The following is a 102,616-nucleotide window of genomic DNA, read 5'->3' on the forward strand; positions in this document are numbered from 1 at the left end:
ACCCAAAGACCTCCACCGAGATTGATAAAGTCCTCTCCTGAATCCACCATGACAGTGTCCATAGAAAAGGTGATGTTGCTGAAGTCTTCTGCTGATTTTTCTTCACTTTCTCCACCGCAGGAAAAAAGAAAAAGAACTGAAAGGACAAAGAGTATATGTTTCATATGTTTGGGATTTTGATTCAAATTTATTGGTTTTAGATAACCCTCCAAGGGTTTAGAACCCTTGGAGGGTTATAGTTATTCATAATTGATGGTCATCCTCACAAAACCCAATTCATCATCCACATTGACAAAAGACCAGATTTTACCGTCTTTGACGAAAGCATAAGTAGGCACACTTCCTAAATGGCTTAGATCGGATTCACCGAGAAGATTGAAATCTTCATCCAAAATGCTTAGATACAATTTGGATAAAGGTTTTTCATGGGCCGATAGAAATAATGGCCAATCATTGTTTTCCATAGGGGATGTTTCGAAGGAAAACCTGTAAAATCTTTTGTTTATTTGATCCCAAATCAGTGGCTGAAAGTTGATTTCTGCATGTATGCCCTGAATGACTTCCCTCAGATGCTCTACTGATTTGACTTCTGATGGATAGCCACCTTTCTTAGCTTTTACCGATAGTTGAGGAGAATAATCAACATGGAAAACACTGTCATTTTCCAGATCCAAAATATATAAATCTGTATATCCTGTGCTGGATAAAACCAGCTTGTTGCCAAATTTTTTGACGGTTTTTTCAGAGGTAATAGACGTCATCATTTGGTCCGAATTTAACTCCACGATATAATCAGGCAATTCAGCTTCACCAGGCAATTTTATTTTTTTGATGGTTTTGGCTTCAAAATCCACTTTGGACATGGATGATTTTGCGCTCTTCCAAGGGTTTACCAGCAATCCGTAAACAACATTTCTACCTGCCAAAGCAAAAGATTTGCTTTGAAAAATTTCTCCTTCTAATAGACTGTCCCCTTCAAACTTATCCTTCTCTAGCTTCAGGTCCGATAATTTATTGCCATTCAGGTCAAATAGACCCATTCCCTCAAAGTTAGCTAGTAGAATTTGATTATCATCCGGCAAACTCATCCAATTGACATTGGATCCGACTCCATTTGGCCCTTCTTTTTCGAATGGTACTTTTCTCTCCAATACTAATTCATCAAGACTGATAATGTCTAAAGTAAAAGCCTGAAAGTCCCACAAATAAAGCTTGGATTGATCAGAATTGATTGTACTAGACCACAAGCCGCCTCTCAGGTTGATGATTTCATCTCCTGAATCCACCATCACCGTATCCATGGTCAGGGTGATTTTGGAATAATCTTTGACCTCTTCTTTGACTGTGTTCTCACAGGAAAAGAGAAAAAGAATAGAGATTGCGTAGAGTAGTGTTTTCATGGGATAGGATTTTGATTGGTTAGATTTGATAATTGGTTTTAAAAAACCCTCCGAGGGTTTCGAACCCTTGGAGGGTTATTTGGAATCGATGCTTAAGCGGACAAAAGCCAATTCATCGTCGATATTCTCAAAAATCCAGATTTTGCCGTCTTTGACGAAGTGGGTGCTGGGAGCTCTTTTTAGCTCGGGAACTTTAGATTCGCCTATGATTTGTAGATTTTCGTCTAAAATCGTCAAATAAACTTCATCGTTACTTTCAGGTAGGTCCAGTGGTTGGGCCCCTTCATTTTCTTTTTCCAAAAATCTTTTAAAATAAGAAAACCGATAGAAAATTCGATTCTCATTATCCCAAACAGGTTTACTGAAATTAATATCTTCTTGTGACTTTTTATAGAGTTCTGACAAGGCTTCAATAGACTCCACTTGATTTACTGTATTCTCCTTTTTTCTGTTAGGAGTCAAAGAACTTTGAAGAGAAATATATTCCAATGTTGTTTCATCATTCGCCAAAACATAAAATTCATTTGCGATTTCATTACTCAAAATAACTTTGTCCATAGAAGTTGAAATAAATAAAGACGGCCCCATTCCGCCTGCCGGTGCTCCATTCATAATCAGTTCAATTCTGTATTCTTTCAGTTTATCGAATTCCGGCATCTCAAATCTTGTGTTTTTATTGTTTTCAATTTCGACCTTATTGAAAACATAGTTGTTGCTTTCCCAAGCGACGGAAAATCCATAATGCGTATTAGGATCACTTGGTAAAGAAAACAATCTCATCATAAATTCTTCTGATGAGAGGCTCCCTTTCTCAAAACCCCCATATTCCAATTTTTTCAAAATTTTTCCTAAAGAATCCAGTATAAAAAGTCCTGAAAAACCCTGAACCAGAAACCTGTCCTCTCCGAGCAGGTTAAAATTGGAAACAAAATCTCCTATTCCGTTTGGTCCTTCTTTCTCAAGTTTGATTTTGCCCTGGAGTTCTAGCGCGTCAAGGCTGATTTTTTCCAGACTGAATTCCTGTTGATTGAAGTTGTATAAATATTTCAAATCCTGACTGAGGCTTGATTGCATCAGGTTGCCATTCAGGTATAATATCTCATCCTTCGAATCCACCATAACTGTATCCAAAGAAAAAGTCATTTGGGAGAAATCAGCTTTCTTTTCGGTACTGCTTCCGCAGGAAAAGAGAAAAAGTATTGAAATTAGTATAAGGTAGTTTTTCATAAAATTTGGGATAAAACTAAAAATAGTGGATTCGTAATGAAATCCAAAAATCAAACCGTTAAAAGTTGTTGGGTGCTCAAAATACTTCAATTCTTTCGATTGAAAATTGAGAGAGAAGCAAAAAATCAAACTTCCATTAAAAGCCAAATTCGATATTTTTACTAGTCTACTAGATAAATTATCGGATATTTTTACTAGTCGACTAGGTAAATTATCGAATAATTTTACTACTCTTATAAAATTTCCATTTATGAATTCGTACATTTGACTAGGAAATCCTGCGAAAATGAAAAGGAAACTCTACGAAAAGCTACTCCAACATCTCCCCAAAAAGGAATTTACGATCCTGACAGGTGCAAGGCAAACGGGAAAAACCTCCTTGTTGCTAGACCTGAAGACATATTGTCAGGCACAGCAAATTCCCCAGATTTTTATCAACCTCGAAAACAAATCCTTATTGGCGGAGCTCGATGCCAATCCGCTGAACTTATTGGCATACCTCCCGGCGCAAGATCAAAAAACCGTGGTCTTTATGGATGAAATCCAATACTTATCCGACCCTTCCAACTTCCTTAAATTGATCTATGATGAGTACAGTCACCTGATCAAAATCGTCGCAAGCGGTAGCAGCGCTTTTTATATTGACAAAAAATTCAGGGATTCATTGGCGGGAAGGAAAAGGATTTTTCACCTCATGACCTGTGATTTTGAGGATTTTTTGATGCTTCAGGGCAAAGAAAATCTTTGGCAGGAAGTAGTCAGAATAAGAGAGCAACCTGAAGCAAAAAGCTTGAAAATAGATTTGCTCCGCTTGGAATGGGAAGGATATATGCTTTATGGCGGTTATCCCGCTGTCATCACCGAACCTTTGGTCAGTGAAAAAATAGAAATCCTCAAAGAAATCAGGGATTCATTTATCAAAAGAGACATCATAGAAGCAGGCGTTCAAAATGAACTTGTATTCTATCAATTGTTTCAAATCCTGGCTTCACAAACTGGCCAATTGGTCAATGTCAATGAATTGAGCAATACCTTGAAAGTCAGAAACGAGACAATTCTTAGCTACCTTGAAGTAATGGGGAAGTGTTTTCACCTGTCATTAGCAAAGCCTTTTTTTGCCAATATTAGAAAGGAATTGGTAAAGATGCCCAAAGGGTACCTGATGGATACGGGTCTGAGAAATTCCCTGCTCAACAATTTTACCCCTGTCAATCAGCGGCCTGACAAAGGCGAATTATGGGAACAGACAGTATTTAGGGTGTTGGCCGACAGATTTGGAACCGATGCAATCCGATTTTGGAGGACAGCAGACGGCAAAGAGATAGACTTTGTGCTGCCGGATGAAAATCCACCTTTGGCCATAGAAGTAAAATTTGATGAAAGAATGGCCAAAATCAAAAAATACCAATTGTTTTTGGATACCTATCCTAATTTTAAATTTCAGTTTGCTACCATACAACCATGGACTGAGGATTTTTTCAGGAGGTTTATCTGAGAATAAAGGACACTCTCCCTCTGGTACCAATGATGTCACCGGAGCTGCGGGCATCATAATTCTGTCTCATTGTTTTGGCTAAAGCCGATTTTTTGCGCGGCACTTATTTGTGAATGGGCTAAAGCCACATTCCTATTGATACTTGACACTTCGTAGCCACCACCTCTCACCTCATCTTTTTCGTACTTCCGACTTCCAACTTAACCCTTCCAAAAGATATCTCCCTCTGGTCGATATGAAAAGGAGAAGGTAATTTCACATCTAACCACTTACGGTTCTGATACTTGGCACATGGTACTTCGTACTTTCTCACCTCCCACCTCTTACCTTTTATAAAAATCAAAACCAATATTTTCCACATTCCCTAACCTTGTAACCTTCGAACTTCCTAACCTTAAAACACCCCATCGTACTTCGTACTTTCTCACCTCTCACCTCTTACCTTTTATAAAAATCAAAACCAATATTTTCCACATTCCCTAACCTTGTAACCTTCGAACTTCCTAACCTTAAAACACCCCATCGTACTTCGTACTTTCTCACCTCTCACCTCTTACCTTTTATAAAAATCAAAACCAATATTTTCCACATTCCCTAACCTTGTAACCTTCGAACTTCCTAACCTTAAAACACCCCATCGTACTTCGTACTTTCTCACCTCCCACCTTTTACTTTTTACCCAACCTTCAAACTTTCTAACCTTAAAACCTTCCTTCGTACCTCCCTTTCATCCATCCAACCAATCCTTAAAATCCCCTACTTTTTCTCTGCTGACCAGGATGTCGTTGTCTGCACAGTTGGCCAATTTGATTTTTAGGCGGCTGTTGGAGTAGGTGTGGATTTCGGCGATGGCCGAAAAGGAAGCGATATATTTTCTGTTAAGTCTGAAAAACTTCCTTGGGTCCAACATGGCTTCTAATTGGTCAAGCGTATAGTCCAAAACATATTTTCTCCCCTCCACAGTCTGCAGGAAGGTGACTTTTTCTTCACTGTAAAAAATGGAAATATCCTCGGTCAGCACGCTTTGGATCTTTTCACCAAACTTCACCAAAAACCTGCTTTTATACTGGCTGGAATGTGGGGAAAGCAATTCCCTTATCTGCTGGAGTTCAATGCCAGGTCTGACTTGTTGGGATTGGAATTTTTGGATGGCCTGGGCCAATTCCTTTGGGTCAATGGGTTTGAGGAGGTAATCGACCGAGTTCAACTTGAAGGCCTTGATGGCAAACTGGTCAAACGCCGTGGTAAAAATAATCGGTGAACTGACTTTTACCCTTTCAAAAATCTCAAAACTCTGCCCGTCGGCCAATTGGATATCACAGAAAATGAGGTCCGGTAACACATTTGTTTCCAGCCATTTCACCGCTGAAGTAATGCTGTCCAGGTGTCCAAAAATCTCCGAAGTCGGCAGCAAATCCAACACCAATTGCCTCAACCTGTTGGCGGCAGGCCGCTCATCTTCTATGATCAGGATTTTCATGATTTTTCCAGTTTGAGAAGTGGCAGCTCGACGATAAATTCTGTTCCGGTCTTTGTGATTTTGGGGCTTTTATCACTAAGCAGTGCATAGCGCTTTTCTATATTTTCCAGACCTATTCCACTATCGGCGACTTCTTTGGTGAGTTTGGGTTGGAGGTTATTCCTGACGATCAAAGAATCCGGAGTTTGTTGGATAAAGATTTTCAAAGGCTTCTCCATACTCGCGATGTTGTGCTTGATAGCATTCTCCAAAAGCAGCTGCAGAGAAAGCGGCGGAATGTTCCAACCTTTCATTTGGTTGACATCGATGTAATATTCCAAGCTTTGCTCAAAGCGGATTTTCTGTAAACTCAGGTAGTTTTCCGCAAAAACCACTTCCTTTTCCAAGCCTACCAATTCCCTGTTTTGGACATCGAGCACATACCGGTAAATCTTGGAGAGTTGCTGGATAAATTCCGCAGACTTGTCAGCACTTTCATAGACGAGGTTGGAAAGCACGTTCAAGGAATTGAAAAGAAAATGAGGATTGAGTTGGTCTTTGAGGGATTGGTATTGGCTGGCAAACTTTTCGGATTTGAGCTGTTCGGCTTCGATCGCCGCAGACCTCCATTCGTACAGCCAAGACCTGGAAATAAAAATGGTGATGATTATCAAGGCAACTGATATCGGCATCAGGGTATTATTCAACATCCGGACCCAACTGATATTTGAGAGCGTGACCTCCTCCACAGTCACCAAGACATACCCCAACACCAAAATAAAGCTGACGATAAAAGAGTAAACCATGTAAGCCAAAGCAGTCAGGACAAGTCTTTTCACAGGCTTTTCGATCCAGGATATCCGAGAGTCAAAATACTCCTCCACCTTGAATCCCCCCATACTCAGAGAAGCCGACATCAAAAATGAAAAAACCCAGTCAGGGATAATGGATGAAATCCCTTCCAAAGACAAAAAACAGGTGGGACAGAAAATCAACATCAAAATAGTGGATATCCCAAAATTCAATAGGATAAACCGCTTGGCAGAATTGAAGATCGTGGCTGAACTATAGAAACTTTTGCTCATGGATTTTTCCTTGAAGGAGGTTTAATTTGAGAAATACCTATTTGATTCTAAATTTATTAATCCTTTTTGGCATTGGAAGCCAATATCCCCCAACCGCCCGAGCCGATCAGGAAGCCCAATCCATATAAAAACCCGGTATTGTTCATCGCAAACATGGCGACATCCTTGTCAAATAGACTGATCACCAAACTGATGGGAGCTATTATTCCATGCCATATTCCCCAAAAAAACCCATAGGTCTTTCCTGTCAGGCATTGGTCTAAAGGCACATTCTCGGCGCAAGAAGACATCAAAATCAGAAGCAATACTCCTGAAAGGATTTTGGTAGTATTCAAAATTTCAAGTCTCTTCTTCATTGTCATTAGGTTTTGAAAATTATCAATTATGTATCAATGTCGTTTAGATAAGCTTTTGCATTATACAAACCTTTTCCAAAGTTGGGACCAGTTCATGAAAATCTTAAAACAGCCATTCCAAACTTTGGAAAAGTTTATCGAACCCCTAACTAAACAACCTTGAATTATGTATAGCCCTTCGTTGCACGAAGCCAAACCAATAATGATTTGCGATCAATTTAGCGTGGCCATAGACTGTCGACTGTCGTCAGTGGACGTTTAAGCAAATTCACCCTTACTTTTACTTTGTTTTGATATCGCTCCCATGATTATCATCCATTTTGCTTTGTTGATACCAAACAAAATCCCACCAAACAACATCACGGCACCGGTGGCTACTCCGACCATATTGTAAAAGGGCACTTCGGGAATCCTTGTCATCATCTCACTGACAAATGCCCCATAGAGACCTATCACCGACCAATACATAGAAGAGAAATGAAGATAAGCCCAATTTTTGAAATGATTTCGCAAGAAAATCGGAATCATCCCCAAAGCCAAAGTGAAAGAACTGACCACTGCGAAATAATGAAAAATCCCCCATTTGCCAAATAAGTTGTAAAGCATAAAGGCTGTCACCAACAAGACCGCCATGCTTGCCACATAGAGATATCCCATCCGGATATGGGTTTTGCTTCCTTTGGTCATCAGCAATACCGCTGAACCAAGTATCAAAGCCAAAACGGAGGCTAAAAAATGGATTAAACCGATTTCACTACTGAACAGACTGGACATAGATTTTTTGTATTTATTTTATAGATATCAGCTTGTTTGAAAGCAATCATAAATTTGACAATAGACTGGACGGAAGACCGAAGACCCCCGCCTGTCGTCGGGCAGGGATGTACCGTACATTTCAGCCTTATGGCAAGAATTATTTTGAATCACCATGCTAATGGGATCATTGCCTCAAAACATTTTATTTGATATACTAAAGCTTCTCAATCTTTTAGGTTTATTCGGAACCCAACACTTGCCACAAATCCATTGGAATAAAATGGACTTCCGGCGATTTTGTCAGCTCTGGCACCAGAGGTCATGACTCCTAATTCCAGGAAGTAATTGAACGCCGGAGTGGGGAAAAACTCAAAGCCAAAAGTTCCATAGGAAATCATCCTGAAGGATTCTGAGGAAAATCTGTCAGAAGGAAAAATCCCCACCAAGCCTCCCTCACCATACAGGCGGATGCCTTGGCCAACTTCTCCTCCAAATCCTACAAAACCCAAGGAGACATTTTGGTAACCGCTCCATACATACTCGCCATCTAATAGGTGCTCAAAATAGACCTGATTGGCTTTGAGCCGGAAGGCGGCATTTCCATTTAAAATTTCGGGACTGGTCATATTCAATCCAAAGGCAAAATCATCTTGAAACTGATTGACTTGGAAACCAATTCCAAGACCTGAATTGGGCTTTTTTTGCTCCTGAGCAAAAACCGAAAAGCCAAAATACAGCAACATCAATAGGGAAAATAGCGTGGTTTTCATGGGAATAACATTTTTATAAGGTTGTTTGAATCTTTGCCAATAGGCCAATATTTTTTTACTATCGCTTTGGAAGACGGAAGTCGGAAGACCCCCGCCTGTCGCCGGGCAGGGATGTATCGGACATTCTGGTTTTCATCCATGAATTAGACTTGGTAATCAATTTACTGGCAACATTTCGTACATAAATTCTAATTAAAGTTGAACCAGAAAAACCTTCCTGAAATGAATCCAGGAAGGTTATTTTTTTTATTTGCAGGTATTTTCTTTCATTTCTTCTGCCATGCCTTTTCCCCAGAGAGGATTCAAGGATCCTTCTTTGGCTTCAGCGGCTTCTTTGGCAAAAAGCTCTAAACTAGAAGCTACCAAGCCACAGGCTTTTTCGGGTCCCTGACCAAAAAATTGCGCCATCCCATATTCCATCTGAGCCATCAAGATAATCGCTCTTGGGTTTTGGCGGTTTAGTCCGATAGCTTTGCCGAAAGTCTGCATCGCCAATCCGGAAAGACTTTGTCCTCTGGAATTGGGGTCGGCGGCGAGTTCTCCCATAATGATATAGCCTTCCACAGCTACGATTTCAGAATTGTTAGGGGAAATTGCTTTGGCTTTTTCAATGTGCTTTTTGGCTTGGGCATAGTACCCGTCTTTTTCCTCCAATCCTCCCTCAGTCCTGAATCCCATATTGGCGTAAGCCAATGCAGCATAGTAGTCCGGCAGCCATTCACCTGCATTCATCTCCGCGATTCTGGCAAAAGCATTGGCGGATTTTTGAACTTCCGAAACAGGCCCTGCCTTCCCAAAAGCTTGGATTTCTTTCAACATGGCTTTTTCGTAGGCTTCATTGGTAGCGTTGGCAAAAGAGGCAACGAACATCAACAGTGCGATAATCAGTGTGTACTTTTTCATGGTTTCTAGTTTTATAAGTTGTTAAGATTGTTTGCTGTTTTGTCTTTGGAGAGTGTCAGGAATATGCCGAGAAATATGAATCTTGGTGCGGTCTGTCTGATGGGCAGGCTTTCGTATTTGCCGGATTCATTTGTCGTGGGGCTGAATTGGTAACCGAAAATATTGTCCCTTCCCAATACATTGGAGCAGGCAAAATGGATAATCAGATTCGGTTTTGGCAGGTAACTCCAGCTCAGACTCAAATCCCGGAATCCTTTGGTCTTGGCATTCATCTGCCCTGCAAAATTGGGATCAGTATAGGTAAAGCCGTCGTTGATCGCAAAGGAACCACCGAGTTGGGATTTCAATCCTGACACAAAATGCTTCACAACGATCGAGGCATTATGCCTTGGCGCAAAACCCGGCTGCACCATTTCGGTAAATTGCGCAAACTTTCTCCTGCTGTCCACAAAGCTGTAAGTCACCCAGAAATCCGTGTTTTTGACAGTCGTCTGATCTCTGTAGAAAACATCGAAACCCTGTGCATAGCCCGATCCGTTTTGTTGGATATTTCTGTAGAAATATTGAGGGCCTTCGTAGGTAAGGATCTTTTTGTAATCCTTGTAAAATGCCTCAGCGCGGAGGGTTCTACCCTTTTTTGTCAGGAAATAATTCAAGATCAAATGGTTAGCAATGGTATTTTGAACTTCAGGACTTGCAATCCTCAATTGCTCCACGGGCATTTGGCTGAATTGCCCGGCAGCCAAGGAAAGTTGGCCTTCATTCTCAAACTTGTATGCCAAAGAAACCCGGGGATCCAACCAAGTCTGATCTGCCAATACGCTGTGGCCTGCCCTTAGCCCCCCTCGGAAGATCAGTTTGTTGCTGACATAATAATCACCTTCAGTGAATAGATTTGCTTGCAAATCGTTAAAATCCCTGACCAGATTTTCTGATTTCAATCCTTCCTCATAGCTGAACAGGTAGGATTCTATTCCTGTCCTTAAGGAAAATTTATCCGAGAAACCTTTGAGAGCTACTGCTTTGGCATGGATGACCCGGTTTTGATTTCTGATATCAATTTGGTCCAAAGTAAATTCATCCACGTTGTTGGAATAGGAAATGCCACCGTAATAGCTCCAATCGTTTTTGCCGATTTGCTTGAAAGATCCTGAGCTGAAAGTGTAGTGGTTTTTGAGGTCGACTAATTGTCCACGTCCTTCAGATCCGGGGATCTTCTGCCAGATTTTCATTCCTCCTGATTCTGTACGGGCGTAGGCTTTGACCATCCCGCTTTTTCCCCACTTTTGTCTTGCGCTCACTTCGGCATCCCATCCATAAGGAGCTCTTTCCCAATCAAAATTTTGGGTGACCATGGCCTGATAGGGCGACAAGTCCATGTAATTGGCGGTAGCTGTGAGGCTGTTTTTCTCCCCAACCAATGTCTGTGAATATCCCATACCAACTGATAGCAGACTGATATCCCCCTGATTCCTGGCAGGCATATCTACAGTGCTCAAAGCCAAAGCAGAAGAAAGTGCATGTCCGTATTCTGCCGAATAGCCTCCTGTAGTAAAAAAAGAACCTTTGAAAAGATTGGGGTTGAAGCGTGTTCGTGTGGGAACGTTGGAAGCCGTGGTACCAAAAGCATTTCCGACTTTCATCCCATCGATAAAAATCGAAGTCTCGGATGCATCCCCGCCACGGACAAAAAGGCGGCCGTCATTTCCCACATTGGCTGTGCCGGGCAAAGTCTGAAATGCCCCGATGATATCTCCCATAGCCGAGGGCACTGTCACAATATCAATCGGTCTCAAGACCACCGCTTTTTTCTCATCCGAAGCTTCCATCGCGCCTGCGGTGATGGTCACGGCTGTCATTTCGTTGATGGTTTCCTTGAGGATGGGGTTGAAGGTCTGGGCTGACCCGTTCAGGTCAATTTCAAATTCTTGGGATTTGAAACCGATGGCTTGAAAAACCAAAATGAACTTTCCTGTTTCGTCTGTTGCCAATTCGTAGCTTCCATCGACTTCCGAGGACGTACCTTCATAAGTGCCTTTCAGAAAAATATTCACACCGGGAACAGTCTCTCCCTTATTGTCTTTGACAATCCCTTTGATCGTGGTCTGGGCCAAGGTCAGGTTGACAAGAAAAAACAAACAGATGGTTAAAAGTGCCTTCATTGCTTTGATATTTGATCCAAAAGTGTGGAGAAAGGCAAAGCCAAAAAATTAAAGCTGACTGAAGTGTAGGATTAGGTGGATGAAGTGTGGGGAATGGGGGAAGTTTGGAATTCTTATTAAGGTTAAATTCTAGATATGACGACCATAGACGACAGTCGACAGTCCATAGCCACTGCTCTCGAACCGCCATCCATGTTATTTAACTAGCGGGATCCATGTTTTGATAAATAATATTTATTAAAAAATTTTCGATTACTGTAACCGCCATTACTGTAACGGTGGTTACAATAAATTTCAAAAATCAAACGTCAATCCCATAATGCATTTTGGAATTATGTATATCCGCTTTCTTACCACCATCTCAATTTAACAAAATGACCTCGACTTGGTTCGACAGGCTCACCAACCGTCGCTCGGTCACCGGATATTGAATGATGACTAGGAAGGGAGGAAAATGCGGCTGCGCCGCATTTTCCTCCCTTCCTTTGAATACCAAATCATCGGGCACCGAGCGAAGTCGAGGTGTAAATCAAAATAAAATTCGGCTACTGTCATTGCGTACAATCATATTGGAATTTATATGATTGATCCTTCTTTCACTTAACCATATAAAACCCGAATTGAAGTTCCATTGTAGCAGCTGTGGACTGTTGACCGTGGTCCGTGGACTTTTTTCAATCATAAAACAAAGAAGGAAGAAAAAGAGAAATCCCAGGTACAAAGGTCACGAGCAGCAATACAAACAAACTCACCAAAAGAAAAGGAACTCCCGCTTTTGCAATTTTTTCCATCGGAATCTTGCCAATACTGGAAGCTACAAAGAGACAGACCCCTACAGGAGGAGTAGTCAGTCCTATGACCAGATTCACCACCATGATCATCGCAAACTGAATCGGGTCCACCCCGATATGCACTGCCACACCAAGCAATACAGGGAATAGAATCAGCAAAGAGGCAATAGTCTCCATAAATGCACCGACAAATAGCAACAGCAAGTTGATCAGCAAAAGGAGCAAAATCTTGTTTTCGGTGATATTCAAAAGGCTTTGGGCGATCAGTTGGGGAATCTCCTCCACAGTCATGATCCAGGCAAAAAGATTGGCAAATCCTACCAAAACCATCAGTGAGGCCGTCATCTTTGCGGATTCTAGGATAATCTTGGGAATCATCCTGAGTTTGAGTTCACCGTAGACAAAAAGCCCAATCGCCATGGCATAAACCACAGCTACAATGGAAGCTTCTGTCGGGGTAAAGACGCCACCGATAATCCCAAAAAGTATCAAGAGCGTCATTAAGATTGCCCAAAATGCCTGGTAAAAACTCTTGGCCATCTGCAAAAATGAAACTCTGGGGTTTTTGGGATATTTTTTTTTGATAGAAATGATGTAAGTGACCAGCATCAAACCCATTCCTAGCAACAATCCCGGAACAATCCCTGCGATGAAAAGCTTTCCAACAGATAGTCCGGTCAAAGTTGCCGCGATGATCATGGGTAAACTCGGTGGGATAATAGGCCCAATGGTCGATGAGGTAGCCGTCACAGCACAAGAAAAATCGGTATCGTATCCTTCTTTCTCCATGGCCGGAATCATCACCGAGCCGATACTCGCCGTATCGGCTATGGCTGTTCCGGAAATCCCTCCAAACAACATGGAGGCCCCAACATTGGCCAGACCCAAACCTCCACGGATGTGTCCGAAAAGTGCATTGCACAATTGGATAATCCTGTTGGTGATGCCGCTGGCATTCATCAGGTTGCCGGCAAGAATAAATCCCGGAATGGAAAGCAAGACAAAGACATCAAGCCCTGCATACATTTTTTGGGGAATGACAATAAAAGGCAAATCTGAAAACAAGATGAAAACAAATGATGCCAATCCCAATGCGAATGCAACGGGAAAACCAAAAATCAGCAACAACAGAAATACGACGAAGAGTAGAATGGTCATTGGTTTCGGAAGATTTTCTGGAGGTTTTTCTGAAGTTCGATTATTGAATAAAATGCTACAAACGCTGACATGCAGGTCATAGAAAAATAGATAAAGGCCATATTGATTTTCAAAGAAGCAGAATCTTGCAGACTCACTATGTCCATCAGGGGAATGCTAAACACCAACATGCACAGCATCAAAAGAATGATACATAGCAGAATGAAAGAATCCATCCAATGACGGGCTTTGCCACCTAACCAATCTAGAAACAAGGAGACGTTGATATAAGACCTGTCTTTGACCGCAAGTCCTGCACCCAAGCTGACCATGTAGATAAAACAGAACCTTGCCAATTCTTCCGTCCAATGCGGAGACCAAGGCAAAGCATATCTGGCAACGACCTGAATCACAACCGTTATTATCATCAACATAAAACTGATGGTGACTGCCCATTCCAATATTTTATCCATGGTAGTTTGTGAGACCTGAGATTTGAGACTTGAGACTTGAGATAATAAGCCAGTCCGATTTCATTTTACTTCTTGGATTCTTTTATACAGCTGTTTTTGTGCTTCGGTAAAACTCTCCATGACTGCGGCGCTAGCAAGTTTTTCAAATGCTGCCTTGTCTACTTCGATAAACTCCATTCCTTTTTGTTTCAAGAACCGGTAATCCAATTCTTCCTGTTCCAGGTAAAGCTCATGTTCGTAGGCTTGCATCACATTGGCTGATTCCAGTATGATTTGCTGTAAATCAGGCGGCATACTTTCATATTTCTTGTTGCCCATGACCACGTAAGCCCAACCTTTAACATGTTCGGTCAGGTTACAGTATTTCTGTACTTCATAAAGTCCTGCATTCCGGATCAAAGCAAAAGGATTCTCCTGCCCATGGATCGTGGATTGTTGCAAAGAAGTGAAAACTTCAGAAAAAGCCATCGGCGTCGGTTTTGCTCCCAAAGCACTCCAAGTGGTGACATAAAGGGAAACATTTGGGACCCGAATAATCAGCCCTTTGAGGTCCTCAGGGTGTCGAATAGGCGTATTTGTGGTGAGGTTTCTCGCTCCTCTTTCAAACCATGCGATGGGCTTTAATCCTGCCACTTCGGTGATATGCGCCTCAATTTCTTTTCCAATGGGACCACCGGCTATTTTTTGAAGGTGGTCAGAATCCCTGATTGCATAGGGGGTGGCGCATAATATGGCATAAGGAAGGCTCCAGTTTTCTAGTGACTCGGCTGTGACCATGATATCCATACTCCCACCCAAAATCCCTGTAATCATGTCCATTTCCTTTCCAAGCTGTTCGTTGGGATAGACCTTGACTTGTACCCTTCCCTCAGATTTTTGAAAAACTTCCTCCGCAAACTTCATCGCTGCTTTGTGCCATATATTGTTTTCATTGGCGAGGTGTCCAAACCGAAGTGTAAATTCAGGTTTGGATTTTGAATCTTGTTGCCTACAGCCCATGAGGACTAATGCAATTAGAAAAATATAGGGAAGGCTTTTGATCATTCTGGATTTTGTTGGTGATTCTTTCGCAGAAGCTAAGGATCAATAATTTATTGAAAAAAATCTGCTTTCTAACAAAACGGTAAACAAATCCCGTAATTGATGGAAAATATTGGATTCAATCCAACCTCGGCAGACTCAGTTTGTATTTGACTGCAATCAACCTGATACTGATAATCATAGAAATGGAAACCAGCAGGTTGATATCTCTGTGAACGCCAAAGTAATTCAAAACCAAATATAGTATAGCGCCTGCCAAACAGGCGGAGGCATAGACTTCCTTACGGAAAAGTATCGGGATTTCATTGACCAGGGTATCTCTAATCACTCCACCCATCACTGCCGAAAACATGCCCATGATAGCTGCAATCTCAGGCCTGAACCCTAGGCTCAAAGATTTTTCGACACCAAGCACCGTAAAAAAACCTATTCCAAGTGTGTCAAATAGAAACATGGTTCTCCTCAATTTCAACATGATTTTTGGGAAAACAAAAGCTGTAAAAATCCCAGCAAAGATCGCATAAAGGAAGTGGACATCCCCTATCCAGACCAAGGGATAAGCCCCCAACAACACATCCCGGAGTGTTCCTCCACCGATAGCCGTGATGAATCCAGTGAATCCCGCTCCAAAAATATCATGCTCGCGGTCTCTGACTGCCAAAGCACCGGAAATCGCAAAAACAAATGTACCGATCAGTTCTAAGGGATATTGAAGATCCATTTCCATAGGGAATATTTATCAAAGAAAACCTATTTCATGTCCATGTAAAAGTGAATGATGGATTTTTGATTTTATATGGTAAATTCCTAACTTAATCAAATAAGAAAACCCCATTGACCTATGAGAGAAAGACTGAATGTATCGATACAATCTGCGAGTTTGATTTTGGTGGCCGCAGGCCTAGCTTGGGTGGTTTGGTCCAATGACACCAGCATGAAGGAAATGTTGACTTACCTGATAATTCTTATCCTATTGATAGAAGGCTTGAGTCTTTTTTTGATAGGGAAGGTATATCCTGAAAGCCACACCACTTTCAAAACGGGAATATTGGCTTCCTTATTGATACTTTTTGGAATCAAGATAATGGCGCCCGACTTGTTCATTCCCTTGACCATCACAGTTTTTGCCATCAATTTTATGTATAATTTTTATACCAATGGAAAAAGGAGACAGGGAACTTTCAAAAGAAAAACCGGAGGGAAATTAAAAACAAGGTAGGTTGAGGATCGGCATAAATTTTGAAAGGGATGAGTAAAAAGAACATAAAATGTTGAAAAGATACCTTTTGATCCTTTTGCTGCTAGCACCCATCTCACTTTTTGCTCAAGTCAAACTAGATCGACTTGTCTCTGAAAGGAAAAGCATGCACGCTGCATGGAAAGCTTCAGAGTCCAAAAAAACCGGAATTTTTGGGAACCGGACCAAGAAGGACATGATCGAAACCAATGAATGGATGGAGCGCATCATCCAAAAAGACAATCAGATCATGGAAGAATTGAAAATGCTGAGCGAGATCGAAAAAACCGAAATCACCTACGAAAAGAATGACTATAAATTCATTTCCCAAAAACAGGAAAGGGAAATAGCCATGCTCAAAAGGACATTAGCAGAAAAAGAAGGGATGGTGATGGAAGAAAAATCAGAAAGCAGGACTTATGAGTGGCTGACTTTCATTTTCTTCCTCAGCACCACAACTTTATCTTTCCTTTTTTGGAAAAGGTCAAAAGCCTAATCTTACTTCAACCTCGCAATGGGGGTTCTGCCACCTTTGGTTTTTTCATCCAAGCTGACCAAAACTTCGGCATCCAAAGGAAGATAAACATCCACTCGTGAGCCAAATTTGATAAATCCGAATTCTCCACCCTGGGCAAGAGGTGTTCCCTCTTTTACATACCATTTGATCCTGCGGGCTAAAGCACCGGCAATCTGACGTACCAGAATTTTAACACCGCTTTTGTGAGAGATGACCATGGTAGTCCGCTCATTTTCGGTGCTGGATTTAGGATGCCAAGCGACCAAATATTTTCCCGGATGGTATTTGAAAAATTCTACAATACCCGCAATAGGAGACCTATTGACATGGACATTGATTGGGGACATAAAAATGGAAACCTGCTTTCGCCTGTCATTAAGGTATTCAGTTTCGGTGGTCTCTTCTATCACCACCACTTTTCCATCTGCAGGTGCAAATACCAGTTTTTCTTCGTTTGGAAGCTGAATAAAAGGGTTCCGGAAAAACTGTAAAATCAACAGATACAAAATAATACTGACAAGCAAAATGACATTAAGGATGGTTTCCTGTTCTGGAATCCACCTGTTCAATCCAAAATTGACTGCTACCAGAATTAGCAATAGCCAAAATAATAATGTTCTACCTTCTCTGTGAATACTCATTTTCTATAAAATTGAAAGGGCGTGAAAGTTGACCTTCACGCCCCAAATATAGTAAAAACTTTTTTTTAGACTTAAAATCCTCCCCTAAACGTGTAGGTTTTTGCTACTTTATCAATTGCGACTATGTATGCCGCAATCCTCATCGGAACCTGATATTTGACTGAAGCTTCATAGACATGGTCAAAAGCATCCTTCATGATCCTGTCAGATCTTCTGTTTACCCTTTCAGCAGTCCACTTATACCCTAGTCGGTTTTGAACCCACTCAAAATAAGAGACAGTCACCCCGCCTGCATTGGCCAGGATATCCGGCACAGCCATGATTCCCTTGTCATTTAATATCGCATCTGCCTTAGCCGAAGTAGGGCCATTGGCACCTTCTACGATCAATTTGGCTTTGATTCTATCGGCGTTTGCGATGGTGATGACATCTTCCACGGCGGCAGGCACAAGTACGTCCACCTCCAGTTCAAGCAAATCCATGGCGTCCGCCAGTTTTTCAGCACCTGAAAAATTCTCAAGCGTTCCTTTGTTACTGTCTCTGTAAGCAATAGCTTCTTGGATATTGATACCGTTTGGATTATAATAAGCCCCAGAAATATCAGAAATAGCCAAAATCCTCAAGCCTCTTTCTTCCAAAAGCAGGGCTGCCCATGAGCCTACATTTCCAAAACCCTGAACTGCGCAGGTAGCCTGGAAAGGGTTGATCTTTAACTTCTGCATGGCCGCCAAAGCGGTAACCATGACACCGCGACCGGTAGCTTCTGTTCTTCCGAGTGAACCTCCCAATACCAATGGCTTGCCGGTAACCACAGCATTGACCGTCATTCCATGCGCTTTGGAGTATTCATCCATCAACCAAGCCATTTCTCTTGGACCCGTTCCCATGTCAGGTGCAGGTATATCCTTGTCCGGTCCAAAGACATCTATCATCGCTAGGGTATAAGCCCTTACCAATCTTTCAATTTCTCCTGCAGACATTTCCCTTGGATTGCACCTCACCCCTCCTTTACCTCCACCGTAAGGTATGTCCACTACGGCACATTTCCATGTCATCCACGCTGCAAGTGCCCTGACTTCATCTAGGTGCACATCAGGTGCAAACCTGATTCCCCCTTTTGCCGGTCCCAAAATGTTAGAATGAATAACACGAATTCCTTCAAAAACCTTGATTTTACCATTGTCCATGGTAATCGGAAGGGAGACGATGACTTGTTTGGCGGGATTTTTTAGCACGTTGTAGACCTCTTCAGATAGGCCTAATTTTTCTGCTGCAATGTGAAACCTTTCCATCATGGACTCCAGCGGATTTTCTTTATCCTTGATCGGAGCCGGTTCAATGTAAGCCATATTGGGTTTATTTAGTTGACTGTTTAATACGGTACAATATTAAGGAGTTTTTTAATATCCTATAGGCAAAATTAGAAGATTTTCAAAAAGGCGGCTATAAATGGTGCTGATAATAACAATCCGTCAAAACGGTCCATAAACCCACCGTGGCCCGGAAGGGATTTTCCGGAGTCTTTGATTTCTATGCTTCTTTTAAAAAGTGATTCTATAAGATCTCCATATGTCCCTGCGATGATGATGATAGTCGCCATTCCAAGCCATTGCCATTCCTCAATAGACCTGAAATTCTTGCCAAGAAAATATGCCACAATAAATGCCGATGCAGCTCCTCCCAAAAATCCCTCCCAAGATTTCTTTGGAGAGACTCTTTCGAACAGTTTGGTCTTTCCAAACTTAGTTCCGGCAAAGTATGCTCCCGAATCTGAAGCCCAAAGGATAAACAAGGAGCCAATGATGACCTCATAGTGGAAGGAGCCGTCCACCGAAAAGGCGGCTACATTGAGCAAGGAAAAAGGCACTGCCACATAAAAAATACCAAGAAATGTGTAGGCAATACCTGTGAAAGGTTTCTTGTCTGATTTTCTATATAGTTTGATAAAGAAAACCAGAGAGGCCATAGGAAAAATCAAGAAATAATACTTCTCATTCAGGTGCTCCATCCCGATAAAGAACGAAAGTGTAAAGATACCCAAGCCTAAAAACGTCCCAAAGCTTTTTAAGGGCAACATGCCATCAAGTCCGGAAAGCTTGTAGAATTCCATTTGGGAAAATGCAAGTATCAATCCAAAAATCAGAAAATATAGCCAAGGGCTGATAATGGAGCCGGCCACGATGATACCTGCACCGATGATACCTGTGATTATCCTTTGGCCAAGATTACTGTAATTGTTTATGTTAAACCTATCTCTGACTCTAAAAGGAGATCTCATTCTTGACAATATTTAGTGCTTTTGAAAACTCAACCTGTGGTACCATTACCTCATACTGTCCATGTATCCGGTAGACAGATTCTATTTTATTCATTACGACAGCAGGGATTCCGTTTTCCTCCAAGACTGACTTGACAATCTCAGCCCTCACAGGGGAGCCATCTGAAAATACTTTCTGCCAATTATCCATTTGATTCAATATTTTGAATTTTCTCCTTAAATACCCTAAAACCAACCAACAAAATCAACAATCCGACAAGGGCGATAGGTATAGATACCTGATCTGTTTCATCAATATTGAACTCTATTTTGCCCAATTTATCCAAATAAACCAAAATCACAGTGAAAGTATTGTTAAGAATATGTCCGATTATAGGATAAACAAGGCTTCCTGAATAGAGGTAAAGATAACCGAATACTGCTCCAAGCATCATTCGGGGGAAGAATCCATAAAATTGGAAATGGATTGCTGAAAATATAAAGGCGGATAACCAAATCGCTACGTGGGCATTTCCTGTAAACAAATGAAGCTTGGGTTGGAGAACTCCCCTAAACAAAAATTCCTCTCCGATTCCTGCCAACACCCCGATGACGAGAACCCCCATCAAAAACTCACCGACATTTTCAAAATCGGTCAGGTATTTTGTCAAACCCATCAGTTCATCCTCTTTGGACCGCATCATCTGTTCCAATTCGCTGAGAAATTCCGGCAAAACGATTTTGGCATTCCAGTCAATCAAGAGGCTGTTGAACAAAACTGAGCCAATCATGATTACCAAGGTAAGCGCCAATCCCATGAACTTAAACCTTGACATTTGCTGTTTCCAACCAAGATTTGCTTTGTCTATCACTTTGGAAATCAATAATCCTGCAACCAAAAAGCCAAGTCCTCCACCGAGCCCTTGGACAAAAAGGAAGGCCATCCGACCATTTGGGTGGGAAGATTCTGCTGTGAAAAGAGCGGCAAGCTCATCAAGGGGGATACCAAAAAGAAATGGCAGTAATAAAAGTCCAAGACCTTGCAAAAGAATTAATACGCCAAAAGTGACTAAAACCATCACCACTATAGACAAAAGCCAATTACTTTTGGAAGTGATTGGTACTTGGGTTTTATATATCTCCATAATTGGGGTAAATTTACACGAAAATTAGAATTAGGAAGTGGTTAAAATCGGAAACTTAGAATTAGGGGAATTCCCATTGTTGCTCGCGCCGATGGAAGATGTCAGTGACCCCCCATTTAGAGCGGTTTGTAAAGATAACGGGGCCGACCTGATGTATACAGAATTCATCAGCTCTGAGGGCTTGATCAGAGATGCTGCCAAAAGTATCCAAAAACTGGACATTTTCGAATACGAGCGCCCGGTAGGCATTCAGATATTCGGGGCAGAAATAGAATCCATGAGGGAAGCCGCTGCCATCGCAGAAGCTGCCGGTCCGGATATCCTGGACATCAACTATGGCTGTCCTGTGCACAAAGTAGCCTGCAAAGGTGCCGGTGCGGGGATTCTGCTCGATATAGACAAGATGGTCTCCATGACAGCTGAGATTGTCAAAAGGGTGAATATTCCTGTTACTGTCAAAACCCGACTAGGATGGTCCCAAGATACCATCCGTATCGTAGAGGTAGCGGAAAGGCTGCAGGATGTAGGCATCCAAGCCATCAGCATCCATGCCCGTACACGTCAGCAGATGTACAAGGGTGAGGCTGATTGGTCATACCTGAACCTAGTCAAAGACAACCCAAGGCTACACATCCCTGTTTTTGGAAATGGTGATATAGACTCCCCTGAAAAAGCTCAGGAATACAAAGACAAATACAATGTAGACGGGATGATGATCGGTAGGGCCTCCATCGGGTATCCATGGATCTTCAATGAAATCAAACATTTCCTTCAAACAGGAGAAAAACTTGCCGGGCCGGACCTTGAACAAAGGATCAATGTCACAAAAAAACACCTTGACTTTTCAGTAAAATGGAAAGGCGAAAAGCAGGGAATCCTCGAAATGAGAAGACATTATACCAATTACTTCCGAGGCATGCCCAATTTCAAACCATACCGTAGCCAAATGGTCACAGCAGAAACCTATGAAGAGGTGGCTGCACTTTTGGAAGAAGTGGGTGAGGTTTTTGCCGACTATCAATTTTAAAGCTGGATATCATTAAAAAATTCCCGATTTTTCCAATCAAAATCACTCTTTTCCTCCCCTTTTTCAAAACATGACCAAAGATATCCAAGCAGAAGGCGCCTTGAGGGCATGGGGATTTCTCATCGTATTGGCACTGATTTGGGGAAGTTCATTTATTCTGATCAAAAGAGGACTGGAAATATTTTCTCCCGGAGAAGTAGGCGCATTTAGGATCGTGGCTGCCGGGATGGTGTTATTGCCACTCTCCTTGCCAAGGCTGAAGAATCTGAAAAAAAGACAGGTCAAAAACCTCATTATTGTCGGATTGATGGGAAGTTTTATTCCTGCATTTCTTTTTGCCAAAGCCCAAACACAACTCAGTTCCTCACTTACAGGAGTATTTAATGCCATGACACCTCTGTTTGTGGTCATCATTGGAGCCCTGTTTTTTAATGCAAGGATCACCAAAAGAAACGGAATAGGATTGGCCATCGCCTTTGTCGGCGTAGTCATACTCTTGATGGTCAAGGAAGGAAGCTATTTGGGGGATTTTTCAGAGATCAACTCCTATGCTTTCTATGTATTACTTGCCTGTGTCTGCTATGGGTTCAACCTGAATATCATCAAGTACCGCTTCGTCGAGCTCAAGCCCGTTGCGATTACGGCTATTTCGCTGCTGATGGTTTTGCCAATAGCCTTGATATATTTATTTGCCTTTACCCAATTTTCCTTCAAAATACTCCATGTCGAAGGCGCAGCAGAGGCTGCCGGTTACATTACCCTGCTTGGCGTACTCGGTACAGCTATCGCCCTGATCCTTTTCAATATTATGGTAAAAGTAGCTACTCCGGTATTTGCAAGTTCGGTAACCTATCTTATTCCGATTGTGGCCATCATGTGGGGATTATTGGACGGGGAGGTTCTCTTGCCGGGACATTATTTTGGGATAGTGGCAGTAATTTTTGGAGTATGGATTGGGAATAGGAGGTGATGTTCAAGTTGGTAGGTTGGAAGTTGGAAGCAGCCTACTTTTGGATTTAGTTGGTACCGCAATATATTGGTCACATTCCCTAATTACCCAACATTTAATACCTCTTTGGTTTTTTAAATACCGAAACAAGCAATCCAACACCAACGACGACATCAACGATATTCCACAATCCTCTCCCAAGTGGTATTTTCAAAAATGGCTGAAAAAGTAAAGCTAGGCCACCATAAATAAACATTTCATTGTCATTATTTTCCTTTTTGGCCTGATAGGCCAAATACCCAAAGCCCACCAAGGCTAAAAGCCTCACCAATTGGTAATAGCCATAAGGCATGTCCAATAAACAGATTAATAACAGAATGGATAAAACTATCTTGATCACAAGGGTCATTCACTAATGTCGTTAAGTGGATCGATTGGAATATTTATCAAATTAAGGCAATTCATTATTTATTCAACTTTTTGATTGAACTACTTTCGATCAATGATTTCATTTAGGCAATTGCTACTTATAAAATTAACCTCCAACAGCATTTGTACTTTCTATCCACTTTTGAGGAGAAATGACAAAGTAATTGTTCCCTGATTCAATTCTAAACCTATCGAATTCGAGAGGTTTAAAATCAGGATTGTTAATTTTTTCCCAAAGACCAACAAAATCAATCGTGCTTCTAGTTCTCAACCAATTATTAATAACTGAAAAAGGCTCTTAAGGATTTCTGTACTTTGCGATATCGGTTAGAGAAAGATAATCACCTCCCACTTGATGCATTAAAGTGATTTCCTTTTTCTGAACAATTATTTTTGAAGTAGATTTTGTCATAGGGAAAATTATAGAGTGGAATAACTTCGAGTGAATTTTGTGTTTGGGATTGATCAAATATTAAAAACTTAAATCAGAAAAAAAATACCTTAAACAGGGTACTTTTATAATTGATTAATCCGATGATTTAATTTTCTTATAAAAATCCAATGAAACTCAACTTTAAAAAAACCGGAACCGGCGAAGCCCTGATTATCCTTCATGGACTTTTTGGATCGGCTGATAATTGGTTCAGTATCGCCAAGGAACTTGAAAAAGACCATACGCTTTATCTCGTGGACCAAAGAAACCACGGTGATTCTCCGCACAGTGAAGAATGGAATTATCAGGTAATGGCGGAAGATTTGAATGAATTGATGGAGACTGAAGGTATTGAATCTGCTTACCTGATGGGGCACTCCATGGGTGGCAAAACGGTAATGGCCTTTGCCTTGCAATATCCTGAAAAGGTAAAAAAACTGATTGTAGCCGACATCGCGCCAAGGTACTATCCACTTCACCATCAGGTAATTCTGGAAGGACTCAACGCCATTCCCATGGACCAAATCAAGTCGCGTAAGGATGCTGACGACATTTTGTCCGGCTATATCAAAAACATGGGGATCAGACAATTTCTACTCAAAAGCTTGGGAAGAAATGAAAAAGGGGGATTTGAATGGAAAATCAACCTCAAAACCATTACAGAGAAAATTGAGATTGTAGGCGAAGAAATCGACTCCGACCATTCCTTTGACAATCCGACCTTGTTTATGGGAGGGGAAAATTCGGATTATATCAAAGAAAGCGACAAAAGCGATATTTCAAGACTTTTTCCAAACAGTAACCTTATCTATATCAAAAATGCAGGACATTGGCTTCATGCCGAACAGCCCGCTGCGGTCATTGAGACAGTAAGGGCTTTTCTGCGCTAATCTTTGAGGTCTTTTAGACCTCGAAGATTTTTTGCCTAACTACTTTGGATAAATAGATCCAAAGTAGCTATACGTCATGCTGTCAAGACCTTCGAGGTTTGGAAAAAAACCTCAAAGGTCTGATTACTTATTTCACTCTGTTTCCATGCTTGATCACCATATCCACATTTTGGAGTAGGCTGATATAGCGCAGGACATCTCCGCGGACAGCAATGATATCGGCATATTTTCCTTCGCTGATGGTTCCATAATCCTGGTCAACTTTCATCGCTACCGATGGCCAATAAGTAGCTGCCTTGATGGTCAGCATCGGGTCAAATCCAAATTCATTGACCCAAACGTCCAATTCGTTCCATGTACTTTGGCTATGGAATTTCATAGGAATCCCCGAATCCGTTCCGATCATCAAGACCACTCCCGCATCTTTGAGTTGGTTGATTTTTTTTTCCAAAGTGGGTTTGCGGACAGGTGTCAGCTGAAAATATGGCATCCTTCCGGGATACCGCAAAGAAGCCCTGATATCTCTGATGATGGAATCCGGCAAATCCAAATGCCATGAAGGATCGTCAAGCTTCTCCGGATTATTGCGCATGTATTCATAATTATAGAGTCCCTCCACGGTAGGAGTCCAAAATAAGGGACCCATATTCATTTTCGCTGTGCGTTCTTTGATCATCTCCATGATATCAGCAGGATATTCTGGTGCAGAAGAGAGCCCTGTATGTTCAAAACAATCAATCCCGATTTTTAATCCTACCCTGATTTCGTCAGGCCGATGCGAATGCCCTACGACGGGTTTGCCATATTTATGCGCTTCGTCTACTACCGCTTTGGCTTCTTCAAAAGTCATCTCATCCTGATCGATCAGCTTGATGACATCCACACCCGCATCAACCAGTATTTTGACTTTGTTTCGCGCATCCTGGACTCCATTCACTCCCCATCGGAATTCCTCTGTCCTGGGATAAGGCTTTTTTTGGATAAAAGGTCCGGATACGTAAACCGTTGGCCCTGGGATTTCGCCTTTATTGATCCTGTCTCTGACATTGATACTTGCTTCAAGCGGCGCACCTAGTTCGCGGGCACTTGTGACTCCGGCCATCAGGAGCTGATGGGCAGAAGAAGGCATAATAACCGACTCAAAGATATCGATATAGGTACTGTCCCAATGGGTATAATTGCTGTGCCCGTTGAGCATCAGGTGGACGTGCATGTCCCAAAGTCCGGGAAGGACAGACATGCCTTCGGTGGAAATCACCTCTGCCCCACTTGGAACCGCCAAGGTCCCGACTTGCCCGATTTCTTTGATCCTGTCATTTTCGATGATGATGACAGAATTTCTAAGCGGCGGACCTCCAAAACCGTCGATCATTGTTCCGCCGACTAGGACTTTGATGTTTTGAGATTGGACAGCAAAGGAAATAAAAAGCAAAAGGGTTACAGCCCAATAGGCTTTAATCGAAATCATTGTTCTCATTCTAAATACGGATAGGTTGAAGTTTAAAATTTAAAGAATAAAATCGATTTAAAAATTGCCAACCATATAAATGAAATGAAGGCCTTGGTTGTCGTTTTAAGTTTTTCCCCATCTTTGTCTACACACTTCCAAATAATTATGAGCAAAGGAAAACTATTTTTGATCCCAACCATCCTGGCAGAGAATTCCGCTGACAAGGTCATCAGCCCTCAGGTAAAAGATACTGTAAAAAACCTCAGCTATTTTTTGGTGGAAAATGTCCGGACGGCAAGGAGGTATATTAGCAGCCTGAAACTCGGACTTACCATTGAGGGGTTACAATTTGAAATTTTAGACAAAAGCACCAAAGGGGCTGAGCTGGAAAGGATCATGAAGCCATTGTTTTCAGGGCAGGACGTAGGTGTCATGTCCGAGGCGGGTTGTCCGGGGATCGCGGATCCGGGTTCGGCTGCAGCGGCCTATGCCCATTCCAAAGGCGTGAAAGTAGTGCCTCTTTCCGGTCCTAGCTCTATGTTTTTGGCTTTGATGGGATCCGGATTCAACGGACAATCATTTGCCTTTCATGGGTATTTGCCTATCGAGAAGAAGGACAGGATTCTCGCGATAAAAAACCTGGAAACTGAATCAGCAAAAAACAACAGGACCCAGATCTTTATGGAAACGCCTTTTCGCAACAATCACCTGATGGAAGATTTGAAGGGTACGCTCAATCCGGATACAAAGCTTTGTGTAGCAAAAAATATAACAGGTCCAGATGAAATGATCCTCACCAAACCTGTGTCTGAATGGAGAAAGTCACAACTGGACCTGCATAAAATGCCGGTGGTTTTTGTCTTGTATTCGGGAAATTAGGGTTCTATTAAGACCCGGTAAGAGTCATACAAAGTCAGGATATCCTCCACATAAGCCACTGCAAGGTGACCTTTTGCATAACCGCTTTTGACCACAGGATCCCTGTAGTATTTGGGATCGGATTTTAAAGTCAGATAATAGGATACATTTTTCCAGCTTTGGGTGTTGCCTCCGTACTTTAATGCCAGATTCCACGCATCCAAGACATGACCGTGTCCGATATTGTAAGATGAAAGTATAAATTTGATCCTCTCGTTGCTCTCCGGCACCCTTTCTTTCCAAAACTTATCGAGGTATTTCAGGTAATTGACTCCCCCCATGAGGCTTTGGGCAGGATCGTTGGGATTAGTCACGCCAAAGCGCTCCAATGTCACAGGCATCAGCTGTAACAGACCTGTAGCACCTGCATATGAAGTAGCCGTGGTATCAAAACCGGATTCCTTATAAACCAAGGAGGCCAACATCCTCCAATCCCAACCGAGATTCTCTGCTCCATTTTTGATCAGATCGTCATATTGTGAGATTTTGTTTCCCCCCAATGAAGAGAAAGAACTGTTTGCCCTATAGAAGTTATTCTTAGAATTTTGAAAGTACTTGGCGTATAGTGTCTTGATATATCCGGACTTGTTTTTATTGGAGATCCATTGATTGACCTCTTGTTCAAGATTTGGGGCATTTTTCCTGATTGCCCAGGCGACATCTGCTTTTGGACTTATCTCTACTTCTATATCAAGATCGTTATAGTAAGTTTCATTGACCATGGCCACGACCTTGTCCACCACTGTGAATTCGATTTCTCCTTTGCTTAATTTATTTACTAAAAAATCACTGTTGCCATTTTCCTCCAATACCGAGAGACTGATGCCTAGGCCATTTTGAAGGGAACAAAGCTGTGATTTGAAAATGGCATCCTTCTGAATATGGATTACCTTTCCATTCAAATCACTCGGATTTTTAACTTTATTGGAGCCATCCTTTTGAACCAAAACGGTACCCATACTCCCGATCGGGGCCGTAAAAGAGGCAAACTTTTTCCTATCCTCGCTTACGGCCAGGTTCATGGCGATGATATCTGCTTTTCCCTTGTTGAGTAAGTAAAAAGCTTCTTCTATATCAGATTTGACAATGAGGTGCAACCTGACACCGAGGGAAGAAGCCAAGGATTTCAACATTTCAAACTCATAGCCCATCCTTCTTCCCCTGTAGATATAATAACTCGTGGAAGAATTATCTACGACGGCCCTGATGTATCCTCTTTTTTTGATTTCATCCAAATCCAACTGCACAGGATTTTCCCAAAAACTAACCTCTGTTTCGGTTCTTTCAAATAGGGTACATTGAAACCCAAAAATTGTTAATATTATCAAAAACAGTAAATTGATTCCTGTCTTTTTCATTCCATTTGTGTCCCTTTCAGGACTTTGGTTTATACAAAGATCTTTCAGAGCAAATTACATACCAACTTTAATAGAAATGAAATACATTTTTTTGCATAAAAAAACACCAATGGAAATTCATTGGTGTTATATAATACTGATTATCAGTTTTTTATAATAAATCAGATTAATCTATAGTTAATTGAAAATTTTCTCTTCCTTCTTGATAAAAAATCCTACCTGAAAGCCTCATCAATTCAATTTCCATTTCTTTGATATTAAATATCGCGGTCAAAAGCCTGTTTTCAGCTGTCAACAAATTGAGCTGCGCATCTCTAAATTGAAGGTAATCAGAAATCCCCAACCTGAACCTTTCCAAAGCGATGTCGGCACTTTCAATGGCCGTTTTGTAATTTGAGTATTCGATATCCAAGAGGATGATATTGGTATTGTATGTATTGTAGGCCCTTTGGATATCAGAAACCATTTGTATCTCCAGGTCTTTTAGAGCATATTCTGCATTTACTTTTTGAACTTTGGCATTTTGGATTCTTCTGTTGAGTGTAAAGCCACTGAACAGGTTAAGAGAAGCAGTCAGGCCGTAGTTAATCCCTGTTCTCTGGTTGAGCAATAAGAAACCTGCTTCTGAAGAAAAGGTGTTTCTATTGTATGCAGCATTAAAGTTGACCTGAGGTAACCTTTGGGCCTGGGTTTCTCTTAAAGCAAGAAAGGCTGCGTTTTCCTGTCTTTGGGTAACCAAAAACTGTTTGTTGTTCAGGTATGCATTTTCAAGGAGGTTTTCCAAGAGGAGGTTTTTATCTACCAGAATAGTATCTTTTACAATAAATTCTTGGTCAGGTTTAAGGGCAAGTAATTCATTGAGGTTTATCCTTGCATTTTTAATTACAAGTTCCTGATTGGTAAGTAATGACAAATCAGCGTTGTAATCCACCTGTGCTGTCAAGAAATCACTCCTTCCTGCACCGCCAAGTTCGTACCTTGCTTTTGCTATGTCGAGACGGGATTGGGACAGGTCTAAGGTGGTTTTAAGGACATTATACCTTTGAAGTTCCAAAACCAACCTAAAGTAGGATGATGAAATTGAGGCGACTGTGTTTTCGACCAAAACTTTGGCTTCCAGGTCACTGATTTCGGCCAGTTTTCCTAATATTTTTAAGGAGTAGATGGTTTCAGGTCTGAATCCATAAAAACCGACAACAGAATAATTTAGATTTTCAGTTGCCGCCCCTTCAATTTCTGTAATCTGCTCGGGATTATTTGCAAATATCTGGCTTACATCCTCTTTGTTAAAGCTATTTAGAAAATTCCCGGTTAAAGTTGGCATAAAGAAGCTTCCTAAACCAACCTGAATGTTCCTGTCTGCGATCACTACATTATTTGCAGCAATTTTGATCCCATAGTTTTTTTCCAAACCTATCAAAACTGCTTTTTCTAAATCCAGTGTTTCTCCTTCTTGTGCAAAAAGAGAAAACGTCGCCCATGCACTGAGCACCAATAATAAAAGTAACTTTCTCATTAGACTCTTGCTAATCTTCCTTTCTTGGATGTTAAATAGGTATAAATGGCAGGGATAATAAACAAGGTCAGGATAGTTGAAAATGCCAATCCCCCGATGACAGCAACTCCCATAGGCACCCTGCTTTCTGCCCCGGCCCCGAGGGCCAAAGCTATAGGAAGTATACCCAAAATGGTAGACAAACTTGTCATCAAAATCGGTCTGAATCGGGCCGCAGAAGCACCTATGATCGCCTCATCTATGGACATTCCCTGTGCCTTACGCTGGTTTGCAAATTCCACGATCAAAATACCGTTTTTGGTCACCAGCCCTATGAGCATGATAATCCCAATCTGACTAAAAATATTCAATGTAAAATCAAATATCCAAAGTGAGAACAAGGCACCAAACAAGGCCAAAGGCACGGTAAACATGATCGTAAGTGGATCCATGAAACTTTCAAACTGCGCCGAAAGGACCAAGTATATCAAAACCAAGGCAAAGAGAAATGCAAATATCAAACTGTTTGAGCTCTCTCTGAATTCTTTGGAAAGTCCGGCCACGTCTGTGCTGTAGGTATCGTCTAAGACTTCTCCTGCAATCCTATCCATCTCATCCAGACCGGCTCCGATTGTGTAGCCCTCCGCCAAACCTGCAGACACAGTAGCACTTACAAATCTATTAAACCTGTATAACTGGGGCGGCGTGCTTTTTTCTTTGATGGTAACCAAGTTGTCCAATTGGATCAACTGTCCATTATCGGCCCTCACATATAGCATCCTGAGATTGACAGGCTCATTTCGGTCAGCCAGCTGCATTTCACCCACTACCTGATACTGTTTGCCATTCATGATAAAGTAGGCAAATCGCTGACCGGAATAAGATAATTGAAGCGTTCTGGCAATTTCCTGAACAGATACGCCGACATTCCTGGCTTTTTCTCTGTTGATTTCAACCTCTATTTCAGGTTTTGTGAATTTCAGGTTGATATCCGAGAAACTGAAAACCGGACTTTGACTGGCCTTTTCCATAAAAGCAGGAATAACCTCCTTGAGCTTCTCTAATGTTGGGGCTTGGATCACATATTGGACAGGCAGTCCACCTCTTCTGTCACCGATAGATTGGGGTTGGGTCACAAATGCCCGGACCGCGGTATATTTTTTGATCATGCCCGAAACCTGCCCAAAAATCTCCATTTGACTTCTTTCCCTTTCCTGTGCATCGACAAGAATCAACCTCAAAAAGCCTGAATTGGTACTCGATGTTCCAAAACCCGGAGACGTCACAGTGGTGATTCCCGCCCTTTCTTCTATAGGTATCTGGTTCATAAAATCAACCGTCATTTCATCAAGGACCTTGTCCATATATCCAAAAGTGGCACCTTCAGGGCCTGAAATATTGACCCGCATTTCGCCCCTATCTTCTACCGGTGCCAATTCTGTAGGAATTACTTTGAAAAAATAATATATCCCAAAAACCATGACAATGATAATACCAAAGGCACTCCATCTCACATTCATGAATTTATTGAGGGCCCCTTCATAAAGATTATTCATCCAAACAAAGAAGGGTTCGGTCAAATTGTAAAAAGCGTTATGTTTTTCTCTTTTCTTTAATAATTTGGAACTCAGCATAGGCGCCATCGTCAAAGCGACAAAAGACGAAATGATAACCGCTCCGGCGACCACGATTCCAAATTCCCTGAAAAGTCTACCTGTAGTTCCTGTTAGGAAAATTACAGGAAGGAAAACCGCAGCCAAGGCGACTGTAGTCGCGATGACGGCAAAGAAAATTTCCTCTGAGCCTTTGGCTGCAGCGGTATCGGGATTTTCTCCTTTTTCAATTCTCGAATAAATATTTTCTAAGACAACGATGGCATCATCCACCACGAGGCCGATAGAAAGTACAATTCCCAAAAGTGTCAGTACATTGATCGAGAAACCCATCAGGTACATGATGAAAAATACCCCGATCAAGGAAATAGGAATGGTCAAAACCGGAATGAAGGTTGTCCTCCAGTCCCTCAAAAACAGAAAGATGATAGACACCACGAGGATGAAGGCTATAAAAATTGTTTCCTGCACTTCTTTGATAGAATTCCTGATAAATGTCGTAGAGTCAAAGCCGATATCTACCCTGATATCACCGGGCAGATCCTTTTTTATTGTCTCTAGCCTTTTGTAAAATTCATCAACAATTTCGATGTTATTGGATCCGGGAAGCGGCACCAACACCACCCCAACCATGGGTACGCCGTCTCTTTTCAATACTGTCCTTTCGTTCAAAGCGGACATTTCTGCCATTCCTATGTCCTGAAACCTAACAATATTATTCTGGTCTTCTTTGATGATCAGAGAATTAAACTCCTGTGGTGTGCTGAGTCTACTTTTCGTCCTGACAGAAAGTTCGATTGCCGCACCCTCAATTCTACCGGAAGGCAGTTCTACGTTTTCGCTTTGCACCTTGTTCAATACATCAAGTGGTGTCACTCCGTAGGAGGCCATTTTCAAGGGGTCCATCCTGAGTCGGATGGCATACCTTTTTTCGCCCCAAATCTGGACTGTACTTACACCGGGAATGGTCTGTAGCCTTTCTTTGAAAATATTGGAAGCAATATCTGAAAGATCCAAAAGGTTACGCGTCGCGCTTTGCACAGCCAAAAACACAATTGGCTGGGAATCTGAGTCTGCTTTGGAAACCACCGGAGGTTCTGTATCCGGGGGGAGGTTTCTTTGGGCACCCGAAACCTTGTCCCTGACATCGTTGGCCGCGGCTTCTAAGTCTGCACCTACATCAAATTCAACCGTAATGTTACTAGTACCATCGTTACTTGTAGATGTCAGGGATTTGATCCCTGCAATACCGTTGATCGCCTCTTCCAATGGTTCGGTGATCTGGGCTTCAATGACATCAGCATTGGCACCTACATAAGCCGTCCTGACATTGATTATAGGCGGATCAACGCTAGGGAATTCCCTGATGCCTAAGAAACTGATTCCAATAATGCCGAAAAGCATTATTGTCAATGACATCACTATGGCAAGAACAGGTCTGCTGATACTGATACTTGATAAACTAGCCATATTTTAATTGATTTTAGTATAAGTGACAGGCATTCCTGTTCTTACTTGCAATACTCCGGTGCTCAATACCAAGTCACCTTCTTTTAGCCCATCCACGATCTGTACAAAGCTTTCTGTACGGGTTCCGATAGACACCTTTCTTTCTTCAATTTTGCTTTCTTGGTTTACTATAAAAACTTTATAACCTGCCAATTCCGGAATAACAGATTCTGCCGGAACCATCAGCGCATTTTCTTCCACACCAAGAATATATTTTATCCTTACAAACATTCCCGGCAAAAACTTACGTTCCTTATTTGGACTCTGAGCCCTGATTTTTAAGGTACGCGTTCCAGTGTCTATCGTCGGCTCGAATGCAAATACGGTACCTTCCACATCAATCCCTTCCGATTCATTTGAAAAGATAATCTTCGATCCGACATTAACTTGGTTTGCATATCTTTCCGGAATTGAAAACTCAATTTTGATAGGATCAATATTGACAATATTGGCAATCACATCTGCAGGGCCGATAACACTGCCCTCTGAAATCATCCTTAAGCCCAAAACCCCATCAAAAGGTGCCCTGATGACAGTTTTGGTCAACTGGGCTTCGACCAATTTGATGTCAGAAAGGTTTGTATTAAACTGGTTCAGCACAATGTCATATTCTTCCTGACTGATGGCCTCTTTGGCCAAAAGTTGCTTTTGCCTGTTTTCCTGACTTTGGAAAAGCTTTCTGGTGAAGTCAAGTCTTTGGAATTGTGCCGTCAGTTCATCGTCATTAAGGTAAAGAAGCGGAGTTCCTTTCTTTACAAACTGACCTTCATTGAAAGATATCTTTTTTACCAAGCCTGAAATCTCAGACCTGAGGTTAACACTCTCATTTGGTATAATGGTACCGGTAACACTCAGGTTGTTTTCCAGTCTTTCAGGACGGATTTCAACAACATTGACAGGAATAGGCTGACCCGCACCCTGTGAGGAGGTACCCGGCTGACCTGTTCCCGCAGCATTTTCAGGTTTTCCCATAAACTGATCCCACCTTGGGTAAATAAAAATCACTGCCAATACAAGTACAATGGCTATAATTAAAACGGTTTTGGTTTGTTTTTTCATTCTATTTATTCTGAAAATCCATTTAAGGCTGGTTGTTGATTCCTAAGAAACTGAAGCGATAACTGATTAAAAACTTCAGGCTGTTCGACATTGACTACATGACCACAAGCTTTGACAATATTGAGAATTGAAAGTTTATGCTCCTTGACAATTTTTTTTACCGGTTCGAGAAACATGATGTCCTCTTCACCCATTACATATAAAGTTGGTATGGAAAGATCCTTTTCTTTGAAAAATTTCAAAAGTGGATTGATGTCCCTTGTCAACTTAAACCACCTTATGAACTCCTTTTGGCAAAGTCTTTTTGCCTCATTGATAAATAAGTTTCTTGACTCGGCATGGTGCCTTCTCGGCATGATGATCCAAGCAAACAAACTGTATAACCACATATAAGGAACGACACTTTTAAAGGTATTTCCAAGGGTTACCAAAATCTGAGAAGTAAAGGTGAGTCTGGTAATCGCTCCTGCCATAATCAAGGATTTTACTTTATTGGGCTCCATTTCTGCCAATTGCCTAGCCAAAATAGTCCCAAGTGAAACACCCATAACATGTGCAGGTGGCACCTGCAGGTGATCAAGCACCTCAATAATGTCTTTTGTCACTGCAGGAAAGGTGTATTCCTCTTTCCAAATGTTCCTGATAGACTCGGCGGATTTACCATGACCCCTAAGGTCAATGAGCAAAAGATTGAATTCCTGTCTGAATTCCCGGACCTGTTTGTACCAAATAGAGGAAGAACCTCCCGCCCCATGTATGAACACTACCCATTCGTTACTGGTAGAATGCCTGTAAGTTTTATAATACAACATACTGTTTTTCATCTTGACCAAGTAATAACCGAACAGTTAGATTTAAGTTCCGAACCCGAAAGCTAAGCCCATTACTTGGGGTAAAAAATAAAATAGACACAGGTGGCTATTGAAGTCGATTAATGGTTATTTCCTTAAAAAAACACGAAACAAAGCCCTCTGGGACTTTGTTTCATTTGTCGAAATTTATAAGAAATAATAGCAATCTTATCAAAAAAAGCCATCTTTTTAAATACCCAATATCAAAATCAGTCAATTTTTGCAATTTTGGAAGTTCGCTTTTGGCTTTGTTTCTAAAGGCTTTTTTTATTTTTTCTCTTGGCTTAATATCTACTACAGCTTTCTTTTTATGAAATCTGTCATCAGCGAGTATAAATGCCAAGAAGTATTCCCACCTGAAATCCCATGGTTGCGGTTGGGATAATACATGGTTTCGAACTGTTTGTCGGCTTTGATCAGGGCATCCACAAGGTCTACCGCATTTTGATAATGGACATTGTCATCTCCTGTGCCATGGATGAGCAACAGATTTCCTTTCAATTTGTCCACATGGGTGATCGGGCTGTTGTCGTCATATCCCGCGGCGTTTTGCTGGGGAGTCTGAAGATAGCGCTCGGTATAAATGGTGTCATAATACCGCCAAGTAGTCACAGGAGCGACTGCAATGGCCGCTTTGAATACATCATTTCCTTTCATCAAGGCTAGAGAGGACATATAACCCCCATAGGACCAACCCCAGATTCCAATCCTGGATGCATCGACATAACCCAAAGTGCCTAGGTATTTTGCTCCTGCGATTTGGTCCTCTGTTTCCAGTTTACCTAGATTGGCATAAGTCACATGCTTGAAATCCCGACCACGGGCACCGGTACCGCGGTTATCCACGCAGACTACGATGTATCCTTCAGCCGCCAAGTGGTGGTGCCAAAAGTCCCGTGCACCGCCCCAAGCATTGGTGACGTTTTGAGATCCCGGACCACCATATACATACATCAAGACAGGATATTTTTTGTTGGGATCAAAGTCCGAAGGTTTGATCATGTAACCATTGAGGGAGGTGCCCTCCACCGTATTGAAAGTAAAAAACTCCCTGCCTGAAAGGGCAAAATTGGAAAGCTTGCTTTTCAGTTCCTGATTATCCTCCAAGACTTTGACCAATTTACCGGAAGACTCATTCAAAGTCACTTTAAGTGGTGTGTCCGAATTTGTATAATTGGCAATGTAATACTTGAAATCACGGCTCATATTGACCGAAAATGTCCCTTTCTCAGGCGTCAGGATCTTTTTGTTTTTCCCATCTAGATTGACCACAAAGAGATTTCGCTCGAGGGGCGAAGATTCAGTGGAGATATAGTAGATTTTCTTGCCTTTCTCATCTATCCCGACCAAGTTGGTCACTTCCCAATTGCCGGAAGTAATTTGGCGTATAAGTTTGCCGGTGTTGTCATGGTGGTAGATATGCTTGAAACCATCCTGCTCGGAGGTCCGGATAAATCCTTTGCTGTCCCCCAAAAACCGCAGGTCATCGTTGTAATTGAGGTCCACATAGGTCTCTGATTTTTCTTCGAGGATGACTTTACTCTGACCTGATCGGGCATCTGTATACAAGAGGTCGATCTGATTTTGGAGCCTGTTGACTCTCAAAAAAGCCAAAGTGTTGGCTTCCCCTGTCCAATATATTCTCGGCAAGTAAATATCAGTCTCAGTTCCTGTATCTGCTTTTACAGTCTTTTTACTTTCCAAATCATAAATGTGGATGCTGGTTTTGGCGTTTGCTTCGCCTGCTTTGGGATACTTGAATCTGTAATCCTGGGGATATAATTTGCCCCATAGTTGCATGTTGAATTCGGGAACTTCCGACTCATCAAATCGGATAAATGCAATTTTTTGACCATCGGGTGACCAATCAAAAGCCTTTGACATGGAAAACTCCTCTTCATAAACCCAATCTGCCGCAGCATTCAGCACATGGTTCCACTTGCCGTCGGTAGTGATTTGTGTTACCTGTTCGGTATTGAGTTCAATGATAAACAGGTTATTTTCCTTTACAAATGCCACCTTGTCATTTCCCGGGGAAAGGGTGGCATACATGATTTTCTCACCATCCAAAAGTTTTTGTGATTTCCCCGTGGCCAAGTCTACCACATGATAGACAGCCTTACTTGACCTTCTGTATATTCTCTCTACTTCTGACGCTATCAGTGCTTTGCTTTCATCGGCATTGAAAGCGTAGCTTGAAAAATTTACCCCCAAAGCCTCTCCATCAATAAGCGTCCCTGTTTCTTCTCCTGTCGCCACATTGATTTTGACAACTTTGGAACCGGAAGGTGTTCTTACCAATGAGCTGTAATACTGTCCATCTTTCATCCAATTGATGCCTAGAACAGACTTTTGGGAGAAGGTATTGTTTTTGAAAACGTCTTCGAGTGTGACTTTCTGTTTTTGCTGGGCAAAAGAATCAAAATTCCAAACTAGGATAAATGCCAGAAAGGGAATCAATTTAATCTTACTCATAAATATCTAGGTCTATAATCAGCTTTAAAAGTATAAAAAAGCATCAAGACCGGAAAAAATTTTACTCAATCGGAAAACATAAAAGGTATTTTGACCTGAAGCATGATGTCAAAATCAGAGTTCTTTTCTGACCCCATCCTTCCCGCCTCGGAATGATTCACCGTTTTCGATAATCAGGATTTCACCTGTGATTCCTTCTTTGATATTGCCATCCACTCCGATCACACGCCCTTCAAAAAGTGAGGTAATGGATCTCAATGAAGTATGGCCGACTATAATTTTTTTCGATTCAAAAAAATCCAAAATATCATCCAGAATTTGCGTCGAAGGAAATGGCTCAACAAAATATCCGCGGTACCAAAGCGGTCCATCCTCGCTTGTCAAAAAGGTCTGAAGGGCATTTTTCCTCCTGGAGGAGGACTTGAGGATATGAGAATAAAATTGTTTATTGACTTTTTTGGCTGTTAGTTTTCTTCGCAAAAATGAAGGCGAAATACCGGCATGGGTGATCAACAAATCATCAATGGTAATGATAACCGGACGTTTGCGCAGCCAATTACCCAAAACAGCATTCTCCGCATAGAGGTCGCTTGTCCTGATTCCCATCGCCTTGGTGGCTACCACATATTTTTCATTTAAAAACCGGAAATCACTTTCAATAAACATCAATTCATGGTTTCCGATCAAGAAATGAACTTTCCCTCCCTGAGCTTTTGCTTGATGTTCGAGTTTGTACACCAACCACAACACTTCAGTGACCATGTCGCCCCTTCCCAAAATATCACCGTTGACCACAAGATGTCCCTTGCCATATTTCCAATCGGTATTTTGATCGATAATGCCGTGCGCTTTGAGCAATTCCACGCTCAATCCATACTGACCATGAATGTCAGAAATCACCGCTAGATTGGGGACATTCTTGTATTCCTGATAGAAGTCAACCTCCTTCTCCATATTTTCCAAAAAAACTTTGGGGTCGAGGCCCAGATTAAATTCACTTTGAAGAAAATCTTGATCGGGGTTAAGGTTCACTTTCATCTGGCCATTTTCAACCCATTTGACATTTACCTGATCGCCCTGAAAAAATATATATGGTCCTTCAGAAATGGCATTCCCTTGGTTTTGGGCTACAACGCTCCCCGCTAAAAAGGAGAAACAAACTATGAGCAAAAGAATATTTGAGAAGAATTTCATGTGCTATGTTCTAAAATGGGGAGGTTTTTTTATCAATTACCATAATTGGTCCAAAAACCGATAATGAATATACAAATCTTTTTAACCAAAATACCGAAAACAGTCCTAGCTCCATCAGCTATTTTACCCTCTATTTTTTGGGGCCACACAATGATAAATAGAGATTGATTTTTACTTTTACATACCATGAAGAAGAAAATTGCCTTAGTGACCGGAGGATTTACCAGGGAATCCGTCATCTCTCTAAAAAGTGCCGCAGTAGTCGAAAAGACACTCGACAGGAGCCTGTACGATATCTACAAAATCCTGATTTATCCCGGTAACTGGTATCACGAAACTGCCGCGGGCGAAAAAATCCCCGTAGACCTCAATGACTTTTCCATCAAAATTTCTAATCAAAAGATAAAATTTGACGGAGTTTTCAATATTCTTCATGGTTCGCCGGGAGAGGACGGCAAGCTTGCCGGCTATTTTGACCTGATCGGGTTACCTTACACGACATGCGATGCGTTGACCTCTGCCATCACAATGAACAAAGGCTACACCAAGGCAATAGTACAGGACATCGACGAACTGTTTGTCGCGAGGTCCATCCAATTATTTGGCAACCATGCGGAGAATGTCTCCATGATACTGAAAGAACTGCGTCTGCCTCTTTTTATCAAGCCAAACAACGGCGGTTCAAGTATCGGAATGACCAAGGTCAAAGAACCGAATGAACTTCAGGAAGCTTTGGACAAGGCATTTGCAGAAGATTCACAAGTATTGATGGAAGAGTTTGTTTCGGGTAGGGAATTTTCGATCGGTGTCTACCGGTCAAGGGGGATTACCACGGTGCTTCCGGCTACGGAAATCATCAGCAGCAAGGAGTTTTTTGACTTTGAGGCAAAGTATTCTCCCGGTGTTTGTGAAGAGATAACCCCCGGAAGAATGACCGAGGAGGAAGTGGCAAGGGTAGGCCGAATTATAGAAAAAGTATATCAAAAGTTAAATTGCAAAGGAGCGGTCAGGATTGACTATTTCTTGGAATACGAAACAGGCAAATTCTATTTTATTGAAATCAATACTGTACCGGGTCAAACTGAAACTAGCTTGATATCCCAACAAGTGCGTGCTTTGGGGATCGATGTCAAGGATTTTTACAATGCGCTGATCGAGGAAATGTTTTCCTGACCTTCCTTTTGGAACTCAAAAACGGATCTGAAAACCAATAAAATCGGGTATGTTATAATAAGTCAAACCATCCTCAAAATAAACGGGATCTGCCTTTTTTTCAGAAAAATTATACATATCCACTGCTTCTCTTGTCAGATTTCTGCTGCTTCTCCTATAAAAACCTGAAGCAATCCCCAAGCCTACAGTAGTGACCGCCAAGGGTATAAAAAACTTGTTTCTCGACGAATAGGAGGAAGATTGAGAAGGAATAAAGCTCAATGCAATCACACCAACGGAAGCCAAAAAAGCACCTCCGTCCAACCATTTGCTGGTTGTCTGCTTTTTCAATGCCATTTGATAAGTTTGAAAAGCTTCGGGATTGGTCTGCATCAGCTGATAAATTTCCTGTTTGGTCAGCACTTTGGGCCCGTCCAAAATATCAATTCTATCCCCTAAGAAGGTTTGCCTGTAATCAATCCTGAGGAAGGGTTGTTGACCATAAACTTCGGTTATAAAACAGATCAATAATAGAGCAAATGAGAATTTTTTCATAAGATCAGAAATTAAGGCTTAATCCTGCAGCCAAGGGCGAAAGTTTAAAATGGAGGGTAGACCGATAACCAATTCCCCTTATTGCTTTATAATTATAAATTTCAATCGCATTGGAAGTTTCCCTTTTGCCATTTCTTTTCATCGGAAAGGCAATGGTCGTTATTGTCGCTGCTCCCAACATTATCCCTCCCGATATCAGCACTCGCTGTTGGGTAAAATCGCCTGAAAACAAATATACCACAGAACCTGCAGCCAAAATCCATCCTCCCAACCTTAAGGACTCGCCAATAAACATTTTTTGTTTGGCTTTAGAAAACAATTCGGCCTCCTCCGGAAAAACTGCCATAATTTTTTCAATTTCTGAAACCTTTACCTTTTCGCCATTTGCGAGGTAAACATGGTTTCCAAAAAAATTCTCCCGATATGAAATCCTTGGATTGGTTTGGGCATTGGACCAAAAGAATATAAAAATCAAAAACAGGCTTAAAGAAATTGATTTCATAGTGTGGTATTAAATGATTACAAAGCTAACGAATAGCCACAAATTAAGTTTATCAGGGAAATTGAGGAAATCAACAAAATCCATCATCATAAAAAAAGCGGCCCAAAAGCCGCTTTTCCCTATATTCCGAATTCCATTTTAATCTTATCCACATAATCCAGCTTTTCCCAAGTGAACAATTCCACTTCTAAAACTTGCGAAGTTCCGTAAGGATTTTTGAAAGTTTTGGTTACAGTCTCATTTTCGCGACCCATGTGTCCGTAAGCAGCAGTTTCCTCATAGATGGGATTTCTTAGCTTCAGACGCTGTTCGATCGCATAAGGTCTCATGTCAAAGATGGCTTCGATCTTCTTGGCGATCTCACCGTCACTCATGTTCACTTTGGATGTTCCGTAGGTGTTGACGTAGATTCCCATAGGCTTTGCTACACCTATGGCATAAGATACCTGCACCAAAACTTCCTCAGCTACTCCTGCAGCGACCATGTTTTTGGCAATATGTCGGGTGGCATAAGCTGCCGAACGGTCTACTTTGGATGGGTCTTTTCCTGAAAATGCACCGCCTCCATGGGCACCTTTTCCGCCATAGGTATCCACGATGATTTTTCTTCCTGTCAATCCTGTATCACCATGAGGACCACCGATCACAAACTTGCCGGTAGGATTGATGTGGTAGGTGATCTTCTCTGTAAACAATGCCTGAATCTCAGGCTTCAACTGCGCCTTCACCCTTGGAATCAAAATTTTGATCATGTCTTCTTTGATCTTCGCCAGCATAGCCGTCTCTTCATCAAAATCATCATGCTGGGTTGATACTACAATGGCATCGATACGCAAAGGCTGGTTATCATCACCATATTCGATGGTAACCTGAGATTTGGCATCAGGTCGGAGGTATGCAATTTCTTTGTTTTCCCTTCTCAACGCTGCCAATTCCTTCAAAATCCTATGTGAAAGGTCAAGAGCCAAGGGCATGAAATTTTCAGTTTCCTTGGTAGCATAGCCAAACATCATTCCCTGATCGCCGGCACCTTGTTCTTCAGGATTAGCCCTTTCCACACCTTGGTTGATATCGGGAGACTGTTCGTGAATAGCAGAAAGAACCCCGCAGGAATTTCCGTCAAACATGTATTCTCCTTTGGTATATCCGATCCTATTGATGACGTCTCTGGCTATTTTTTGAACATCAAGGTATATTTTAGACTTTACTTCACCGGCCAAAACCACTTGTCCAGTAGTGACCAAGGTTTCACAGGCGACTTTGGAATTTGGATCAAAAGCTAAAAAATTATCGATCAAGGCATCTGAAATCTGATCAGCAACTTTGTCAGGATGGCCTTCAGACACTGATTCTGATGTAAATAAATATGGCATATGGGAAAATTTTTAAATCGGTTTCAATTGGGTCGTAAAAATAAGGTTTCAAAGGGAAATAAAAAATTAGAAATAGAGGTTGAGTCCATTGCATTTGAACTTTGTCATTATGAATGAATTATAATCTGATTTCTGCTTTGCTCTATATCAAACCTGAATAGGTACTGAAGGACCTTATAAGAGTTTTGTTAGCCAATTAAAATTACGGCTAAGCAAGACCTTCTTAAAATCTAAATTCCAAAAAATAGGATGACCGTTTGCCAATCTTCCTGTTTTTCCATCCTTCAATCCCGTTGGAATCCTTAACTTTGCCCCTATACAACCAATCCCCAAATTCTCAATGAACGAAAGGTATATGCAGCGGGGCGTATCAGCCTCCAAAGAAGATGTACATCAGGCGATTTCCAAACTGGACAAAGGACTTTTTCCAAAGGCATTCTGCAAAATAGTAGAAGACACACTCGGCAATGATCCTGACTATTGCAACATCATGCATGCAGACGGGGCAGGTACCAAGTCTTCTTTGGCTTATATGTATTGGAAGGAAACGGGGGACCTGAGTGTGTGGAAAGGAATCGCCCAAGATGCCATCATCATGAATACCGACGACCTGCTTTGTGTCGGTGCTGTCAACAATATTCTGGTTTCCTCTACTATCGGAAGAAATAAAAATCTGATTCCCGGTGAAGTCATCTCGGCGATTATCAACGGTACCGAGGAAGTCTTACAGATGCTTCGTGACCATGGCGTCAATGTCGTCCTGACAGGTGGAGAAACAGCCGATGTCGGGGATCTTGTACGGACTGTGATTGTAGACAGTACAGTGACCTGCAGGATGAAAAAGGAAGATGTCATCTCCAATGACAAAATCAGACCGGGTGATGTGGTAGTTGGTTTGGCATCGTATGGACAGGCTACCTATGAAGATTCATACAATGGCGGCATGGGAAGCAATGGCCTGACTTCAGCCCGACATGATGTTTTCAACAAACTATTGAAAACCAAATATCCTGAAAGCTTTGATCCTGCAGTTCCTGCTGATCTTGTCTACACAGGAAAATACAACCTGACAGACCCTGCACCGGGACTTTCGGTTGATATGGGTAAATTGGTACTTTCTCCTACCCGTACCTATGCACCTATCATGGTAGATGTATTGAAATACCTGAGACCTGCCATTCATGGGATCGTGCACTGCAGCGGAGGTGCACAGACCAAAGTCCTCCATTTTGTAGACAATGTGCATGTGGTCAAAGACAACTTATTTGACACCCCGCCACTCTTCAAAATGATCCAAGAAGAAAGCGGTACAGACTGGAAAGAGATGTACAAAGTGTTCAACATGGGCCACCGGATGGAGGTTTATCTCGAAGAAAGGTACGCCGAAGAAGTCATGGACATTGCCGAGGGATTGGGTGTGGAAGCCAAAATCATCGGAAGGGTCCTTCCTCATGAGGGTAAAAAAGTGACTGTCCAGGGTGCCCATGGTACCTTTGAATATTAAACGACCAAGACAACCTTTAGACTTTTGATAAAAATATGCCAAGGACAACTGCCCAAAAGATATTTAGAATTTTTGGATGGACCTTTGGTGCCATTGTTTTCTTAGCATTGACCACCCTTACCAGGATAGATTGGCGTGATTATAAAGAGTTGGATTATTATTTAGAGACCGTCGCACATCTTGACTCCTTAAGCCTTGTATCTTCTGAGGGAGAAATTTGGCTTGCAGGCTGGTCTTCGGTCAATGCGACCCCATCCACTCCAGCAAAACTGGTGGGATATAAACCTCGTGGAAGATACGAATTTGTACAGGACAGCAACTTTGTCAAAACGGTGGTCATCAGCAACGGAACCTCTACAGTTGCTTTTTTGAATTATGAATTAATGATTGTCCATCCTTACCTGCAGGGAAGAATCAATCAGGCTATCAGTGAATCAGGTTTGGCATTGGACAAAGTTTATTTTACCGCAACCCACACCCACAGCGGCATCGGAGGGCATATTCCAGGTCTTCTCGGCAAGTTGGCTTTTGGAGGCTATGATGACAATATCGTCAAATTCCTGGAAGCCAAAACCTTAGAAGGATTGAAATCAGCAATGTCTAGCTTAGACACGGCAGAAGTATTTTTTAGAAAAACCAAAGCAGACACACTTGTTGCAAACAGGTTGATCGCCGAAGACCCCATAGATCCTTACATCAGGCAATTGATATTTGAAAAGCGGAATGGAAAAAAAGGAACAATCCTGACATACAGTGCCCATCCGACTATTTTGAATTCAAAATTCATGGGCCTGTCCGGAGATTATCCCAACTACCTTACCAAATTAATGGAACAACAGGAAGGATATGACTTTTCCTTTTTTGCGGCAGGTACAGTCGGTAGCCATCGCCCTGTGGCTACCGGAAATCAACCTGATGATGTCGAATCTTATGCCTTTGCTTTAAATAGAAATCTTTCAGAAAATATCCATGAGGTATTTCCTGTGGAAGAGCCAAACCTCAAGTTTGGGAACTTACCGCTTGGCCTTAGAAAAGCGCATTTCAGGATCAGTGAAAAAGTCCGCATCCGGCCTTGGATTTTCAATTCCATCTTCGGCGACACAAATGCCCACTTTGACATGGTCCAGATCGGAAAAACATTGTTTATCAGTTCAAGCGGTGAAATATCAGGGGTTTTTATGAAACAATGGGAAAATTATGCCGCAGAAAAAGGCCTCCACCTCATCATTACCTGTTTTAATGGGGGATACATAGGGTATATTACACCTGATAATTATTACAATTATCCACTTTATGAAGCCCGGGATATGAATTGGTTTGGACCATATAACGGTGCCTACTTTGATGAAATGATCAGGAAAATGATCGATAAAGCTGCCGGACAAGAACCCATGGCCTTAAAATAAAAGTAACAAGAAAGGCAATAGAAACAATGCCTCGGATTTTTTTCTGACTTGGTCTTTGGTTTGGTTTTTGGAAAAAAATAAAATCAAATGGTAGCCAATAATCAATCCCAAAATCACCGAATGGACATGGTAAAAAGAAGGTAAGATAACTCCAAGAACCAGCAAGATACCTATTCCGGTCATTCCCAACAGCAGAATAAGGTTTTTTAAACCTGTCTTTGGGATCAACACCAACACAGATCCAAAACCGTCTTTTTGGTCTACTTCTGCATCTAGATAAGAGAGTATGAGCAGATTGACTAATGCTGCTAAGAAGTAAATAAAAATAAAAAGGTAGGAGAAATTATCCACCAACTCCATATCCAAACTAGCAAAGGGAGCTAGTGAAACACCCAAAACATAAATCAGGGCGGTTGATATTTCCTTCAACCATGAAAGCTTTGTACCGGCAATCTTCAAAAACCCCATCCAAACCACCGTAAACGTCCCCAACAGTATTCCGTGGGTTTGGATAAATTCCATTTCACCTAAGGAAAAAAACAGGAGGATACCAACCAAAATACAGGAGAAAACCAAAGGAAGAAGAACCCGAAAATATTTTTGGTGAAATTGATGTCTGGGGGACTGCGGCTTCCCCAAAGCACTTTGGGCATCCATCAAATGGTCCCAAGTATATATGCTCCAAACTGCCATTCCCAATAATATATAGACTGGTTCGGATATTTTTACCTCCAACAAATCCGAGAAAAACAACATCCCTGCCATAGCACCAAAAACCACATCCAAGGACAGGAGGTTGAAATAATACATAACATTCCTAATTATCCCCATTTGACATTAAAGATATCCCCTTAGCATAATTTTACCTTCAAAAGATTTTTAAGAATCAAAACTTTTTAAATTGAAAGAAAAATCAAGCTATGAAAAATCTCCTTTTTCTAACAATCCTTTTACTTTCAATGGGCTATTCCGCCTTTGCACAATCAAAAATAAAAGTCGCCTGTGTGGGAAATAGTATTACTCAAGGACCGGGAAGAGATAATCCTGACAGTTATCCACTTCAGATGCAGGCCATTCTTGGCGACAAGTACGAGGTCAAAAACTTTGGAGTAAGTGGTAGGACTTTGCTCAAAAAAGGGGATTATCCTTTTTGGAACGAACCCCAATTTGAAGAGACCAAATCTTTTGCACCTGATATTCTGGTGATCAAACTTGGAACCAATGACTCAAAACCCCAAAATTGGAAATTCAAAGAGGAATTCACAAAGGACTACGTAGAAATGGTCGAGACTTTCAAAAAATCTATGCCAAAAAAAGGAAAGGTGTATATCTGTCTACCTGTTCCGGTGTTCCAGGGAAATTTTGATATCAATGGGGAGGTATTACTCAATGAAATGCGACCGATGCTACTGGAAATCGCCAAGAAGACCAAATCTGAGATTATAGATTTGTATACACCGTTATTGGACAAATCACCACTATTGCCTGATGGCATTCATCCCAACAAGGAAGGACTTGGCATTATGGCTGCCGAAATCGCAAAAGCCATAAGATAAAGCCATTTCCATTCATCACATAAAAAAAACCCTCTCTTTTCTCAAGGGAGGGTTTTTTGAGTCTAATTATTTTTTGAAGAGGGAATCCCGAATATTGTATCAATCCATGCCAAGGAATTCCACATCAAACATCAATACTGAATTGGGCGGTACTCCGGGAATTGTTGTAAAATCACGGTAAGCCCAAGGAGAAGGAATGATAAGAACTCCCTTAGATCCACTATTCATCTGCCTAAACCCAACGTTAAAACCAGGGATCGCCTCAGAGCTACCAAGGGTAAATTGGAAAATTCTATATGATTTTGAAGGATCAAAGACATCGTTTTCTCTTGCTACGTCTTCAAGGTTGGTATCGAATACGGTGCCGTCCAATAATCTCCCGGTATAGTTGGTGTAAACCAACATACCGGCTGAGGGCTTTGCCCCTGTCCCTTCTTCCTGAATAATAATTACAACACCATTGGTATCATGGATGCGGTATAAACTGTCTATCGGAGCAGTCCTTAGGAAGTCGTCAATTTTAACGCGATCAATGGCAAGGTTCCCTTCAGTATCATACTGAGGGCCGCCAAAAGGATTTGGTGGATCGCATCCAGCTACCAACAAGAAAACTCCAAAGAGGAATGTAAAAACAAGTTTGAAATTTTTCATTTATCAGTCGTCTGCCAAAGGATTACCCTTTATATCTACCAGTTCAAGTTCAAACAGCAAAGGTGAATTTGGCGGAATGCCTCCATTTGCCTGCGGTCCATAAGCATATATTGAAGGCATTATCACGGTTGCTTTGTCTCCCTTTTCCATGTTGAAAACAGCAAATTCAAAGCCGGGGATGACCATTCCTCTACCAATTATAAACTCTAAAGGTTCATAGGTCCTATTGGCATTGAAAAGGTTATTTGCCTTAGCTGTGGCTTCAATTGAAGTATCGAAAACGTTGTTATTCAAAAGTTTTCCTGTATAATTTACGAATACAGTATCACCAAGTGCCACCTTAACCCCACTACCGGAAGCTTCAGTCCAATAAATTCTAATACCGGTACCATTATCAATAGCCTCTTTGACGGAAGCAATTGGGTTTTGCGTTACGTATTGTTCAATTTTCTGAACATCCTGTTCAAAAATTATTTGGGTATTTTCTTCATCAGAAACACAACCGGTAAAAACCCAAATCACTGTTAATAATAACGCGCTTAATCTTTTCATATTTTTATTTTTGTACTTCAGTGATTTCTACGTCGAAGATCAGTACAGAGTTTGCTTTTATTGGTCCACCAGAGTCTCTATCCCCATAGGCCAATGTTGAAGGAATAAAGAATTTGGCTTTATCACCTTTTTTCAATAATGCGAGACCTTCATCCCAGCCTTGAATTACTCTTCCCTGCCCAACAGAAACTTCCAAAGGAGAATAGCCTCCCATATTATCTCTCTGTTCGCTGTAAGTATTGTTGGCCTGGGCAATCTCTTTGATACTGGAATCAAAAAGTGTCCCATCCAATAAGTAACCCGCATAATGAACGAATGCCAAATCACCGACTTCTATTTCTGGACCTGCTCCTTCTTGTTCAATGACGTAATAAAGACCTGATTCTGTCCTAGTGGCTTGAATATTTTTTTCAGCAAGGTAATCCTCGATGATTTTGGTATCTATTTCCAATTGTTTGACAGCATTTTCTGCTTGCTTTTTCATCTGCGCTTCCTGAAGGGCATTGAAGTAAGCCTCTACTCCCTGCTGGTCTGTGATATCTACTACACCAATCTGGATTTTAACATTTTTCTCCTTATCCAAGAAAAAAGGCATGTTCTGTTCGCCAAAAACCTTCAAAGAATTGGCTTCAAAAGCGATGCTGTCACCTTTTTTAAGGCTTAGGAAAATTTCATCCATTCCGCTTTCTCTTGGTAAGGAATCATTGAAAAGGATATATCCCGGCATGCTTTGATCATAGGTGGAAATAAATGTAGAGTCCTTATCAGTTTTTACGATAAGGTGGTAAAGGATATACTCTCCATTTTTAGGAGCTACATCTCCCTCTTTGATATAGGTATACTCGATGCCATCTGAAGTTGTCTGTTTTTTCTTACAAGACATGAGGCCGGTTGCCAAAACCATAACTATGGCAGGCAATAAATAGAAATTAATTTTTTTCATGAAGGAGTTCAGATTGAATAAATAGGGAATTATAGTTTTCTTTTATTAATGTTTCAAATTTTTCTGTTGTCTCTTGCAGTGTCAATTGTGATTTTCCTCCGGAAGCATTTTTATGACCTCCTCCATCAAAATATGACGCTGCAAATTTATTGACCGCAATGTCCTCTGTAGACCTGAAGGATATTTTTATTCCATCTTCACGTTCGGTAAACAATGCCGCAATCTTGATGCCATCCAAGGATAAGGCATAGTTCACCAAACCTTCGGTGTCGCCTGTTTGGGAACAGTACTTTCTGAGGTCTTTTTTGCTAATTGCAAAATAGGCTGTCTGCAAATCCTGCATGATCATCAATCTCCTCGTGATGGCAAATCCTATAAATTTCAATCTATTGACACTATTGGTATCATAGATCAAACGTGAGATTTTAGAATTATCGGCACCAATACCAATCAATTCTGCTGTGATCAGATGGACATTTTTAGTGGTATTGGGATGTCTGAATCCTCCAGTATCTGTCATAATACCTGCATAGAGGCACTCTGCGATATCTTCATCTATCAAATCTTTGTGACCTACTGCCACTATCAATTCAAATATCAATTCACATGTAGCAGCTGCTGAAGTGCTCCAATACCTGAAGTCAGCAAAATCTTTAGGATCCTGATGGTGGTCAATATTTACCTTATAGGCCTTTGAATTTTCCACCCACTCTTGCATGTCCTGCATCCTCCTAGGACAGGAAAAATCCAGACAAAAAATGAGTGTGGCCTTTTGGATGATTCCAATGGCTTTTTGCCTTGTGGCCCCATCCTCAAAGTTCATCACATCCTCATTGCCCTTCATCCAATGAAGGAAGGAAGGGTAATCTGAAGGGGTAATTACCTGCACTTCATGTCCCAGTTTCACTAAGAAGTTTGACATTGCCAGACAAGACCCCAAAGCATCGGCGTCAGGCTTGTGGTGGGTGGTAATGACTACTTTCTGGGGTGAGGAAATTATATGTTTAAATGACTCTAATTCTCGCATTTGATTGCTTTTGTGCACTCCCCTTAAGGAACATAGTCCGCAAAGGTCAGGATAATTTTTGAAAAATCCCAATGGCACTAAAAGTCTAAATCTGAATTAGATAACACAGATTTTACGACCATTATTCGGAGATTCAATGAATTCCTGTATTTTTGCAGCCACATTTAAACCTACAAAAATAATTACAATGGCAGGTAAAAGAACTTTCACCATGATCAAGCCGGACGCATTTGGTGCCGGCAATTCCGGGGCAATTTTAAAAATGATTGAAGGGGCAGGATTCAAAATCGTAGCGCTAAAGGCGACACAACTGACACCAGAATTGGCCGGAAAATTTTATGAAGTGCACAAAGAAAGACCGTTTTATGCGGACCTATGCAAGTATATGTCTTCAGGACCTATCATTGCCGCGATATTGGAAAAAGACAATGCTGTGGAAGATTTCAGAACATTGATCGGTGCTACCAATCCTGCCAACGCCGCAGAAGGAACCATCAGAAAAATGTTTGCAACTTCTATTGAGGCCAATGCTGTACACGGATCCGACTCAGATGAAAATGCCCAGATTGAAGGGAATTTTTATTTCAGCCAGTTCGAGAGGGTATTGTAATTTCAAGGATTTTAGGAAGTCCAAAAAAATCCCCAAACTAATAAAGGCAGTCAGGAAAATCTGATTGCCTTTTTTTTGGATGCATTTTTAAGAAAATAAACGAAAGGAAATAAGGCCACAATCAACAATTTTCCAAAAAACAAAGGCTATCAGAGATCTGATAGCCTTTGTTTTTAAGCATTGTTGAAATAGTTTTTTTTACCACTCCCAAAGTCCATTTTCGAAATCAAGAAGCTTGTATTCAAACTCCAAGGAATTCAAAAACGCCTGCAATTCAGGATTGGGATGACTTGAATTCACCAAATCTGCTACATAGGCATTGTCAGGATTGGTGTATCTTCTAACCACTGACCTGAACAACCTCTGATCGAAAACCTGATCGTAAGTTAAGTTCTTGGCGGTATTTTGGAAAATCAGCCATTTTGCCTCAGGATGGTCTTTGAAGTGATAGTAGAAATCCTTGAACCTCACATAACCGATGGTCTTTTGACCTGCATTGGCGTTTGTTTGGGAAGGCATGACTAGCTCAATATATTTCACGTCAAATTTGATTTGTGAATGGTGTTTGTCAAACACAAAATCTTCCATAAAATCAAGGTAATAAAGCTGCTTTACAAAAATGCTGTCACCGTTTGCTGCCAACCAAAAATTAGATTGGAAATCAGATATCGAAAGAGGCTGGGTGAATTTATCATCTGCAAATACTTCAAGTGCATTGTCTTCTACAATGGCTTTATATATCTGATTGACTACACCGTCGCTTTTGGTATCTCCGGACCCATAAAGAGGCTGATTGTATTTTTCCCTAAGATCAATTCTCCTCCACACAGAGATCTGATACATCTTATCGTCTTCACGAATCGGATGAGCCGAAAAAACAGTGTCCATTTTGAACTGTCTATCGCCAGTTCCGGCTGGACTCACACTTGTTGCTTGCGCATGACTTTCTATACTTAGAAGAGAAAGACCAAGGGAAAAAAGGCCAAAGATTTTTGAATAAAGCTTCATATTCATTTTTGTTTATGATCATGCCTTAAAAGCATCATCGATCATTTATTTAATCGCCATCCTGATGATCTCAGGCTGATTGTTTGTTATTTTATTGCCTCGGAAGTTGGTTCTGGTCACTTGTGTAACACGGATAACCAACGCATCTCCACTTTTTGCAGAAGCCAAGAGATTTCTGATGGCTACATTTTTACCGTTGATGGCCACTTTTTCTCTAGGAACTTCATTTCTTAGAAGAATAACTTCACCACCTGTTACTTCAAAATTGGCATCTTTTGCCATTGTCCTACCGAAGTTTGCCTCAGGAATCGCTTCTACGATCAATGAAGACGGTCCCGGTGCAGGATAAGCCTGACTCAAATCAATAGGACCTCTACCGTCAAACAACCTGACAGTTGGTGCAGGCACCGGCTTGATATCATACGATACATCACCGATTTTATTGCCTCCACTGCTTACGCCGATCAAGACTTCTCCGGAACCTCCGGGGATTACAGTCAATTGACCCGGCTTGCTTCCTTGGATAGAAGAACCATTAGATACTGTGAAGCTTGGTGCGTAGCTATTTCCCAAAGCAGGTACATCAATCAACAATTCATTGGCGCAATCCGCGTATAGCTGATTGACAACTTCTGAAGTTACTTTGATGACAGGCTGGGCTACATAATATTCATATTCTACAGGAAGAATTTTATCTTCTCCGCCAACATTCGTTACTATTTCCCCTTTAAGGATTTTTTTGGCCAAACCCCTATCGTCGTATTGACCGGCAGGAGTAGCTGTAAATTCGATTTTACCGAAGCCGTTTTCTACTGTGACTGGCCTCCCGTCTATTGTCATCTGAGGTACATCTGAAGAAGAGGAAGAAGCGATAAACATGTCTGCCTGGAACTTCGTACCTGCCGCTACCACATTTGATTGGGCCGCAATTCTTGCTTCAACGATATCTGCTTTGTAATAGAACGAACCGATGGAAGCAGTAATTGCTCCTAGAGATTCACTTTCAATATTCAAAACCTCATTTTGATACTGCGAAATCAATGCCATTACCGCACCAACCGGAGACTTGACAAAGTTCAAAAAAACGAAATTTTTGTTTCTAACCTCTTTGTCATTTTGAAATATTTCAATGTCCTTTGCGTCCTTTGCGATGTCACCAAAACTCAACTCGATACCTGCCTTCTTAAGAATTTCACTGATTTGCTTTGGATAAGTATTTAACCTTTCCTGCATTTCAAATCCCTTCTTATTGTTATTGAAAATATTGCCCGGGATATCGGTGTTTTTGAGCGCAGAATTGCTAAACTGACCTTGGTCATCCTTCGCATTTGAAGCAGTCAAGAGCTCTTGCTTCAATTCCTCAAGGTAAGCGTATATTTCAGAAGTTGCCTTACGGACTTCCTTTGCAGCATCTACCTTGGGTACATCTTTTTCGTTATTCCCCTGATTTTCTACTGTGGATGCAATAGAGGAAACAGTGAATTCATTTTTGTTGATGAAGTTTTTGGAAGTCCTTTCCAATCCATCGTTCAACAGCACAAACTTTTGGAGAATCTGGTTACTCACCTGCAATGCCAGCAAAGCTGTCAATACGAGGTACATCATACCAATCATCCGCTGCCTTGGTGTTTCTTTTCCGCCTGCCATATTATTTTTCTAAAAGATTAAATATAAATATGAACTAGACTTATCCTTTCATGGCAGAAAGCATTCCACCATATACTTTATTCAAGGAACTTACATTTTGGTTGAGTTTTGCCAATTCAGTTTTGAATTGCTCAGTTTCTTTGCCTGCCTCATTCAATCCTTCCATTGCATTTGAAATGTTGGAATAGAACTTATTGAGCGTTTTGAGGTGTGATTGGGCATCCAACAATTCCATTTCATACACATTGTTCAGTGCAGAAAGGTTTTTGGTAACTGATACTACTTGGCTGTGGTATTCTTTTGCATCTGCAGACGCAGATGAAAGTTCAGTGAGTGCCATGGCAGTTTTTCCGTAAGACTGGTTGATGTCGACCAAAGTCTTGGAGGCTGTCTTTACGTTGCTTGCATACTCATTAGTGGCAACAGCCGCATCAGCGATGGTTCCCATTTTTTCTGCAGAGGTAGCAAGGTTTTGGATTCCTTTACCCAAGCTGTCAAACAATTCGGGGCCGATTTTGGCATTCGCCAACATTTCGTCAAACTTTTGGCTAAGGTTGTCTTTTGGCTCTTTTTTGGTGGATTTTCGTTCTGCTGGTTCATCACCGGCTAATTCAGGATAAACTTTGGACCAGTCTACTTCTTCATGCTTTGGCTCAAATGCAGATAAGAAAAATATTGCGGCCTCTGTGGAAAGTCCCACACCGATCATCAAACTTGCGAAAGGCCAATCTAGGATTTTGAACATAGCTCCAAGGATAACTACGGCAGCACCGATACCATATATTTTTGGCATGATATCCCCGTAAAATACGTTCATGAATGATTTGTTTTTTGTTGCCATTTTTTTTTAAAAATTTAGAGGTGAGTGAGTGATTAAGATGTTATTCGATTTACTTTTTTCTTCTTCTGTTGTTACTGACATCCATTGAACCTGATCTACCCAGATAGGTCATGGCAGTTCTGAATCCGATGTGTGCTGTTTTCACATCCTGGAATTCGTAGGTTCTTGTACTTGTTTCGAGGTAGTGAGCGATATCTTTCCAAGAACCGCCACGAACTACTTTCCTTTTTTCATTGGGATCATCATATCTAGGGTCCAAATCCCAAGTCACAGATCCACTGACAGCATTGTAGGAATCCAATACCCATTCTGCTACGTTGCCGGACATATTGTATAGTCCAAAGCCGTTTGGAGCAAAAACATCAACCGGTGCAGTATAGGCAAATCCGTCATCAATATAATTTCCTCTGCCTGGTTTGAAGTTTGCCATCAGACAGCCTCTTTTATTTTTCAAATAAGGTCCGCCCCAAGGGTATTTTGCCACTTCTTTTCCACCTTTGGCTGCATATTCCCATTCCGCTTCAGAAGGTAACCTAAAAGGAGGGTAGTCAAAATCCGCTTTGTCATTTGCATTCAGGTGATAGGTTCTCCACTGACAGTACATATTTGCCTGTTCCCAGCTGACCCCTACCACTGGGTAATTGTCAAAAGCAGGGTGGTCAAAGTAAAACTCCATCAATGGATCCCCATAGTGATAAGTAAAACTTGTGTTCCAGACTGTCGTGTCAGGAAGTACAGCGTTCAGGTCAAAAGTAGGTGCGTCTTTTAAAGTTGTCGGAGTGCTATAGGTGTACTCGCCTAACCTGACGGCTTCAATGAACTGTCTGTATTTGTTGTTGGATACTTCATACTTATCCATATAAAATTCGGAGATCGTAATCTGCTTGTTCAACGATGATTGAGAGAAGGCTATATCTTCATCAGCCTGTCCCATCCAAAAAGTTCCGGCCTTGACCGGCACCATTTCTTGAGGAAGGATTTGTTGCCAGATTACCCTCTTGGGAACACCCGTAACTTCACCCCTTCTATTGTCTTTTTCACTGGCAGATCCTTTCTTGCCCAAAAGTCCGCAACTCGGTAATACTACCACTACCAAAACCGCTAAAATTATGCTCAAAACGCGTGTCTTCATTTTTTTAGACATAAATTACATTAAACCATTTATCAAATTCATGCCACTTTTTGGATAAGCAACAAGAGCGAAAATTAAAGTAAATTCTTAGAAATACACAAATTTAATTACTGAATTTCCAATATTTTTTTTTAAAACCTAAATCTCGGAGTACGTTGGATTGTTCTTTGGAACTCCCGACTTACATCCGGAAGTACATAGGATAACATGAATTCGTGACTCGTCGGAGACTTGGCTTCTATCCCTCCGACTACTAGATCAAAGGCGTATCCTATCCTTAGGGAATTATCTTTGAGTATACTGTATCCCATCAACAGAGATACTGATTCTTCACCTCTGAAGGCCAACCCTCCACTTACCTTTTGATTGTATGTGGCTATAACGCTGACATCGTAGGAAAAATTATTAAAGGAAACTGTTTTCAACAAAACGCTAGGCTCAAAATTCCACTGTGCGAAAGTTTTGATCCTATATCCGACCAACAAGTAGGAGTGGTTTTTCAATTGGTTCTCTACAGATCCCTCTCCAAAGTCAAAACCCGGTTCATTCAAATGTCGGCTGCTAATTCCTATATAATATTTTGTACGGTCATAGATGGCGCCCGCACCAAAGTTGAAATTCATCTGTGTTTCGCTTCCTGTCGCCGGAAGTCTAGGATCAGGATTTACAAAATCCAGTTCATCAAAACGTATCGTAGTAGCAAAAACACCTCCCATAATTCCTAAACTCAAAACACCTCTCCTTAGTTTTTTATGGTACCCTACCGAGAGGTTTGCTTCCTGATTTGTCGTTGGGCCAATATTATCGTTCACAAAATTTAAGCCAACTCCCAATTTGAGTTTGTCAATCGATCCTGCGGCAGTAACCAGTTGGGTAATCGGAGCGGGTCCATTGGTACCTGAATAATTTAGCCATTGTGACCTATGAAGGGCAGAAAATCTGTATCCGGATTCTTTCCCTGCAAAAGCAGGATTGAAATATCCGCCATTATACATGTACTGGGTAAACTGTGCATCCTGTTGGCCATTGACGCCCGAAACAAAAAAAACCCCTGCCCAGATCAACAGGAGGCATTTGAATATCGTAAAATTACGTTTAACCATGTACCATTAAAACTGATGAAGTAAACTTTATTCTACACAATTAAACTCATTTTTGCCATAAAAGATTGAAAATATCACAAATTATTTGCCTTTTTTATGTAAAGTTCGAGTGCCCCTGTCATACTTGGTGCATTTGGCATGGGGGCTTCAATGTCAAGAATTAAATTTTGTTCTCTGACCTCCTTGGCTGTGGTGGGACCAAAAGCTGCAATCCTAGTATTATTTTGTTGGAAATCCGGAAAGTTCTGCTTCAAAGATTTAATCCCTGAAGGGGAGAAAAAAGCGAGAATGTCATATTTGATATCTCTCAGGTCCGAAAGGTCAGCAGCTACAGTATGGTAGATGATTGCCTCTGTGTAGGAAATATTGTTCTTGGCCATATACTCCGGAATTTCATCCTTTCGTATATCAGAACAAGGAAAAAGATATTTCTCTGATTTATGCTTTTTAAAATAATCAAAAAGGTCAGCGGCTGTTTTTTGACCTACGTAAAGCTTACGCTTTCTGATCACGATGTACTTTTGAAGGTAGTGGGCCGTTTGGTCAGAAATACAGAAATATTTCATGTCTGCTGGCATTTCCACTTTCAATTCCTTGCAGATCGTAAAAAAATGGTCTATCGCATTCCTGCTGGTAAAGATGATAGCCGTATGCTTCAGAATATCGATCTTCTGCCTTCTAAAATCCTTGACCGAAACCGGTTCAACTTGAATAAAAGGCCTGAAATCGATCTTTAAATTATACTTTTCAGCTAATTGAAAATATGGTGATTTCTCATCTGTCGGCTTCGGCTGTGAAACTAAGATGCTTTTTACCTGGTTTAATCTGTCTTTAGGAGATTTAGTCGTCATATTTCACTTCAGCATTTGAACTTTTCCACTTGAATTTACCCGATAATTACCTTCGAAAGGATTAAAAAGGGGACTATTTCTGCGCTGCAAATGTAAACAAATAAATGGTAATTTTTAAAGGACACCCTATTTGACATAATCAGAAACAACATGAGCACCCCAACCACATAAATCCAAAAAAAGCCATAAAGCAAATATTTTATTGTAATTGCCAATTCAAAGAAATCATTCAAAACAATTATACTGACAATCAAGGCCATAACAAATATTGTTATGGAAATAATCCGAAGCATATAAAAAAAGTGCGGCACCACTATTTTTTTCAAATCAAACACAAATCCCAAGAATCTCAGCAAAGTAAATTTCAATACCGCAACCAGAATGAGTATGGAAGAACCCAAAAGCCAGCTTAAAAAGTGTTGGTTAAGGTCTCCGCTTACAATAAACTGAAGACTTTCATTGCCTACTGCCTTTACACAGAGCATCAGCAGCAAAAAGGCCATCATATTCATCAGCAACAAATAAAAGATAACATCCAGGGAGAAAAACTTCTGAACAGAATTTGATTCTGAGAAATCCTCCGCAGAAAAGACCGAAGTGGGCATCAAGATCAATTTTAGCACCAAAGGATATATCAACTTGTATACTGCAATCAAAAACAAGATACTGACGATCGCAAAAAAGAAGAAATCATTGAAGTTATCCACCTCTCTTTTCTCAGGGAGGAGTTTTTCTACGTCCACCTTTTCCAATGGTGCCTGATAATTTTCAAAAAAACCTTTTTCTACTGAAACATTGCTTGAATTGATGCCTGTTTTGATAATTGTAAGCAGTGTCCCCGTAGAATCTGATTCTGCCACAAAATTCCGAAAGTCATCCAAAGGAATTACAAATAGGGTATCAAAAGTTGTTTGCAGCCATAATTTATCATCCAAAAACAATGTAGATTCTCCCGGAAAAGCCAATCTAAAATAACTGTTTGGAAATGTTTTCAAATCTAATTTGACCTGGATTTTGGCATTGGACTTACGGATGGTCTCAGGATACATTTCCCGAATTCCTGTATTATAATTTTCCAAAACCTGCGAAAATCCTCCAAAAGAAATTCCGGCAAAAAGAAGAAATAGGAAAAACCTGATATATGCTGTTTTCATCTGTTAGAATCTACCGGTATATCCAAAGTGGATTTTAGAAAGGTTGAGAGAAAAATCCTGTATATTAGACCTGCCTAGACCATATATAAAATTGAATACACCGTTTCCTGTCTCAAGACTGAATCCCATTCCCGCAGAGAAGGTTTGATCTGTCCCAAAATTCTGAACGTTGTTTTCCAATCTCCCCATATCGGCAAAAATCATAAAATAAGAGTAGCTATCAAAATAAAACCTCGGCTCAAAATTGAGATAAAGGTATTTGTCAGCAAAAAAGAAGTTCTCATTGAATCCCCTGATACTCTGGAGGCCTCCGATCCGGAAGAGGTCATTCAGCAGGATATTTTTGTTTTCTACCAACCCGCCGGCAAGTCTGGTAAAAATTCCCCATCGCGGTGAAAGGTAGAAATGCTTTTCAAACCTCGCCTCCATGTAATACTGCAGCGTCTTGAGTTCAATCCCTTCATACAATTCCGGCGAAAGTCCGGTATTCTGTAATATGTTTTTGTTGCCTATCGCAAATTCTACCTGAGCAAGTGCGCCTCTTCTTGGAAAAAAAATATCGTCCAACCATATATGCCGGTAGTTGAGCCCATAATTGTTGAACCTGAAATCACCTGCCTCCGGAAGTTGGGTGCTTTCTTCGAGCCCATTTACCGCTAGCAGGTCTCCAGCCTGACGTCTTGTAAAAAAACTGACATAGCCGTCAGAGCTGACCCTGTAACCAAAATTGAGTCTAAAATCCCTGTTGAGAAAAGTGGTATCTTCTTTTAATAAAGAAAAAGAAATACCTGCATCAATATTAGACCCCAAAAGCAAAGGCTCAAACCCCGTAATCTTCAATGTTTGCGAAAATTGGTTGAACCGCTGCCAATGCAGTTCGTAATTTCGTCCTGTTCCCGCCACATTATATAAGGCTATATCAAATTGACCGGTCACCAACAATTTTCCACCTTCATTCTCATTTGGCAAAAAGCCGATGATACCATCAATGGAATTGATCCTGCGGTCGCTCACAGGAAGGTATAGGGTGGCCTCTTCATTTTGAAAACTCAATTCAGGTTCACCGGCCCACTTAAGATAGGGCAGTCCACGTATTTGGCGGATTCCGTCATCTATTTTCCTTTGGGAAAAGGATTCCCCTGGTTTGATCTGTAAAAACCTGGAAATAAACTCCGGCTTGGTTTTGGTATCTCCGGTAATTTTTAAGGTATCGAAAGTAATCCTTGGGCCTGAATCCAATGCCAATGCGCCCGAAAATCCCTTCTCAGTCCTAGCCAAACTGTCAATCCTGATGGCTGCAAAAGGATAGCCTTTATTCTCAGATTCTTTTAATATGGACTCAAAAAGTCTTGAAACCTGTCTGTAATCAAAAGGCCTTCCATCAAATCTTCTCAAATCAACGCCGGTTTTGACCAGTAATACAGGATCGACATTGCCTTGCTTTAATGTCACCCATTCAAACCTGTCTCCGGTATTCACCCTCAGCCAAAGTGAATCCGCATTGGATTTTACCTTGGATTCTTGCGGTGCCAAATAGCCAAGACTGTACAGCTCCTGGTATTTGCCCTTGATAAAGTTAGAAAGGGATACCGAATCTCTCAATACCTGATCTTCCTGAAGCGACAGTGCTCCCACCAATTCCCAACGGAGCCATTTTCCTCCTTGGGAGTATCCCGGAGAAGCAAATGCACAAAATAATGGAAACAGGAAAATTAGGATTCTTTTCACCTTTGACTGGTAGGTTTGAGTATCTTTGACGGCTAAAAGTAAATAAATTGTCCGGTATCTACATCCATATTCCTTTTTGTAAGCAGGCTTGTCACTATTGTGATTTTCACTTCAGTACCAGCAAAGACCTGATCGAGGAGATGGTGGATTCCATTTGTATAGAGCTCAAACAGAGAAAAGACTTTTTGCCAAAAGAAACTCCCGTCAGAACGGTTTATTTTGGAGGAGGTACACCCTCACTGCTTTCCAAATCCCATTTGGAAAAGATTTTGGAAACAATCTCCAAATGGTATCCTTTGGATCTGGAGGAAGTAACGCTGGAAGCAAATCCCGATGACCTCAGTACCTCAAGCCTCGAATCCTGGAAAGCTTTGGGAATTGACAGGTTAAGTATCGGCATACAGACCTTCAACCCTGAGATCCTGAAATTTTATAACCGCGCACATACAGCGGAGGAATCATTGAAAGCCATTGAATCCGCAAAATCAATGGGATTTGAAAAGCTGTCGGTTGATTTGATCTATGGATTTCCTTCTGACAGTCATGATGTCTGGAAAAGAGACCTTGAAATCGCCTTAACCCAAAATCCGGGACACATCAGCAGCTATTGTCTGACTGTCGAACCAAAAACCGCTTTGGGAAATTGGCACAAAAAAGGAAAATACAAGGCAGCTTCGGAGGATTTTGCTGCTGAGCAATTTGAAATCCTGATGCAGTCCATGGAAGACGCCGGCTATGTCCAATACGAGATTTCGAATTTTGGTAAGCCTGGACAGTTTGCCCTCCACAATACCAATTATTGGCTTGGAGTTCCTTATCTGGGAATAGGCCCAAGTGCGCATTCCTTTGACGGAAAAAGCCGGGGTTCGAATATTGCCAACAATGCCCAATACATTAAAAAGTTGAAAACCGGGGAAAGCATTTACGCCAAAGAAATCCTCAGTGATGAAGATGCTGCCAATGATTACATCCTCACTTCTCTGAGAACCATTTGGGGAACGGACCTGACTTATCTAAAGGACAATTTGGGTTGGGACTTGGCAGATTTGAAAAAAGACATCTTCCCGATGCTGAGGCAAGAAAAACTCATTCTGGAAGAAACCAACAAAATCATCCTGACCCAAAAAGGAAGATTGTTGGCAGACAGCATCGCCGAATCTCTTTTTTTACCTTAAATAAAATTACCTTTGGATACGATGGAAAAGTACGGCAACAACGGAGGAAGAAAGAAAGAAGCGACACCCTTGAAGGAGGCTTTTGATGATTTGCTGAAAGCTTACCGGCTCAAAGATAAGTTTGACGAAAGGTTGCTTTTGCAGGCATGGCCGGAAATGATGGGCAAAATGGTCGCCTCCCGCACCACAGGCCTGTATATCAAGGAAAAGAAACTTTTTGTAAAAATCAACTCCGGACCAGTCAAGAATGAACTGAAAATGAACCGGACCAAAGTCATGGACTTGATTGAGGCCAAGTTTGGCAAAGGAGTGATCGAGGAAATAGTATTTCTTTAAATTCAAATAGCAATTTTTTTTCTCTGTCAAAAATTCGGTCACTTTCCCTTGATTTGAATCAAATAGTAATTTAATAGATCCTCCACAGGCTGATCTGCAGCTTTTATGAAAATCCTATTTCCTAAAGGAAAATAGAAAAACGAAAGATCGGTTTCAAGTGAGCTAAGGTCTATTTCCTGAATTTTTTCAAAGGAAGAGTCAAACAATTCCAAAAATTTTGAACTTTTACCTTCAATTAGTTCTCCCCTCACAATTCTGAAAAAAGTGTTGTTTTCTAAAATACAGAATGGTCCAAATTCGATATCATCACTCCAAGTTTTTGAAATTGTTAAGAATTTTGGCAGATCCATATCACCGGGGATGATTTCCGGTTCTTTTTTTTCTCTTTTGAACATGTCAGAATTCGGCTCGAAAATTTCAGTCTTTTTGGAAGAGAAATTGAAAAATTGAAAATCAGCACAAAATGGATACGAAATAATGCAACCCAAATCTGTAACCAACAATCCTGGTTTAAAAGCATTGTTAACCTTAGCCAATTTGTCACCATTTGGTTGAGCTAATTGGATCATATGTCTTTTTATCTTTTTCAAAGGTGAAAATGGCATATCTGAAAAACTATCTTTTTCCAAATTGTAATGAATTAAGGAAAGCTGATCAGTATGAAAATTGTCTGAAAAAAAATACAAGTCCTTTAGGTTCGGATTAGATAAAATGAAAACGGGTGATGTGGAATTCTCTATGAATGAAAGACCTTTCTCAATACCGAATAGGCTTTTTCCCAATACTTTCCTATTAACAACCCCGTTATGAGGAATGTAAATAGTGGTATTATCCATGAAAAGAAAATTATCTGCAAAAGGAAAAAAATAATTAAATGATTCTATTCCATTTGGCCCTTCATATGGAATCTCAATTCCTTTCTTGATTGGATTTTCATCAATATCCAAAAACACAGTATCTATTGATCTGCTAAAAGAATGACTCATCAGAAAGGCATTTTGATTTTCAAAAAGAGGCGAAACCTTGAATGGGAATTGGGACGAAAGCCCAGATCCTGAAATATCCAATGTCTTCTTTTCAGATATTTCTATTTGAAAAACTTGTTCAGGAGTTTTTTCAACCCCTGAACAAGAATACAAAAAGCAAATACCAACTATACTTAATACCGCATTATGAATTTTCATGCAACTATTTTGGAATCAAATATACTAATCCTGCTGCGCAAAAACCTTCTTCATCAGGTCTGAAGTCCTTCCCAAGGGATTCTCGCGGATGTTTTTTTCTTCCTCGGCAATCAGCACAAATAGACCATCTATTGCCTTTTGGGTCACATAAGCATTCAGGTCAGGATTGACTTTTTGCTTGGTAAGCGGGATTTTATTAAAGGAATTGGCCAGGTCTCCATAGTACTTGGTCGCACCTACTTCATCCAAGGAAGTTTGGATTTTAGGTTGGAAGAGCGCCACCAGTTGGGCATTGGTTGTCCTTTTCAAAAAATCCGTGGCGGCTGTCGGCTCTCCTTTTAAGATTCCGAGTGCATCCTGGATATTCATCTGCTTGATGGCATTCACAAAAATAGGCTTTGCCTCGATGGCTGCGCTTTCCGCACCGCGGTTGATGGCGAGCAAGGCCCTGTCCACTTCGCTGCCAAGCCCCATATTTCGGAGGGTTTTTTCTACTTTTTGGGCATCCTCAGGAAGGAGGATCTTGATCAGGTCGTTTTTGAAGTAGCCATCAGTCTTTGAGGCAAGGTCAGTCCCTTTCACTATTCCCTGCTCGAGCGCTTCTTTCAATCCCGCCGCAACTTCATCCTGAGACAGAGAAATCTGACCGGAGGTGACATCCTTGATCAGTTTATTGATCTGTGCCGAGGAGCAACTGTATAGGAAAACAAAAAATACCAGAAAAGAAATCTTGTAAAATCGCATAGGTTTTTTTTTAACATTTATTTAGACACATGGCATTTAACGCTGTCAGGAAAATTAAGTTTGTTTCAGTATTATTGTATTCAATTTCCAAGAATGCTTAAGCTCCCTACTCCAAATATCGGTAAAATAAGTATTTTGGTGGCCATCCTGACTTGGTTGGCTTTGCTTTTTGTAGACATCACGAGGATTTTCCAATCAGTAAATCAGATGGAAAATACCCTCGCACCTGAGATATCCTACATTCTTGAAATCCTGTTCTTTATTCTTGTTTATATTTTTTACAACTATTCGATCAATAAAAACGAGAACATTGATTTTCTCAATCTTATATGGCGCGGGGTATCGACTGGGCTTTTGGCGACATTTATTTCCTTTGGAATCAGCATTTTTTATTTGATGTTAGGGGAGAGCAAATTGGGTTCAGATCCTTTGGTGAGCAATTTTTTCTATCATGTCAATTTTGCTTTTATTACACTGTTTCTGATATCCACTTCTTTGCTTTGGAAGCACCTGATCCTGTATCAAAAATCCAAAAAGGTAGTTCAACAATGGCAAGCTTTTGAGGTCTTGATGCTGATAAGCATGTTTTTTGTATTCATCAACGAAAATGATTTCGACTATAGCTTCATTTTTGGATTGGTTTTCCTTTCGATATTTTCTGCTTCACTCTCTATTAACCTAAAGTGGATTCCTTACCTGACTTTCAAAGAGAAATGGAAATCCATTCTTTTTCTGGTTATTATCTTAGTCTGCACCACTTTTCTATTTTCCAGTTTATCGTCATACAGCGACATCGGTGTCACTTCTTTTGTCAACCTTACTGATAATTTATTTTTGATTGGGCTTTTTGCCTTTGTATTTATCTATGCGCTGTTCAGTTTTTTGGTAACACTTTTCAATCTGCCTACTTCTTCTGTTTTTGAGCAAAAACTGGTGGAAGCCATCAATTTTCAGCGGCTAAGCCAATCCATCAAACCAGGGCAGGACGAAAGCCAAGTCTTGGATATATTGATTGACTCCAGCATGAGTGCTTCTTATGCTGACGGGGGCTGGCTGGAGATTTTGGACAAGGACAATATTCCCCAAATGATCCAGAAAAGGTTCATTGATGAGGAAATCCGTGAGGAGATCATTGCTTTGTTCCAAACCATCAAGCCATTTTCGGAGTTTGATTGGTCGCTGGAGGACAATGATTCTAAGAAGTTTTATGGAAAAATACCGCACAACATTTATAAATCAGCCTTTTTGATTCCTTTGGTAGTCAATAAAAAAACAATCGGAAGGATGTATCTGGTCAAGGAGGTAAGGGATGGATTCAACAAAGAGATGATCAATATCATCACCACATTTGTCGGTCAGGCCTCCATATCAGTGGAAAATTACAGGTTGCTGAATGAAGCCATCAAAACAGAAAGGTACAAAGAAGAGTTAAAAATAGCCCAACGCGTGCAGCGGAGTCTCTTGCCAAAGGAACTGCACCACAATGAAAAATTTGAGATTTGCGGATTTTCAGTCGCAGCAGATGAAGTCGGCGGAGATTATTATGAAACCAAAAACCTGGACGAGGGAGTCTTTGCCATAATTATAGGAGATGTCTCCGGGAAGGGTACTTCTGCTGCCTTCAATATGTCCCAAATGAAAGGTATCTTTCACAGTTTGGTTCAGCTCAAACCGAGCCCCGGGGAGTTTTTGTACAAAGCAAATACTGCGCTAAGCCAATGTTTGGAAAGAAACCACTTTATCACCACCTCCTATTTTCTTTTGGATACCAACCTACAGACCATCAAATACAGCCGTGCGGGCCATTGCCCTACCTTATTTTATGACCATAGTACAGACAAAGCAGAATACCTGAGTGCCGATGGTTTGGGTTTGGGGATTGTGAGAAACCTCAACTACAGAAACTACATCCACGAGTCGGAATTTCAGTATGAAAAAGAAGATATTCTGGTGCTGTATACCGACGGCATCATTGAAGCCAAAGATGAAAAAGGAGTTGAATTCGGTTATGACAACCTGAAAGCCTCTCTTGTGAAATATAAAAATCTAAGTGCAGAAAAAATTCAGGAAAGAATTATTGATCAAGTCTATCAATTTGTAGGGGAGGGGGGAATACCCGATGATGATTTTTCCATCATGGTGATCAAGTTCAACTCATAACCAAACACTTACAAAACCGTAATTAAGAAGATGCTTAACATAGAAAAACATATTGAAGATGGAAATTGGGTACTGATATTGACAGGAGAAATCGATGCGAGCAACTCCGTCGAACTTGATGCTGCTGTCAGTGAGGTAGTACAGGAGGGGGCAAAAAAAATCTTGATAGACTGTTCCGAGTTGGATTATATTTCTTCTGCGGGATTGGGAGTGTTTATGTCTTACCTGGATGATTTTGAAGAAAATAATGTCAAAATGGTCATTTTTGACCTTAAAGATAAGGTTTTTCAGGTGTTCCATATTTTGGGACTAGACCAACTGATCACTATCCGGCCTACTAAAGAAGAAGCCCTGAAGGATTAAATTATGAATTCCCAATTAAGATTATATTGCGATACATCCCAATTGTCTGACTTGAGACAGTTTTTGGAAGCGATTCTAAATAAAACCTTGTTGTCAGACATTGAGCAGCATCAGGTGATCTTGGCTGTGGAAGAAGTATGTGCCAACCTGATTATCCATTCCCATGATTGTAATTCCAAAGAATACATTGACCTCAATGTGGTTTCGTCCCAAAGTCTCGTTGTTTTTGAAATACTGGATTTTGGAAAAGGATTTAATATACTCGAATACCAAGAACCGGAAATATCACAAGTGATCAAATCAAAGAGAAAAGGAGGCCTTGGCATCATTTTGGTAAAAAGGATAATGGACAAAATAGAGTTTGAATCCTTGGAAAATAAAAATATCTGCAGGTTATATAAAATTCTGAATTCCAAATAATTGTTAATTAGGATATCTTAATCGTCCAACCGCCCCGAATTTTTCAATTTAATTTGTAACATTGCACTTGTTTTCCGGCATTTCATTTATGATTAATATAAGTCGATTTCTTTTCCTACTCCTGATTCTGGGATTTTCATGCAGCCCAAAATCTACTGTCACGCAGGTAGAGACACAGAAGGACATCCCCACACCCTTGTTGTCCATTGGTGACAATGGCGTATTCGGGGATGAGTTTTTGCATATGCTGACCAAAAACAGGGAATTTAAAAACCCTGAGAGTAAAATATCGGCAGAAGAATTTGAGGAGAACTTAGATCTTTTTATCAATTACAAGCTTAAAGTCAAAGAAGCAGAAAGCTTGGGACTGGATAAAACTGAGGAATTTTCGAGAGAATTCGAAGTTTTTAAAGACGACCTGACCCAGCCATTTTTGATCAAAAATTCCCTGCAGGAGGGAGAATTGATGAAGGCTTATAATAGGATGAAAGAAGTCGTCAAGGCTAGCCACATCCTGTTGCAGTTTCCCCCCAACGCCAGTCAGGCGGATACGATTTCTGTTTTGAGGATGGCCTTAAAACTCAAAGAAGAGGCAGAAAAAGGTGCTGATTTCAATGAATTGGCATTTGAACATTCTGATGATCCTTCTGCCAAAGACAACAAAGGCAATTTAGGTTATTTTACGGCTTTACAGATGGTTTCATCTTTTGAAGATGCGGCCTACTCCATGCAGGTGGGTCAGATTTCAGATCCCATTTTGACAAATTTCGGTTACCATATCATCAGACTTGAAGACCGTCAGCCAAACCCCGGAGAAGTAAAGGTTTCACATATTTTGGTAAGGTCTCAAGGAAATGACCCGATCTCAGAAGAACGGATATTGAGGAAAGTAAGTGAAATCTATACCGAACTCCAAAAACCCGAAAGTTCGTGGGAGGAAATCTGTAAGCTTTATTCAGAGGATTCCGGTACCAAAAACACCGGTGGTTCCTTGCCTTGGATTGGTTTGGGTTCTGTCATCCCGGAATTTGAAAGGGCGGCATTTTCCCTTCAGGAGGAAGGTGAGATTTCACCGCCTGTCAAGACTCCATTTGGGTATCATATCATCAGATTGGAAGGTAAAAAACCCCTTGCAAGCTTTGAGGAAATGGAATCATCCATTAAGTCCAGAATTCTAAGAGACAGCAGGTCTACACTCATCCAATCGCAGGTGGTGGCTATCCAAAAATCAAAATATGGTTTTGTGGAAAATGAAATCCTGGTTGATTCCATCGATGGTCTATTTACATCCACTTCAAGACAGGAAATTGCAAAGACCCTTGAGTCAAAAAATTTATTGGATTCGGTGCTTTTCTCCATAAACCAAAAACCAAAAACCGTCAAAGGCCTCCTGGATTTTATTGCCGAAGACCGACAGGCGGTTAGGACCAATGCGCAGAATTATTTCAAAACATGGTTTGGCAAGTATGTGGAAGTCAATCTCCAAGAGGCTGAAATTAACGACTTGATGACCAACAATGAGGAATACAGACTTTTGATTCAGGAATATAGGGATGGTATATTGCTTTTTTCGCTGATGAATGATCAGGTATGGCAAAAGGCCATCGAGGACAGCTTGGGTCAGGTGAATTTCTACCATGAAAACTTAAGCAAATACCAGTGGAATGATCGTGTACAAGCTTTGATACTGACTATGGGCAAGGAAGAAAGTATTCCCTCGGTCAGAAGATTTTTGGCTGATAAAAAATACCAGGCCAATCTGATTGACCGTTTAGAAAACACCTTCCTTATCAATAACCCCTTAGCCTTCACAGTATCTGAGGGTATCTTTGAATGGCAGCAGCATCCTATTCTGAAAAATGCAGACATGACAAAGAATTTTCAGGAATTGCGGTTAGAAAACATAACCTATATGGTTGTATTGGGAGAAAAGGTATTGCCCGGCCCAAAAAAATTCGAGGAGACTCGTGGAAAGGTGATTCAGGATTACCAGGAATACCTTGACAAAAAACTTATTTCTTCTTTAAAAGAGAAATATGCAGTCCAAATCAATGAGGAGGAAAAACAGAAAATATTTGAACTTGCAGTGGAAAAGTAGTCTTGCGTTATTACTCCTTTTGTTGGTAACAGGGGCCTGTGATCTCTTCAGATTTAAAACAGAGACCGAAGAAGCGGACGATCTTGTAATTGCAACAGTAGGCAATCAAAACTTACTGCGCTCAGAGCTTTCCTTCATCAAATCCGAAAGCAAATCGGAAGAAGACAGTGCAAATATTGCAGGCAGGTATGTTCAATCCTGGATAAGGAAGCAACTCCTCATCAAGGAAGCGGGCAAATCTATGGCTTTTGATGAGGCAGAAATCAACCGCAAACTACTTGATTATAAGTATGCCTTGATGGTCTACGAATTTGAAAAGAAGTATGTAGAGCAAAACCTCGACAACAATGTCAGCCTGCAGGAAATAGAGGAATATTATCAGGTCAACAAAGCCAACTTCAGCCTTAAAGAAATCATTGTAAGGATGAATTTTGTAAAAACTGAAAAAGAATCTTCCCAAAACAGGCAATTGGAAAGGCTGTTCAGGTCTCAGAATAAAAAAGATTCAGATGCCTTTAAAACCTTGGCTGTCAATTCCGGAGCCAACTACTTTCTTGAAGATTCTACATGGATCAAGCTAGATGACATTATCATTAATACCCCATTGGCCAATCATCCAAATAAAGTGGAGCTGGTTAGAAACAACAAACTTGTAATTACGGATGATGACCGTCACAGGTATTATTTCAGAATATTGGAATACAAATTGCAGGACCAAGTTCCACCAATGGAATTTGTCCGTGATGAAATAACCAAAATTTTGATCAACAAAAGAAGGATTGCACTCGTCGATCAATTACAAAAAGAAGTTTATAACCGAGCACTTGAAAAAAATGAATTTAAAATATATGAGTAGATTAAACTATTTTCTGACCTTTTGTTTTTTGAGTCTGATCACTTTTCAATCCATAGGACAAACGGAAGAAAAAAAAGAAACTGCAGCTCCCTCGGGTCAGGTAATTGATAAAATAGTAGCCAAAGTAAACAATTACATCCTTTTGGAATCAGAAATCCAAAAATCTTACATTGAGGCTATTTCCCAATCCCAACAGGATGTACAGCCACCGACAAGGTGTGAGGTGTTTGAATCCCTACTTATAAGTAAACTGATGATTGCCAAAGCGGAAATTGACTCTGTGATGGTTACCGATGCAGAAGTCATGTTTCAGGCAGATCAAAGGTTTTCAATGGTAATGCAGCAGTTTGGCGGGGATGAGAATATGTTGGCTGAAGTTTACGGTAAAACTGCAGATCAGCTGAAAACCGAAATCCACGACATGTTGAAAGAACAGCTCATTGTCTCAAAGATGCAGTCAAAAATCACCGAGGGACTTTCGATATCTCCAGCAGATGTCCGCAAATTTTTCAATGATATCCCTAGAGATTCTTTGCCGTTTTTTTCGGCTGAGGTGATGGTAGGTCAGATCGTCAAAAAGCCCGAAACAAACCAAAAAGTCAAAAACGAGATTTCTGAACAACTTCGTAGCCTCAAAAATCAGATCATGGAAGGTAAGGCCGATTTTCAAACCCTTGCAAGACAGTATTCCCAAGATCCCGGGTCTGCAGCTTTGGGCGGTGAACTTGGTTTTTTCAGAAGAGGGGAATTGGCTCCTGAGTATGAAGCCACCGCACTCGGAATGGAAGTCCTAGAGATCAGTGATCCTGTAGAAACGACTTTTGGTTTTCACATGATACAGCTATTGGAAAGAAGGGGAAATACTTTCAATACACGACATATTCTTATCCGCCCTGAGCCTTCGGAGCAGGATATTGCTGATGCCGAGAGATTTTTGGATAGCCTTAGGACAGTGATACTTGATGGTAAAATTGAATTTGCAAAGGCTGCAAAAGAAAACTCTGACGACAGGGCAACCTCTGACAACGGTGGTTTCTTTGTGGATCCAAACAACAACTCAAGCCGGCTTACACTGAGAACACTCGAAGATCCAGTTTTATATTTCACTTTGGACAGTATGAAGGTGGGTTCCATAACCCCACCAATTCGCTATGAAACTGAAAGAGAAGGCACAATGGTCAGGATCCTTTTTTACAAAGAAAGATTTCCTGCACACCGGGCAAACCTTGAGGATGATTATGAAAAAATGAAAGCCGCTACCAGGAGAAGAAAGGAAGAAGCTTTGCTCAGCAAGTGGTTTATCACAGCAAAAGAAGACGTCTTCATTGACATAGATCCTGCCTATGATAGGTGTGATGTGTTGGGAAAAAAGTAATCATTAGTCAATAGCCGGCAGTCCATAGTCCACAGCCATGCCAATTGCAAATCAACTGGCACTGCCCCCTCACTCTGAGTGTAGCGAAGAGTCTCAAAGATTAATAAGATTCTTCTCCCGTACGGCTGTAGGGATCCGCAAGCTGCGGTTACCAATGACGTGAATCTCTTGATCGTCACACTTCTCCGCCGCGGCTGAGAAGTGTCCCTTTTATTCTGGGATTTTTCATCCTTCCAGAAGAACCGGGACAGGCTGTACCTCGGATTCAAGATGAGGCAACACCATACGCCATTTCTTTTATGAACATTTTAAAATTTTGAGGAAGAATGACGGAGGAGCAACCGTAATCTGTGTTTTGTGTAGAAAGTAGTAGAATAGTCTAAATTCAAAAATTCATACCAATCTTGGAAATAAAATGAGAAGAGCTCCCCGGTTTGGGAAGCTCTTTTTTATTTATACCTTTTCCAAGGCCTGTTGGATATCCCAAATGATGTCCGAGTGGTGCTCGACACCAATAGAAAGTCTGACCAGCTTTTCGCTGATGCCGAGTAGCTTCCGGTCATCCTCCGATACATCACTGTGGGTCATCGTAGCCGGATGCTCCGCGAGGGATTCGGTACTTCCCAAGGATACGGCAAGCTTCATAAGCTTGAGGTTGTTCAAAAACAAAAAGGCTTCTTTTTCCCCACCTTTAATATCAAATGACAGCATTGCCCCGGCGCAGGTCTGTTGCTTTTTGAAAATATCGTACTGCGGATCTCCCGGTTCGAGATGTCCCAAATAGTACACTTTTTCAACCTTTGGATGTGATTTTAGATAATCTGCAACCTCCACCGCATTGCTTGCCTGCTTGGTCATCCTGACTTTGAGTGTCTCAAGACTCCGCATCAAAAGCCACCCTGTCCATGGCCCTGCCATATTGCCCAGAAATGTTCTCAAAGTTCTGACACGCTTCATATGCTTGGAATTGCCTAGTACCGCTCCGGCGATCAGATCGGAATGTCCTCCAATGTATTTGGTAGCGGAATACACGATCAAATCCACCCCATGTTTCAACGGATGCTGCCAAAGCGGCCCCATATAGGTATTGTCTACACATACGACTACTTCTATTTCAGCAGCGCTCAGGCGGTCCGCAACCTCCCTGCATACAGAAAGGTCAAAGAGTGCATTGGTGGGATTTGCGGGGGTTTCGACATAGACCATCTTTACATTGGCCACCGATCCCATATTTGTAACCTTTTCGATTATTTCTTCGGCAGATTGCTCTGCAGTAAATCCAATACCATTGATGCCGTATTGGGGAAGGACTTTATTGATAAAATGATCCGTGCCACCATAGACAGGTTTGCTGTAAAGCAACACATCTCCCGGTCTCAAAAACTCCAGCATCACCGTAGAAATAGCTGACATCCCGCTTTCGAATACCGCACATTCTTCCGCTTGGTCCCAAAGACATAAGCGCTCCTCCAAAATCTGCAAATCGGGATTATTGAGCCGGCTATAGATCAATCCCAACTCCTCGTTGGGTTCTTTTTCTCTTTTGCCATAGGCTACCTGAAAAAAGGCTTTGCCCTCTTCAGCAGTTTTAAAAACAAAAGTACTGGTTTGGAAAATAGGACATTTTACTGCCCCCTCTGACAATTCAGGCTTATACCCATGAGTCATCATTAAACTCTCAGGCTGGAAATATCTCTCTTGCATTTCATTTGGGTTTATGGAAGCAAATGACCATAAATTATTGAATATTGTCAATAGAGATAAAAAATATTATTCTGATTTTATAAATAAAACTTTATAATCATTCCTTATTTACAAAATAAAAAACTGATTTATTTAAATAATAAAAATTATATTCCTAATTCTTCAAAATAATCAGACACGGAGTTCCTTAAAATAAGGAAAACTCACCTTACCAAAAGTTTGTGTCTAAATTCCTTCTCCCTGCTTCGGACATTGATTATATACAAACCTTTTGGAAGGGATTTGAAAATTACTGTCTCCTCGCCGATTCCGGGTTTGATTTCTTGAATTTCCTTGCCTGTGATGTCAGCAATCTTAATGAGATTGACGCCATTGACACCTTCAAAAGAAACCCAAACATCTCCTTGGGATGGGTTGGGGTACACATTTGTCTTTGCTGTGGAAGGTTCAGAACCTATACTGGTAATGAAATTCACATTCACCTCCAAAGACGTTGCAGGCCCTGAATTACAGCTGTTCATCGCTCTAACGGTAACAGTGAAGTCACCCTGCTTTTCCCACAATACGGTAATCTTATTTGTGCCCTGCCCGGACAGAATCCTGGCTGCATTGCCACTGATTTGCCATTGGAAATTGATATCTGGGATATTGGTCACTTGGTAGGTCTCTTCTGTCAGCCCCACCCTGTCCGGACCGCTGATCTCGGATGTTTGGCTTGGAGGGGAAATGACTTGAATGGGTTTTGAAAAGAAAGTACCTTCCCCGCATGGATTGGTTGGTTTGATTCTCAATTGCCTCATACCGGCTTCTTTCCACTGGACCTTGACCTTAGCAGTTCCCTGTCCTTCGGTGATCAACCCTCCTGTAAGTTCCCAAATGAACATAGTTCCGGGGACATCATTGACCTGGTATTCTATTGAACTTTCTACACAAACTACCCCCTCTCCCATTATATCGGTGATATTTTGAGGGGTAGTGGATACCAACACTTCAAGGCCCTTGGTTGCGCCATTGCCGCAATTATTTTTCCCCCTTACCAAAACGGCATTTCTTCCCGGGGTATCCCACCTGACCACTATCCTGCTTGTTCCTTGTCCGTCCAAAATGGTACCGCCATCTACGCGCCATTCAAACTCCGCATCTACATCAGTATTTTGAACCTGATAAACCTGTTGGCTGATACATATATTGGCCTGTCCAAAAATCACTGTGGGCGTCTCAGGAACCTGACAGCTGTAATTGAACAAAGTTCCGTTTTCTCCGACAGCAAAGCCGCTGCTTAAATCCCCAAAGCTAATCCCTGAGAAATCCTGAAATGTACCCGTGGGCATTTTGCTCCAGGTTTGGCCACCATCGCGGGTGATCATCATCAATCCTTTTTCTCCGGCTATAAAACCCACTGACTCGTCGAGAAAGTCTACAGCTGTGAGGTTATTTGTATCCGACAAACTTATTTTGGTCCAGGAAATCCCCCTGTCCGAGGTCTTTAATACCGTTCCATTATTCCCAACCACCACCACGGAGCTTGCATCTAGTATATCCAAATCTATGAGGTCTTCTGTTGTTGGCACATTGACTTTTTGCCATTGTAGGCCATCTTCTGTCCTTGCCAAGAATCCATTTTGGCCTATCACCAATCCTGTCAGCACATCAAAAAAGGCAAGGTCTCTAAGCCTCTCGGTAGTCCCTGCTACTGCGATTTTTTCCCATGTCACTCCCGAATCCACAGTCCTTGCCATAAATCCATCATCACCTACTGCATAGCCGGAGGTATTGTTAAAAAAATGAAGGCCATAAATTGTATTGTTAATAGGGAGATTCAGTGAAGTCCAGTTGGCACCGGAGTTGCTCGTTCTGAGTGCGACACCGTTGTCCCCCGCGATATAGCCAAATGGATTTGTTGTAAAAGCAATGTCATGAAATGCCCCCGAAACAGGCCTTGACCTGTTGGTAAGTGTAGTGCCTCCATTGGTAGTCACAAGAAACAATCCTTTCTCCCCGACAATATAGCCCAATGTGGCTGTCCTGAATTGGGTGGCTTTATAATTCAAATCAAGTCCGGATTGCCGGGTTGCCCAGCTTGAACCGGAGTTTGCGGAGGAAATGATGGCGCCGTTTGTACCCACAGCAAAAACGATGTTGGAGGTTCTCCTAAAGCTAGCACCAAAATAGGTTTGGATATTGGCAATGTTGATCCCGTCAAAAGTTGTTCCCCCATTAGCGGTCCTTAAGACTGTGCCGTTCTCCCCTAAAATCACTCCTAAGCTTGGATTGTTCCTATTGAAGGAAACGGCAGTAAGGTTTCGTTCCGTTCCGCTTGTGACAAGATTCCAAGTAGTTCCCGCATCGCTCGTTTTGAGGATTGTTCCTGCCTGACCGACCGTGTAGCCTATTTGACCTGAAGAAAAGTAGATGTCATTGAGTGTGACCGTCTGTCCCGTATTTTGAATAGACCAATTGTTACCGGAATTGAAGGTCCTGACGATCCTGCCGTCTGCGGTAGCCACATATCCCGTGTCCTGATTGGCAAAAAACAAGCGGTTAAGATCGACTGTAGTCCCAACGGATTGCTTTGCCCAACTTTGACCGCTATTGGTAGAGCGGTAGACTTCTCCCCCATCTCCCACAGCATAGGCCCGGGTTTGGGTCAAAAACTTTACACTTCGCAGGGTTTTGTCTGTCCCGACATTGATCAACTGCCAATTGGCACCCCCGTCTGTAGTTCGGAAGATCTGACCCATTTCGCCGACCATCAATCCAAGGGTTTCATTAAAAAAGTCAACTCCCCACATTCTGTTTTTGCTTGGAGCTTCTTGTTCTGTCCAACTCAAACCTCCATCTATGGTTTTGAGAATAACTTGGTTACCTGAAACATAGCCGGTCTCTTCGGTCGCCCAGAAAATTCCCGTCAGTTGGTTTCCGCGGCTACCTACTCTTTTCCATGTCTGAGAATAACAAAAAGAATGGACAAGTATAAAAATCAGAAGAGTTATTAAGCGTTTTGTCATCAATTATCTTGAAACATTTGGTACAAAAATAGGATTTAAAACCAAAAATGAAAGGTTTCGGAATCTTCCAAATCCCTTGAAAACTTTATGATTAGTAGGTTCGGGACACAAACAACAATAAACTTTTTACTAACTCATCTTTTAGACCTATTTTTATACTTTAGAAATGAAAAAAAAATGAAAAAAATATTCGCGTTTTTATTGACAGTAACCATTTTAGCTTCATGTGGATCAAATGAAAGGGTAAGCAAGGAGGTTTTTGAGGAAGTGAATAAAAGCATGGAAGTCAAAAAACTCAATGAGGCCGACATCCTGCAGGCAGGCATGAAGTGGGGGGATGAGATCAGCACCGAAGCACAGCAGCAATTGGTCAGCGCACTGCAAAAGGCCATTGAAGAAAAAGGAGTTCCCGGGGCCATTCAATTCTGCAATGTGGAAGCACTCCCGATCTTGGCAGAGGTAAGTCAAAAATATGGGGTTACTGTCCGCCGTGCCTCCAATAAATATCGGAATCCGGCAGATAAACCAACTGAAGAGGAAAAGGGTATTTTGGAGGCCTATGAATACAATGCCGAAAACGAGCTTCCCCTTGACCCAAGTATTCAGAAATTTGAAAATGGGGAAGTCTATTTGTATACCAAAGCCATCAAAATCCCCAATGGCATGTGCCTCAACTGTCACGGTCAGGCAGGTACAGAAATCAGTGCCGAAACCCAAAAAGCACTTTCCGAACTCTATCCCGAAGACAAGGCCACAGGCCACAAAATCGGTGACCTGAGAGGGATGTGGAGCATCCGGATTCCAAAGAAGGAAGTTGTCAAGAAAATGTAGTAATCTATATGGATAGGGGCTTCTTTGGCAATTGGCCAAGATTCTTGTTCAGGCGGGACGGAAGACGGAAGACAGAAATAAGAAGTTGGAGGTTGGGAGTAGGGAGTAGGAAGACGGGAGACCGATGACCGATGACCGATGACCGATGTACCGGACAATTAGATCTCTTGCCTTGATTTACATTGGATATCCAATTTACTGTATCCTTGTTTCTACACTATATAAACCTTTATGTGTATCCGAATGAATGATCGTTCTAACATTAACCATAAAGATGTTCTAAACGGCATAGAAAATCGAACCCTCATTTTTATAGCTACTTTTTTTCTTAGCCAAAAAAGCCAAGACGGCGGAAACCTATCCACCCACAGGGCCAGTGCCGGCCTCCTGAAGCTTCGGGATCCTTACTTCCCGCTTCGAACATATGGAGATCAGTTTTTAGATAAAAAATACCGGAATTGGTCGAAAGCTTGCGACAATGCGGATGCTCATTCAAACTTCTTATCTCATATCATGAAAAAATCCCTAAATCCCTCATTTTTTAAAAAATTGACTGTTGTCTTTTTTTTGACTTTCCTTCTTGGCTTCCAACATCTATTTGCTGAAACAGAAAAGCAGCATGTCCTGATCATCTTAGCGCATCCCAATCCGGGAAGTTTCAACCATGCGATTTCCAAAACCGTGGAAGAAAGGTTGATCCAAAGAGGTCACGTTGTCCGTGTCCGGGATTTATACAAGATGGGTTTTGATCCCATTCTTTCTCTGGAGGAGTGGAAAAGGTACGAATCCCAAGCCGGAGAAACTCCCGAAGATGTCAAAGCCGAACAGGCCGAAATCCAATGGGCCACTCACCTGATCCTGATCTATCCGACTTGGTGGTGGTCACCGCCGGCGATGATGAAGGGATACTTGGACAGGGTATTCACGCCTGTGTTTGCATTTGAAGCCGATGTAGCAGGAATCAGGGGAAAGCTCCAAGACAAGAAAGTCAGTATCATTCAGACCACCGGTGCGGATGAATCCTTTATCCAAAAAAACGGCATGGATGAATCCGTCAGGAAATTGATGGGGATCGGGATTTTTGGGTTTTGCGGCATGCAGGTAGCGCATCATGAGTTTTTGATGGGGATTTCGGGGAAATCTTACGATGAATTGAAAGTGGTACTGACAGAGGTAGATGCGATGGTTGGTGAGTGGTTTTAATTGGGTCGACGGTACAAAAGTGGTTGTAAAGAAAGTGGTTGTAATTGTTCTAGTGGTTGTAATGGTTGTAATTGTTTTGAGGTTGGAAAAAACCCTGAAAGGGTGACATTTTTATAGGACAGAATATGCCATGAAGTGAGTTTTTTTAAACCACAGATTTAAAGGATTTTCACAGATGGGTAAGGTTGAATTTTTCAACAGATAGGACCGTAGAGAAAGAAAGTGGTTGTAATTGTTCTAGTGGTTGTAATGGTTGTAATTGTTTTGAGGTTGGAAAAAACCCTGAAAGGGTGACATTTTTATAGGACAGAATATGCCATGAAGTGAGTTTTTTTAAACCACAGATTTAAAGGATTTTCACAGATGGGTAAGGTTGAATTTTTCAACAGATAGGACCGTAGAGAAAGAAATTGGTTGTAATTGTTCTAGTGGTTGTAATGGTTTTAATTGTTTTGAGGTTGGAAAAAACCCTGAAAGGGTGACATTTTTATAGGACAGAATATGCCATGAGGTGAATTTTTTTAACCACAGATTTAAAGGATTTTCACAGATGGGTAAGGTTGAATTTTTCAACAGATAGGACCGTAGAGAAAGAAAGTGGTTGTAATTGTTCTAGTGGTTGTAATGGTTGTAATTGTTTTGAGGTTGGAAAAAACCCTGAAAGGGTGACATTTTTATAGGACAGAATATGCCATGAAGTGAGTTTTTTTAAACCACAGATTTAAAGGATTTTCACAGATGGGTAAGGTTGAATTTTTCAACAGATAGGACCGTAGAGAAAGAAAGTGGTTGTAATTGTTCTAATTGTTCTAGTGGTTGGAATTGTTCTAGTGGTTGTAATGGTTGTAATTGTTTTCAGGTCGGGAAAAACCCTGAAAGGGTGACATTTTTATAGGACAGAATATGCCATGAGGTGAATTTTTTTAACCACAGATTTAAAGGATTTTCACAGATGGGTAAGGTTGAATTTTTCAACAGATAGGACCGTAGAGAAAGAAAGTGGTTGTAATTGTTCTAATTGTTCTAGTGGTTGGAATGGTTGTCGGAGAAGCATTACTGTTTTAAATGTGATTTGGGTCATAAATCTTCTGTCTTCCATCTTGTATCTTCTAGGAGGGTAAGCTCCCCCTTTCTCTAATGGAAACTCTGATTATGTGACAATATGCGTCAGAGGGGTCCAAATGAATTAACTCCTTTATTAGAATTTCCTAATTTGATGAAAAATTGTGGATATGGTAATTTTTGAAATCAATACCAGAGAGGCCAAGAAGGTTTTTTTGGAAATTAAAAGGCTCATGAGTTTGACCAAAACATGGAAATTGACTTCTTCTATTGAAATCACTGTCCTGGATGGAAAAATCCAACTGGTAGGCCAAGGATTTGTCAAGGAAATGGATGCATCGACTACCGGTACCTGCAAGCTGGTGGTCAGGGCGCTATATTGGTTTGACTTGGTAGATATGACCCAAGACAAAATCTTCAAAGTCGTGGTCACGCATGGAGAAGCCATGGTAAGGACGGTGACTGTTCCGGTGCAGACCACTTTTTTTGAAACAGACAGGATTCTGAGAAGTATCCCGCTTCCGGCCAATCCTGAGTCTATTGACTATTGGAAACTGGAATACCAAGGGTACACGGTGGACGAACTTCAGTTTAACAATGTAGCTACCAAAATCCCCAAGGCCAAGAAAGAATTCGAGGCATGTATCCGAAAAGCCGCCCTTCTCCTTCGCCCCTTTAGAATTTCAAATAGCGAGTTGAGGGAAATAGTCCTTGATAGATTGAGAGAAAGGGAGAAAGTTGATTTTAGAATCTGATCTGCTCCACTATTTCCCCAAAGCTTACTTCATCAAATAAATCAGCAGAATCTTTCCTTAAGCAGCCCTTTTATTAGTACGACCAACCAATGTCCAGAACAAATCTCCCGAGACCACATTGACTGGCAATTGAAAGCTTAGCGTTATTTGTGTATCGGAGTTGTAGGGTTGAATGCCTCTATGCTGACTAGAGCAAGGGATTTCTTTATCGGTTGTAATTGTTGATTGCTTTCGACGTCAGGTTTCCTCAGTTGTCAAAGAATCAAGTCTAGGTGATTGTGTTAATTTTGGTTGTCTACTTATCGATCGTTTATAATACAACAAAATGGCACAGTTAAAATAAGAGGAAAGGAAATTTTAAACGAACAAATATTTATCTAATTTGTAAGGAAATATAGAATTCAATATTTCGACTAAAATAAATAGATCAATCTTTATTAGTAATCCGAAATGATGATAATTAAGCATTTAAAGGTAGGGCAGTGTAAATGATTTTTCTTGATTCAATAGAAGAAGTAAGCAAGCGCTATGAAACCGCTGGAAGTCGTCCTTTAAGGGTTCTTGCTTCTGATCTTGAATACTATATCTGCAAATACCCATTCCATCCAAATGATCCGAAGTTACTTAATGAATATCTCGGTTTCCATTTTGCAAGACTTTGGGATATTAAAGTCCCTGATTTGGGAATTGTCAAACTTAAGCGTGAACATCTTCCTCTTGAAACGCTTGGAATGCAACTAAGCTATCAATCAATAGTAAAACCTCTAGTAGGTTTAAAACAAATTCCTGATGCAATTGAAATTATTGATTCCATTTCAGGAGGAATTTCAAAAACTGATTTGAAAAAATATAATCGAAAGGATTTCTTAGCAATTGCCCTATTTGATATTTGGCTGTCAAATGAAGACCGTAATTGCGGGAATATGAATCTTCTTGTGAATATGAGCAATGACGTAATATCGCCCATTGCTATAGATCATGAAAAAATATTTAACAGTGGCAGCTTATTTGGTCAAATCTCTTCACTTACCTATCAAGATTCATTGTTTTATTCAAATCTGTTTCACATGTTATTCCGAAGCCGGAATAGAAAAAATTTGATATTATTTGATGAGATTGGCGCATCTTTGCAAAACAAATCCTCTATTTGTCATGACAATCTTGGTTCAATTGTTGAAGGGATTCCGGAGGAATGGGGGTATGAAAAAGATGAAATCTATGACAAGTTGTCTGGATGGCTTTTTTCTCCATCTTGGATATCAGAAGTTGAAAGAACCTACCGGGAATTCATTTCTCTTATGACCCCAAATATATGAAAAGTACTTATTCCATAATTTATTCTCCCGTTTCCGCTGTTTCTCAGGAGCGGATCAATTTAGGATTGCTGATGATAGGCAATCATGGATCGGTTATGTTCAAATATTCCCACGAAAAATTGAATATGATTAAGAGCTTTTTTTCTGAGGATGGATTCAAACTTTTGAAATCAACACTCAATACTTTAGAAAAAAGATTTTACCAGGATCAAAATGAATTGCTTTCATCAACGGGAATTAAAGCAGAGTTGGTACATTATTTTTCTTACTACACCAATAACTTAATTTCATTCTCTTCGCCCAAAGAAATTGAAGTAGAATTAAATGACAATTCATTTATGCTTTTATTCACAAAGTGGATTTATAAAGCTGAAATTCAAGAATTAAAGAAACCTGCCTATCCTAGCACCAACAAAGCAAAAGAGGAATTTATCCCAAAAGTCCAAAGTAGAGTAAACATAGATTTTAAGTTGAATGCTGAGGAGTTTGACTTTATGGTATTCAATATGCAAATCGATATGATCGGTAAGAATGACAGACCTGTATTGACCCAATTCTTCGATTTTCAAGCGCCTACTACATCTCTAAAAAGCAAAATCAATGAATATGTAAGTATCATCAAACCATTGGAATTGAGGGAAAAAAAGGTGGGGAAATTTTTTATGGTAGGTCAAGAGCCTGATAAACAACAACAAAATCAACACCTTATTTGGAACCATCTTCAGGATTCACCTTTGATAAAAAGCCGAATTCTTGAAATAGTACCTCCTTCCGAACTGGGAATCATTGAGACTTATCTAGAAGAGCATGATGTGAGGCCTTTTGTAGAAATAGAAGAAAAACTCGGATAATTTTTTTTTGGTTGAAATTGTTTTCTGCTTCGCGTTGTCGGGTTGGGGTATCCGTCACCCTGAGTGTAGCGAAGGGTCTCTTATGTAATTGTTGTAGTGGTTCTAATTGTTCTAGTTGTTGTGGGGGAACCAAGTCTTAGATCTTGTGTCTCGCATCTTGTGTCTTTTTTGAATCAAGTCTTGGATCTTGTGTCTAATATCTTGAGTCTATTTTTGTTTTGAATCTTGCATCTTTTTTTAAAATCCTGATTGTGTGACAATCTCCGTCGGAGGAGTCCTTAAAAATTAACTCCTTTATTAGAATTCCCTAATTTGATGAAAATTGAGGATATGGTAATTTTTGAAATCAATACCAAAGAGGCCAAGAAGGTTTTTTTGGAAATTAAAAGGCTGATGCGTGTCTCCAAAGCATGGAAATTGACTTCTTCTATTGAAATCACTGTCCTGGATGGAAAGATCCAACTGGTAGGGCAAGGATTTGTCAAGGAAATGGATGCATCGACGACAGGTACCTGCAAGCTGGTGGTCAGGGCGCTTTATTGGTTTGACTTGGTAGATATGACCCAAGACAAAATCTTCAAAGTCGTGGTCACTCATGGAGAAGCCATGGTAAGGACGGTGACTGTTCCGGTGCAGACCACTTTTTTTGAAACAGACAGGATTCTGAGAAGTATCCCGCTTCCGGCCAATCCTGAGTCCATTGACTATTGGAAACTGGAATACCAGGGGTACACGGTGGACGAACTCCAATTTAACAATGTGGCTACCAAAATCCCCAAGGCCAAGAAAGAATTCCTATCCGAAAAGCCGGCCTTCTCCTTCGCCCCTTTAGAATTTCAAATAGCGAGTTGAGGGAAATAGTCCTGAATAGATTGAGAGAAAGGGAGAAAGTTGATTTTGAAATCTAAACAAGCAAGGTATCTAGTCAAAACAACACGATCGGTATATCTTTTGTAAATCCCCTGCCCTATTCAATAAAATTTAATTATAAATTAAAAAATTAAATTGAGGAGAATAGTTTCCAATAATAGAATTGACAAAAAAACCTCGGAATTAACCGAGGTTTTAACTTCCTATTTACATTTAAAATTGGAGTAAATATTTTTCATACTGTTGTTCATTTTCAAACGTCAACCATTTGACGAATCTGAAATTGGCTTGTTTTTCTTTGCTGTAAGATGTTCTTACCAATTCAAGCATTTTGTTGACTTCCAAATTAACGTTGATGAAAGAAACAGGGAAACCTTTTGATGCCACTTGGTTTTGATTAAACAGCAACTCATCGGCAGCTGCCCTTGAAAGAAATTCAATATTCTTGAAATCTACCTGGATTGCAGTTTGACTACCTATTTTGCTAAAATTTACTTTCACAATGTCTCTAGATTTTATGGAATTGAGACCCTTAAAATCAATTTTCAAAATATCTTTCATATTCATTCATTTACAATTATTCCACGAAGTCTATCCAATTAAGTTGAGGGTTAAAATTTGCTATGGGAATTCTAATTAAAACAATCGATCCTTTAAACTCAGTTCCAAAATTGGACAAATCCTCATTGATTAGCAAGGCATTACCTGTTAAAAATACAAATGTACCTCCAATACCTTTTGTAAGAATCGTTCTTGAGGTGGCTATCCCATATCCCCGAGACTCAGAAATTTGCTTAGTAGATTGACCTTTGACGGCGGAGTCAACTGCAGTAAGATGTTGAATTGAATTGTAAGAAAACGCCCGGAGCGGGATCAGGAAAAGAGAAGTCAATGGAAACCTTTGCTCAAAGGCAAAGAACCGCAGATCAGGGGATTTGGAAAAACCATGGTTTTGAAAAAAATGCCTGAAGCGGCAAGATTTTCAGGAAAAAGAAAATCATTTCCATTGCAAACGATCCTGACCTGACATTTATTGCGCGCATGCGTTTTCTTGGAAGGTTTTTTTTGAAAAAAAGAAAAAGAAAGAAAAAAAAATGGAAAAAAACCTTCCTGATTCCTTTGTCCGTCGGCCCTGCACCTTCCCCTATACCGGTATAGGAAAAAGAGCAGGAACCCGGGAGCCTTCCTCCCAAAGGACAACTCCATTCAACATTCACTAAACGCAATACCGGGGACTGCCAAATGGCACGGAGCAGTACAGCGTTTAGTTAACCGATCTGTAACATGACTAAAATCCCTGCTGCCCACATAATTTTGATATGAGCCAAATACTCCAATTCCCCGATCAGCTAGACAAATATCCATGAATTGATTGTCTCGATAATATTGAAACGAAAGATACCCAAAATCATGACGAGAATGTTCTACAATATTGTTGGTTAATTCAGATAAAAGGTAGGCAATTGCTGAATAATAATTTGTCGGTAATGATGCTATGGAACGAATGGAACCAAATACATGATTGAGCAATGCCTCTCTAATTGATGAGCCTTCCTCCAAAGAACTAGTGCTAAATTTAATGATTGGGAGATAAGTCTTTGAGGAATAAGTTCCAAGAATTTGTCCCCATTCATTATTATTTTCAGAGGAAAGACATTGGGGAAATTTTATTCTCTCAAGGTAAGAGTTTCTGCGAGAAATATTGGTTATGGTTTTGGACTCCAAAATAAGGGAGGCATAATGAACTGCCAATAAAGGGGGCATGAATTTCATTTCCCCAAAATCTAGTGCCTCAATATCATTGTTTATTTTATCCAGAGATTCCCTTAAATGAATCAATTGATTTCCAATCCTGAAGTTCCAGTCAAATCGAGGGGAAAAAATATTTTCTTGATTTTGTTCGGTACTCAAAGGTTTTTTAAAGTTGATAGGTTGAAAGGTGTTTATGAACTTTGTTCCACAAGGAAGGAAAAGAACAGGGATAAAAAAATACCTTGAATAGGGTATTTATTGCTAGCCCTCACCTTTTCTTTGATTGAAACTCGGATTTTGTGACAATATGCGTCGGAGGGGTCCAAATGAATTAACTCCTTTATTAGAATTCCCTAATTTGATGAAAATTGAGGATATGGTAATTTTTGAAATCAATACCAAAGAGGCCAAGAAGGTTTTTTTGGAAATAAAAAATCTGATGCGTGTCTCCAAAGCATGGAAATTGACTTCTTCTATTGAAATCACTGTCCTGGATGGAAAAATCCAACTGGTAGGCCAAGGATTTGTCAAGGAAATGGATGCATCGACTACCGGTACCTGCAAGCTGGTGGTCAGGGCGCTATATTGGTTTGACTTGGTAGATATGACCCAAGACAAAATCTTCAAAGTCGTGGTCACGCATGGAGAAGCCATGGTAAGGACGGTGACTGTTCCGGTGCAGACCACTTTTTTTGAAACAGACAGGATTCTGAGAAGTATCCCGCTTCCGGCCAATCCTGAGTCCATTGATTATTGGAAACTGGAATACCAAGGGTACACGGTGGACGAACTCCAGTTTAACAATGTGGCTACCAAAATCCCCAAGGCAAAGAAAGAATTCGAGGTAAGTATCCGAAAAGCCGCCCTTCTCCTTCGCCCCTTTAGAATTTCAAATACCGAGCTGAGGGAAATAGTCCTGAATAGATTGAGAGAAAGGGAGAAAGTTGATTTTAGAATCTGATCTACAACCCTATTTCTCAAAGCTTAACTGGGATTTATTTTAGTAAAAATACCCTGATCACGGGATAGGATTAAACGGTCTAAATCGACTAAATTAGCAGAATACAAATCTGTGATCAATAAGTAAAGATAATGCCCAAACTAAAGGAAGATCCCGCCAACAAAGCCACGGGAAAAGTAAAAGTATCTAAGCAAATCCAGGATAAGCCCATAGAAGTCACCCTATGGGATGCTGCCAATAAACTGAGAGGCAGCGTAGAACCTGCCGAATACAAGCACGTCGTATTGAGTCTGATATTTTTGAAGTTTGCCAGCGACAAGTTTGAAGACCACCGCACCAAACTGATCGCTGAGGGCAAAGAGAAGTACATAGAAATGCCCGATTTCTACAATATGAGCAATGTCTTCTTTTTGGAAGAAAACAGCCGCTGGGGTTTTCTGATCAAAAAGTCAAAGCAAAATGACATTGCCCTCCTCATAGACACTGCCCTGCATACCATTGAGAAAAACAACAAAGCGCTGAAAGGTGCCTTGCCTGATAATTACTTTTCACGCTTGGGACTTGACATCACCAAGCTTGCCTCCCTTCTAGACACCATCAATGACATCGATACGCTCAAGGACCCCAAGCAGGATGTGGTAGGCAAAGTCTATGAATACTTCCTATCCAAGTTTGCGCTGGCCGAAGGAAAAGGAAAAGGGGAATTTTATACACCAAAGAGTATTGTCAACCTGATAGCAGAGATGATCGAACCCTACAAAGGGATCATCTATGACCCGGCATGTGGTTCGGGTGGTATGTTTGTTCAATCAATTAAATTTATTGAAGCACATCACGGCAATAAAAAAGAGGTTTCTATCTACGGACAGGAATACACCAACACCACCTACAAGCTTGCGAAGATGAACCTTGCCATACGGGGCATCAGCGGTAATCTGGGAGAAAAAGCTGCGGATACCTTTGCCGATGACCAACATAAGGACTTGAAAGCAGACTTTATCATGGCAAACCCTCCCTTCAATCAAAAAGACTGGCGAGCAGATAATGAACTGAAAGACGATCCAAGATGGAGGGGCTATGATGTCCCGCCGAAGAGCAACGCCAATTATGGATGGATTTTGAATATGGTGTCGAAGCTATCCGAAAACGGCATAGCGGGTTTTATCCTTGCCAACGGTGCCCTCAGTGGCAGCGGTGAAGAATACAAAATCCGCAGGAAGCTGGTTGAAAATAATCTGGTGGAAGCGATTTTGGTATTGCCACGAAATCTGTTTTATACCACTGATATCAGCGTAACGCTTTGGATAGTGAATAAAAACAAAAGAGCCCAAGTAAAAACTGTAGGCGATGAAACCCGAATGTACCGCGACAGGGAGAAAGAAATCCTTTTTATGGATTTGCGACAAATGGGCGAACCTTTTGAAAAGAAATACACCCAATTTTCAGATGATGACATCCAAAAAGTAACGAGCACTTTCCACCAATGGCAGGCTGAGTCGGATTCTGTTTTTGAAAACATCCCCGAATTCTGTTATTCCGCATCCATGGAAGAAGTAGTCAAAAAAGATTTTTCCCTTGTCCCAAGCAAATACATTGAATTTGTAAACCGGGACGAGAACATTGATTTTGATGAAAAGATGCAGGCTTTGAAAGTGGAGTTTGCGGAATTGCTGAAAATAGAATCCAAGAGTAAAAATGACTTACTCCATGTGTTTAAAGAGTTAGGATTCCCTATTGAAATTTAGTCTATGGAGATAGAGACAGCACAAATTATTGAAAGTCAAATCTTCACTTTTAGAGGAAGTCAGGTGATGGTGGATAAGGATTTGGCAGATTTGTACCAAGTGGAGGTAAAAAGACTCAATGAACAGGTAAAAAGAAATGTAGAAAGATTTCCCACCCATTTTAGGTTTCAGCTTTCCGATATTGAAAAAAGTGAACTGGTCGCAAATTGCGACCGGTTTGCATTGCTCAAACATTCGAGTTCAAATCCCCATGTTTTTACAGAACAAGGTGTAGCCATGCTGTCGGCTGTTTTGAAGAGCAAAAAAGCTGTTGCTGTAAGTATTCAAATTATGGATGCTTTTGTGAAAATGAGAAGACTTATGGCTCACAATGCAGGATTGTTGCAAAGAGTGGAAAGCATTGAATCAAAATTGCAACTGAACGACCAAAATTTTGAGAGAATATTCCAGGCCTTAGACTATGGAAAAAAAGAAATAAAACAGGATATCTATTTTCAGGGACAAGTATTCGATGCATATGTTTTCCTCATTAACCTCATCAAAAAAGCCAAAAAAAGCATCATCATCATAGATGGCTATATCGATATCAGTATTTTACAGATGCTGACAGAAAAAAGCAAAGGGGTAACCATTCAAATTATCACTAAGGAAAGTACACCCATTAGGGAATTGGATGTCATCAAATTCAATGCACAATACGGCGGGCTGACAATAGAACAGAGCAAAAAATACCATGACCGGTTTATCATCATCGACCACAAAGAACTTTACCATATCGGTGCTTCCTTAAAAGACCTTGGGAAAAAGTGTTTTGCCTTCTCGGTGATAGCAGATCAAAAAATTCTTGATAACCTAATACGTAGCTTATGAATAGCAATTACAAACCATTGGGTAAATACATTCGACCTGTAATTGGCAGAAACAGTGATTTGGGAGACTTGCCTTTAATGGGATTAAGTATTCAGAAAAAGTTTATTCCCTCCATTGCCAATATTGTGGGGACTGATATGTCCACCTATAGGATCATTGAAAAAAATCAATTTGCTTATGGGCCTGTAACTTCCAGGAATGGAGAAAAAATTACGATAGCGCTTTTTAATGATTATGAAAAAGCATTGATTTCACAGGCTTATTTACCTTTTGAAGTCATAAGTGCCGATGAACTTGAACCCGAATACTTGATGATGTGGTTTCGCAGACCGGAGTTTGACAGGTATGCAAGGTTCAAAAGTCACGGAAGTGCAAGGGAAATTTTCGATTGGGAAGAAATGTGCAATACCCTCCTGCCCATCCCAGATATCACCAAACAAAGAGAAATCGTCAAGGAATACAATGTCATCCAAAACCGGATCGCCCTCAACCAACAACTGATCCAAAAACTCGAAGAAACAGCACAGGCGATATATAGGGAGTGGTTTGTGGAGTTTGAGTTTCCTGATGAAAGCGGTAAACCATATAAAAGCAACGCCGGGGAAATGATTTGGAATGAGGAATTGGGGAAGGAGATTCCGAAGGGATGGGAAGTAGTTTCAGTGAAAGATTTTTGTAAAGAAATGAAATCTGGAGGAACCCTAAGTAGGGACAATAATAATTACTGGGTTAGCAAAGATATTCCTTGGTTAAAAACAGGAGAAGTTTGTAATAGGGTTTTGATTCAATCAGAAGAATATATTTCACATGAAGGATGTCAAAATAGTTCCGCAAAAAAGCTTCCTATCAATACTGTTCTAATCGCAATGTATGGTGAAGGAAAAACGAAAGGACAAGCCGGCTATTTAAGAATTGAAGCTACAACAAACCAAGCTTGTTGTGCAATGATTTGTGAGAATGAATTTCATTCAACATTACTATATTATTTTTTAAGAATTAATCAATTTGAAATCGCAAATCTTGCTAATGGGGGGGCTCAACCAAATTTAAGTAAAGAAATAATTGAAAACATCCGAATAGTCAAACCTCTTTCAAATGATATTACAAAACATGGTTTAGTAAAATTTATCAATTACAGTGAAGCTTTAGAAAAAGGAAACCAAAAGCTAACAGAACTGAAAGAATTGATTCTTTCGAGGTTGGCGACAATAGAATGGATATGATAACGAAGTTTAAAACCATAAAGAATCTGGCCGTATTCCAAAATTTTGCTTGGGATAGTTCGGTGTGCGATGGAGTAAGCAATATTCAGCTTTTTAAGGACATCAATGTGATTTATGGTAGAAACTATTCAGGAAAAACAACCTTATCAAGAATTGTCAGGGCATTAGAAAAGGGTGCAATTTCAGATAAATATGAAAACCCAGAGTTTGAAGTTTGTATTAAGGGATTAGCAGATGCGACACAAGCGAATCTTTCATCCCACGGTAAAAAGATAAGGGTATTCAACGAAGATTTTGTAAAGGAAAATCTTCGTTTTATAGTCAATCCAGATGAGAGCATTAACCCATTTGCAATTCTTGGCGGAAATGCAGACATACAAGCCGAAATAGATGCACTAAAATTAGCACTCGGAAAAAAAGAGGAAGGTAACGAAACAGGCTTTTATCTTGAATTGAAAAATGCCAAGGAAATTGAAGGGAACTCAAAACAAGCTTATGAAACTGCGAATGGCACTCTCAATCAACAATTAAGTTATAAAGCTACAAACAACCCTAATGGCATAAGATATAAAGCAGACCGTTTTGGAGACCAAAACTACAATATAAGCAAGCTTAAAGATGATATAGCCATAGTAACGGACCCTAATTTTAATCCTTTAAAAGATGCAGAGGTCGTTGAAAAAGATAAGTTGCTTAAAGAAAGAGTGAATCAAGATATTAGGGTACTATCAAAGCATATTATTGACATATCTACAATTTCAAGTAAAGCTGAGGTACTTATCACCAAACCAATTAGCAGTTCAGATAAAATTGAACAATTGGTGAAAGATTCTGTCTTAAATCGGTGGGTTAAAGAAGGTAGGCAACATCATAAAGACAAATTAGATCAATGTTCATTTTGTGGTAACGATATTACTGATGAACGATGGAAGGAACTTGATAGCCACTTTGACGAAGAATCCGAAAAACTAGAAAAAGAAATTGATGCTTCAATCAATGAAATACAACAGGAAATCGACAGACTCACCACCTGTTTGATTATTAACAAATCAGATTTTTATACCAAATTTCACCAAGCGATTGATAGTTTACTTGTTTTTAGGCAATATGTAATAGATCAATTTAAAGTAGAGTTAAATAAGATTATTGAACAATTGCAAGCTCGGAAAGAGGATTTATTGAATACCAGGGCCTATGAACCAATAAAAGACAATAGTAAACGACTTGATTGGTGCTGGATAATTTTTGAAAATATAAGAAAACAAGCGAATTCTTACAGCACATTACTTGGGAAAGAACAAATCGAAGCGAAAAGACTATTGCGATTGCGGGAAGTCAGTGATTTTGCTAAAACAATTCAGTATTCTGATGAAATAGCCAAATTCGCAGATTTAAAAATTATTAAAGACGCAAAGGAACAAGAAAAGTCTAAGATTGACTTGAAAATTCAAGACCAAATTATGGAGATTGAAAATAGGAAACGCTTAATGAATGATGAGGAAAAGGGGGCAATAAAAGTTAATGAGTATCTCAATAATTTTTTCGGACACGATTTTCTCTCATTAAAGGCATTAGAGGAATCCGATCAACTTGGAGGAAAGAAGATTCGCTTTGAAATAATTAGGAATGGAAAGAAAGCACATCACTTATCAGAAGGAGAATGTAGTCTAATTGCGTTTTGCTATTTTATGGCAAAACTTGACGATACCGAAACTAAAGGAAGTAAGCCCATTATTTGGATCGATGACCCAATTTCTAGCTTAGACAGCAATCATATTTTTTTCGTTTATAGTCTCTTAAACTCAGAGATTGTAGCGAAACAAGATTTTGAACAGCTATTTGTGTCGACGCATAATCTAGATTTTTTAAAGTATTTGAAAAGGTTGCCTTCTGCTGCAAACAGTGTGCAAAGAGGGTATTTTATTGTTTCACGGGAAGGTGAAATAAGCAAGTTTAAGTTGATGCCGAAATATTTAAAAGATTATGTTACAGAGTTTAATTTCCTTTTTCATCAGATTTATTTATGTGCAAATGCTGACGCAGATGATGAAATACAACATGGTCTTTTTTACAATTTTGGTAATAACACACGTAAATTTTTAGAGGCATTTCTGTTTTACAAATATCCAAATGCTCTTGGAGATGACAAGCTAACAAGGTTTTTTGGCGATAATAGACAAGCTTCAAGTATGACAGAAAGAATAAATAACGAGTTCTCTCACCTCGAAGGTTTGTTTGAAAGAAGTATGATTCCAATAGACATTCCTGAAATGAAAAAAACTGCTAATTTCATTTTGAGAAAAATAAAAGAAAAGGATAATGATCAATATGAAGCACTATTGATAAGTATTGGAATAGAACTTACAACATCATAAAATTCACTGAAGGAAAGTTGGAAATTGCATTTACCGAGTTGAAGGACAATTCAATTACCAGATGATCTTTATATAAAATATGAACAGCGATATCCTTATCTACCAAAACCCTGATGGTAACATCAAAATCGATGTGCGCCTGGAGGAAGAAACCGTGTGGCTTTCTCAGGCACAGATGGGGCAGTTGTTTGGTAAGGACAAACGGACCATTTCAGAACATATTGGGAATGTGTTCAAAGAAGGAGAATTAGACGAAAAAGTGGCTGTCCGGAAATTCCGGATAACCACTCCACATGGTGCTATTGCAGGAAAGACGCAGGAAGTCGAAGTAAATGGCTACAATCTGGACGTCATCATTTCGGTAGGCTACCGGGTAAAGTCACCCCAAGGCACGCAGTTCCGTATCTGGGCCACCCAGCGCTTGAAAGAATATATTATCAAGGGTTTTGCCTTGAATGACGACAGATTCAAGTCGGGTAATTCTATGAATTATTTCAATGAATTGCAGGAGCGCATCCGGGAAATCCGTCTTTCGGAACGCTTCTTTTATCAGAAAATCAAAGACATCTACACCACGAGCATCGATTACGACCCGAAAGACGAAAAGACCCTGGAGTTTTTCAAAGTGGTGCAAAACAAACTCCTTTGGGCTATCAGCGAGCAAACTGCGGCTGAATTGGTGTATCGCAGGGTAGACGCCAGTTTGCCTTTGTTGGGCATGCAGTCCTTTGACAAAAAAGAAGCAGTTTCTATCAAGAAATCCGATGTCAGCATTGCCAAAAACTACCTCAAAGAAGATGAAATCAAGTTGCTCGGTTTGTTGGTAGAACAGTATTTGGCTTTTGCTGAGACGATGGCACAGCAGCGAACACCGCTGTATATGGCAGATTGGATCAAGCGGCTGGATAGCATTTTGCAACTCAACGGCAGGGAATTACTCAGCCATGCGGGGAAAATCAGCCATCAAAAAGCACTGGAAAAATCAGAGGCCGAATTTGAAAAATATCGGAATACACAAAAAGTCTTAGAAAAAGAGGAAAGCTTAAAAGAGATCGAGGCTGACATTAAAAAACTGGGGAAAGCAAAGAATTGAAATTCACTGAAGGAATTTGGAAAGTGCCTTTACCGAGTTTTTGGGGATGGAATAAATGTCAAGTTTTTCACGTAAAAAACTTGACATTTTAATTAAAACAACTAGCTTTGACGTATGAAAATTGCGGCGCAGATTCGGAAAACAATTGAAAGCATACCCGAAGGTAAGCCTTTTGGATATGATGATTTGGGTATAGGCCAAGCTGATTTTGTGACTGCTGCCAAGGCATTGGAACGACTCCAAAAAAAAGGAACCATCAAAAAAATATCCAAGGGGATTTTTTATAAACCTGAAGAGACCCGGTTTGGACCCTTGGGTCCTGATTACAATGCCCTATTAAACCGGTTTTTGTTTAAAAAAGGAAAAAGAGTGGGCTATGTAACCGGTGGGGAATTGTACAACCAATTAAACCTTACCACCCAAAATTACTTCAGAACAAAAATAGCTACCAACAGAAGCCGAAAAAAAATAGAAAAGGGATGGCTTAAGACTAGTACTGTAAAATCGTATGCAGAGATTACGGAAGACAATTACCAATTGTTGGGTGTATTGGATTCACTGAAAGATATCAGAAACATTTCCGATACATCCACTTCCCAAGCCATCAAAATTTTAGCAGGTAAATTGGTGAATTTCAGTAAATCAGCCATTGAAGATTTGATCAGACTTTCAATGACCTACCCACCAAGGGTAAGGGCATTGCTAGGCGCAATAATTGAAGAAAAGTTTGCCACTGAGTTTGATTTATCTGATTTAAAAAGCAGCTTAAATCCAACGACAGTATATAAGTTGAATGTTAAGGAAGCCGAATTCCCTACCATTAAAAACTGGAATATTAGATGATACTGCACCAAAATCTAACTGAATTTGTGAAAGCAGTAAATTTTACAGCCGAAACAATGGGAATAAAATCCATATATGTAGAAAAGGACTATTGGGTTAGCTATGCTTTGTTTACGATTTTCACCCATGAAATCGGCAGGGATACGGTGTTTAAAGGAGGGACGGCGCTCTCAAAATGTTACAATATGGTAGACCGTTTTTCGGAGGATATCGACTTGGTGGTATTGAGGCGTGAAGGAGAGTCAAACAATAAACTAACGACAAAAATCAGAACAATAAGTGATGTGGTAAATAGGGTTTTGCCGGAAATAACTATTGAGGGCATAACCCAAAAAATGGGAATGAACCGCAAAACAGCCCATTCTTACAATAAAGAATTTAGTGGTGATTTTGGACAGGTCAGGGATGCGATTGTGGTAGAATCCACTTGGCTTGGATATCACGAACCATACACCACCAAAAGCATTGTTTCATTTGTTGGTCAAATGATGTTGGACAATAGGCAATCTGATTTTGCAAAAGAAAACGGACTGCTTCCTTTTGAATTGCAGGTATTAGAACCCGTAAGAACCATTTGTGAAAAAATAATGAGTTTAGTCCGTTTTTCTTACAGTGAAAACCCGGTAGAAGATTTAAAGAAAAAAATAAGACATATTTACGATTTACATCAGTTATTACAGCAGGCGGAATTTTCAAAATTTCTTCATTCAGAGGCTTTTGATAGCATGCTGTTGAAAGTAGCCAATGATGACGTGGCAAGTTTTAAAAACAACAATAAATGGTTGATTTATCATCCCAATGAGGCGCTCATTTTTAAAGACCCGGAAAATTTCTGGAATGAACTGAAAATAGTCTATAAAGGTGACTTTAAAAACCTGGTATATGGAGAATTGCCCAAAGAAGAATCCGTTTTGGAAACCTTAAAGATGATTCAAGAAAGAATGCAATCAATTTCCTGGACAATAAAAATTGAAGGTGTAAAATGAAATTCACTGAAGGAAAGTTGGAAAGTGCCTTTACCGAATTGTTGGGACAAGAAGGATATCCCCATCATTTGGGAATTACCCTCGTCCGTCAGCCTGAGGAGGTCTTGATAGAGGAGGATTTGACAGGTTTCCTTTTGGAACAATACAGTAAGGAAGGCATTACGCTAAACGAAACCAAATCCATTGTTCTCCAACTCAAATCACTTTCCTCCTCTGACCTGTATGAAAGCAACAAAACATTTTTGAGGATGCTTTCTGATGGTTTTATCCTTAAAAGAGAGGACCGCAGCCAAAAGGACATTTATATCCAACTGATTGATTACAGTGGCTTGGATACCCAACGGCAAGCGGATGCAATTGACTTGATATCCATAGCCGCAGAGGATGTTGAAAAAAACTTCAGCTTTGATGAAAAGGCCTCATATAAAAGTGACAACAACATCTATAAGTTTGTCACCCAATTTGAAATCTTTGGGTCGGAAAAACGCATCCCGGACGGCATTGTCTATGTAAACGGTTTGCCGCTTGTGGTCTTTGAATTTAAAAGTGCGATCCGTGAAGAGGCCACGGTGTACGATGCTTTTAAGCAATTGACCGTCAGATACCGCAGAGACATCCCCGAGCTATTTAAATACAATGCCTTTTGTGTCCTGAGTGACGGGGTCAATAATAAAGCAGGTTCCTTCTTTGCCCCTTATGAGTTTTTCTATGCCTGGCGTAGGGTTGCCGGATTGGCAAAAGAAGTGGATGGTATCAGTAGCATGTACACGCTCATTCAGGGAATGTTTGATAAGAAGCGTTTTCGGGATATCCTCCGCAACTTTATTTACATACCTGACAGCTCCAAGAAAAACGAGAAAATTGTCTGCCGCTACCCTCAGTACTATGCGGCAAGGGCATTGTATGATCATATAAAATTGGCACAAAAGCCCCATGGTAACGGAAAGGGAGGAACTTATTTTGGGGCCACTGGGTGTGGAAAGAGTTTTACCATGCTCTATCTCACGCGGTTGCTGATGAAGAGTGAATATTTTGAGAGTCCCACCATTGTGCTGATAACGGACCGAACGGATTTGGACGATCAGCTTGCGGGGCAGTTTACCAATGCCAAGAAATTTATTGGGGACAACACCATTATCAGTGTGGAAAGTCGGGCCAATCTCCGGGAATTATTGGAAGGCAGACAAAGCGGCGGTGTTTTTTTAACTACCATCCACAAGTTTACAGAAGATACCTTATTGCTGACAGATCGGACCAATGTAATCTGCATCTCCGATGAAGCCCACCGCAGTCAGGTGAACCTGGACCAAAAAGTAAAAGTAACTGAGAAGGGAGTTACCAAGACTTTTGGTTTCGCCAAGTATTTACACGATTCCTTGCCCAATGCCACTTTTGTAGGTTTCACCGGGACACCCATTGATGCGACGCTTGATGTTTTTGGCAAAGTGGTAGATGCCTACACGATGACCGAATCGGTGAAAGATGAAATCACTGTTCGGATCGTATATGAAGGCCGGGCGGCCAAGGTATTGTTGAACAATTCCAAACTCAAAGAGATAGAGGCATATTACGCCAAGTGTGCTGAAGTCGGTAGCAACGAAAATCAGATAGAGCAAAGCAAAAAAGAAATGGCGCAGATGTATGCCATTATTGGTGACCCTGCCCGTTTGCAAGCTGTTGCTGAAGATTTTGTAGCCCATTATGAAAACAGGGTTTCGGAAGGTTCTACTGTCAAGGGCAAAGCCATGTTTGTCTGCAGCACCCGGGAAATCGCCTATGAGTTGTATAAAAATATCATAGCCCACCTGGGCTCTCGAAGCTCCAGCTTCGAGCACATTGAAAGTACAAACTACGCTCAGCACTTCACCAAAAACTTTGGAAATCCTGAAGAGTGGCACTATGGTCATCTACCCCACCGAAATAAAGAAGGTTTAATCCAATTCATCACATTCAGATAAGCAGATAGCCTTCCACAGGAAGTTTTAAAAGAAATCGAAGAAGAAATTCAACATCTTTCTGATGATATAAGAGACGAAGAAAGGCGAAAAAAATGTCAATACTGGCTTGATCAAGGATTAGGATGTTGCGCTTTGGCAAACAGAGAAATGGCTCAAGTAGTGCAGGAAGCCCTTTTACACCACGACGGGGATAAATATAATTTATTGGCTTGGTCAATTATGCCAAATCATGTTCATGTTTTGATTAAGACAAACGGAGATTTGGTAAGGATAATTCAGTCATGGAAATCATTCACAGGGAAATGGGCTTTGCAAAACAATAAAAGGTTTAATCTCGGGATTGACAAAGACGCAACAAAATTTTGGATGTCTGAATATTGGGACAGGTTTATCAGAGATGAAGAACATTTTAACAATACTGTTAGATATATTCTGAATAATCCTATGAAAGCAAATTTGCCTGAAAATCATATTGCTTTTTTGTACAGGGGAATACAGCTGGAGCTGCATTCAACCCAGAAGCTACACCCCACCCAGATTAAACTCATTGCCACAAGAGGACAAGATGACCAGAAAGAACTTTACGACTTATTAGGTACCAAAGAATACCGCAAGGAACTGGACAGGCAATTCAAAAATGAAAAGTCCAACTTCAAGATCGCTATCGTGGTGGATATGTGGCTGACAGGATTTGATGTGCCCTTTTTGGATAGCATCTATATTGATAAACCGATTCAGAGGCATAACCTGATTCAGACCATTTCAAGGGTAAACCGCAAGTTTGAAGGAAAAAACAAAGGCTTGGTGGTGGATTACATCGGTATCAAAAAGCAAATGAATCTGGCTTTGAAGCAATACAGTGAAGGCGACAAGGACAACTTTGAGGACATTGCCGAATCCATTATCATCGTCAGGAATCATTTAGACTTATTGGCTAAACTTTTACACACCTTCGACAGCTCCAAGTATTTCAATGGAACTACTATACAGCAATTGAATACTTTGAATTTGGCAGCTGAATATGTTCAAAAGACCAAAGATTTTGAAACCAGGTTTATGGGTTTGGTGAAGCGGTTAAAGGCTGCTTATGATATCTGTGCAGGAAGTGAACAATTGAAACAGGCAGAAAGAGACTATACCCATTTCTATTTGGCGGTGAGGTCAATTGTTTTCAAATTGACCAAAGGCAATGCTCCCGATACCGCCCAAATGAATGCCAAGGTCAGGGAAATGATCAAAGATGCATTGCAAAGTGATGGTGTGGAAGAAATATTCAAACTCGGTGATGAGGAAGAAACCGAGCAGGATATTTTTGATGATGATTACCTCGCTAAGATTGACAAAATCAAGTTGCCCAATACCAAAATCAAATTGCTACAACAGCTCCTTGCCAAAGTGATCAGGGAAATGAAAAAGGTAAACCGGGTCAAAGGAATTGACTTCAGCAAAAAAATGCAGGACTTGGTAGACCGGTATAATCTCAGGGATGAAGCAGATATTTTGAGAAGTGAGGTTTATGAGGAAATGGCTGAAGCGCTTACCAATATGATTTGGGAAGTTCACCGGGAATTCTCTGCCGGAGATGCCTTGGGAATTGACTTTGAGGAAAAGGCATTTTACGATATTTTGAAGGAATTGTGTGTAAAGTATGACTTCAACTATCCTGAAGATAAACTGATAGAATTGGCTAAGGCGGTGAAGGACCTTGTGGATGGGCAGGCCAAGTTCCCTGATTGGAATAAACGGGACGATATCAAATCAGCCCTGAAGGTTGGGTTGATTTTGTTGCTGGATGAATTTGGTTATCCCCCTGTGGAGAGAGACGAAGTGTATGTAGAAATTTTTGAGCAAGCCGAGAATTTTAAGAAGAATCAGGGGAGGTAAGAGAGAATATTCAGATTTTTTCATTCGAAATAGGAGGATGCTCCCACCATTTCGGTATTGAAGATTTTCAATTATAGGAGATTCGTGGCCGATCCCGATAATATCGGGAATCTTGGAAAACGTCACTCTACCCATGGGCTGCGGTGAATAGAGATTTGAAAAGGTATGGAAATTGGTTTAGCACCTTACCCATGGCTACCGATATTTCGCTCCGCCGCGACGGACTGTTGGTCGAAAGGTAGTTCGGTGTTACACTGCACTCCATCCTTAACCAATTCTTATTTGTTTGACTGACTCTTATACCCTTTCAAAACCTCCCCTCTATCTTTCCTGAATTGTGGATCCGGAAACCCAAGGTGCCGGATTTTCCGAGGCTATTTTTGAGGAGGTTTATTCCCAGCTTGTTTTCGGTGCTGCATCCATTTTCGTCCTCCGTGATGCCATAGACGATGGGCCGATATAATTGGAAGATTTTGTGGGCGTTTTGGCAGAGGATATCCGAACGGTAGAAGTCCATAATTTCGGGTCTGCGATCCCCTCCCCTTCTTTCCGCGGTGGCAAGGTTCAGCAGGCTGATGAAAACCGGAATTTTTGCTTCCTGGGCAAAATTATGGAGTTTGAGCAGGAGTTCTTGGTATGCGGTCGGACTGTAGTAGAAACCCATATAATGGAAAAAATCATCTAAAATAAGGTAGGAAGCATTCCATTCGGTGGCTGTGGTAAAGATCTCCTCGATATTTTGGGAATTGAACTCAAGTTTGAGGCGGTTCCTTAGGAGGGATTTGACATCGGAGATGCTGTCCAAAAGTATTTCCTCCTCCCAATCTTCAAAATCCTTTTCGCTGTCCTGCAGGATGGCAGCAGTATGTTTGACAAAGGAAGGCAAGTTAGACATTGGGGTGACCATCATCCCTTTGTACTGTTGAAAGTAGGAAAATTGCAGGGCCAAGTTGAGGAGGAAAGTGGATTTTCCGTGAAGGGATCTTCCCCCAATCACCACAAGTTCGTTGGAGAATCCCCCACCGATCAATTTGTCGAGTGATTGCCATCCGGTACTGAGTAAGGGAGTGGTTTGGCTGTTGTCAAAAAGGTCGTTGAAGATTTGGTCGAAGTTCATAGAATGATATTGGTGGATATTTATATTAGATCCGCCACGGCGGACAAGTTATTTATTGATATTGGTTCCGCCGTGGCGGACAAGTTATTGATGGATATTGGAGTGAGGTGGAAGGTTGGAAAAGCGGTTGATATTTTGGGTTGGCTTGAATTTAATCGGCTTGACCAACGAGGTTTTGTTGGGATGGGGTTTTGTTTTCTTCTTATCTGCCAATGTAATTATCGATATTTTTATTCTTCACTTTCTGCATTCCTTTTCTCTCTGTTGCGTCTAAAGATCTCCTTGGCTTCTGCTGAATAGCAAGTCATTTCTTCCAAAGGGACATAGGGTATATGTTGGTCATCCAAGGGGATAAAGAGGTTTCTGTTGTCCCTGTTGAGTTCTTTGCTGGTGATGTTGGTGTGGTTTTTCATGGGTTTTTGGTTTGGTGATGAATGGAGGATTGGCTAGGAGAATGATTGGGTGTAAGGTTGAAAATTGGGGTTATCCGTTTGCAATTTCCCAATTCAATTATGGTCATCCAATTGTTTTTGTAATATTTTATTAATTATTGTCTAAATCTTCTTTCTGCCGTAAATACTTTACTTTTTTAACGACAAAAATACCTGATTAAATGACTTTAACTACTGAAAATAAGATACTTACGAAAATAAAAAAAGCGAGAGGGGGCACGCTGTTTTTCAAGACTTGTCAAGTTTTATACTGATATTTCAAACTCAGATTATCAGATTAGGTTTGTAACAAATTCTTGCTAAATTTGTTACAGACTGTTTGTTATGGAAGCTACTGAAACCAAAATTCTTAACCATATCCGTACTAAGCCCAGAGGTACGCTATATTTTCCTGAAGATTTTAAGTCTTTTGGAAGTGATGAAGCAGTTAGAGTGGCACTTCATAGGATGGTAAAGGGTGGAGATATAGAGCGTGTTTCACAAGGAATATACACATTGCCTAAAAAATCAAGCTTACTGGGGAAAGTATATCCGTCCATTGACGAAGTGGCACAAGCTATTGCCAAACGTGATCGAGCCAGAATTATGCCTACAGGAGCTTTTGCCCTGCATGCTTTGGGTCTGTCTTCCCAAGTTCCCACGAAAGCTGTTTACCTTACTGATAGTGCATCCAGAATTATTCATGTGGGGAATCAAACCATTCTTTTTAAGAGAACCAGCCCAAAAAACCTTGCAGTCAAAGGAAAGCTCAGTGGTCTTGCAATTCAAGCTTTGAAAGCTATCGGGAAAGATCAAATAAGTGAAACTGTAGTTAATATGGTTATTGAGATTTTGCAAAAAGAAGACAATTCCAAATTGATACATGATATGGATTTGGCCCCTGCTTGGATCGCTAAAATTTTTGATTTGGCTTTAAAACATAAAATTGATGGCGATTGAATTTTTAAAACTCAGTAAGCGGGATCAGCAAGAAGTCTATAATGAAATTTTAGACAGAAAAATCTAAGTCCAATTGCCATCGAAAAAGATTGGTGGGTCGTTCAGGCGCTAAGATTGATTTTCGAGATGGAGATGGCGAAGTCATTGGTTTTCAAAGGAGGAACTTCACTGAGCAAAGCTTGGGGGATTATTTAGCGATTTTCTGAGGATATTGATCTGGCTCTGGATAGGAAATATTTAGGTTTTGAAGGAGACTTGGGGAAACATCAAGTGGATAAACTCCGAAAGGCATCCCATCAATTTATTAGGGAAATTTTTTTCCCCAAGCTAAAGGAAAAATTTGAACAGGCTGGATTGATGGGTATTTCATTTGACTTGCCTGAAAGTACTCAATCGGATAAGGATCCGTAGACCATTGAGCTAAACTATCCATCCGTGTTGCCACAAGTTTCCTCGTACATACGACCAAGAGTTCTTATTGAAATTCGAAGCAGGTCAATGCACGAACCCCTAACACAGAGACCGATCAAAAGCTTTGTAGGAGATTATTTTGCAGGCAGACCATTTGCAGATTTACCTACCAATATCCCTTGTGTCAATGTAGAAAGGACTTTTTTGGAAAAAATCTTCTTACTCCACGAGGAATTTCAAAAACCAGAATCAAATATCAGGATTCAAAGACTTAGCCGCCATCTGTATGACATCGAACGGATCATGGCCAGTGGGTTTGCTGGGAAAGCTTTGGCAGGACCAAATCTATATCAAGAAATTGTCAAGCACAGAAGTAGCCTTACCCGGATTAACGGCATGGATTATACCAGGCATTCTCCAAGATACATCAATCCAATTCCTCCTGATCATATACTCAAATATTGGGAAGATGATTACAAAACCATGCAGGAACAAATGATCTATGGGGATTCGCTATCCTTCAAAGAGTTGATTGAAAAATTAAAAACCCTCAGGGCCCAAATCAATAAATTGGATTGGAAGGTTGAATTAAAATAATAAATTCAAATACAAAATTGATCTTTTATTAAGTCCAGAACATAGTAAAACCCCAAAAATGCTAAGTCTTCAACAAGCCATAAAAATCAAAGATTCCATTTTAGCCTACCTGAAAGCTACTTTTACTTTTCAGGACAAAATGATCCCCCTCTCCTCAAAACCTCTTGGATTCTAGCCCCTCCCCGACCCTCCCCAAAAAGGGAGGGAGAATCTCTACTAACTTGATTAAACCGTTGAGTTCAGGACTCACTGCACCCCCAAACAAAACTAAATTTCTATTTGTTTGACCATAGTCCCCCTCCAGGGGGATTAGGGGGCAAAACCTTCGCGACCCATTGCGAAACCTTGGTGTCCTTTGCGGTAAAAATAATTCTCCTACCATTTCGGTTTTGAAGATTCTTCATCTAAGAAGATCCGTGACCGAAATACCATGGAACCCGCCTTTTTATCCCCGAGCGGCGGTGCATATAAATTAGCATGAGTATGAGAATTGGATAAGCACCTTGCACGGGGTAAATAATATTTCAGTCCGCCACTGCGGACTGTTGGTCGAAGGGGGAGAAATAGGAGGTTCTCCCACCATTTCGGTATTGAGGATTCTCATTCTGAGGGGATTCGTGACCGAAATACCTTTGAACCCACCTTTTTATCCCCGAGCGGCGGTGCATATAAATTAGTATGAGAATTGGATAAACACCTTGCACGGGGTAAATAATATTTCAGTCCGCCACTGCGGACTGTTGGTCGAAGGGGGAGAAATAGGAGGTTCTCCCACCATTTCGGTATTGAGGATTCTCATTCTTAGGGGATTCGTGACCGAAATTCCCTCAATCTCCAACTTTTACCATGGGCTGCGGTGCATAGGGATTTGTGTAAGTATGAAAATCAGAGAAGCACCTTGCACGGGGCTACCAATATTTCGCTCCGCCGCGGCGGACTGTTGATCGAAGGGGGAGAATATTAAAAAGATACTATTTGTAATGTCCAAGAAGTTGAGGGAATAGCCCCAATAGCGATCTCGGATTGAATCCCGATTCTCGGGACAGGCACTGTGGCCTTCGGATCTTTTCATTTTCTAAAATGTGGGTATAAAAAAAACCAAGCATTTCTGCTTGGTTCCGAGTAGCAGAAACAGGACTCGAACCTGTGTCCGCCGAGGCGGATATGAGCCGACGAATACCGTTCGTTGTAAAACAAAAAAACCAAGCATTTCTGCTTGGCTTAGAGTAGCGGGGATTGGACTCGAACCAATGTCCGCCGCGGCGGATATAAGCCGACGAATACCGTTCGTTGTAAAACAAA

90 protein-coding genes (1 of these 90 running past the window's edge) are annotated in these 102,616 nt (G+C 40.8%); 38 read left to right on the forward strand and 52 right to left on the reverse strand.

The genetic code is table 11. The annotated features are described in order from the left end of the window. From MMU07_RS08630 to MMU07_RS08640, 3 genes are all read right to left on the reverse strand, one after another. Window positions 1–164, reverse strand: partial view of a DUF4221 family protein gene (locus tag MMU07_RS08630; RefSeq protein WP_241125462.1) — the 5' portion only. The gene continues 976 nt to the left of window position 1, outside the view; 164 of the gene's 1,140 nt are visible here — the first part of the coding sequence; the start codon lies at window positions 162–164; its stop codon lies beyond the left edge, outside the window. Between the two features lie 75 nt (window positions 165–239). Then, a complete protein-coding gene (locus tag MMU07_RS08635; protein WP_241125463.1) occupies window positions 240–1,400 on the reverse strand; it encodes a DUF4221 family protein in 1,161 nt (386 codons plus the stop codon). 75 nt (window positions 1,401–1,475) lie between these two features. Continuing rightward, complete coding sequence (locus tag MMU07_RS08640) at window positions 1,476–2,627, reverse strand: DUF4221 family protein (RefSeq protein WP_241125464.1); 1,152 nt, start codon at window positions 2,625–2,627, stop codon at window positions 1,476–1,478. A gap of 286 nt (window positions 2,628–2,913) precedes the next feature. On the opposite strand from MMU07_RS08640, the gene MMU07_RS08645 reads away from it, so the two are divergent. Next, entirely contained in the window at window positions 2,914–4,122 is a 1,209-nt protein-coding gene (locus MMU07_RS08645; protein ID WP_241125465.1) for an ATP-binding protein, read from the forward strand. Window positions 4,123–4,849: 727 nt separating this feature from the next. On the opposite strand, the gene MMU07_RS08650 is transcribed toward MMU07_RS08645, so the two are convergent. The 11 genes from MMU07_RS08650 to MMU07_RS08700 form a co-directional block, all read right to left on the reverse strand. Next, window positions 4,850–5,602: a LytR/AlgR family response regulator transcription factor gene (locus MMU07_RS08650; protein ID WP_241125466.1), complete on the reverse strand. Its 753-nt coding sequence runs from the start codon at window positions 5,600–5,602 to the stop codon at window positions 4,850–4,852. Further along, window positions 5,599–6,666 (reverse strand): sensor histidine kinase, encoded by a 1,068-nt coding sequence (locus MMU07_RS08655; RefSeq protein ID WP_241125467.1) that lies wholly within the window; start codon window positions 6,664–6,666, stop codon window positions 5,599–5,601. Before MMU07_RS08655 ends, MMU07_RS08650 begins: the two co-directional genes overlap by 4 nt. 56 nt (window positions 6,667–6,722) lie before the next feature. Then, complete coding sequence (locus MMU07_RS08660; protein WP_241125468.1) at window positions 6,723–7,022, reverse strand: hypothetical protein; 300 nt, start codon at window positions 7,020–7,022, stop codon at window positions 6,723–6,725. Window positions 7,023–7,280: 258 nt separating this feature from the next. After that, entirely contained in the window at window positions 7,281–7,796 is a 516-nt protein-coding gene (locus MMU07_RS08665; protein ID WP_241125469.1) for a DUF2306 domain-containing protein, read from the reverse strand. Between the two features lie 206 nt (window positions 7,797–8,002). Next, the gene (locus tag MMU07_RS08670; protein ID WP_241125470.1) at window positions 8,003–8,548 is read right to left on the reverse strand and encodes a hypothetical protein; all 546 of its coding nucleotides are present in this window, start codon (window positions 8,546–8,548) and stop codon (window positions 8,003–8,005) included. Window positions 8,549–8,794: 246 nt separating this feature from the next. Beyond that, on the reverse strand, window positions 8,795–9,451 hold the full coding sequence (locus tag MMU07_RS08675) for a hypothetical protein (protein WP_241125471.1): 657 nt from the start codon (window positions 9,449–9,451) through the stop codon (window positions 8,795–8,797). 11 nt (window positions 9,452–9,462) lie between these two features. Beyond that, window positions 9,463–11,613, reverse strand: a complete 2,151-nt coding sequence (locus MMU07_RS08680; RefSeq protein WP_241125472.1) for a TonB-dependent receptor — start codon at window positions 11,611–11,613, stop codon at window positions 9,463–9,465. A 674-nt stretch (window positions 11,614–12,287) separates the two neighbouring features. Further along, the gene (locus tag MMU07_RS08685) at window positions 12,288–13,562 is read right to left on the reverse strand and encodes a TRAP transporter large permease (RefSeq protein ID WP_241125473.1); all 1,275 of its coding nucleotides are present in this window, start codon (window positions 13,560–13,562) and stop codon (window positions 12,288–12,290) included. Continuing rightward, window positions 13,559–14,014: a TRAP transporter small permease gene (locus MMU07_RS08690; protein WP_241125474.1), complete on the reverse strand. Its 456-nt coding sequence runs from the start codon at window positions 14,012–14,014 to the stop codon at window positions 13,559–13,561. Before MMU07_RS08690 ends, MMU07_RS08685 begins: the two co-directional genes overlap by 4 nt. A gap of 60 nt (window positions 14,015–14,074) precedes the next feature. After that, window positions 14,075–15,058: a TRAP transporter substrate-binding protein gene (locus MMU07_RS08695; protein ID WP_241125475.1), complete on the reverse strand. Its 984-nt coding sequence runs from the start codon at window positions 15,056–15,058 to the stop codon at window positions 14,075–14,077. A gap of 115 nt (window positions 15,059–15,173) precedes the next feature. Further along, on the reverse strand, window positions 15,174–15,776 hold the full coding sequence (locus tag MMU07_RS08700) for a trimeric intracellular cation channel family protein (protein ID WP_241125552.1): 603 nt from the start codon (window positions 15,774–15,776) through the stop codon (window positions 15,174–15,176). Window positions 15,777–15,896: 120 nt separating this feature from the next. Between MMU07_RS08700 and MMU07_RS08705 the strand changes: the two genes are divergently transcribed. Beyond that, window positions 15,897–16,274: a hypothetical protein gene (locus MMU07_RS08705; RefSeq protein WP_241125476.1), complete on the forward strand. Its 378-nt coding sequence runs from the start codon at window positions 15,897–15,899 to the stop codon at window positions 16,272–16,274. Between the two features lie 49 nt (window positions 16,275–16,323). Next, on the forward strand, window positions 16,324–16,788 hold the full coding sequence (locus MMU07_RS08710; protein WP_241125477.1) for a Clp protease ClpB: 465 nt from the start codon (window positions 16,324–16,326) through the stop codon (window positions 16,786–16,788). Between the two features lie 2 nt (window positions 16,789–16,790). Here MMU07_RS08710 and MMU07_RS08715 read toward each other — a convergent pair whose 3' ends face one another. The 5 genes from MMU07_RS08715 to MMU07_RS08735 form a co-directional block, all read right to left on the reverse strand. Further along, window positions 16,791–17,450, reverse strand: a complete 660-nt coding sequence (locus MMU07_RS08715; RefSeq protein ID WP_241125478.1) for a phosphatidylserine decarboxylase family protein — start codon at window positions 17,448–17,450, stop codon at window positions 16,791–16,793. A 71-nt stretch (window positions 17,451–17,521) separates the two neighbouring features. Continuing rightward, a complete protein-coding gene (locus tag MMU07_RS08720; protein WP_241125479.1) occupies window positions 17,522–18,799 on the reverse strand; it encodes a Glu/Leu/Phe/Val family dehydrogenase in 1,278 nt (425 codons plus the stop codon). 71 nt (window positions 18,800–18,870) lie between these two features. Further along, window positions 18,871–19,728 (reverse strand): phosphatidate cytidylyltransferase, encoded by an 858-nt coding sequence (locus MMU07_RS08725; protein WP_241125480.1) that lies wholly within the window; start codon window positions 19,726–19,728, stop codon window positions 18,871–18,873. Further along, window positions 19,712–19,918, reverse strand: a complete 207-nt coding sequence (locus MMU07_RS08730) for a putative signal transducing protein (RefSeq protein WP_241125481.1) — start codon at window positions 19,916–19,918, stop codon at window positions 19,712–19,714. Before MMU07_RS08730 ends, MMU07_RS08725 begins: the two co-directional genes overlap by 17 nt. Next, window positions 19,911–20,852 (reverse strand): CPBP family intramembrane glutamic endopeptidase, encoded by a 942-nt coding sequence (locus MMU07_RS08735; RefSeq protein ID WP_241125482.1) that lies wholly within the window; start codon window positions 20,850–20,852, stop codon window positions 19,911–19,913. Before MMU07_RS08735 ends, MMU07_RS08730 begins: the two co-directional genes overlap by 8 nt. A 37-nt stretch (window positions 20,853–20,889) precedes the next feature. Here MMU07_RS08735 and dusB point away from each other — a divergent pair, with 37 nt between their 5' ends. Both dusB and MMU07_RS08745 read left to right on the forward strand, forming a co-directional pair. Beyond that, on the forward strand, window positions 20,890–21,879 hold the full coding sequence (gene dusB / locus MMU07_RS08740; RefSeq protein ID WP_241125483.1) for a tRNA dihydrouridine synthase DusB: 990 nt from the start codon (window positions 20,890–20,892) through the stop codon (window positions 21,877–21,879). Between the two features lie 70 nt (window positions 21,880–21,949). Continuing rightward, window positions 21,950–22,849 carry a DMT family transporter gene (locus MMU07_RS08745; RefSeq protein WP_241125484.1) on the forward strand — a complete coding sequence of 300 codons (900 nt, stop codon included), beginning with the start codon at window positions 21,950–21,952 and terminating at the stop codon, window positions 22,847–22,849. A gap of 94 nt (window positions 22,850–22,943) precedes the next feature. Here MMU07_RS08745 and MMU07_RS08750 read toward each other — a convergent pair whose 3' ends face one another. Next, the gene (locus MMU07_RS08750) at window positions 22,944–23,237 is read right to left on the reverse strand and encodes a DUF6804 family protein (protein ID WP_241125485.1); all 294 of its coding nucleotides are present in this window, start codon (window positions 23,235–23,237) and stop codon (window positions 22,944–22,946) included. A 581-nt stretch (window positions 23,238–23,818) separates the two neighbouring features. On the opposite strand from MMU07_RS08750, the gene MMU07_RS08755 reads away from it, so the two are divergent. Beyond that, window positions 23,819–24,580 carry an alpha/beta fold hydrolase gene (locus tag MMU07_RS08755; protein ID WP_241125486.1) on the forward strand — a complete coding sequence of 254 codons (762 nt, stop codon included), beginning with the start codon at window positions 23,819–23,821 and terminating at the stop codon, window positions 24,578–24,580. Between the two features lie 127 nt (window positions 24,581–24,707). On the opposite strand, the gene MMU07_RS08760 is transcribed toward MMU07_RS08755, so the two are convergent. Further along, a complete protein-coding gene (locus MMU07_RS08760) occupies window positions 24,708–26,057 on the reverse strand; it encodes an amidohydrolase family protein (RefSeq protein WP_241125487.1) in 1,350 nt (449 codons plus the stop codon). A 138-nt stretch (window positions 26,058–26,195) separates the two neighbouring features. On the opposite strand from MMU07_RS08760, the gene MMU07_RS08765 reads away from it, so the two are divergent. After that, window positions 26,196–26,909, forward strand: a complete 714-nt coding sequence (locus tag MMU07_RS08765) for an SAM-dependent methyltransferase (RefSeq protein WP_241125488.1) — start codon at window positions 26,196–26,198, stop codon at window positions 26,907–26,909. On the opposite strand, the gene MMU07_RS08770 is transcribed toward MMU07_RS08765, so the two are convergent. The 7 genes from MMU07_RS08770 to MMU07_RS08800 form a co-directional block, all read right to left on the reverse strand. Continuing rightward, window positions 26,906–28,306: an MltF family protein gene (locus tag MMU07_RS08770; protein WP_241125489.1), complete on the reverse strand. Its 1,401-nt coding sequence runs from the start codon at window positions 28,304–28,306 to the stop codon at window positions 26,906–26,908. The two genes, MMU07_RS08765 and MMU07_RS08770, sit on opposite strands and share 4 nt — an antisense overlap. 166 nt (window positions 28,307–28,472) lie before the next feature. After that, on the reverse strand, window positions 28,473–29,822 hold the full coding sequence (locus MMU07_RS08775; protein ID WP_241125490.1) for a TolC family protein: 1,350 nt from the start codon (window positions 29,820–29,822) through the stop codon (window positions 28,473–28,475). Continuing rightward, window positions 29,822–32,884 carry an efflux RND transporter permease subunit gene (locus MMU07_RS08780; RefSeq protein WP_241125491.1) on the reverse strand — a complete coding sequence of 1,021 codons (3,063 nt, stop codon included), beginning with the start codon at window positions 32,882–32,884 and terminating at the stop codon, window positions 29,822–29,824. The genes MMU07_RS08775 and MMU07_RS08780 overlap by 1 nt, the downstream gene beginning before the upstream one ends. 3 nt (window positions 32,885–32,887) lie before the next feature. Continuing rightward, a complete protein-coding gene (locus MMU07_RS08785; RefSeq protein ID WP_241125492.1) occupies window positions 32,888–33,982 on the reverse strand; it encodes an efflux RND transporter periplasmic adaptor subunit in 1,095 nt (364 codons plus the stop codon). A gap of 5 nt (window positions 33,983–33,987) precedes the next feature. After that, on the reverse strand, window positions 33,988–34,794 hold the full coding sequence (locus MMU07_RS08790) for an alpha/beta fold hydrolase (RefSeq protein WP_241125493.1): 807 nt from the start codon (window positions 34,792–34,794) through the stop codon (window positions 33,988–33,990). Window positions 34,795–35,127: 333 nt separating this feature from the next. Next, complete coding sequence (locus tag MMU07_RS08795; protein ID WP_241125494.1) at window positions 35,128–37,308, reverse strand: S9 family peptidase; 2,181 nt, start codon at window positions 37,306–37,308, stop codon at window positions 35,128–35,130. 114 nt (window positions 37,309–37,422) lie between these two features. Continuing rightward, on the reverse strand, window positions 37,423–38,502 hold the full coding sequence (locus MMU07_RS08800; protein ID WP_241125495.1) for a metallophosphoesterase: 1,080 nt from the start codon (window positions 38,500–38,502) through the stop codon (window positions 37,423–37,425). A gap of 186 nt (window positions 38,503–38,688) precedes the next feature. Between MMU07_RS08800 and MMU07_RS08805 the strand changes: the two genes are divergently transcribed. Next, on the forward strand, window positions 38,689–39,675 hold the full coding sequence (locus tag MMU07_RS08805; protein ID WP_241125496.1) for a D-alanine--D-alanine ligase: 987 nt from the start codon (window positions 38,689–38,691) through the stop codon (window positions 39,673–39,675). A 15-nt stretch (window positions 39,676–39,690) separates the two neighbouring features. On the opposite strand, the gene MMU07_RS08810 is transcribed toward MMU07_RS08805, so the two are convergent. The 3 genes from MMU07_RS08810 to metK form a co-directional block, all read right to left on the reverse strand. Further along, window positions 39,691–40,209 carry a hypothetical protein gene (locus MMU07_RS08810; protein WP_241125497.1) on the reverse strand — a complete coding sequence of 173 codons (519 nt, stop codon included), beginning with the start codon at window positions 40,207–40,209 and terminating at the stop codon, window positions 39,691–39,693. A gap of 4 nt (window positions 40,210–40,213) precedes the next feature. Next, window positions 40,214–40,711 (reverse strand): hypothetical protein, encoded by a 498-nt coding sequence (locus MMU07_RS08815; RefSeq protein ID WP_241125498.1) that lies wholly within the window; start codon window positions 40,709–40,711, stop codon window positions 40,214–40,216. Window positions 40,712–40,830: 119 nt separating this feature from the next. After that, window positions 40,831–42,084 carry a methionine adenosyltransferase gene (gene metK, locus MMU07_RS08820; protein ID WP_241125499.1) on the reverse strand — a complete coding sequence of 418 codons (1,254 nt, stop codon included), beginning with the start codon at window positions 42,082–42,084 and terminating at the stop codon, window positions 40,831–40,833. A 340-nt stretch (window positions 42,085–42,424) separates the two neighbouring features. Between metK and MMU07_RS08825 the strand changes: the two genes are divergently transcribed. After that, on the forward strand, window positions 42,425–43,588 hold the full coding sequence (locus MMU07_RS08825; RefSeq protein WP_241125500.1) for an AIR synthase related protein: 1,164 nt from the start codon (window positions 42,425–42,427) through the stop codon (window positions 43,586–43,588). A 35-nt stretch (window positions 43,589–43,623) separates the two neighbouring features. Further along, entirely contained in the window at window positions 43,624–44,994 is a 1,371-nt protein-coding gene (locus MMU07_RS08830; RefSeq protein WP_241125501.1) for a neutral/alkaline non-lysosomal ceramidase N-terminal domain-containing protein, read from the forward strand. On the opposite strand, the gene MMU07_RS08835 is transcribed toward MMU07_RS08830, so the two are convergent. Beyond that, a complete protein-coding gene (locus tag MMU07_RS08835; protein ID WP_241125502.1) occupies window positions 44,986–45,804 on the reverse strand; it encodes a UbiA prenyltransferase family protein in 819 nt (272 codons plus the stop codon). The genes MMU07_RS08830 and MMU07_RS08835 overlap by 9 nt on opposite strands. Window positions 45,805–45,914: 110 nt before the next feature. On the opposite strand from MMU07_RS08835, the gene MMU07_RS08840 reads away from it, so the two are divergent. Next, entirely contained in the window at window positions 45,915–46,550 is a 636-nt protein-coding gene (locus tag MMU07_RS08840; protein ID WP_241125503.1) for a GDSL-type esterase/lipase family protein, read from the forward strand. Window positions 46,551–46,649: 99 nt separating this feature from the next. On the opposite strand, the gene MMU07_RS08845 is transcribed toward MMU07_RS08840, so the two are convergent. The 4 genes from MMU07_RS08845 to MMU07_RS08860 are packed head-to-tail and all read right to left on the reverse strand — an operon-like array spanning window position 46,650 to window position 49,723. Then, window positions 46,650–47,201 (reverse strand): FKBP-type peptidyl-prolyl cis-trans isomerase, encoded by a 552-nt coding sequence (locus tag MMU07_RS08845; RefSeq protein WP_241125504.1) that lies wholly within the window; start codon window positions 47,199–47,201, stop codon window positions 46,650–46,652. 3 nt (window positions 47,202–47,204) lie between these two features. Further along, on the reverse strand, window positions 47,205–47,753 hold the full coding sequence (locus MMU07_RS08850) for an FKBP-type peptidyl-prolyl cis-trans isomerase (protein ID WP_241125505.1): 549 nt from the start codon (window positions 47,751–47,753) through the stop codon (window positions 47,205–47,207). A 4-nt stretch (window positions 47,754–47,757) separates the two neighbouring features. Then, window positions 47,758–48,696, reverse strand: coding sequence for an FKBP-type peptidyl-prolyl cis-trans isomerase (locus MMU07_RS08855; RefSeq protein WP_241125506.1), 939 nt, complete (start codon window positions 48,694–48,696; stop codon window positions 47,758–47,760). Next, window positions 48,683–49,723, reverse strand: a complete 1,041-nt coding sequence (locus MMU07_RS08860) for a DHH family phosphoesterase (protein WP_241125507.1) — start codon at window positions 49,721–49,723, stop codon at window positions 48,683–48,685. The genes MMU07_RS08855 and MMU07_RS08860 overlap by 14 nt, the downstream gene beginning before the upstream one ends. A gap of 187 nt (window positions 49,724–49,910) precedes the next feature. On the opposite strand from MMU07_RS08860, the gene MMU07_RS08865 reads away from it, so the two are divergent. Next, complete coding sequence (locus MMU07_RS08865) at window positions 49,911–50,333, forward strand: nucleoside-diphosphate kinase (protein WP_241125508.1); 423 nt, start codon at window positions 49,911–49,913, stop codon at window positions 50,331–50,333. A gap of 198 nt (window positions 50,334–50,531) precedes the next feature. On the opposite strand, the gene porN is transcribed toward MMU07_RS08865, so the two are convergent. The 8 genes from porN to MMU07_RS08905 form a co-directional block, all read right to left on the reverse strand. After that, complete coding sequence (gene porN / locus MMU07_RS08870) at window positions 50,532–51,341, reverse strand: type IX secretion system ring subunit PorN/GldN (protein ID WP_241125509.1); 810 nt, start codon at window positions 51,339–51,341, stop codon at window positions 50,532–50,534. Between the two features lie 45 nt (window positions 51,342–51,386). Next, window positions 51,387–52,988, reverse strand: a complete 1,602-nt coding sequence (porM, locus tag MMU07_RS08875; RefSeq protein ID WP_241125510.1) for a type IX secretion system motor protein PorM/GldM — start codon at window positions 52,986–52,988, stop codon at window positions 51,387–51,389. Between the two features lie 40 nt (window positions 52,989–53,028). Beyond that, window positions 53,029–53,829: a type IX secretion system motor protein PorL/GldL gene (porL, locus tag MMU07_RS08880; protein WP_241125511.1), complete on the reverse strand. Its 801-nt coding sequence runs from the start codon at window positions 53,827–53,829 to the stop codon at window positions 53,029–53,031. Window positions 53,830–53,878: 49 nt separating this feature from the next. Further along, the gene (porK, locus tag MMU07_RS08885; protein ID WP_241125512.1) at window positions 53,879–54,973 is read right to left on the reverse strand and encodes a T9SS ring complex lipoprotein PorK/GldK; all 1,095 of its coding nucleotides are present in this window, start codon (window positions 54,971–54,973) and stop codon (window positions 53,879–53,881) included. Window positions 54,974–55,092: 119 nt separating this feature from the next. Beyond that, window positions 55,093–56,064: a PorP/SprF family type IX secretion system membrane protein gene (locus MMU07_RS08890; protein WP_241125513.1), complete on the reverse strand. Its 972-nt coding sequence runs from the start codon at window positions 56,062–56,064 to the stop codon at window positions 55,093–55,095. Window positions 56,065–56,138: 74 nt separating this feature from the next. Beyond that, entirely contained in the window at window positions 56,139–56,915 is a 777-nt protein-coding gene (locus MMU07_RS08895; protein WP_241125514.1) for a uroporphyrinogen-III synthase, read from the reverse strand. Between the two features lie 35 nt (window positions 56,916–56,950). Next, the gene (locus tag MMU07_RS08900; protein WP_241125515.1) at window positions 56,951–58,069 is read right to left on the reverse strand and encodes a DUF4271 domain-containing protein; all 1,119 of its coding nucleotides are present in this window, start codon (window positions 58,067–58,069) and stop codon (window positions 56,951–56,953) included. 3 nt (window positions 58,070–58,072) lie between these two features. Beyond that, on the reverse strand, window positions 58,073–59,797 hold the full coding sequence (locus MMU07_RS08905) for a BamA/TamA family outer membrane protein (protein ID WP_241125516.1): 1,725 nt from the start codon (window positions 59,795–59,797) through the stop codon (window positions 58,073–58,075). Between the two features lie 47 nt (window positions 59,798–59,844). On the opposite strand from MMU07_RS08905, the gene hemW reads away from it, so the two are divergent. Next, window positions 59,845–60,972, forward strand: a complete 1,128-nt coding sequence (gene hemW / locus MMU07_RS08910; RefSeq protein ID WP_241125517.1) for a radical SAM family heme chaperone HemW — start codon at window positions 59,845–59,847, stop codon at window positions 60,970–60,972. Between the two features lie 21 nt (window positions 60,973–60,993). After that, on the forward strand, window positions 60,994–61,308 hold the full coding sequence (locus tag MMU07_RS08915; RefSeq protein ID WP_241125518.1) for a DciA family protein: 315 nt from the start codon (window positions 60,994–60,996) through the stop codon (window positions 61,306–61,308). Between the two features lie 38 nt (window positions 61,309–61,346). Here the strand turns inward: MMU07_RS08915 and MMU07_RS08920 are convergent, their stop codons facing one another. Both MMU07_RS08920 and MMU07_RS08925 read right to left on the reverse strand, forming a co-directional pair. Continuing rightward, on the reverse strand, window positions 61,347–62,294 hold the full coding sequence (locus MMU07_RS08920) for a hypothetical protein (protein ID WP_241125519.1): 948 nt from the start codon (window positions 62,292–62,294) through the stop codon (window positions 61,347–61,349). Window positions 62,295–62,516: 222 nt separating this feature from the next. After that, window positions 62,517–63,236 (reverse strand): DUF4197 domain-containing protein, encoded by a 720-nt coding sequence (locus MMU07_RS08925; RefSeq protein WP_241125520.1) that lies wholly within the window; start codon window positions 63,234–63,236, stop codon window positions 62,517–62,519. A 93-nt stretch (window positions 63,237–63,329) separates the two neighbouring features. Here MMU07_RS08925 and MMU07_RS08930 point away from each other — a divergent pair, with 93 nt between their 5' ends. The 6 genes from MMU07_RS08930 (at window position 63,330) to MMU07_RS08955 (ending at window position 70,508) form a co-directional block, all read left to right on the forward strand. Continuing rightward, a complete protein-coding gene (locus MMU07_RS08930; RefSeq protein WP_241125521.1) occupies window positions 63,330–65,396 on the forward strand; it encodes a GAF domain-containing SpoIIE family protein phosphatase in 2,067 nt (688 codons plus the stop codon). A gap of 30 nt (window positions 65,397–65,426) precedes the next feature. Further along, window positions 65,427–65,759 carry an STAS domain-containing protein gene (locus MMU07_RS08935; protein ID WP_241125522.1) on the forward strand — a complete coding sequence of 111 codons (333 nt, stop codon included), beginning with the start codon at window positions 65,427–65,429 and terminating at the stop codon, window positions 65,757–65,759. 3 nt (window positions 65,760–65,762) lie between these two features. After that, the gene (locus MMU07_RS08940) at window positions 65,763–66,179 is read left to right on the forward strand and encodes an ATP-binding protein (RefSeq protein ID WP_241125523.1); all 417 of its coding nucleotides are present in this window, start codon (window positions 65,763–65,765) and stop codon (window positions 66,177–66,179) included. A gap of 88 nt (window positions 66,180–66,267) precedes the next feature. Then, window positions 66,268–68,277 carry a peptidylprolyl isomerase gene (locus MMU07_RS08945; protein WP_241125524.1) on the forward strand — a complete coding sequence of 670 codons (2,010 nt, stop codon included), beginning with the start codon at window positions 66,268–66,270 and terminating at the stop codon, window positions 68,275–68,277. Further along, on the forward strand, window positions 68,261–69,133 hold the full coding sequence (locus MMU07_RS08950; protein ID WP_336246182.1) for a peptidyl-prolyl cis-trans isomerase: 873 nt from the start codon (window positions 68,261–68,263) through the stop codon (window positions 69,131–69,133). Before MMU07_RS08945 ends, MMU07_RS08950 begins: the two co-directional genes overlap by 17 nt. After that, entirely contained in the window at window positions 69,126–70,508 is a 1,383-nt protein-coding gene (locus MMU07_RS08955; protein WP_241125526.1) for a peptidylprolyl isomerase, read from the forward strand. Before MMU07_RS08950 ends, MMU07_RS08955 begins: the two co-directional genes overlap by 8 nt. Window positions 70,509–70,961: 453 nt before the next feature. Here MMU07_RS08955 and MMU07_RS08960 read toward each other — a convergent pair whose 3' ends face one another. Together MMU07_RS08960 and MMU07_RS08965 are read right to left on the reverse strand one after the other, a co-directional pair. Next, window positions 70,962–72,212, reverse strand: coding sequence for a cystathionine gamma-synthase family protein (locus MMU07_RS08960; protein ID WP_241125527.1), 1,251 nt, complete (start codon window positions 72,210–72,212; stop codon window positions 70,962–70,964). Between the two features lie 203 nt (window positions 72,213–72,415). Further along, a complete protein-coding gene (locus MMU07_RS08965; protein WP_241125528.1) occupies window positions 72,416–75,220 on the reverse strand; it encodes a YCF48-related protein in 2,805 nt (934 codons plus the stop codon). A gap of 177 nt (window positions 75,221–75,397) precedes the next feature. On the opposite strand from MMU07_RS08965, the gene MMU07_RS08970 reads away from it, so the two are divergent. The 6 genes from MMU07_RS08970 (at window position 75,398) to MMU07_RS08995 (ending at window position 82,090) form a co-directional block, all read left to right on the forward strand. Continuing rightward, complete coding sequence (locus MMU07_RS08970; protein ID WP_241125529.1) at window positions 75,398–76,051, forward strand: Tll0287-like domain-containing protein; 654 nt, start codon at window positions 75,398–75,400, stop codon at window positions 76,049–76,051. Between the two features lie 513 nt (window positions 76,052–76,564). Then, window positions 76,565–77,254: an NAD(P)H-dependent oxidoreductase gene (locus MMU07_RS08975; protein ID WP_241125530.1), complete on the forward strand. Its 690-nt coding sequence runs from the start codon at window positions 76,565–76,567 to the stop codon at window positions 77,252–77,254. 1,232 nt (window positions 77,255–78,486) lie between these two features. Continuing rightward, window positions 78,487–79,071 carry a hypothetical protein gene (locus MMU07_RS08980; protein WP_241125531.1) on the forward strand — a complete coding sequence of 195 codons (585 nt, stop codon included), beginning with the start codon at window positions 78,487–78,489 and terminating at the stop codon, window positions 79,069–79,071. A gap of 488 nt (window positions 79,072–79,559) precedes the next feature. Continuing rightward, complete coding sequence (locus MMU07_RS08985; RefSeq protein WP_241125532.1) at window positions 79,560–80,387, forward strand: HipA family kinase; 828 nt, start codon at window positions 79,560–79,562, stop codon at window positions 80,385–80,387. Beyond that, a complete protein-coding gene (locus MMU07_RS08990; protein ID WP_241125533.1) occupies window positions 80,384–81,238 on the forward strand; it encodes a hypothetical protein in 855 nt (284 codons plus the stop codon). The genes MMU07_RS08985 and MMU07_RS08990 overlap by 4 nt, the downstream gene beginning before the upstream one ends. Before the next feature lie 330 nt (window positions 81,239–81,568). Then, window positions 81,569–82,090 carry a hypothetical protein gene (locus tag MMU07_RS08995; RefSeq protein WP_241125534.1) on the forward strand — a complete coding sequence of 174 codons (522 nt, stop codon included), beginning with the start codon at window positions 81,569–81,571 and terminating at the stop codon, window positions 82,088–82,090. Window positions 82,091–82,321: 231 nt separating this feature from the next. Here MMU07_RS08995 and MMU07_RS09000 read toward each other — a convergent pair whose 3' ends face one another. Then, entirely contained in the window at window positions 82,322–82,609 is a 288-nt protein-coding gene (locus MMU07_RS09000) for a hypothetical protein (protein ID WP_241125535.1), read from the reverse strand. A 705-nt stretch (window positions 82,610–83,314) separates the two neighbouring features. Next, a complete protein-coding gene (locus tag MMU07_RS09005) occupies window positions 83,315–84,019 on the reverse strand; it encodes a hypothetical protein (RefSeq protein ID WP_241125536.1) in 705 nt (234 codons plus the stop codon). Window positions 84,020–84,236: 217 nt separating this feature from the next. Between MMU07_RS09005 and MMU07_RS09010 the strand changes: the two genes are divergently transcribed. The 10 genes from MMU07_RS09010 (at window position 84,237) to MMU07_RS09055 (ending at window position 97,798) form a co-directional block, all read left to right on the forward strand. Then, window positions 84,237–84,821 (forward strand): hypothetical protein, encoded by a 585-nt coding sequence (locus MMU07_RS09010; RefSeq protein WP_241125537.1) that lies wholly within the window; start codon window positions 84,237–84,239, stop codon window positions 84,819–84,821. Window positions 84,822–84,952: 131 nt separating this feature from the next. Next, window positions 84,953–86,566, forward strand: coding sequence for a type I restriction-modification system subunit M (locus MMU07_RS09015; protein WP_241125538.1), 1,614 nt, complete (start codon window positions 84,953–84,955; stop codon window positions 86,564–86,566). 3 nt (window positions 86,567–86,569) lie between these two features. After that, entirely contained in the window at window positions 86,570–87,436 is an 867-nt protein-coding gene (locus MMU07_RS09020; RefSeq protein ID WP_241125539.1) for an ORF6N domain-containing protein, read from the forward strand. Further along, the gene (locus tag MMU07_RS09025; RefSeq protein WP_241125540.1) at window positions 87,433–88,659 is read left to right on the forward strand and encodes a restriction endonuclease subunit S; all 1,227 of its coding nucleotides are present in this window, start codon (window positions 87,433–87,435) and stop codon (window positions 88,657–88,659) included. Before MMU07_RS09020 ends, MMU07_RS09025 begins: the two co-directional genes overlap by 4 nt. Further along, window positions 88,656–91,034, forward strand: a complete 2,379-nt coding sequence (locus tag MMU07_RS09030) for an AAA family ATPase (RefSeq protein ID WP_241125541.1) — start codon at window positions 88,656–88,658, stop codon at window positions 91,032–91,034. The genes MMU07_RS09025 and MMU07_RS09030 overlap by 4 nt, the downstream gene beginning before the upstream one ends. A 79-nt stretch (window positions 91,035–91,113) precedes the next feature. Continuing rightward, on the forward strand, window positions 91,114–92,127 hold the full coding sequence (locus tag MMU07_RS09035) for a virulence RhuM family protein (protein WP_241125542.1): 1,014 nt from the start codon (window positions 91,114–91,116) through the stop codon (window positions 92,125–92,127). Window positions 92,128–92,241: 114 nt separating this feature from the next. Continuing rightward, a complete protein-coding gene (locus MMU07_RS09040; protein ID WP_241125543.1) occupies window positions 92,242–92,970 on the forward strand; it encodes a DUF6088 family protein in 729 nt (242 codons plus the stop codon). Further along, complete coding sequence (locus MMU07_RS09045) at window positions 92,967–93,956, forward strand: nucleotidyl transferase AbiEii/AbiGii toxin family protein (protein ID WP_241125544.1); 990 nt, start codon at window positions 92,967–92,969, stop codon at window positions 93,954–93,956. The genes MMU07_RS09040 and MMU07_RS09045 overlap by 4 nt, the downstream gene beginning before the upstream one ends. After that, window positions 93,953–95,914, forward strand: a complete 1,962-nt coding sequence (locus tag MMU07_RS09050; RefSeq protein ID WP_241125545.1) for a type I restriction endonuclease subunit R — start codon at window positions 93,953–93,955, stop codon at window positions 95,912–95,914. Before MMU07_RS09045 ends, MMU07_RS09050 begins: the two co-directional genes overlap by 4 nt. A 147-nt stretch (window positions 95,915–96,061) precedes the next feature. Beyond that, on the forward strand, window positions 96,062–97,798 hold the full coding sequence (locus tag MMU07_RS09055) for a type I restriction enzyme endonuclease domain-containing protein (protein WP_241125546.1): 1,737 nt from the start codon (window positions 96,062–96,064) through the stop codon (window positions 97,796–97,798). Window positions 97,799–98,105: 307 nt separating this feature from the next. On the opposite strand, the gene MMU07_RS09060 is transcribed toward MMU07_RS09055, so the two are convergent. Both MMU07_RS09060 and MMU07_RS09065 read right to left on the reverse strand, forming a co-directional pair. Then, the gene (locus MMU07_RS09060) at window positions 98,106–98,915 is read right to left on the reverse strand and encodes a DnaB-like helicase C-terminal domain-containing protein (protein ID WP_241125547.1); all 810 of its coding nucleotides are present in this window, start codon (window positions 98,913–98,915) and stop codon (window positions 98,106–98,108) included. Between the two features lie 230 nt (window positions 98,916–99,145). Next, window positions 99,146–99,328 (reverse strand): hypothetical protein, encoded by a 183-nt coding sequence (locus MMU07_RS09065; protein WP_241125548.1) that lies wholly within the window; start codon window positions 99,326–99,328, stop codon window positions 99,146–99,148. Between the two features lie 363 nt (window positions 99,329–99,691). Between MMU07_RS09065 and MMU07_RS09070 the strand changes: the two genes are divergently transcribed. Beyond that, window positions 99,692–100,306 (forward strand): DUF6088 family protein, encoded by a 615-nt coding sequence (locus tag MMU07_RS09070; RefSeq protein ID WP_241125549.1) that lies wholly within the window; start codon window positions 99,692–99,694, stop codon window positions 100,304–100,306. A 435-nt stretch (window positions 100,307–100,741) separates the two neighbouring features. Beyond that, a complete protein-coding gene (locus MMU07_RS09075) occupies window positions 100,742–101,314 on the forward strand; it encodes a nucleotidyl transferase AbiEii/AbiGii toxin family protein (RefSeq protein ID WP_241125550.1) in 573 nt (190 codons plus the stop codon). Window positions 101,315–102,616 lie beyond the last annotated feature (1,302 nt).

Source organism: Cognataquiflexum nitidum, assembly GCF_022538055.1.
Classification (GTDB): Bacteria; Bacteroidota; Bacteroidia; order Cytophagales; family Cyclobacteriaceae; genus Cognataquiflexum; species Cognataquiflexum nitidum.

Bases quoted from the DNA above. Each gene is read 5' to 3' on its own strand.
- MMU07_RS08635 (WP_241125463.1), bottom strand. From the start codon at position 1,400: ATGAAAACACTACTCTACGCAATCTCTATTCTTTTTCTCTTTTCCTGT.
- MMU07_RS08640 (WP_241125464.1), bottom strand. From the start codon at position 2,627: ATGAAAAACTACCTTATACTAATTTCAATACTTTTTCTCTTTTCCTGC.
- MMU07_RS08645 (WP_241125465.1), top strand. From the start codon at position 2,914: ATGAAAAGGAAACTCTACGAAAAGCTACTCCAACATCTCCCCAAAAAG.
- MMU07_RS08650 (WP_241125466.1), bottom strand. From the start codon at position 5,602: ATGAAAATCCTGATCATAGAAGATGAGCGGCCTGCCGCCAACAGGTTG.
- MMU07_RS08655 (WP_241125467.1), bottom strand. From the start codon at position 6,666: ATGAGCAAAAGTTTCTATAGTTCAGCCACGATCTTCAATTCTGCCAAG.
- MMU07_RS08660 (WP_241125468.1), bottom strand. From the start codon at position 7,022: ATGAAGAAGAGACTTGAAATTTTGAATACTACCAAAATCCTTTCAGGA.
- MMU07_RS08665 (WP_241125469.1), bottom strand. From the start codon at position 7,796: ATGTCCAGTCTGTTCAGTAGTGAAATCGGTTTAATCCATTTTTTAGCC.
- MMU07_RS08670 (WP_241125470.1), bottom strand. From the start codon at position 8,548: ATGAAAACCACGCTATTTTCCCTATTGATGTTGCTGTATTTTGGCTTT.
- MMU07_RS08675 (WP_241125471.1), bottom strand. From the start codon at position 9,451: ATGAAAAAGTACACACTGATTATCGCACTGTTGATGTTCGTTGCCTCT.
- MMU07_RS08680 (WP_241125472.1), bottom strand. From the start codon at position 11,613: ATGAAGGCACTTTTAACCATCTGTTTGTTTTTTCTTGTCAACCTGACC.
- MMU07_RS08685 (WP_241125473.1), bottom strand. From the start codon at position 13,562: ATGACCATTCTACTCTTCGTCGTATTTCTGTTGTTGCTGATTTTTGGT.
- MMU07_RS08690 (WP_241125474.1), bottom strand. From the start codon at position 14,014: ATGGATAAAATATTGGAATGGGCAGTCACCATCAGTTTTATGTTGATG.
- MMU07_RS08695 (WP_241125475.1), bottom strand. From the start codon at position 15,058: ATGATCAAAAGCCTTCCCTATATTTTTCTAATTGCATTAGTCCTCATG.
- MMU07_RS08700 (WP_241125552.1), bottom strand. From the start codon at position 15,776: ATGGATCTTCAATATCCCTTAGAACTGATCGGTACATTTGTTTTTGCG.
- MMU07_RS08705 (WP_241125476.1), top strand. From the start codon at position 15,897: ATGAGAGAAAGACTGAATGTATCGATACAATCTGCGAGTTTGATTTTG.
- MMU07_RS08710 (WP_241125477.1), top strand. From the start codon at position 16,324: ATGTTGAAAAGATACCTTTTGATCCTTTTGCTGCTAGCACCCATCTCA.
- MMU07_RS08715 (WP_241125478.1), bottom strand. From the start codon at position 17,450: ATGAGTATTCACAGAGAAGGTAGAACATTATTATTTTGGCTATTGCTA.
- MMU07_RS08720 (WP_241125479.1), bottom strand. From the start codon at position 18,799: ATGGCTTACATTGAACCGGCTCCGATCAAGGATAAAGAAAATCCGCTG.
- MMU07_RS08725 (WP_241125480.1), bottom strand. From the start codon at position 19,728: ATGAGATCTCCTTTTAGAGTCAGAGATAGGTTTAACATAAACAATTAC.
- MMU07_RS08730 (WP_241125481.1), bottom strand. From the start codon at position 19,918: ATGGATAATTGGCAGAAAGTATTTTCAGATGGCTCCCCTGTGAGGGCT.
- MMU07_RS08735 (WP_241125482.1), bottom strand. From the start codon at position 20,852: ATGGAGATATATAAAACCCAAGTACCAATCACTTCCAAAAGTAATTGG.
- MMU07_RS08745 (WP_241125484.1), top strand. From the start codon at position 21,950: ATGACCAAAGATATCCAAGCAGAAGGCGCCTTGAGGGCATGGGGATTT.
- MMU07_RS08750 (WP_241125485.1), bottom strand. From the start codon at position 23,237: ATGACCCTTGTGATCAAGATAGTTTTATCCATTCTGTTATTAATCTGT.
- MMU07_RS08755 (WP_241125486.1), top strand. From the start codon at position 23,819: ATGAAACTCAACTTTAAAAAAACCGGAACCGGCGAAGCCCTGATTATC.
- MMU07_RS08760 (WP_241125487.1), bottom strand. From the start codon at position 26,057: ATGAGAACAATGATTTCGATTAAAGCCTATTGGGCTGTAACCCTTTTG.
- MMU07_RS08765 (WP_241125488.1), top strand. From the start codon at position 26,196: ATGAGCAAAGGAAAACTATTTTTGATCCCAACCATCCTGGCAGAGAAT.
- MMU07_RS08770 (WP_241125489.1), bottom strand. From the start codon at position 28,306: ATGAAAAAGACAGGAATCAATTTACTGTTTTTGATAATATTAACAATT.
- MMU07_RS08775 (WP_241125490.1), bottom strand. From the start codon at position 29,822: ATGAGAAAGTTACTTTTATTATTGGTGCTCAGTGCATGGGCGACGTTT.
- MMU07_RS08780 (WP_241125491.1), bottom strand. From the start codon at position 32,884: ATGGCTAGTTTATCAAGTATCAGTATCAGCAGACCTGTTCTTGCCATA.
- MMU07_RS08785 (WP_241125492.1), bottom strand. From the start codon at position 33,982: ATGAAAAAACAAACCAAAACCGTTTTAATTATAGCCATTGTACTTGTA.
- MMU07_RS08790 (WP_241125493.1), bottom strand. From the start codon at position 34,794: ATGTTGTATTATAAAACTTACAGGCATTCTACCAGTAACGAATGGGTA.
- MMU07_RS08795 (WP_241125494.1), bottom strand. From the start codon at position 37,308: ATGAGTAAGATTAAATTGATTCCCTTTCTGGCATTTATCCTAGTTTGG.
- MMU07_RS08800 (WP_241125495.1), bottom strand. From the start codon at position 38,502: ATGAAATTCTTCTCAAATATTCTTTTGCTCATAGTTTGTTTCTCCTTT.
- MMU07_RS08805 (WP_241125496.1), top strand. From the start codon at position 38,689: ATGAAGAAGAAAATTGCCTTAGTGACCGGAGGATTTACCAGGGAATCC.
- MMU07_RS08810 (WP_241125497.1), bottom strand. From the start codon at position 40,209: ATGAAAAAATTCTCATTTGCTCTATTATTGATCTGTTTTATAACCGAA.
- MMU07_RS08815 (WP_241125498.1), bottom strand. From the start codon at position 40,711: ATGAAATCAATTTCTTTAAGCCTGTTTTTGATTTTTATATTCTTTTGG.
- metK (WP_241125499.1), bottom strand. From the start codon at position 42,084: ATGCCATATTTATTTACATCAGAATCAGTGTCTGAAGGCCATCCTGAC.
- MMU07_RS08825 (WP_241125500.1), top strand. From the start codon at position 42,425: ATGAACGAAAGGTATATGCAGCGGGGCGTATCAGCCTCCAAAGAAGAT.
- MMU07_RS08830 (WP_241125501.1), top strand. From the start codon at position 43,624: ATGCCAAGGACAACTGCCCAAAAGATATTTAGAATTTTTGGATGGACC.
- MMU07_RS08835 (WP_241125502.1), bottom strand. From the start codon at position 45,804: ATGTATTATTTCAACCTCCTGTCCTTGGATGTGGTTTTTGGTGCTATG.
- MMU07_RS08840 (WP_241125503.1), top strand. From the start codon at position 45,915: ATGAAAAATCTCCTTTTTCTAACAATCCTTTTACTTTCAATGGGCTAT.
- MMU07_RS08845 (WP_241125504.1), bottom strand. From the start codon at position 47,201: ATGAAAAATTTCAAACTTGTTTTTACATTCCTCTTTGGAGTTTTCTTG.
- MMU07_RS08850 (WP_241125505.1), bottom strand. From the start codon at position 47,753: ATGAAAAGATTAAGCGCGTTATTATTAACAGTGATTTGGGTTTTTACC.
- MMU07_RS08855 (WP_241125506.1), bottom strand. From the start codon at position 48,696: ATGAAAAAAATTAATTTCTATTTATTGCCTGCCATAGTTATGGTTTTG.
- MMU07_RS08860 (WP_241125507.1), bottom strand. From the start codon at position 49,723: ATGCGAGAATTAGAGTCATTTAAACATATAATTTCCTCACCCCAGAAA.
- MMU07_RS08865 (WP_241125508.1), top strand. From the start codon at position 49,911: ATGGCAGGTAAAAGAACTTTCACCATGATCAAGCCGGACGCATTTGGT.
- porN (WP_241125509.1), bottom strand. From the start codon at position 51,341: ATGAAGCTTTATTCAAAAATCTTTGGCCTTTTTTCCCTTGGTCTTTCT.
- porM (WP_241125510.1), bottom strand. From the start codon at position 52,988: ATGGCAGGCGGAAAAGAAACACCAAGGCAGCGGATGATTGGTATGATG.
- porL (WP_241125511.1), bottom strand. From the start codon at position 53,829: ATGGCAACAAAAAACAAATCATTCATGAACGTATTTTACGGGGATATC.
- porK (WP_241125512.1), bottom strand. From the start codon at position 54,973: ATGTCTAAAAAAATGAAGACACGCGTTTTGAGCATAATTTTAGCGGTT.
- MMU07_RS08890 (WP_241125513.1), bottom strand. From the start codon at position 56,064: ATGGTTAAACGTAATTTTACGATATTCAAATGCCTCCTGTTGATCTGG.
- MMU07_RS08895 (WP_241125514.1), bottom strand. From the start codon at position 56,915: ATGACGACTAAATCTCCTAAAGACAGATTAAACCAGGTAAAAAGCATC.
- MMU07_RS08900 (WP_241125515.1), bottom strand. From the start codon at position 58,069: ATGAAAACAGCATATATCAGGTTTTTCCTATTTCTTCTTTTTGCCGGA.
- MMU07_RS08915 (WP_241125518.1), top strand. From the start codon at position 60,994: ATGGAAAAGTACGGCAACAACGGAGGAAGAAAGAAAGAAGCGACACCC.
- MMU07_RS08920 (WP_241125519.1), bottom strand. From the start codon at position 62,294: ATGAGTCATTCTTTTAGCAGATCAATAGATACTGTGTTTTTGGATATT.
- MMU07_RS08925 (WP_241125520.1), bottom strand. From the start codon at position 63,236: ATGCGATTTTACAAGATTTCTTTTCTGGTATTTTTTGTTTTCCTATAC.
- MMU07_RS08930 (WP_241125521.1), top strand. From the start codon at position 63,330: ATGCTTAAGCTCCCTACTCCAAATATCGGTAAAATAAGTATTTTGGTG.
- MMU07_RS08935 (WP_241125522.1), top strand. From the start codon at position 65,427: ATGCTTAACATAGAAAAACATATTGAAGATGGAAATTGGGTACTGATA.
- MMU07_RS08940 (WP_241125523.1), top strand. From the start codon at position 65,763: ATGAATTCCCAATTAAGATTATATTGCGATACATCCCAATTGTCTGAC.
- MMU07_RS08945 (WP_241125524.1), top strand. From the start codon at position 66,268: ATGATTAATATAAGTCGATTTCTTTTCCTACTCCTGATTCTGGGATTT.
- MMU07_RS08955 (WP_241125526.1), top strand. From the start codon at position 69,126: ATGAGTAGATTAAACTATTTTCTGACCTTTTGTTTTTTGAGTCTGATC.
- MMU07_RS08960 (WP_241125527.1), bottom strand. From the start codon at position 72,212: ATGCAAGAGAGATATTTCCAGCCTGAGAGTTTAATGATGACTCATGGG.
- MMU07_RS08965 (WP_241125528.1), bottom strand. From the start codon at position 75,220: ATGACAAAACGCTTAATAACTCTTCTGATTTTTATACTTGTCCATTCT.
- MMU07_RS08970 (WP_241125529.1), top strand. From the start codon at position 75,398: ATGAAAAAAATATTCGCGTTTTTATTGACAGTAACCATTTTAGCTTCA.
- MMU07_RS08975 (WP_241125530.1), top strand. From the start codon at position 76,565: ATGAAAAAATCCCTAAATCCCTCATTTTTTAAAAAATTGACTGTTGTC.
- MMU07_RS08980 (WP_241125531.1), top strand. From the start codon at position 78,487: ATGGTAATTTTTGAAATCAATACCAGAGAGGCCAAGAAGGTTTTTTTG.
- MMU07_RS08985 (WP_241125532.1), top strand. From the start codon at position 79,560: ATGATTTTTCTTGATTCAATAGAAGAAGTAAGCAAGCGCTATGAAACC.
- MMU07_RS08990 (WP_241125533.1), top strand. From the start codon at position 80,384: ATGAAAAGTACTTATTCCATAATTTATTCTCCCGTTTCCGCTGTTTCT.
- MMU07_RS08995 (WP_241125534.1), top strand. From the start codon at position 81,569: ATGGTAATTTTTGAAATCAATACCAAAGAGGCCAAGAAGGTTTTTTTG.
- MMU07_RS09010 (WP_241125537.1), top strand. From the start codon at position 84,237: ATGGTAATTTTTGAAATCAATACCAAAGAGGCCAAGAAGGTTTTTTTG.
- MMU07_RS09015 (WP_241125538.1), top strand. From the start codon at position 84,953: ATGCCCAAACTAAAGGAAGATCCCGCCAACAAAGCCACGGGAAAAGTA.
- MMU07_RS09020 (WP_241125539.1), top strand. From the start codon at position 86,570: ATGGAGATAGAGACAGCACAAATTATTGAAAGTCAAATCTTCACTTTT.
- MMU07_RS09025 (WP_241125540.1), top strand. From the start codon at position 87,433: ATGAATAGCAATTACAAACCATTGGGTAAATACATTCGACCTGTAATT.
- MMU07_RS09030 (WP_241125541.1), top strand. From the start codon at position 88,656: ATGATAACGAAGTTTAAAACCATAAAGAATCTGGCCGTATTCCAAAAT.
- MMU07_RS09035 (WP_241125542.1), top strand. From the start codon at position 91,114: ATGAACAGCGATATCCTTATCTACCAAAACCCTGATGGTAACATCAAA.
- MMU07_RS09040 (WP_241125543.1), top strand. From the start codon at position 92,242: ATGAAAATTGCGGCGCAGATTCGGAAAACAATTGAAAGCATACCCGAA.
- MMU07_RS09045 (WP_241125544.1), top strand. From the start codon at position 92,967: ATGATACTGCACCAAAATCTAACTGAATTTGTGAAAGCAGTAAATTTT.
- MMU07_RS09050 (WP_241125545.1), top strand. From the start codon at position 93,953: ATGAAATTCACTGAAGGAAAGTTGGAAAGTGCCTTTACCGAATTGTTG.
- MMU07_RS09055 (WP_241125546.1), top strand. From the start codon at position 96,062: ATGGCTCAAGTAGTGCAGGAAGCCCTTTTACACCACGACGGGGATAAA.
- MMU07_RS09060 (WP_241125547.1), bottom strand. From the start codon at position 98,915: ATGAACTTCGACCAAATCTTCAACGACCTTTTTGACAACAGCCAAACC.
- MMU07_RS09065 (WP_241125548.1), bottom strand. From the start codon at position 99,328: ATGAAAAACCACACCAACATCACCAGCAAAGAACTCAACAGGGACAAC.
- MMU07_RS09070 (WP_241125549.1), top strand. From the start codon at position 99,692: ATGGAAGCTACTGAAACCAAAATTCTTAACCATATCCGTACTAAGCCC.